This window comes from Hyphomicrobiaceae bacterium (assembly GCA_041397645.1).
In the GTDB taxonomy this organism is placed as follows: domain Bacteria; phylum Pseudomonadota; class Alphaproteobacteria; order Rhizobiales; family Hyphomicrobiaceae; genus Hyphomicrobium_B.
This window is the reverse complement of the sequence record JAWKWE010000007.1, coordinates 1-115,343: the sequence shown is the minus strand read 5'-3', so window position 1 is coordinate 115,343 and position 115,343 is coordinate 1. Positions and strand designations below refer to the sequence as shown.

General features: G+C 57.5%; 103 protein-coding genes and 2 pseudogenes (1 of these 105 running past the window's edge). 57 read left to right on the top strand and 48 right to left on the bottom strand.

Translation table 11 applies throughout. The features are described 5' to 3' along the window. The 8 genes from R3D51_18455 to R3D51_18420 form a co-directional block, all read left to right on the top strand. On the top strand, positions 1-659 hold the 3' portion of the coding sequence (locus R3D51_18455) for a putative urea ABC transporter substrate-binding protein (GenBank protein ID MEZ5901465.1). Its footprint begins 406 nt before the window's first position; only the last 659 of its 1,065 coding nucleotides appear in the window; the start codon falls outside the window, past its left edge; its stop codon occupies positions 657-659. A gap of 51 nt (positions 660-710) precedes the next feature. Continuing rightward, on the top strand, positions 711-1,529 hold the full coding sequence (locus R3D51_18450; GenBank protein ID MEZ5901464.1) for an ABC transporter permease: 819 nt from the start codon (positions 711-713) through the stop codon (positions 1,527-1,529). Then, on the top strand, positions 1,526-2,389 hold the full coding sequence (locus R3D51_18445; GenBank protein ID MEZ5901463.1) for an ABC transporter ATP-binding protein: 864 nt from the start codon (positions 1,526-1,528) through the stop codon (positions 2,387-2,389). The genes R3D51_18450 and R3D51_18445 overlap by 4 nt, the downstream gene beginning before the upstream one ends. 114 nt (positions 2,390-2,503) lie before the next feature. Then, positions 2,504-3,226, top strand: coding sequence for an urea carboxylase-associated family protein (locus tag R3D51_18440; protein ID MEZ5901462.1), 723 nt, complete (start codon positions 2,504-2,506; stop codon positions 3,224-3,226). Between the two features lie 11 nt (positions 3,227-3,237). Next, complete coding sequence (locus R3D51_18435) at positions 3,238-3,885, top strand: urea carboxylase-associated family protein (protein ID MEZ5901461.1); 648 nt, start codon at positions 3,238-3,240, stop codon at positions 3,883-3,885. Between the two features lie 4 nt (positions 3,886-3,889). Then, positions 3,890-7,504 carry an urea carboxylase gene (uca, locus tag R3D51_18430; GenBank protein ID MEZ5901460.1) on the top strand — a complete coding sequence of 1,205 codons (3,615 nt, stop codon included), beginning with the start codon at positions 3,890-3,892 and terminating at the stop codon, positions 7,502-7,504. Beyond that, entirely contained in the window at positions 7,501-9,288 is a 1,788-nt protein-coding gene (atzF, locus tag R3D51_18425) for an allophanate hydrolase (protein ID MEZ5901459.1), read from the top strand. The genes uca and atzF overlap by 4 nt, the downstream gene beginning before the upstream one ends. 73 nt (positions 9,289-9,361) lie before the next feature. Then, positions 9,362-9,811, top strand: coding sequence for a cupin domain-containing protein (locus tag R3D51_18420; GenBank protein ID MEZ5901458.1), 450 nt, complete (start codon positions 9,362-9,364; stop codon positions 9,809-9,811). Positions 9,812-9,862: 51 nt separating this feature from the next. Here the strand turns inward: R3D51_18420 and rpoD are convergent, their stop codons facing one another. The 3 genes from rpoD to R3D51_18405 all read right to left on the bottom strand — a co-directional run bounded on the left by rpoD (position 9,863) and on the right by R3D51_18405 (position 14,644). After that, positions 9,863-11,857 (bottom strand): RNA polymerase sigma factor RpoD, encoded by a 1,995-nt coding sequence (gene rpoD / locus R3D51_18415; GenBank protein MEZ5901457.1) that lies wholly within the window; start codon positions 11,855-11,857, stop codon positions 9,863-9,865. Between the two features lie 149 nt (positions 11,858-12,006). Further along, positions 12,007-14,034, bottom strand: coding sequence for a DNA primase (dnaG, locus tag R3D51_18410; GenBank protein ID MEZ5901456.1), 2,028 nt, complete (start codon positions 14,032-14,034; stop codon positions 12,007-12,009). A 169-nt stretch (positions 14,035-14,203) separates the two neighbouring features. Then, positions 14,204-14,644: a GatB/YqeY domain-containing protein gene (locus R3D51_18405; protein ID MEZ5901455.1), complete on the bottom strand. Its 441-nt coding sequence runs from the start codon at positions 14,642-14,644 to the stop codon at positions 14,204-14,206. Positions 14,645-14,905: 261 nt separating this feature from the next. Here R3D51_18405 and carA point away from each other — a divergent pair, with 261 nt between their 5' ends. From carA to greA, 8 genes are all read left to right on the top strand, one after another. Next, the gene (gene carA / locus R3D51_18400; protein MEZ5901454.1) at positions 14,906-16,105 is read left to right on the top strand and encodes a glutamine-hydrolyzing carbamoyl-phosphate synthase small subunit; all 1,200 of its coding nucleotides are present in this window, start codon (positions 14,906-14,908) and stop codon (positions 16,103-16,105) included. Between the two features lie 215 nt (positions 16,106-16,320). Beyond that, positions 16,321-17,355, top strand: a complete 1,035-nt coding sequence (locus R3D51_18395) for a ChaN family lipoprotein (GenBank protein ID MEZ5901453.1) — start codon at positions 16,321-16,323, stop codon at positions 17,353-17,355. Positions 17,356-17,526: 171 nt separating this feature from the next. Then, on the top strand, positions 17,527-18,168 hold the full coding sequence (locus R3D51_18390; protein ID MEZ5901452.1) for a hypothetical protein: 642 nt from the start codon (positions 17,527-17,529) through the stop codon (positions 18,166-18,168). A gap of 57 nt (positions 18,169-18,225) precedes the next feature. Further along, entirely contained in the window at positions 18,226-18,996 is a 771-nt protein-coding gene (locus tag R3D51_18385) for a hypothetical protein (protein ID MEZ5901451.1), read from the top strand. A 128-nt stretch (positions 18,997-19,124) separates the two neighbouring features. After that, entirely contained in the window at positions 19,125-19,538 is a 414-nt protein-coding gene (locus R3D51_18380) for a GFA family protein (protein MEZ5901450.1), read from the top strand. Between the two features lie 79 nt (positions 19,539-19,617). Then, entirely contained in the window at positions 19,618-20,034 is a 417-nt protein-coding gene (locus R3D51_18375; GenBank protein MEZ5901449.1) for a GFA family protein, read from the top strand. Between the two features lie 128 nt (positions 20,035-20,162). Continuing rightward, positions 20,163-23,492 (top strand): carbamoyl-phosphate synthase large subunit, encoded by a 3,330-nt coding sequence (gene carB / locus R3D51_18370; protein MEZ5901448.1) that lies wholly within the window; start codon positions 20,163-20,165, stop codon positions 23,490-23,492. Between the two features lie 189 nt (positions 23,493-23,681). Next, entirely contained in the window at positions 23,682-24,155 is a 474-nt protein-coding gene (greA, locus tag R3D51_18365; protein MEZ5901447.1) for a transcription elongation factor GreA, read from the top strand. A 60-nt stretch (positions 24,156-24,215) separates the two neighbouring features. Here the strand turns inward: greA and R3D51_18360 are convergent, their stop codons facing one another. Next, positions 24,216-24,704 (bottom strand): Lrp/AsnC family transcriptional regulator, encoded by a 489-nt coding sequence (locus tag R3D51_18360; protein MEZ5901446.1) that lies wholly within the window; start codon positions 24,702-24,704, stop codon positions 24,216-24,218. Positions 24,705-24,879: 175 nt separating this feature from the next. On the opposite strand from R3D51_18360, the gene R3D51_18355 reads away from it, so the two are divergent. Together R3D51_18355 and R3D51_18350 are read left to right on the top strand one after the other, a co-directional pair. Further along, positions 24,880-25,887 (top strand): mitochondrial fission ELM1 family protein, encoded by a 1,008-nt coding sequence (locus R3D51_18355; GenBank protein MEZ5901445.1) that lies wholly within the window; start codon positions 24,880-24,882, stop codon positions 25,885-25,887. After that, positions 25,887-26,540: a CPBP family intramembrane glutamic endopeptidase gene (locus R3D51_18350; GenBank protein MEZ5901444.1), complete on the top strand. Its 654-nt coding sequence runs from the start codon at positions 25,887-25,889 to the stop codon at positions 26,538-26,540. The genes R3D51_18355 and R3D51_18350 overlap by 1 nt, the downstream gene beginning before the upstream one ends. A 4-nt stretch (positions 26,541-26,544) precedes the next feature. On the opposite strand, the gene R3D51_18345 is transcribed toward R3D51_18350, so the two are convergent. Further along, positions 26,545-27,177: a DUF1003 domain-containing protein gene (locus R3D51_18345; protein MEZ5901443.1), complete on the bottom strand. Its 633-nt coding sequence runs from the start codon at positions 27,175-27,177 to the stop codon at positions 26,545-26,547. Between the two features lie 378 nt (positions 27,178-27,555). Between R3D51_18345 and ettA the strand changes: the two genes are divergently transcribed. Both ettA and R3D51_18335 read left to right on the top strand, forming a co-directional pair. Then, positions 27,556-29,217 carry an energy-dependent translational throttle protein EttA gene (gene ettA / locus R3D51_18340; protein MEZ5901442.1) on the top strand — a complete coding sequence of 554 codons (1,662 nt, stop codon included), beginning with the start codon at positions 27,556-27,558 and terminating at the stop codon, positions 29,215-29,217. 78 nt (positions 29,218-29,295) lie between these two features. Then, positions 29,296-29,448: a hypothetical protein gene (locus R3D51_18335; protein MEZ5901441.1), complete on the top strand. Its 153-nt coding sequence runs from the start codon at positions 29,296-29,298 to the stop codon at positions 29,446-29,448. Positions 29,449-29,477: 29 nt separating this feature from the next. Here the strand turns inward: R3D51_18335 and R3D51_18330 are convergent, their stop codons facing one another. The 3 genes from R3D51_18330 to R3D51_18320 all read right to left on the bottom strand — a co-directional run bounded on the left by R3D51_18330 (position 29,478) and on the right by R3D51_18320 (position 31,766). Beyond that, the gene (locus R3D51_18330) at positions 29,478-29,846 is read right to left on the bottom strand and encodes a PRC-barrel domain-containing protein (protein ID MEZ5901440.1); all 369 of its coding nucleotides are present in this window, start codon (positions 29,844-29,846) and stop codon (positions 29,478-29,480) included. A 211-nt stretch (positions 29,847-30,057) separates the two neighbouring features. Next, positions 30,058-30,681 (bottom strand): PRC-barrel domain-containing protein, encoded by a 624-nt coding sequence (locus R3D51_18325; protein MEZ5901439.1) that lies wholly within the window; start codon positions 30,679-30,681, stop codon positions 30,058-30,060. A 479-nt stretch (positions 30,682-31,160) separates the two neighbouring features. Continuing rightward, the gene (locus R3D51_18320) at positions 31,161-31,766 is read right to left on the bottom strand and encodes an ABC transporter substrate-binding protein (GenBank protein MEZ5901438.1); all 606 of its coding nucleotides are present in this window, start codon (positions 31,764-31,766) and stop codon (positions 31,161-31,163) included. 567 nt (positions 31,767-32,333) lie between these two features. Between R3D51_18320 and R3D51_18315 the strand changes: the two genes are divergently transcribed. The 8 genes and pseudogenes from R3D51_18315 (at position 32,334) to R3D51_18280 (ending at position 42,155) form a co-directional block, all read left to right on the top strand. Further along, positions 32,334-33,326: a metalloregulator ArsR/SmtB family transcription factor gene (locus tag R3D51_18315; GenBank protein ID MEZ5901437.1), complete on the top strand. Its 993-nt coding sequence runs from the start codon at positions 32,334-32,336 to the stop codon at positions 33,324-33,326. Then, on the top strand, positions 33,326-34,252 hold the full coding sequence (metF, locus tag R3D51_18310) for a methylenetetrahydrofolate reductase [NAD(P)H] (GenBank protein MEZ5901436.1): 927 nt from the start codon (positions 33,326-33,328) through the stop codon (positions 34,250-34,252). Before R3D51_18315 ends, metF begins: the two co-directional genes overlap by 1 nt. A gap of 195 nt (positions 34,253-34,447) precedes the next feature. Continuing rightward, positions 34,448-35,500, top strand: a pseudogene (locus tag R3D51_18305) (homocysteine S-methyltransferase family protein). Between the two features lie 73 nt (positions 35,501-35,573). Next, positions 35,574-38,312, top strand: a pseudogene (gene metH / locus R3D51_18300) (methionine synthase). A gap of 111 nt (positions 38,313-38,423) precedes the next feature. Continuing rightward, entirely contained in the window at positions 38,424-39,353 is a 930-nt protein-coding gene (locus R3D51_18295) for an ABC transporter ATP-binding protein (protein MEZ5901435.1), read from the top strand. Continuing rightward, positions 39,350-40,111 (top strand): ABC transporter permease, encoded by a 762-nt coding sequence (locus tag R3D51_18290; protein ID MEZ5901434.1) that lies wholly within the window; start codon positions 39,350-39,352, stop codon positions 40,109-40,111. Before R3D51_18295 ends, R3D51_18290 begins: the two co-directional genes overlap by 4 nt. Before the next feature lie 107 nt (positions 40,112-40,218). Further along, positions 40,219-40,560 carry a hypothetical protein gene (locus tag R3D51_18285; protein ID MEZ5901433.1) on the top strand — a complete coding sequence of 114 codons (342 nt, stop codon included), beginning with the start codon at positions 40,219-40,221 and terminating at the stop codon, positions 40,558-40,560. A gap of 611 nt (positions 40,561-41,171) precedes the next feature. Next, positions 41,172-42,155: an MDR family oxidoreductase gene (locus R3D51_18280; GenBank protein ID MEZ5901432.1), complete on the top strand. Its 984-nt coding sequence runs from the start codon at positions 41,172-41,174 to the stop codon at positions 42,153-42,155. 37 nt (positions 42,156-42,192) lie between these two features. Here R3D51_18280 and R3D51_18275 read toward each other — a convergent pair whose 3' ends face one another. The 3 genes from R3D51_18275 to R3D51_18265 all read right to left on the bottom strand — a co-directional run bounded on the left by R3D51_18275 (position 42,193) and on the right by R3D51_18265 (position 44,639). After that, positions 42,193-42,696 (bottom strand): GNAT family N-acetyltransferase, encoded by a 504-nt coding sequence (locus R3D51_18275; GenBank protein ID MEZ5901431.1) that lies wholly within the window; start codon positions 42,694-42,696, stop codon positions 42,193-42,195. Further along, a complete protein-coding gene (locus tag R3D51_18270; protein ID MEZ5901430.1) occupies positions 42,665-43,729 on the bottom strand; it encodes a polysaccharide deacetylase family protein in 1,065 nt (354 codons plus the stop codon). The genes R3D51_18275 and R3D51_18270 overlap by 32 nt, the downstream gene beginning before the upstream one ends. Before the next feature lie 103 nt (positions 43,730-43,832). Beyond that, positions 43,833-44,639: an enoyl-CoA hydratase gene (locus R3D51_18265; GenBank protein ID MEZ5901429.1), complete on the bottom strand. Its 807-nt coding sequence runs from the start codon at positions 44,637-44,639 to the stop codon at positions 43,833-43,835. A 284-nt stretch (positions 44,640-44,923) separates the two neighbouring features. On the opposite strand from R3D51_18265, the gene cysE reads away from it, so the two are divergent. From cysE to R3D51_18250, 3 genes are read left to right on the top strand one after another with little or no spacing between them, the layout of a single operon-like run. Next, positions 44,924-45,775, top strand: a complete 852-nt coding sequence (gene cysE, locus R3D51_18260) for a serine O-acetyltransferase (GenBank protein ID MEZ5901428.1) — start codon at positions 44,924-44,926, stop codon at positions 45,773-45,775. Positions 45,776-45,833: 58 nt separating this feature from the next. Continuing rightward, the gene (locus R3D51_18255) at positions 45,834-46,049 is read left to right on the top strand and encodes a DUF3126 family protein (GenBank protein MEZ5901427.1); all 216 of its coding nucleotides are present in this window, start codon (positions 45,834-45,836) and stop codon (positions 46,047-46,049) included. 35 nt (positions 46,050-46,084) lie between these two features. After that, positions 46,085-46,618: a gamma carbonic anhydrase family protein gene (locus R3D51_18250; GenBank protein MEZ5901426.1), complete on the top strand. Its 534-nt coding sequence runs from the start codon at positions 46,085-46,087 to the stop codon at positions 46,616-46,618. 199 nt (positions 46,619-46,817) lie between these two features. Here R3D51_18250 and R3D51_18245 read toward each other — a convergent pair whose 3' ends face one another. From R3D51_18245 to R3D51_18235, 3 genes are all read right to left on the bottom strand, one after another. Next, a complete protein-coding gene (locus R3D51_18245) occupies positions 46,818-47,378 on the bottom strand; it encodes a transglutaminase-like cysteine peptidase (protein MEZ5901425.1) in 561 nt (186 codons plus the stop codon). A gap of 289 nt (positions 47,379-47,667) precedes the next feature. Next, positions 47,668-48,300 (bottom strand): PilZ domain-containing protein, encoded by a 633-nt coding sequence (locus R3D51_18240; GenBank protein MEZ5901424.1) that lies wholly within the window; start codon positions 48,298-48,300, stop codon positions 47,668-47,670. Positions 48,301-48,479: 179 nt separating this feature from the next. Continuing rightward, entirely contained in the window at positions 48,480-49,118 is a 639-nt protein-coding gene (locus R3D51_18235) for a PAS domain-containing protein (protein ID MEZ5901423.1), read from the bottom strand. Between the two features lie 246 nt (positions 49,119-49,364). Between R3D51_18235 and R3D51_18230 the strand changes: the two genes are divergently transcribed. Beyond that, entirely contained in the window at positions 49,365-50,105 is a 741-nt protein-coding gene (locus R3D51_18230) for a rhomboid family intramembrane serine protease (GenBank protein ID MEZ5901422.1), read from the top strand. A gap of 125 nt (positions 50,106-50,230) precedes the next feature. Next, positions 50,231-50,662: a CBS domain-containing protein gene (locus R3D51_18225; protein ID MEZ5901421.1), complete on the top strand. Its 432-nt coding sequence runs from the start codon at positions 50,231-50,233 to the stop codon at positions 50,660-50,662. On the opposite strand, the gene R3D51_18220 is transcribed toward R3D51_18225, so the two are convergent. The 3 genes from R3D51_18220 to folE all read right to left on the bottom strand — a co-directional run bounded on the left by R3D51_18220 (position 50,644) and on the right by folE (position 52,994). Continuing rightward, positions 50,644-51,636 (bottom strand): patatin-like phospholipase family protein, encoded by a 993-nt coding sequence (locus tag R3D51_18220; GenBank protein ID MEZ5901420.1) that lies wholly within the window; start codon positions 51,634-51,636, stop codon positions 50,644-50,646. The two genes, R3D51_18225 and R3D51_18220, sit on opposite strands and share 19 nt — an antisense overlap. 225 nt (positions 51,637-51,861) lie before the next feature. Next, positions 51,862-52,326, bottom strand: a complete 465-nt coding sequence (gene hisI, locus R3D51_18215) for a phosphoribosyl-AMP cyclohydrolase (protein MEZ5901419.1) — start codon at positions 52,324-52,326, stop codon at positions 51,862-51,864. Between the two features lie 38 nt (positions 52,327-52,364). Continuing rightward, positions 52,365-52,994, bottom strand: a complete 630-nt coding sequence (gene folE / locus R3D51_18210) for a GTP cyclohydrolase I (GenBank protein ID MEZ5901418.1) — start codon at positions 52,992-52,994, stop codon at positions 52,365-52,367. A 212-nt stretch (positions 52,995-53,206) separates the two neighbouring features. Here folE and R3D51_18205 point away from each other — a divergent pair, with 212 nt between their 5' ends. Both R3D51_18205 and yidD read left to right on the top strand, forming a co-directional pair. Beyond that, complete coding sequence (locus tag R3D51_18205) at positions 53,207-53,665, top strand: iron-sulfur cluster assembly scaffold protein (GenBank protein ID MEZ5901417.1); 459 nt, start codon at positions 53,207-53,209, stop codon at positions 53,663-53,665. A gap of 25 nt (positions 53,666-53,690) precedes the next feature. Beyond that, positions 53,691-54,029 (top strand): membrane protein insertion efficiency factor YidD, encoded by a 339-nt coding sequence (gene yidD / locus R3D51_18200; GenBank protein ID MEZ5901416.1) that lies wholly within the window; start codon positions 53,691-53,693, stop codon positions 54,027-54,029. Between the two features lie 60 nt (positions 54,030-54,089). On the opposite strand, the gene R3D51_18195 is transcribed toward yidD, so the two are convergent. After that, positions 54,090-54,494 (bottom strand): hypothetical protein, encoded by a 405-nt coding sequence (locus R3D51_18195; GenBank protein MEZ5901415.1) that lies wholly within the window; start codon positions 54,492-54,494, stop codon positions 54,090-54,092. Positions 54,495-55,125: 631 nt separating this feature from the next. Here R3D51_18195 and R3D51_18190 point away from each other — a divergent pair. Continuing rightward, the gene (locus R3D51_18190; GenBank protein ID MEZ5901414.1) at positions 55,126-56,373 is read left to right on the top strand and encodes a porin; all 1,248 of its coding nucleotides are present in this window, start codon (positions 55,126-55,128) and stop codon (positions 56,371-56,373) included. 102 nt (positions 56,374-56,475) lie between these two features. Here R3D51_18190 and R3D51_18185 read toward each other — a convergent pair whose 3' ends face one another. Next, positions 56,476-58,230: an APC family permease gene (locus tag R3D51_18185; GenBank protein MEZ5901413.1), complete on the bottom strand. Its 1,755-nt coding sequence runs from the start codon at positions 58,228-58,230 to the stop codon at positions 56,476-56,478. 224 nt (positions 58,231-58,454) lie between these two features. On the opposite strand from R3D51_18185, the gene R3D51_18180 reads away from it, so the two are divergent. Further along, positions 58,455-59,093, top strand: coding sequence for an XRE family transcriptional regulator (locus R3D51_18180; GenBank protein ID MEZ5901412.1), 639 nt, complete (start codon positions 58,455-58,457; stop codon positions 59,091-59,093). Positions 59,094-59,148: 55 nt separating this feature from the next. On the opposite strand, the gene R3D51_18175 is transcribed toward R3D51_18180, so the two are convergent. Next, positions 59,149-60,477 (bottom strand): FMN-binding glutamate synthase family protein, encoded by a 1,329-nt coding sequence (locus R3D51_18175; GenBank protein MEZ5901411.1) that lies wholly within the window; start codon positions 60,475-60,477, stop codon positions 59,149-59,151. A 145-nt stretch (positions 60,478-60,622) separates the two neighbouring features. On the opposite strand from R3D51_18175, the gene R3D51_18170 reads away from it, so the two are divergent. The 3 genes from R3D51_18170 to R3D51_18160 all read left to right on the top strand — a co-directional run bounded on the left by R3D51_18170 (position 60,623) and on the right by R3D51_18160 (position 63,448). After that, positions 60,623-61,987 carry an FAD-binding oxidoreductase gene (locus R3D51_18170; GenBank protein MEZ5901410.1) on the top strand — a complete coding sequence of 455 codons (1,365 nt, stop codon included), beginning with the start codon at positions 60,623-60,625 and terminating at the stop codon, positions 61,985-61,987. Between the two features lie 33 nt (positions 61,988-62,020). Further along, the gene (locus R3D51_18165) at positions 62,021-62,407 is read left to right on the top strand and encodes a RidA family protein (protein MEZ5901409.1); all 387 of its coding nucleotides are present in this window, start codon (positions 62,021-62,023) and stop codon (positions 62,405-62,407) included. A 291-nt stretch (positions 62,408-62,698) separates the two neighbouring features. After that, positions 62,699-63,448 carry a Crp/Fnr family transcriptional regulator gene (locus tag R3D51_18160; GenBank protein MEZ5901408.1) on the top strand — a complete coding sequence of 250 codons (750 nt, stop codon included), beginning with the start codon at positions 62,699-62,701 and terminating at the stop codon, positions 63,446-63,448. Between the two features lie 25 nt (positions 63,449-63,473). Here R3D51_18160 and R3D51_18155 read toward each other — a convergent pair whose 3' ends face one another. Both R3D51_18155 and R3D51_18150 read right to left on the bottom strand, forming a co-directional pair. Then, positions 63,474-65,816, bottom strand: a complete 2,343-nt coding sequence (locus R3D51_18155) for a multiheme c-type cytochrome (GenBank protein ID MEZ5901407.1) — start codon at positions 65,814-65,816, stop codon at positions 63,474-63,476. A gap of 371 nt (positions 65,817-66,187) precedes the next feature. Then, positions 66,188-67,147, bottom strand: coding sequence for a transporter (locus tag R3D51_18150; GenBank protein ID MEZ5901406.1), 960 nt, complete (start codon positions 67,145-67,147; stop codon positions 66,188-66,190). Positions 67,148-67,497: 350 nt separating this feature from the next. Between R3D51_18150 and R3D51_18145 the strand changes: the two genes are divergently transcribed. Beyond that, on the top strand, positions 67,498-68,469 hold the full coding sequence (locus R3D51_18145; GenBank protein ID MEZ5901405.1) for a hypothetical protein: 972 nt from the start codon (positions 67,498-67,500) through the stop codon (positions 68,467-68,469). A 181-nt stretch (positions 68,470-68,650) separates the two neighbouring features. On the opposite strand, the gene R3D51_18140 is transcribed toward R3D51_18145, so the two are convergent. After that, entirely contained in the window at positions 68,651-69,733 is a 1,083-nt protein-coding gene (locus R3D51_18140) for an AraC family transcriptional regulator (protein MEZ5901404.1), read from the bottom strand. A gap of 146 nt (positions 69,734-69,879) precedes the next feature. On the opposite strand from R3D51_18140, the gene R3D51_18135 reads away from it, so the two are divergent. The 3 genes from R3D51_18135 to R3D51_18125 all read left to right on the top strand — a co-directional run bounded on the left by R3D51_18135 (position 69,880) and on the right by R3D51_18125 (position 74,153). Further along, positions 69,880-72,393, top strand: a complete 2,514-nt coding sequence (locus R3D51_18135) for an arylsulfatase (GenBank protein MEZ5901403.1) — start codon at positions 69,880-69,882, stop codon at positions 72,391-72,393. A 67-nt stretch (positions 72,394-72,460) separates the two neighbouring features. Next, positions 72,461-73,126 (top strand): hypothetical protein, encoded by a 666-nt coding sequence (locus R3D51_18130; protein MEZ5901402.1) that lies wholly within the window; start codon positions 72,461-72,463, stop codon positions 73,124-73,126. A 118-nt stretch (positions 73,127-73,244) separates the two neighbouring features. Beyond that, positions 73,245-74,153: a hypothetical protein gene (locus R3D51_18125; protein ID MEZ5901401.1), complete on the top strand. Its 909-nt coding sequence runs from the start codon at positions 73,245-73,247 to the stop codon at positions 74,151-74,153. 70 nt (positions 74,154-74,223) lie between these two features. On the opposite strand, the gene R3D51_18120 is transcribed toward R3D51_18125, so the two are convergent. The 4 genes from R3D51_18120 to R3D51_18105 all read right to left on the bottom strand — a co-directional run bounded on the left by R3D51_18120 (position 74,224) and on the right by R3D51_18105 (position 79,276). Then, the gene (locus R3D51_18120; protein ID MEZ5901400.1) at positions 74,224-74,808 is read right to left on the bottom strand and encodes a DJ-1/PfpI family protein; all 585 of its coding nucleotides are present in this window, start codon (positions 74,806-74,808) and stop codon (positions 74,224-74,226) included. A gap of 146 nt (positions 74,809-74,954) precedes the next feature. After that, the gene (locus R3D51_18115; protein MEZ5901399.1) at positions 74,955-76,667 is read right to left on the bottom strand and encodes a metallophosphoesterase; all 1,713 of its coding nucleotides are present in this window, start codon (positions 76,665-76,667) and stop codon (positions 74,955-74,957) included. Positions 76,668-76,765: 98 nt separating this feature from the next. Then, the gene (locus R3D51_18110; GenBank protein ID MEZ5901398.1) at positions 76,766-78,232 is read right to left on the bottom strand and encodes a GntP family permease; all 1,467 of its coding nucleotides are present in this window, start codon (positions 78,230-78,232) and stop codon (positions 76,766-76,768) included. A gap of 3 nt (positions 78,233-78,235) precedes the next feature. Continuing rightward, the gene (locus tag R3D51_18105; GenBank protein ID MEZ5901397.1) at positions 78,236-79,276 is read right to left on the bottom strand and encodes a patatin-like phospholipase family protein; all 1,041 of its coding nucleotides are present in this window, start codon (positions 79,274-79,276) and stop codon (positions 78,236-78,238) included. A gap of 346 nt (positions 79,277-79,622) precedes the next feature. Between R3D51_18105 and R3D51_18100 the strand changes: the two genes are divergently transcribed. The 7 genes from R3D51_18100 to R3D51_18070 all read left to right on the top strand — a co-directional run bounded on the left by R3D51_18100 (position 79,623) and on the right by R3D51_18070 (position 85,185). Further along, complete coding sequence (locus tag R3D51_18100) at positions 79,623-80,144, top strand: Na+/H+ antiporter subunit E (GenBank protein ID MEZ5901396.1); 522 nt, start codon at positions 79,623-79,625, stop codon at positions 80,142-80,144. Further along, entirely contained in the window at positions 80,137-80,397 is a 261-nt protein-coding gene (locus R3D51_18095; GenBank protein ID MEZ5901395.1) for a monovalent cation/H+ antiporter complex subunit F, read from the top strand. The genes R3D51_18100 and R3D51_18095 overlap by 8 nt, the downstream gene beginning before the upstream one ends. A 4-nt stretch (positions 80,398-80,401) precedes the next feature. Continuing rightward, on the top strand, positions 80,402-80,644 hold the full coding sequence (locus R3D51_18090; protein MEZ5901394.1) for a hydrogenase subunit MbhD domain-containing protein: 243 nt from the start codon (positions 80,402-80,404) through the stop codon (positions 80,642-80,644). Positions 80,645-80,646: 2 nt separating this feature from the next. Beyond that, positions 80,647-80,985: a monovalent cation/H(+) antiporter subunit G gene (mnhG, locus tag R3D51_18085; GenBank protein MEZ5901393.1), complete on the top strand. Its 339-nt coding sequence runs from the start codon at positions 80,647-80,649 to the stop codon at positions 80,983-80,985. Continuing rightward, positions 80,985-81,674, top strand: a complete 690-nt coding sequence (gene mbhE / locus R3D51_18080) for a hydrogen gas-evolving membrane-bound hydrogenase subunit E (GenBank protein MEZ5901392.1) — start codon at positions 80,985-80,987, stop codon at positions 81,672-81,674. The genes mnhG and mbhE overlap by 1 nt, the downstream gene beginning before the upstream one ends. A 38-nt stretch (positions 81,675-81,712) precedes the next feature. After that, positions 81,713-82,072, top strand: coding sequence for a cation:proton antiporter subunit C (locus R3D51_18075; GenBank protein ID MEZ5901391.1), 360 nt, complete (start codon positions 81,713-81,715; stop codon positions 82,070-82,072). A gap of 122 nt (positions 82,073-82,194) precedes the next feature. Next, positions 82,195-85,185 (top strand): proton-conducting transporter membrane subunit, encoded by a 2,991-nt coding sequence (locus R3D51_18070; GenBank protein MEZ5901390.1) that lies wholly within the window; start codon positions 82,195-82,197, stop codon positions 85,183-85,185. A 92-nt stretch (positions 85,186-85,277) separates the two neighbouring features. Here R3D51_18070 and R3D51_18065 read toward each other — a convergent pair whose 3' ends face one another. The 3 genes from R3D51_18065 to R3D51_18055 form a co-directional block, all read right to left on the bottom strand. Continuing rightward, positions 85,278-88,352 (bottom strand): efflux RND transporter permease subunit, encoded by a 3,075-nt coding sequence (locus R3D51_18065; protein MEZ5901389.1) that lies wholly within the window; start codon positions 88,350-88,352, stop codon positions 85,278-85,280. Beyond that, positions 88,349-89,344, bottom strand: a complete 996-nt coding sequence (locus R3D51_18060; GenBank protein ID MEZ5901388.1) for an efflux RND transporter periplasmic adaptor subunit — start codon at positions 89,342-89,344, stop codon at positions 88,349-88,351. The genes R3D51_18065 and R3D51_18060 overlap by 4 nt, the downstream gene beginning before the upstream one ends. 263 nt (positions 89,345-89,607) lie before the next feature. Next, positions 89,608-90,171 carry an HdeD family acid-resistance protein gene (locus tag R3D51_18055; GenBank protein ID MEZ5901387.1) on the bottom strand — a complete coding sequence of 188 codons (564 nt, stop codon included), beginning with the start codon at positions 90,169-90,171 and terminating at the stop codon, positions 89,608-89,610. A gap of 447 nt (positions 90,172-90,618) precedes the next feature. Between R3D51_18055 and R3D51_18050 the strand changes: the two genes are divergently transcribed. From R3D51_18050 to R3D51_18040, 3 genes are all read left to right on the top strand, one after another. Beyond that, on the top strand, positions 90,619-90,831 hold the full coding sequence (locus R3D51_18050; GenBank protein MEZ5901386.1) for a hypothetical protein: 213 nt from the start codon (positions 90,619-90,621) through the stop codon (positions 90,829-90,831). Between the two features lie 529 nt (positions 90,832-91,360). Next, positions 91,361-92,026 (top strand): MarC family protein, encoded by a 666-nt coding sequence (locus tag R3D51_18045; protein MEZ5901385.1) that lies wholly within the window; start codon positions 91,361-91,363, stop codon positions 92,024-92,026. A 152-nt stretch (positions 92,027-92,178) separates the two neighbouring features. Beyond that, positions 92,179-93,144, top strand: coding sequence for a DUF4105 domain-containing protein (locus R3D51_18040; GenBank protein MEZ5901384.1), 966 nt, complete (start codon positions 92,179-92,181; stop codon positions 93,142-93,144). 33 nt (positions 93,145-93,177) lie between these two features. Here the strand turns inward: R3D51_18040 and R3D51_18035 are convergent, their stop codons facing one another. Beyond that, on the bottom strand, positions 93,178-94,209 hold the full coding sequence (locus R3D51_18035) for an AI-2E family transporter (protein MEZ5901383.1): 1,032 nt from the start codon (positions 94,207-94,209) through the stop codon (positions 93,178-93,180). A 247-nt stretch (positions 94,210-94,456) separates the two neighbouring features. Further along, positions 94,457-95,413, bottom strand: a complete 957-nt coding sequence (locus tag R3D51_18030; GenBank protein MEZ5901382.1) for a molybdopterin-dependent oxidoreductase — start codon at positions 95,411-95,413, stop codon at positions 94,457-94,459. 561 nt (positions 95,414-95,974) lie between these two features. On the opposite strand from R3D51_18030, the gene R3D51_18025 reads away from it, so the two are divergent. After that, positions 95,975-96,790 (top strand): cytochrome c, encoded by an 816-nt coding sequence (locus tag R3D51_18025; GenBank protein ID MEZ5901381.1) that lies wholly within the window; start codon positions 95,975-95,977, stop codon positions 96,788-96,790. A 37-nt stretch (positions 96,791-96,827) separates the two neighbouring features. Here the strand turns inward: R3D51_18025 and R3D51_18020 are convergent, their stop codons facing one another. The 10 genes from R3D51_18020 to R3D51_17975 form a co-directional block, all read right to left on the bottom strand. Next, positions 96,828-98,465 carry a molecular chaperone GroEL gene (locus R3D51_18020; protein MEZ5901380.1) on the bottom strand — a complete coding sequence of 546 codons (1,638 nt, stop codon included), beginning with the start codon at positions 98,463-98,465 and terminating at the stop codon, positions 96,828-96,830. A gap of 30 nt (positions 98,466-98,495) precedes the next feature. Beyond that, a complete protein-coding gene (locus R3D51_18015) occupies positions 98,496-99,287 on the bottom strand; it encodes an iron-sulfur cluster assembly protein (GenBank protein MEZ5901379.1) in 792 nt (263 codons plus the stop codon). Then, positions 99,287-100,303 (bottom strand): amidohydrolase family protein, encoded by a 1,017-nt coding sequence (locus R3D51_18010; protein ID MEZ5901378.1) that lies wholly within the window; start codon positions 100,301-100,303, stop codon positions 99,287-99,289. Before R3D51_18010 ends, R3D51_18015 begins: the two co-directional genes overlap by 1 nt. 88 nt (positions 100,304-100,391) lie before the next feature. Then, positions 100,392-100,748, bottom strand: a complete 357-nt coding sequence (locus R3D51_18005) for an MmoB/DmpM family protein (protein ID MEZ5901377.1) — start codon at positions 100,746-100,748, stop codon at positions 100,392-100,394. Between the two features lie 52 nt (positions 100,749-100,800). Beyond that, on the bottom strand, positions 100,801-101,877 hold the full coding sequence (locus R3D51_18000; protein MEZ5901376.1) for an aromatic/alkene monooxygenase hydroxylase subunit beta: 1,077 nt from the start codon (positions 101,875-101,877) through the stop codon (positions 100,801-100,803). 53 nt (positions 101,878-101,930) lie between these two features. Then, positions 101,931-102,974, bottom strand: coding sequence for an FAD-binding oxidoreductase (locus R3D51_17995; GenBank protein MEZ5901375.1), 1,044 nt, complete (start codon positions 102,972-102,974; stop codon positions 101,931-101,933). Between the two features lie 81 nt (positions 102,975-103,055). Continuing rightward, positions 103,056-104,726, bottom strand: coding sequence for an aromatic/alkene/methane monooxygenase hydroxylase/oxygenase subunit alpha (locus R3D51_17990; GenBank protein ID MEZ5901374.1), 1,671 nt, complete (start codon positions 104,724-104,726; stop codon positions 103,056-103,058). Positions 104,727-104,810: 84 nt separating this feature from the next. Next, the gene (locus tag R3D51_17985) at positions 104,811-105,086 is read right to left on the bottom strand and encodes a hypothetical protein (protein ID MEZ5901373.1); all 276 of its coding nucleotides are present in this window, start codon (positions 105,084-105,086) and stop codon (positions 104,811-104,813) included. A gap of 9 nt (positions 105,087-105,095) precedes the next feature. Beyond that, positions 105,096-105,530 carry a hypothetical protein gene (locus R3D51_17980; GenBank protein ID MEZ5901372.1) on the bottom strand — a complete coding sequence of 145 codons (435 nt, stop codon included), beginning with the start codon at positions 105,528-105,530 and terminating at the stop codon, positions 105,096-105,098. After that, positions 105,527-106,570, bottom strand: a complete 1,044-nt coding sequence (locus R3D51_17975) for an NAD(P)-dependent alcohol dehydrogenase (GenBank protein ID MEZ5901371.1) — start codon at positions 106,568-106,570, stop codon at positions 105,527-105,529. The genes R3D51_17980 and R3D51_17975 overlap by 4 nt, the downstream gene beginning before the upstream one ends. 541 nt (positions 106,571-107,111) lie before the next feature. Between R3D51_17975 and R3D51_17970 the strand changes: the two genes are divergently transcribed. Both R3D51_17970 and R3D51_17965 read left to right on the top strand, forming a co-directional pair. Beyond that, positions 107,112-109,043, top strand: a complete 1,932-nt coding sequence (locus R3D51_17970) for a sigma-54-dependent Fis family transcriptional regulator (GenBank protein MEZ5901370.1) — start codon at positions 107,112-107,114, stop codon at positions 109,041-109,043. Positions 109,044-109,465: 422 nt separating this feature from the next. Beyond that, positions 109,466-111,058 (top strand): arylsulfatase, encoded by a 1,593-nt coding sequence (locus tag R3D51_17965; GenBank protein ID MEZ5901369.1) that lies wholly within the window; start codon positions 109,466-109,468, stop codon positions 111,056-111,058. 300 nt (positions 111,059-111,358) lie between these two features. On the opposite strand, the gene R3D51_17960 is transcribed toward R3D51_17965, so the two are convergent. The 6 genes from R3D51_17960 to R3D51_17935 form a co-directional block, all read right to left on the bottom strand. Beyond that, a complete protein-coding gene (locus tag R3D51_17960) occupies positions 111,359-111,757 on the bottom strand; it encodes a TIGR02300 family protein (protein ID MEZ5901368.1) in 399 nt (132 codons plus the stop codon). Between the two features lie 98 nt (positions 111,758-111,855). After that, the gene (locus R3D51_17955) at positions 111,856-111,999 is read right to left on the bottom strand and encodes a hypothetical protein (GenBank protein ID MEZ5901367.1); all 144 of its coding nucleotides are present in this window, start codon (positions 111,997-111,999) and stop codon (positions 111,856-111,858) included. A 105-nt stretch (positions 112,000-112,104) separates the two neighbouring features. Next, positions 112,105-112,827: a serine protease gene (locus R3D51_17950; protein MEZ5901366.1), complete on the bottom strand. Its 723-nt coding sequence runs from the start codon at positions 112,825-112,827 to the stop codon at positions 112,105-112,107. Positions 112,828-113,521: 694 nt separating this feature from the next. Continuing rightward, positions 113,522-114,007 carry a hypothetical protein gene (locus R3D51_17945; GenBank protein ID MEZ5901365.1) on the bottom strand — a complete coding sequence of 162 codons (486 nt, stop codon included), beginning with the start codon at positions 114,005-114,007 and terminating at the stop codon, positions 113,522-113,524. Positions 114,008-114,237: 230 nt separating this feature from the next. Then, entirely contained in the window at positions 114,238-114,603 is a 366-nt protein-coding gene (locus R3D51_17940) for a hypothetical protein (protein ID MEZ5901364.1), read from the bottom strand. Between the two features lie 550 nt (positions 114,604-115,153). Continuing rightward, the coding region (locus R3D51_17935; protein ID MEZ5901363.1) for a short-chain dehydrogenase at positions 115,154-115,343 on the bottom strand (190 nt) is incomplete at its 5' end.

Here is a 115,343-nt window from a genome sequence, read left to right as displayed (position 1 = left end):
GCCAGAATGTCAACCTCGTTGAATTCTCGGTCTCCCATTATCTCCTGGCTCGTGGGCTCGAAAGTGTGAAACTGGCCGAGAAGGATCTCAAGGTCGTCAACACATCGGACGCCGACATGGCCGCGGCCTACAAGACACCGGATGTGACCGCAGTCGTGACTTGGAAGCCAATAGTATCGACAATCATGGAGTCGCCCGACGCCAAGATCGTGTTCGACAGCTCCAAAATTCCAGGCGAGATCATCGACCTGATGGTCGCAAACACCGCCGTGTTGAAAGACAATCCGGCTTTCGGAAAGGCGCTTGCCGGTATCTGGTACGACACGATGGACGCTCTCGCCAAAGATCCCGCGGCCAAAGAAGCTATGGCCAAGGCATCGGGGACCGACGTAAAGGGCTTCGACGTGCAGCTTGCAACGACGAAGCTCTTTTCTGCTCCCGCCGACGCGGTTGCGTTCACGACCAGCGACGATCTGAAGGTCACGACGGAGCGCGTCTCGAAGTTCCTGTTTGAAAAATCGCTGCTCGGCAAGGACGCCAAATCGGAAGGTGCAATAGGCGTCGAGTTCCCGGACAAGACCGTGTTCGGCGACAAGGGTAACGTGAAGCTGCGCTACGACGCGACGTTCATGAAGGCTGCCAGCGACGGCAAGCTGTAACCGCCTGCCAAACTTCCGAAAAATACACGCAAAGAGAGGCGGCGGAGACGCATGCGCATTATCAACACCAAGCCAGACCGTGTTTGGACAATCGTGCTGGCGTGTCTGCCGTTCTTAATCCTCTTGGGCGTCTATATCCTGGCGTCCGATGCTCGGCTTGCGGTCAATCCCAACGACAAGCTTCTGCCTAGTTTCAAGTCGATGGGCGAAGCGATCACGCATTACGCTTTCTTGCCGGATGCGCGCACGGGTTTGTATCTGTTCTGGTCGGATACGTCTGCGAGCCTTGTGCGGCTGTTATCCGCATTGGCCATCTCAACTTTGATTGCGCTGGTCGCTGGCGTCCTCATCGGCTTGCTGCCGCTGGCGCGCGCAACTTTCGCACCGATCGTAGCGGTTGCCTCCATGGTGCCACCGTTGGCGTTGCTGCCAATTCTGTTCATCGTCATGGGATTGGGCGAAGCCTCTAAGATCACGCTGATTGTCATCGGTACGACGTTAAAGCTCGTGCGTGACCTGGCGCTGCGCGTGGAGGAAATACCGCGCGAGCAAATAATTAAGGCGCAGACATTGGGTGCATCGACCTGGCAGATCGCCACGCGCATCGTCATTCCGCAAATGCTGCCCCGCCTCATCGATGCTTTGCGGCTGGAGATTGGACCGGCCTGGCTGTTTCTCATCGCAGCCGAAGCCATCGCCGCCGATAGTGGCCTGGGATACCGGATCTTTCTTGTGCGGCGCTATCTGTCTATGGACGTGATCATCCCCTACGTCATCTGGATCACGTTGCTCGCCTTCGTCATGGACGCTGGTCTTCGACTGCTTCAGCGCAAGGCTTTTCCCTGGTTTGCGAAGGCGAGGGCAGCATGAGCGAGATCGTCTTCGACAAGGTCTGGAAGGAGTACGGCGATACGGTCGTGCTCGAACAGCTGGATTTGAAAATCGCACCGCGATCGTTCGTGGCGCTCGTCGGTCCGTCCGGCTGCGGCAAGACGACGTTCCTGAGAATGCTGTTGGGGGATGAAACGCCAACGCGGGGGCGCATCCTGATCGATGGGGAACCGCTCAAGGCAGAGCCCGATTTTGATCGCGGCGTCGTGTTCCAGCGCTACTCGGTGTTTCCGCATCTGACCGTTCTCGGCAACGTTTTGATCGGGCGAGAGTTCGAGCTTGCCCCGTTTGCGGGTCATCTGATGGGCAAGGCACGCAAGGCGGCGCTCGATGAGGCCATGGCGCTGCTCAGGGAAGTGGGCCTAGAAGGCCATGAGGACAAATATCCATCCGCGCTTTCCGGCGGAATGCAGCAGCGTTTGGCGCTCGCGCAAGCCTTGATGCGCAAGCCCAAGATTCTGCTCTTGGATGAGCCCTTCGGCGCGCTCGATCCCGGCATTCGCGCAGATATCCACGTTCTGATCCGGCGAATCTGGAATTCCAGCCATCTCACCGTCGTGATGGTCACGCATGACTTGAGCGAGGCCTTCGGACTGGGCACGCGCGTCATCGCGTTCGAGCGCCAGCGCAACAGACCGGAAGAACTGGAGCGCTACGGCGCGACGCTGAGCGAAGATCTGGCCACGCCTGCCGATGCGCCGGCCGTCGTGCAAACTGCGCCTCTCCCGAAAGGTGCAACCGTCACCCGCGATATTGAGGTGTGGCCGCGCAAGGTCGCCGCCGGGCTTGTCGATCCCAAGGCCAACGCCGCACCAGCGGGTAAGGCTGGGTCGAGTTGAAGTCTTAGGGCTTTGGCCATCCGGGACGGCCTGGATGGTCTTCTTGCGAAAATTCCGGGACGGCCCGGGCAGACGAGGGTGGTGGCTTCGTGTGCGCCCCCGATGGAGAAGAAGATGACAGCCTTGATCTACGCCGACACGCTGCCTGCGGGAAAACACTGGTCGCTAAACATGCGCGCAAACACGCGCCTGAGGCTGACGGACCTCGACGGCGGCGCCAATGTCGGGATGCTGTTTTACAATCCGAGGAACCTCACCGAGCGATACAACGCGCCCGACACGCTGAAGTGTCAGCACACCTTCAGGCTGACGACCGGACACTGTCTCTATTCGGATATGGGCCGGGTTTTCTGCTCGATTGTCGCCGACAGCTTCGGCTGGCACGAGACGGTTTGCGGAAATGCGAACAAGGCAACCGTTGCCCGCAAGTGGGGCGTTTCGAGCTATCAGCAGTCGCGCAACGACTGGCAACAGAACGGATTTGATAGCTTCCTCGTCGAACTCGCTAAGTACGGGATGCAGCGGCGCGACCTTGCCGCCAATGTCAACTGGTTCAGCAAGGTAGGCGTCGATGAAGACGGCAGACTGATCTTCGATCCGCAAGCGGCCAATCCGGGTGCGAGCGTCGAGCTTCGGTTTGAAATGGACACGCTTGTGCTCATGCACACCTGTCCCCATCCGCTCAATCCCGCAGCCATCTATCCCCGCACGCCGGTGCGGTTTGAGATCCTCCAGGGCGAACCAGCAGCGGCTGACGATGTCTGCCGCCTGTCTGCGCCTGAGAATGCGCGCGGGTATGAGAACGTGCGGATCTACCACGCCTGCGGCTGCTGCTGAGGGAGGCGCATATGATCAAGGAAAGTCCCCTTAAGCCTGAATTGGCGTCCTATCGAGAGGTCGTTGGCGCTGGCAGCTATTGGATGCGCGAAGTCAAACAGGGCGAGACGCTGCGCTTGTTCGATCTGGAGGGCAACCAAGCCGCAGATACACTGTTCTTCAGCGCAGCCGATCCCCATGAGCGCTATTCGGCAACTGACACGATCCGCGAACAGGGCAACATCTACCTGAGCGTGGGTACCGTTTTGATGTCGGATCTGTGCCGTCCGATGCTCACGATCACGGCCGACACCGTCGGGCGGCACGATACGCTAGGCGGAGCCTGTGCCACCGAAAGCAATACGGTGCGCTATGCACTGGAAAAGAAATCCATGCATGCGTGTCGCGACAGCTTCTTGCTGGCGGTGGTTGAGAACGAGCACTACGGGCTGACCAAGCGCGATATCGCCCACAACATAAACTTCTTCATGAATGTGCCGGTAACACCGCAAGGCGGGCTAAAGTTCTCAGACGGTCTCTCTGCCGCTGGACGGTATGTTGAATTGCGCGCCGAGATGGACGTCATCGTTCTGATTTCCAATTGCCCGCAGCTCAATAATCCCTGCAATGCCTACAATCCAACCCCCATCGAAGTCTTGATCTGGCAGAAGGGGGCGTGAGGGCATGTTCTCGAAAGTTCTCATTGCCAACCGTGGCGCGATAGCCTGCCGTGTTATTCGCACACTCGACAAGATGGGTATCGCCAGTGTTGCCATTTACTCTGATGCCGATCGCCATTCCCGCCATGTCCGGCTTGCGACCGAAGCTGTACGCATCGGACCGCCGCCGGCTGCGCAATCCTATCTCGACAGTGACGCCATTCTAGCGGCTGCCAAGGCGTGCGGCGCCGACGCGGTTCACCCCGGCTATGGCTTCTTATCGGAGAATACAGCCTTCGCGGAGAGTTGCGCTGCGGCTGGCATTACCTTCATCGGGCCAAGACCGGAGCACGTCCGCGCGTTCGCCTTGAAACACACCGCGCGCGAACTTGCAGAGAAAGCAGGTGTTCCGCTCGCTCCCGGGTCCGATCTGGTTGCTACAGCGGAGGAGGCCCTGCGCGAGGCACAACGCATCGGTTTTCCCGTAATGCTGAAAAGCACGGCCGGTGGTGGCGGTATCGGGCTGCAACTCGTAGAGCACGAACGTGATCTCGGGCCGACATTCGAGCGCGTGCAGCGTCTCGCCGCCAACAATTTCAAGGAAAGCGGAATATTCGTTGAAAAATTCGTGGCACGCGGTCGGCATATCGAGGTGCAGATCTTCGGCGACGGCAAAGGTCGCGTCGTAGCGTTAGGGGAGCGCGATTGTTCGGCCCAACGTAGAAACCAGAAGGTTCTTGAAGAAACGCCCGCGCCTGGTCTGTCGCCCACGGTTCGAGCAAAGCTGTTTGACACGGCAATCGCCCTTGGAAAGGCGGTGAACTATGCCAACGCGGGCACCGTGGAATATCTCTTCGATACCGATACGGGCGAGTTCTATTTCCTTGAAGTCAATACGCGCCTTCAAGTTGAACATGGCGTGACTGAAGAGGTAACAGGCGTCGATCTGGTTGAATGGATGATCCGCCAAGCCGCTGGCGAGCCGTTGCCTGACAAAATCCCGGAACCGAAAGGTGCATCTATTCAGGTGCGCATCTATGCGGAAGATCCCGCACGTGACTTTCGGCCGAGTTCGGGTCTGCTGACAGACGTTGAGTGGTCTCGCGAGGCTCGGATCGAGACGTGGGTGGAGCGGGGGAGCGAAGTTTCCTCATACTACGATCCGATGATTGCGAAGATCATCGTCAAGGGTAAGGATCGGTCAGCCGCCCTCAAGCGTCTGCGACGAGTTCTGGGTAAGACCAAACTGGCGGGGATCGAGACGAACCTCGGCTATCTGTCGGAATTGGCGGCCTCACCCGTCGTCAATTCTGGTGATGTGACGACGGCAACGCTGGCCTCGTTCAGCTATGAGCCGCCCGTGATGGAGATCTTGTCTCCCGGCACTTTGACGAGCGTGCAGGATTATCCCGGCCGGATCGGATATTGGGCCATTGGCGTGCCGCCGTCAGGGCCCATGGATAACATTTCCTTCCGGCTTGCAAACCGGGCACTTGGAAACCCGGAAGGTGCCGCAGGTCTTGAGATGACGCTTGCGGGCCCCACGATAAAATTTCACGCAGCTACCGCCGTGTGTCTTGCTGGGGCGGCTATGGAAGCCAGTCTCGACGGCGAACCGGTCCACAACGGCGTTCCTTTCAGCGTGTTGCCCGGCCAGGCGCTTAAGTGCGGTGCCATCGTCGGCTCCGGCCTTCGTACATATCTCGCTGTGGCAGGCGGCATAGACGTCCCCGATTATCTGGGCAGCAAATCAACATTCTCGCTTGGACCTTTTGGCGGTCACGGTGGCCGCACGCTGCGCAGCGGCGACATCCTCCACATTTCCCACGCGGCAGCGTTGGGTGCCTCGTTGATGCAGGTGCCGGCCGAGCTGATGCCAGCGATGACCCATCAGTGGGAGATTGGCGTGCTATATGGTCCGCACGGCGCGCCGGATTTCTTCACCGACGAAGATATCGAGACGTTCTTCAATGCCGATTGGCAGGTGCACTACAACTCGAACCGCACGGGCGTGAGACTTATCGGGCCCAAACCGAAATGGGCGCGCAGCGATGGCGGCGAGGCGGGGCTTCATCCCAGTAATATCCACGACAATGCCTACGCCATCGGCGCGATCGACTTCACCGGCGATATGCCTGTCATTCTAGGTCCCGACGGTCCTTCGCTCGGAGGCTTTGTATGTCCGGCAACGATTGTTCAAGCCGAAATCTGGAAGCTGGGGCAATTGAAGCCAGGCGACACTGTGCGCTTCAAACGCATAAGCGCGGCCTACGCGACTGAGTTGGAAAAGCGGCAGAATGCAGAGATTGCCTCGCTGCACGTCGACACCGCCGACATCGTTGCCGACCCAGTTCCTGGGGCAGCGGACGATTGCATCGTTGCCGAGCGTCCGGCGAGAGAGGGACTGCCGTGCGTCACCTATCGGCGTCAGGGCGATAAGTATCTGCTGATCGAATACGGGCCTATCGTTCTTGACTTCGAGCTTCGCTTCCGAGCCCATGTTCTCATGCTGCGGCTGCAGGAACGCGGTCTGTCGGGCATTATTGATCTTACCCCCGGCATCCGATCGCTACAAGTGCACTACGACAGCCGCATGTTACCGCTCGCAAAGCTTCTCGATGAGCTAACCGCTATCGAGGACGCGCTGGGCGACATCGGTGACATCGAAGTGCCGTCGCGGATTGTTTACATGCCGTTGTCGTGGAACGATCCAGCGGTTCAGAAGACGATCGACAAATATATTCAGTCGGTGCGCGCGGACGCGCCGTGGTGCCCGTCCAACATCGAGTTCATCCGCCGGATCAATGGGCTGGACAGCGTCGCCGATGTCGAGCGCATCATCTTCGATGCGAGTTATCTCGTGCTCGGATTGGGCGACGTCTATCTGGGTGCGCCGGTGGCTACTCCGATTGATGCGCGCCACCGGCTCGTCACCACGAAATACAACCCGGCGCGAACCTGGACACCCGATAACGTAGTCGGCATTGGTGGCGCATATATGTGCGTCTACGGCATGGAAGGCCCGGGCGGCTATCAGCTGTTCGGACGCACGTCGCAGGTCTGGAATACATACCGGCAGACCGAGGCATTCCGAGATGGAAAGCCGTGGCTTCTCCGCTTCTTCGACCAGATCCGGTTCTATCCTGTGTCGGCCGAGGAGTTGCTTCGTATTCGCGACGGAATGATAGACGGCACGGCCGAGATCAAAATCGAGGAGACGGTCTTCTCGATGAAGGCCTATCGGCAGTTCGTTGCCGACAATGCAGAGGCGATCGGGGCTGCCAAGTCCCGACAACAGGCAGCGTTCGATGAAGAACGCGCCCGCTGGGCGCTGTCAGATCAGATGGCGGCTGCATCCGCGCTCGAGGCTGAACCGGAAGACGATGCAGGTATTCCGGAAGGCGGTATCGCGGTTGAAAGCAGCGTCCCTGGATGCGTGTGGAAGATCAGCGTTGCTCAAGGCGACAAAGTCGCTGCGGGTGATGTGCTTGTTATTGTGGAGTCTATGAAAATGGAAATGTCGATCACTGCCCCTAATTCGGGCGAAGTGGTCCAAGTACGGTGCGCGGAAGGTAATGCGGTTTCGCTGGGGCAAGTCCTAATCGTCATGAGCAGCGCGATGCCGGAGGCTGCCCAATGAGTCACTCTCTGGACATCTCGTATCTCGCTGACGGCTATGCGAAAGGTGCCTTCACGCCAGCCGACATCGTTGCGCAAGTTTACGACGCAATTGCCGCTCGCGGGGAGCGGCCAGTATGGATCTCTCTCGTCCCTCGCGTCGAAGCCCTCGCCAAGGCGAAGGAGGCGCCGCGCGGACCGCTTTACGGCGTTCCCTTCGCCGTGAAGGATAATATCGACGTCCAAGGATTGGCGACGACGTGCGCGTGTCCGCAGTTCGCCTATGTGCCCGAGCGTTCCGCCACCTTGGTGGAACGCTTGGAGGCGGCAGGCGCGATCCTCATCGGCAAGACGAATATGGATCAGTTCGCAACCGGTCTCGTCGGTACGCGGTCGCCCTATGGAATTCCGTCGTGTGTTTTTGACGAGCGCTACGTCTCCGGTGGATCGAGTTCGGGGTCGGCGGTGGCGGTCGCAGCGGGACTGGTGTCATTCTCACTTGGGACCGATACGGCAGGGTCAGGTCGTGTCCCTGCTGCGTTCAACAACATTGTCGGCTTGAAGCCGACAAAGGGAGCGCTCAGCGCGCGCGGCGTGGTGCCGGCGTGTCGAACCCTCGATACGGTGTCCATCTTCGCTCTGACGACGGCCGATGCCGGCAAGGCTTTCGATGTAGCGGCCGGATTTGACGCCGAGGACGCTTACTCGCGGCCTGAGCCAGCTTCGGTGCGTCGTTTCGGTGGCGATTTGCGCGTGGGCGTGCCGCGCGCGCCGCTTGAATTCTGCGGCGATGAGGTGGCGGCCAAGATGTACGCTGACGCCATCGCACGCGCACGTTCACTAGGCGCGCAGATCGTCGAGATCGATTTTGAGCCGTTTCAGCTCACGGCCAAGCTGCTTTACCAAGGTCCATGGGTAGCGGAACGCTTGGCTGCAATTGCGGACTTTGCCAGGAAAGAGCCGGATTCCATTCACGAGGTGGTGCGCGGGATCATTCTTGGCGCGGAAAAGTATTCTGCAACCGATACGTTCCAGGGCCTTTATCGGTTGGCCGATCTGGTTCGCGCGGCGGAAGGCGAATGGGGAAAGATGGATATGCTCCTGCTGCCGACCACGCCGACGATCTACACGATCGAGGATGTTCTTGCCGATCCCGTGAGGCTCAACTCAAATCTCGGCCTCTACACCAACTTCGTGAACCTGATGGACCTTTCGGCACTCGCTGTGCCCGCAGGTTTCGGACCGACGGGGCTGCCATATGGCGTGACGTTGCTGGCCCGCGCGTTCGAAGATCGTAGCCTCCAGAGCTTTGCCGATGCGATGCACCGTGCCTTGGGAGATATTTCACTGGGCAAGACGGCTCAGCCGCTGAAGGCAACACCGGCGGTCGCAGCGGACGGGGCATCGAACAAAGGGCGCATTTCGGTCGCTGTCGTTGGTGCGCACTTGTCCGGACAGCCGCTCAACACGCAGCTGACCGAGCGAGGGGCCAAATTGCTGCGAACGGCGCGGACGGCGCCGGGTTACGCTTTCTATGCGCTCTCAGGGGCAAAGCCGGCCAAGCCCGGCCTCGTCTTCGATGGCAAGAGCCAGGGCAAGATTGAGGTTGAAATCTGGGAGATGGATGAGGCGGCGTTCGGATCTTTCGTTGCTCTCATTCCTGCCCCGTTAGGCATCGGCACCCTGACGCTTGACGACGGCAGCGTCGTGAAGGGCTTTGTGTGCGAAGCTCATGCCGTGAAGGATGCAACCGATATTACCGCGCATGGGGGCTGGCGCGCCTATCTCGCTTCGGCGCACGTGTAGCCTGCTTTATGGGCGGATTGCCTCTTGCCATGGGCTGAGGCACACTTGCCGAAGCGCATGGAGGCTATCGAAGATGTGGTTTGCAGCTGCCTCGAAACTGGTCCGTATGGGTGCTGGAGTACTGCTTGCGCTCGTGATCGGCTGCGCTGCAGATCAAGCAGGAGCAGATGAGCACACCGGCGCATTGTCGCCGGTTCCGGTTCCGCGATTGCAACAGACGATTCTTCAGCGCTTCGAAGTGCCTGGAACGACCTACGAAGCCATCCTTATGCGGGTCGAGTTCCCCGCCGACTACGACGTATCTCGCCATGCCCATCCAGGGCCAGAAGCAAGCTTCGTGATGCAGGGACAGTGCACCTACCTGTTTGACGGACAGGCACCGCAGGTACGCGAAGCTGGAGAAAGTATCGAGCTACCTGCTTACGCCGTTCACGGCGCGAAGGCCGGACCCGAAGGCGCGGTGCTGATCAACACGTTCATCTTAGAGAAGGGTAAGCCGCTTTCAATTCCAGCGGAGGATTGAATGGTAGCGTAAACAAAAAGCCCGGCGGTGAGGCCGGGCTTTTTGCATTTTTCAGTTGTCGAGGAAGCTGCGCAGCTTGCGCGAGCGGCTCGGATGCTTGAGCTTGCGCAGGGCCTTGGCTTCGATCTGGCGGATACGTTCGCGCGTTACCGAGAACTGCTGCCCAACCTCTTCCAGTGTGTGGTCAGTATTCATGCCGATGCCAAAACGCATACGCAGAACGCGCTCTTCGCGGGGCGTCAGTGAGGCCAGCACGCGCGTGGTCGTCTCGCGCAGGTTCGACTGGATGGCCGCCTCGATCGGCAGCACCGCGTTGCGATCCTCGATGAAGTCGCCGAGGTGCGAATCCTCTTCGTCGCCGATGGGCGTTTCGAGCGAGATCGGTTCCTTGGCGATCTTGAGCACCTTGCGCACCTTTTCGAGCGGCATGGCGAGCTTTTCGGCCAGCTCCTCAGGCGTCGGCTCGCGACCGATCTCATGCAGCATCTGCCGGCTCGTGCGCACGATCTTGTTGATCGTCTCTATCATGTGCACGGGGATGCGGATGGTCCTCGCCTGATCGGCAATGGAGCGGGTGATTGCCTGACGGATCCACCACGTTGCGTAGGTGGAGAACTTATAGCCGCGGCGGTACTCGAACTTGTCGACCGCTTTCATCAAGCCGATGTTGCCTTCCTGAATGAGGTCGAGGAACTGCAGACCGCGGTTCGTGTACTTCTTGGCGATAGAAATGACGAGGCGCAGGTTGGCTTCGACCATTTCCTTCTTGGCCTGACGTGCTTCGCGCTCGCCCTTCTGCACCGCTTTCACGATGCGGCGGAATTCGAGAATTTCCAGGCCGGTCTCGGTGGCGAGCGTATGGATCTCGCCGCGGATGTTTTCGATCTGGCCGCGTTCGGCTTTGATGAAGCCGGTCCACTTCTTGCCGTTGGTCGACATCCGGTCGAGCCAGGTCTGGTCGAGTTCGTTGCCGAAATATTCGTCGATGAACTGCTGACGCGGCACGCCATAGCTATCGCCCAGGCGCATCAGACGGCCTTCCAGACCGATGAGGCGCTTGTTAATGGCATAGAGCTGTTCGACGAGGCTCTCGATACGGTTGTTGTTGAGCGAAAGCGATTTGACCGACGCTACAATTTCTTCGCGCAGCTTGTCGTAAGCCTTCTGCTGTTGGCGCGTGCCTTGCTCGCCCGCGACCTGCTGTTCGAGCTTCTTGTCCTGCTGCTTGCGTAGCTTTTTGTAAGTGCTGGCGATTTGGTCGAAGGTTTCCAAAACCTTGGGCTTCAGCTCCGCTTCCATAGCGGCCAGCGACATGGCGTTCTCGAACTCGTCTTCGTCCTCACCCTCGCCGTTCATCTCGCCTTCGCCAGATTGAGCGCCGTCGCCTCCCGCGCCGTCCTCTTCCATGTTGCTGGCGACGGCCGGAGGGGCCTTACCCTCGGGGCCTTCGTAGGTTGCTTCGAGATCGATGATGTCACGAAGAAGAATTTTTCCTTCGTTCAACTCATCGCGCCAGATGATGATGGCCTGGAAGGTCAGCGGGCTTTCGCACAGACCGGCAATCATGGCCTCGCGGCCGGCCTCGATCCGTTTCGCGATGGCGATTTCGCCTTCGCGGGACAGGAGCTCTACCGATCCCATCTCGCGCAGATACATGCGCACGGGGTCGTCAGTGCGTTCGGCGGGTTCGGCTTTGCCTTCAGCCTTTGTCAGTGCGTTCTGGGGGACGAGGGCGCGGTTTTCTTCCTCTTCGCCGCTTTCCTCTGCTTCGGATGGCTCATCGGCGTCATCCGACTCCACAACGTTGATACCCATGTCGGACAGCATTGCCATGATGTCTTCGATTTGGTCGGGTAGGACCTCTTCGGAAGGCAGAACGGCATTCAACTGGTCCAGGGTCACGTAGCCCTTGGCTTTGGCCGCTTTGAGAAACTTTTTGACGGCCTGATCCGACAGGTCGAGCAGCGGGCTGTCGCGCTCTGGCGCCTCAGCCGCGGTCTGATCCTTGTCGTCGTTCTTCTGCTGTGCCTGCTGTGCGCGTGCCATAGATTTCCTTCGCCGTCCCGAAATAACAAGCTCCTACCTATAGGCGGGCAGAAGCGGTTTTTTGCGCAAGGTAAGCTCAAAGCGACCATGAGAGGGTGGGCGAGTATCGTTCGCTTACCGTCTATGGGGAGCTAACCCAATGAATTTCCTTAACTTACGCGCTTTGCTGGTGGCTCCTCCGGCTGCGCGTCTCTATTATCCGTGCCGTCCCAGTGCTCCACAGCAGCCGCCTGCGCCACTTGGCGCTTCAGGTCTAACAACCGAGCTTCTGCTTCTGGCGTGCAATCCCGGTACCAAGCCTCCTCAGCTGCCTTCAGAGAACGCTCAAGGCTGTCCTGGCGCTGATGCAACGCAAGGACATGCCGCCATCCGGTTTCGACATCTGTGGCAGGCGCCTCTGGCTCGGCAAAACGGTCGCTTCTGTGCGTAATCGTCCGCTCGACGAGGTCCACCACCTTAGAAACCCCCATTTTGCTCAATTGGGAGCGCAAAGTCTCGCTGTCAAGTGAATTCTGCAGTGCATGCAGGGTGAGAATTTCGTCGCGCAGCGCCGAGAGGGCCCGGGCTGAGAATGAAATTTCAGCCAATTCCTCCGCGTGATCGTGAATCAGCCAAGGGTGGTTCAAAATCGCCTTTATTATCAGAGCCTCACGCGCAGGCACGGCATGTGACATGGAAGACAGCTCGGCGCTCGGATTGCCGGCGGTCTCGATGGCACTGGAAAAGCGGGCCGGTCTGCCAAACAGCCTGCTGCGTTCGCGCTGGCGCCAGTCAGCCTGCAGCGGGCCTCCGGTTGACCCTCGAAAGGCGCCCGGCACCCGGTTTTGTCCTGCTCCGCGGCTGATGCTCCTAGGTGCGCGTCCCATCCCGAACAGCCGGTCGCGCACCTCCCGCTCGTAATGTGCCCGCACCATCGGATCTGCGATTGTGTTGGAAAGGGCGCGAAGCCGCGCTTCCAATGCCGCCTTTTGCTCGGGTGTCGTAAGAGGACCTGCAGACGTCTCACGTTCCCATAAGACGTCGATGAGGGGCTGTGCACGTTCAAGGGCCTCGCTCATGGCGTTGGCACCTTGTTGACGGATGAGATCATCTGGATCGAGCCCATCGGGAAGGAATGCGAATTGAACGCTATAGCCGGGCTTCAGATGAGGGAGCGCTGTATCGACCGCGCGATAAGCGGCCTTTTTGCCCGCAGCATCGCCGTCGAAGCACAAGGTTGGAACCTCGTTCATGCGCCAAAGCAGCTTGATCTGGTCCTCGGTGAGGGCGGTGCCGAGCGGCGCCACGGCCTCCCCAAATCCGCCTTCATGCAGCGCGACTACATCCATGTAACCCTCGACAGCGATAATGCGTTCCTTGTCGTGGGCCAGCGGCCGGGCGCGAGCGGCGTTGAAGAGTACATGCCCTTTATGAAACAGCGGAGTTTCAGGCGAATTGAGGTATTTCGCGGGTGCGTCCTTATCGAGCGCGCGTCCACCGAAAGCGATGACGCGACCCTTCATGTCCTGAATGGGAAACATGACGCGGTGGCGGAAGCGGTCATAGGGTTCTGCGATGTCGGGGCCCGCAATCAGCATTCCTGAAGCGGCCATGTCGGCGATAGAAAACCCTGCCGCCTTCAGATGATCCTTCAATGCGTGGCGGCTGGCAGGTGCGTACCCGAGCCTAAAGCTCCCGATCGTTTTGGCAGCTAGTCCGCGCTTCTCAAGATAACGGCGGGCCTCCGAGCCAAGCGGTTGGCTCAGGCTCGTCTCGAAAAAGCGGGCGGATGTTTCAAGCAACCTATAGAGGCGCGCGCGCTGGTCTTCCGCTTCGACGTTGCGTTCGCGCGGCTCGTCCTTCGGCAACGGGACGCCAGCCTCTTCCGCCAACCGCTCGACGGCTTCTGGAAATTCCAACCCCTCCGTCTTCATGACAAAGGTGAAGATGTCACCATGCTCGCCGGTCGCGAAGCAGTGGTAGAAGCCCTTAATGTCGTTGACGGTGAAGGACGGTGTCTTTTCCACTTTGAATGGGGACAAGCCCTTGTACTCCCGACCCGCCTTTTTGAGCGCGACCTTGCGACCGACCACCTGGCTGACCGGCAGCCGGGCGCGGATCTCATCAAGGATCTGGGGCGTAAAGCGGGTCAAAGCGTTAGACAGCCTGCATTGAGAGTGTGACGCAAGCGTAGCCATAGTTTGATTCGGTTGTCCCGATTCGGTTCGGAGTCGGGCGCTGTCGATGTACTGCACACAATTCACAGCCCGGCCAGAGACATTCAAGTCGGTATGGCGGTCAACTCTACTGAGAAAACTTGCGGCTTTTTAGAGAGTTAGGGCGCTTTCCCAAGTTCAGCAGGGCGTGTTAGCCGGCCAGGGCCGCCTTCACCGCTGCCGACGCCTTCTGGAAATCCATCTGCCCGGCATATTTGGCTTTCAGCACCCCCATGACCTTGCCCATATCCTTGGGGCTTGCGGCTCCAGTCTCGGCAATTGCGGCCTTTACGGCCTCGCCAACCGCCGCCTCGTCCATTTGCTTGGGAAGGTACTGCTCGATGATTGCGATCTCAGCCTGTTCCTTGTCAGCAAGATCAACGCGGCCACCATCGGTGTATTGCTGGATGGAATCACGCCGTTGCTTCACCATTTTTGTCATCACGGCAAGCACGCCAGCCTCGTCGATTGTGGCCTTGGCCTCGATCTCGGCCGATTGGATGGCAGCGTTAATGAGGCGCAGAACGGCGACCTTTTCCTTGTCGCCCGCCTTCATCGCGGTCTTGAGATCGCTGCTAATCCTGCTGCGCATGGCATCCTCGTCATTGTGGGGTGTGTCGTGCGGTTTAGGCGCTCTTGGTGTGCCGATCAACCCGTGGAGATATGGGAGGCGCGCGCTTGACCTACCTTGCGGCTTGAAAACGCAGGCCGAACAGCAGCGTGTAAGGGCAATTGACCTCATGTGGACCATCGCCTAGGGTCCGCCCGATTTTTGCTGAAGGCGCGGGCGGCTGACGCAGTCGGATGCGTGCCGACGCCCGACGTCTCAACCCACACGAGAGATTGACGCACGATGAGCGAGCCCACCCCCTGGAGCGAACCCATTGCCACGGCCAAGCTCGTTCTCGACGACGGAAGCGTCATTTCCGGTATCGGCCTTGGCGCAACGGGACAGGCCGTGGGCGAGGTCTGCTTCAACACCGCGATCACGGGCTATCAGGAAATCCTGACCGACCCCTCCTACGCGGGGCAGATCATCACGTTTACGTTTCCCCACATCGGCAACGTCGGTGCGAACGCAGAAGACACCGAGACATCCAACCTTGCCGCGCGATCCGGCGTGCGCGGCTGTGTGCTGCGCGCTTCGATCACCGATCCTTCGAACTATCGTGCCGCCGAGCATCTCAATGAATGGCTCAAGGCTCGTGGCATTATCGCTATCACCGGTGTAGACACGCGCGCACTGACCGCGCGTATCCGCGAGAAGGGCATGCCCAACGCAGTCATAGCGCATGAGCCCAGCGGCAAATTCGACCTCGACAAACTCAAGGCCGACGCGAAGGCTTGGTCAGGGCTATTGGGGCTCGACCTGGTGCCGGAGGTGACGAGCGGCCAGAGTTACACTTGGGATGAAATGCGCTGGGTGTGGAACGAAGGCTTCCCGCACAACGAGACTCCCCAATTTCATGTCGTCGCCATCGACTACGGCCTGAAGCGCAACATTCTGCGCTGTCTGGCCTCGGCAGGCTGCAAGGTGACGGTGGTGCCGGCAACGACAAAGGCGGATGAAGTGCTCGCCCGCAATCCCGATGGTGTATTTTTGTCAAATGGTCCGGGAGATCCCGCTGCGACGGGCGAATACGCCGTGCCTGAAATCAAGAAGCTGGTCGCTTCGGGCAAGCCGGTCTTCGGCATTTGCCTTGGCCATCAGATGCTCGGTCTTGCGCTCGGGGCGACGACCAAGAAGATGCATCAGGGCCATCACGGCGCCAACCATCCCGTCAAAGACTTCACCACCAACAAGGTGGAGATCGTGTCGATGAACCACGGGTTTGCCGTCGATCGCAAGAGCTTGCCCAAGGGCGTGCAGGAAACGCACGTTTCGCTGTTTGACGGCTCCAATTGCGGGATCGCACTCGACGGTGCGCCGGTGTTCTCCGTACAGCATCATCCGGAAGCTTCGCCGGGTCCGCAGGACAGCCATTATCTCTTCACCCGCTTCGTGAACCTGATGCGGGAGCAAAAAGGGCAAAAGGCGCTCCGCGAACGCTGAGGCGCTGCGAAGTTAGCTCACCGTGGTGTTCGTTTGTCCTGAAGCGAGCCGGAAACCTTACGTTTCAAATCTGCGTAAACGCGCGTTGGGCATGCTGAGCAAACATTAAAACGACCGACGTCTCATTGTAGCCGCTGCGGTTTTGTGGCTTAAGCAACGTGCTTGGGCTCACCTAGACCCGCGGTTGTTGTGCGTGTTCTTGCAAGGAGTTTGTCGTGCGCGCCTTGAATTGGTTGTCTGGATTTATGGTTTCGGCTGCTATTGCCTTGATTATGTGCGCGCCAGCCTCGGCCTGCGACTTCCAGAAGGGTCCGATCTTCAACCTGATGGAGGAGTGGACAAAGACTTGCAACCATCCTCTGTGCGGGCGCATCCACATCGCAGAAAGCTCCCGATTGAAGGAGCACGCCAAGAATTGCGAATGGAAGGGCTGGATGTCGATGCGGGAGGACGTGCGCGCCACGGTCGTTGCCGGTGGAGTCGTCCTTTTTGGTGAACAGCACGACAATCCGCTCCATCACGAACTGCGCTCGCGCGTGGGGTTCTCGTCTTACGCCTCGGCAGTGTTTGAGCAGATTCCGGCCGACAAGGCGGCGGCGCTCGACGCATTCCTGCAGTCTACTAACTACAACTATAAGAGCGACTCTCTCGAAAAGCTCAAGGCCGCTATCGATTGGGATAAGTCGGGTTGGAACACCTATAACTATGATCCGCTGCTGATAGCCGCGCTGAAAGGGCAGGTACCTTTCTATGCCGGTGACGCCGACCGCGAAACGATCAAGAAGGTCGCCAAGGATGGACCTTCAGCCCTGCCCGATGACGTGAAGACCCGCCTCAAACTGGACGTGGACCTGGGCGAGAAGGCCGACTCCGCGGTGCTCGATGAGCTTTATGAAAGCCACTGCAAGCAGATGCCGCGCGAGACGCTGGGGTCTATGGCGTTTGCACAGCGTTATCGGGATGCCGTTCTTGCCGATGTGGCGCTGATGGCGGTGGAGAAGCGTAGGTCGACCCTGTTGATCGCGGGCAACGAGCACGTGCGCAAGGATCGCGGCGTACCGTGGTACATTCATCAGCGCGCTCCTGAAATGAAGACGCTCTCCATCATGATGATGGAGGTAGAGGATGGGAAAACCGATCCCGAAGCTTATGTGCCGCGCGATGCGGAAGGAAAGCCCGCCGTCGACTACATCATCTTCACACCGCGCGCAGAGCACAAAGATCACTGCGCAGAGATGAAAAAGGACTGATGCGGCCGCAACCGAGCCGAGCTGGCGGCGCTGGGCGTTATGCGCCGCCACCGTACCGCCATAGCGCAGGCCAATTGCGAAGGCATAAGAGTTTAAACCTTTCGCATTTTTTAGGTCGACCCGGTTGATCTTGTGCGTATAACCCACCGGCTAGGTCTTTCGGAGGGTGCCATGCGGCGTCTCGCTTTTACCATTCTGGGGTTTGCGTTTTCGGGGCTACTGAGTGTCCCAGCGTCTGCTTCGGATTGCAGCGCCGATGTATTGACGGCCTTCCAAAAGCAGCGCAGCTCGAAGGTGTTTCGTGTGGCCATGACCCAGCCCTCGGCTGAAGGCGACGTGGAGATGACTGTCGACTACATGCCGCCCGACCGGATGCTGCAGACGGTGAAGTCGCCCGCCATGCCCGGCGAGCAGCAGACCATGCTGGTTGGCAATCACGCCTATGCAGGCACCGATGGAGCCTACGAAGAGCTTCTGCCCCAGTTCACGCAGTCGATCATTGCGGAGTTCAATTCCGCCATGGGCTCCACCGGAAAGGAGATCGGCAGCTTCGAGTGCATGGGAAGGAACAAATTCGAAGGTAAGGACTATCTGGCTTTCCGCGCCCTCGACAAGTCCGCCCCTCCAGAAACGGCCCCAGGCAAGATCCTGGCGCGCACCATCTACGTGGACGAAACGACTGGGCTCCCAGCCTTCAACGTAGTGGCGGCGGCTTCAGGCAAGGATGCGCCGGTCTTGAAGGCCGTCTACAGTTACCCCACTGATGTCGTGATCGAGGCGCCGAAAGGCGCCCCCGTTCAGAAAGTTCGCTGAAGAACGCCTGGGCAGATGACTGCCTGGCCGAATGAGACTTGAATAGGACTTTTGCGCATGCGCCTCCTTTCAGCACTGCTCGCCTCTTTGATCTTCATGACGGGTGCCGCCGTCGCCCAGCAAAATCCGCAGGAGGGCAAGAAGAACGCCAATCCGTGCCGCGACGAGGTCGCAGCCGCACTGCAGAAATTGCGCAATTCGTCGTGGTTCCGGATGGACACGACAATGATCACCGAGAATGGCTTGACCCATATGACGATCGACTACGTGCTGCCCGATCGTATGCATCAGAAAGTCAATGTCGTGGGAAGTACGATCGTGCAAGAGGTGATCCTGATCGGTGACAAGGCCTGGTCCAACGAGGGGCAGGGTTGGCGCATTCTGCCTGCCGATATCACGGGACAGCTCATCAACCAGATGCGCGAGAACGTCCTCACTCCGCAGGAGGATGTCGGCAATTATAGCTGCAAGGGTCGCGTCAATCTCGATGGTAAGGACGTCATGAGCTATAAGCTCGAAGACGAGCCGCCGGAGAATTCGACGAACCCTAGGAATGAAGCTTTCCGCATGTTCTATGTCGACGCGATGACCGGACTGCCGACGCGCAACGCCATCGTCACCAAGGGGCGCGAGGACAAGCCCATCTTCAAGACCAGCTACAGCTTTCCGCTAGATTTGAAGGTGGAAGCTCCCAAGGACGCGAAGCCGTTGGAGCAACCTGCTGCTTCCGGCGCTCCGGCCACGCAGGGGCCAGCAAGCGCGGAGAGTTCACCGCCTGCTGCGCAACCGGCGGCACCTTCGTCGAATGAGGCGCCTAAGGCTCCGTAAGAAGCCAATCGCTTCCTCCGAACACGCGAATGTTATGGCGGCTTCCCCAATCGTACCACTTGGTCGGCGGAGAGCCACCTGCTAGCGTTCCCATCTGAATAAAAAGGATGGCAAGAGGAGACGCACTCATGTCCGATAAGCGTACTGGAAGCTGCATGTGTGGCCAGTTGCACTATGAAGTGCCGCGCGAGATGAAAACGGCAGCGGTCTGCCATTGCCTCATGTGTCAGAAGTCGACGGGCGCAGGTGCGATGACCACCGCAGTTTACGCCGACGAAGACGTCAAGATTACGGGTGACTCAAAGACGTTCACCTATACTTCCGACAATGGACGCCCGGTCACAAACCGCTTCTGTCCGAACTGCGGAACTTCAGTCACGATGGTGACGCCGGCGTTGCCCGGGCTCACTTTGATCCGCGCTGGAACGCTCGACGATTCCACAGGGCTTGAGCCGCAATTCGTGGTTTACAACAAGCGCCGTCCGGCCTGGTCGAGCGACAATCCGAATATTCCTCACTTCCCCGAGATGCCGCCAGCTTAGTTCACTAAATCGAAGCGGCACAATGAGCGTGGCAAGGGCTCTGACGCGCACTTGCGTCTAACAGAATGGATTCACAAACATGAGCACGTCACATACCGGGGGGTGCCTCTGTGGCAAAGTCCGCTACGAGGCTCCCTCTACCATGAAAACCGCTGGCAAGTGCCATTGCACGCAATGCCAGCGCGCAACGGGCACCAGCAACTTCACGGCAGCAGTTTTTGCGCTGGATGATTTTAAGGTGACAGGCGAAACCAAGTCCTACACCTATACCTCGGACGCGGGTAATCCGGTGACGCATCACTTCTGCCCCAACTGCGGCTCGAAGCTTTACATTTCCAATCCTGTCGCCTTCCCGGGTTTGGCGCTTGTCTATGCCGGGACCCTGGATGATTCGACCGACCTGGAGCCGCAGTTCGTGGTTTACGACAAGCGCCGCCCGGCCTGGGACGGAGATCACCCAAATATTCCTCATTTCCCGGAAATGCCGCCAGGTTAGGCTCGGCCGACCCAAGGCTTTGATCGACTTTCAAAAAGGGCAGGGATGGCGACATCCTTGCCCTTTGCGACGGATGGCAGCCCGGGTATAGCCAAACCCATTGCGCTGCAATAGAAGTCTGCCTCGCCATGCCAAAACGCACAGACATCAAGTCGATCCTCATCATCGGCGCCGGCCCGATCGTCATCGGCCAGGCGTGCGAATTCGATTATTCCGGAACGCAAGCCTGCAAGGCCCTCAAGGCCGAGGGCTACCGGATCATTCTGGTCAACTCCAATCCGGCCACGATCATGACGGATCCGGACTTGGCGGATGCGACCTACGTCGAGCCCATCACGCCCGATGTCGTTGCAAAAATCATCGCCAAGGAGCGCCCAGACGCAGTGCTGCCGACGATGGGCGGACAGACTGCACTCAACACTGCGCTCGCCCTGCACAACGCGGGTGTGCTGAAGCAGTACGGTGTGGAGTTGATCGGCGCCAAGGCAGAAGCCATCGACAAGGCGGAAGATCGCAAGCAGTTTCGCGAAGCGATGGAAAAGATCGGTCTGGAAAGCCCGCGCTCGGCCATTGCCTCATCGCCGCCTATTCATAATGCGGAAGGGCAGATCGTCGATTACGACCGCTCGGGCGGCTTCATGGAAGCAATGCGCTTGCTGGAAACGGTTGGTCTGCCGGCGATCATCCGGCCTGCGTTCACGCTCGGAGGGACCGGCGGCGGCGTCGCCTATAACCGCGAGGAATTCGAGCAAATTGCACGCTCGGGCATCGATGCATCTCCGGTCGGCCAGATCCTGATCGACGAGAGCCTGCTGGGCTGGAAGGAATACGAGATGGAAGTCGTCCGCGACAAGGCGGACAACTGCATCATCATCTGTTCGATTGAGAACGTCGATCCGATGGGCGTGCATACGGGCGATTCCATTACGGTCGCACCGGCGTTGACGCTGACTGACAAAGAATATCAGATCATGCGCGACGCCTCGATAGCAGTGCTGCGCGAAATAGGCGTTGAAACGGGCGGATCGAACGTCCAGTTCGCGGTCAATCCCGCCGACGGACGGCTAATCGTCATCGAGATGAACCCGCGCGTGTCACGTTCATCGGCGCTCGCCTCGAAAGCGACGGGCTTCCCTATCGCCAAAGTCGCGGCCAAGCTCGCGGTCGGCTACACGCTCGATGAGTTGGAAAACGACATCACGGGCGGTGCGACGCCGGCTTCCTTCGAGCCCACGATCGATTACGTCGTCACCAAGATCCCGCGCTTTGCATTTGAAAAATTCGCAGGCGCCGACACCACGCTGACGACCGCGATGAAATCGGTCGGCGAAGCTATGGCCATCGGCCGGACCTTCTCCGAAAGCCTGCAGAAGGCCCTCCGCTCCATGGAGACGGGCCTGACGGGGTTTGATGATGTTCACCTGGAAGGTCTTGGACAGGGCGACGACAAGAACGTTGTGCGGGCCGCCGTCTCGCGCCCTTCATCCGATCGCCTGCTGAAGGTCGCCCAGGCGTTCCGACTCGGCTTCAGTGAAGACGAGGTGCATCAATACTCCAAAATCGATCCATGGTTTCTTGCCAGGATCAAGGAGATCGTGGACGAGGAAGCGCGGGTCGTTGCCCACGGTCTTCCGCAGACGGCAACCGGCATGCGCGCTCTCAAAGCGATGGGCTTTTCGGACGCTCGGCTGGCGCGCCTTGCCAAAATGAGTGAAAGCGATGTGCGCAAACTCCGTCGCGATCTGGGTGTGACGCCTGTCTTCAAACGGATCGACACATGCGCGGCAGAATTCGCATCTCCGACCGCCTACATGTACTCGACCTATGAGACGGGTCTGTTCGATGCGCCCGTGTGCGAAGCCGATCCCACGGAGAAGGAAAAGATCGTCATCCTGGGCGGCGGTCCCAACCGCATCGGCCAGGGTATCGAGTTCGACTATTGCTGCTGTCATGCCTGCTTTTCCCTGACGAAGGCCGGCTATGAAACCATCATGGTCAACTGCAATCCCGAAACCGTGTCGACCGATTATGACACTTCGGACCGTCTGTTCTTCGAACCTTTGACGGCCGAGGATGTGCTGGAAGTTATCGGCACCGAAAGTAAACGCGGCAAAGTGAAGGGCGTTATTGTGCAGTTCGGCGGCCAGACGCCGTTGAAGCTGGCAAGCGCACTCGAAGAAGCGGGCGTACCCATCCTCGGTACCTCGCCGGACGCTATCGACCTTGCCGAGGATCGCGACCGGTTCAAGGCTTTGATCGATAAGTTGGGTCTTACACAGCCCGAAAGCGGCATTGCGAAATCACCAGGTGACGCACGCGCCATCGCTGACGCCATCGGTTATCCGGTCGTCATTCGGCCGTCCTACGTGCTTGGTGGCCGAGCGATGGAAATCGTCCACGACGGATCGGAGATTGATCGTTACGTGGCCCGTTTGTCGGTCACACTGGACAGTCCTTCTGAGCTGGTTGTCTCGGCAAAGCGGCCACTTCTGGTCGATCGGTATCTGACTGACGCTGTCGAGGTTGACGTCGACTGTCTTGCCGACGGAAAAGACACGTTCATCGCCGGTATTATGGAGCACATCGAGGAAGCGGGTATCCATTCCGGCGATAGCGCTTGCTCGTTGCCGCCCTATTCGCTGAAACCGGACGTCATCGCCGAACTGGAACGCCAGGCACGCGAGCTGGCAATTGCCCTCAAAGTTGTCGGCCTTATGAATGTCCAGTTCGCGATCAAGGACGCCAAGGTCTATATACTTGAGGTCAACCCTCGCGCATCGCGCACGGTGCCGTTCGTGGCCAAGGTGATCGGCTTGCCGATTGCTTCTATCGCGGCTCAGGTGATGGCGGGCAAACCGCTTGCCTCCTTCAATCTGAAGACACCCAAGTTCGACCATATCGCGGTCAAGGAAGCCGTCTTCCCGTTTGCCCGTTTCCTCGGTGTCGATCCGGTGTTGGGACCTGAGATGCGTTCAACCGGCGAAGTTATGGGTATCGACCGCGACTTCGCCATGGCGTTTGGCAAAAGCCAGCTCGGCGCCGGACAGAAGCTGCCTGCGGGCGGAACGGTTTTCGTGTCGGTAAAGGAGAGCGACAAGAACCGGATTGTCGGTCCGGTGAAGGATCTCGCAGCGATGGGCTTCAAGATCATCGCCACCCGCGGGACCAAGCGCCATCTGGAGGCCAACGGGGTCGTCTGCGAAGTCATCAACAAGGTTCTGGAAGGCCGACCGCATGTCGTGGACGCCATCAAGAACGGCGAGGTTAATCTCGTTTTTAATACAACCGAAGGTGCCAAAGCCTTGGCGGATAGTAAGGACATCCGCCGCTCGGCCTTGCTTCACCACGTGCCGTATTATACAACCCTAGCGGGGGCGGTCGCGGTCACGCGGGCCATTAAGGCGCTGAAATCAGATACGCTTGACGTCGCCCCGTTGCAGGGCTTTGCGTATCGGTAACGGTGCCGGTGGACTCATGTGGCGTTCCGGAAGAATCCGGGTGGGCCGCCGTCTGGCGGGCCCATAGGGGATTCTCCCTGGGCAGCTCTTGTAGTCTAAGCCGGTTGGCTGCATTCCTCAGGTCGATGAGCGTCGAAGTGAGGTGCCGCACAGTGTGTGCGGGCTTTTGAGGAGACGTTGAGAATGTCGATGGATCGGGTTCCAATGACTATCGCGGGCTACAAGAGCCTGGAGGAGGAGCTGCAACGCCTCAAAGCCGTTGAGCGTCCCCGTATCATTGCTGCGATCTCCGAAGCGCGCGCCCATGGCGATCTGTCTGAAAATGCCGAGTACCACGCTGCCAAGGAAGCCCAGGGCCTGAACGAAGCGCGTGTGGCAGAGCTTGAGGACAAGATCTCGCGGGCGGAAGTCATCGATACCTCGAAACTTTCAGGCGAAACGATCAAGTTCGGCGCGACGGTGTCACTTGAGGATGAGGATACCGGCGACAAGGTGAAGTACACGATCGTCGGCGACATGGAAGCTAATCTGCGCGACGGCAAGATCTCGATTTCTTCTCCCATTGCCCGCGCACTTATCGGCAAGTCGAAGGGTGAATCGGTTGAGGTGACGACACCGAAGGGTTCACGCTCGTTCGAGGTGCTCAACGTTGAGTGGAAGTAATCCACGCTCGGCGAGAGCAGGCGTCGACGGATTGGATTGGCGCAAGCCCGACTACAAAAGCTAGACCTCAGAAGGCTCGGTGGCCAAGATCGGCACGCCGCTTTCACGCTTGGCGCGGCGGATCGTGAGGAACGTCTTGACGCTTGCGACGTTGGGAGCGGCGGTCAAGTCGTCGAGGACGAAGGCCTGAAAGGCGGTGAGGTCGCGCGCGACACACTTCAGCATGTAGTCGCTTTCGCCTGATAGCATGTGGGCCTCGCGCACGAGGGGCCACGACAGCAACGCATTCTCAAAAGCACGCAGGTCGGTTTCGGCTTGGTTGTGTAACCGGACCATCGCAAACGCTGTGAGGGTGAACCCGAGCGCATCTTCATCAAGGATTGCGGTATAGCCCGAAATCAGCCCGGCTTCCTCCAGCGCCCGCACGCGGCGCAGACACGGTGGTGCGGACAGTCCAATCCTATTGGCCAAGGCGATGTTGGTGATACGTCCATCGAGCTGGAGCTCTCTAAGTATCCGCCAGTCAATTGCGTCGAGGGTGAGTGCCATCGTCCCTTGTCCATAGTCGATGGTGAGATAATATCACGAAAGCCAATTGCCGTCTTTCTTTTCGATTGTTGCGAGCTTGCGCGGCGGCTTGTCTCTCGACAGCTAGGCCGTCACAACTGAACCAGGGCGGTCCCACGACAAGGAGGGTACACGGGTGGGGAATGGAGCGGCAGGCGTGCTTCGGGGCAAGCGAGCCTGGATCATTTCGGACGGCAAGGCAGGCCACGAGATCCAGATGCTGGGGATCGCCGAGGCCCTTGGCGTTGACGCCCAAATCAAGCCCATCGCTGCACCGGGAAGTCTCTACAAGCTGACCGCACCTTATGGACCACCGCCGGTAGCGGCGCGCTTCGGTGCGCCGGGCGGTCCTTTTTCGCCGCCGTGGCCTGCAATTGCGTTTGCGACAGGGCGCTTGACGACACCCTATATCCGCGCCTTGAAACGCAAAGCCGGGATGCAGACCTTCACCGTGATCTTGCTCGATCCCAAGACGGGGCCGCGCAGTGCAGATCTCTTCTGGGTGCCCGAGCATGATACGCGGCGTGATGCCAATGTCGTGACGACGCTGACGTCGGCACACCGCTACGCACCTGAGCGCATCGCGCAGTTGAGGTCCAAGATGCCGGCGTCCATTGCGGTGTTGCCGACGCCTAGGGTGGCCGTTCTGATCGGCGGGCCGAACGGTGACTATCGGTACGGTCCAGACGAGACGGCGCGTTTGGCTCGCGCACTCGCAGCGCTTGCCCAAAGCGGAGCCGGTTTGATGATCACCGCTTCGCGCAGAACACCTCCGGATCTGCTCAACGCCGTTGATGAGGCGACCAAAACGGGACAACGTTTCTTTTGGCGCGGCGAAGGGCCAAATCCCTATCCATACTTTCTCGCCAGCGCCGACGCATTTGTCGTAACGGCAGACAGCGTGAACATGGTCGGGGAAGCCGCCGCAACGGGACGGCCGATCCATGTCTTCCATCCCGCAGGGGGCAGTTCAAAGTTCGACCGCTTCCACGCAGCATTGAGCGAGAAAGGTATTACTCGGCCGTTCAATGACGGCAGAGGGCTTGAAAGCTGGAATTACGAGCCGCTCGACTCCGCGCGCAACATCGCCTGTGAAATCGAGCGCCGCTATGCCGCGCGGTTGAAAATGATCCCTGGCCTTTGTCAGGGCGGCGGGTGCGAGTGATGCAAGCGCGGACGCGGCTGGCGATTGAATTTGCGCTTCTGTTTATTGCAGCTCCGGTCCTTATGCGCATTGCTATGTTCGATTTCGGAGTTCCACTGTTTTGGGCGCTAGGGCCTGTGCTTGGCGTGTTTGCGGCGCTTGCCGCTTTTGACAAAACGTTCAACGTGCGTGAGAGCCTGCTTGCACCGATGCCGTCAGGAACGGTTCGTTCAATTGCGATCCTGTTTGCCGTGGGCGTGCCGGTGGTGCTTGCTGCGGTGTGGATGTTTTTGCCCGATCAGCTTTTCAACCTGCCGCGCGAGCGAACGAAACTCTGGCTGAAGATGATCGTGCTCTATCCCTTTACGTCCGTGCTGGCGCAGGAGTTCATCTACCGGGTTTTTTTCTTTCATCGCTACGCGCGGTTGTTTTCACGGCCAGAGGTGATGATCGCGACAAGCGCTCTCGTGTTTGCATTGTCCCACGTCATATTCCGCAATCACATCGCCGTGCTTCTCAGTCTTGTTGGCGGAGCACTGTTTGCATGGCGCTATTGGCGGACACGCTCATTTTGCGCCGTGTGGATCGAGCATACGCTATGGGGTTGGTTGCTGTTTACGTGCGGATTGGGCGTTTACTTCTTTGCCAATTCGAAGAACCCCGCATGGGGCTAGTTAGCTAGCGCCGTTTCTCCTGCATGGATTCAAGCTGCAGCTGTTGGATCTCGGCCAACCGTTGCCACTGCTTGGAGATCAAGTGGTCCATCTTTTCGTGCAAATGGCGGATTTCCAGTTCCGCCTTCAAGTTCACCTGGTAGTCGTTGAGTGAGCGCAAGCGATCCTTTGCCTCCTGCCGCTTTTGGCTCATCATAATGATCGGAGCCTGGACCGCCGCGATTGTCGACAGGATCAAGTTGAGCAGGATGAAGGGATAGGAGTCGAACGCCTTTTGGTCACCGGCGAAGGCATTGTAGCTCATCCAGCCGGCCAGAAAGAGCGCGAATACGATGAGGAACATCCAGCTTCCACCGAAGGCTGCCAGCTCATCGGACATCCACTCGCCGAAGGTGCGATCCTCCTCATATTCGGCCTCGATATTTTCAGCGAGCGTATCGTGCGATGCGAGACTGTCGGCAACGCGCCGATCGATCTCGGAGATATCGCCGTTCTCTTCCTTGAGCAGCTCCTCAACATATTTTACACGATAAAGGTCAAGGACGCGCCGCGAGATCATCGCGTCGGTGGGCAGATCGGGATAGTCATTGCGAATACGCTCGGCCAGGCTGGGCCGCACCGTTTCGATGTTTATCATCTCCTTTCTCGGCCGGTTCTTTCCCGTAATAGCGCAACGGATGCGCTCTTTTGCAGGCCGCTCTGCATTGGAGGCGGAGGGGGAGGCGTTTGGATCGACCATGGGCATCTCCGGTAATTTCCAAGGGCCGTTGAGGGGGCGGAAGAAACCGCCGATATGCGCCTCACATAGTCGGTCACGCGGTGTCCGGAAAGGGCGGAATGTGCCTCGGAAGCAGGCGGTTGGCCATTATGAGATTACCGAATTGTGAGGCGGGAAGCCTCAGTGTCGCTTCGCCCCGGAGGTGGTGTGCCGCTGCGGGTTGAGGTGGCTGGGGGAATGGGCTAGAAACCGGCCAAATCACGTCATTGCCGAACTTGAAAAGGAGAGGCGCCCTCCATGGCCGCAGCCCACCAGTACGTTTATCATATGCACAAGCTCTCCAAGACCTATCCGGGGGGCAAGACGGTTCTCAAGGACATCTCGTTGTCGTTTCTGCCCGGCGCCAAGATCGGCGTCGTGGGTTTGAACGGCGCGGGCAAGTCAACCCTGCTGAAGATCATGTCAGGGCGCATCGACGACTTCGTTGGTGAGGCCTGGGCAGCCGACGGCATTAAGGTCGGCTATCTGCCACAGGAGCCGGAACTCGATCCCGATAAGGACGTGCTCGGCAACGCCATGGAAGGCGTTGGCGAGAAGAAAGCGATCCTCGACCGTTACAACGAGATCGCGGCCAATTATTCCGAAGAGACCGCGGATGAGATGACCGCGCTTCAGGATCAGATCGATGCCCAAGACCTGTGGGATCTGGATAGCCAGGTTGAGCAGGCGCTCGACGCATTGCGCTGCCCGCCCGGAGACGCGGACGTCGCAAAACTCTCCGGCGGTGAAAAGCGTCGCGTGGCGCTGACGCGCCTTCTGCTCTCCAAGCCCGACATCCTCTTGCTCGACGAACCGACCAACCACCTCGATGCGGAGTCGGTGGCGTGGTTGGAGCGCTATCTCAAAGAATACCCAGGCTGCGTTATTCTCGTAACGCACGACCGCTACTTCCTCGACAACATCACCGAGTGGACACTCGAACTCGATCGCGGCCAAGGCGTGCCCTACAAGGGCAACTACTCCAGCTGGCTGGAGCAGAAAGCCAAGCGCGAGGCCACCGAGAAATCTCAGGAAGAAAGCAAGCAGAAGGCGCTGTCGCGCGAGTTGGAATGGATCCGCGCCTCACCGAAGGCACGGCAGGCGAAATCCAAGGCGCGCATCACGGCTTATGAAAAGCTCGCCGAGGAAGCCGGCCGGGAAGAAACGGGTCGGGCAACTATCCAGATCGCGACTGGGCCCCGTCTTGGCGGCGTGGTGATCGAGGTTGATAACCTGTCCAAGGGCTTTAACGATCGCCTTTTGATCGACGGCTTGTCGTTCAAGTTGCCGCCGGGCGGCATCGTCGGCGTCATCGGACCCAACGGTGCGGGTAAGACGACGCTCTTCAAAATGCTCACGGGCCAGGAGAAGCCAGACAAGGGATCGATCCGTCTGGGCGAGACGGTCAAGATCTCATACGTCGACCAGTCGCGCGCGCATCTCGACGATAAGAAGACCGTTTGGGAAGAAATCTCAGGCGGTCTCGATCAGCTTTCGCTGGGGGGTAAGAAGGAAGTTCCTTCACGCGCCTACTGCGGCTGGTTCAACTTCAAGGGACCCGATCAGCAAAAGAAGGTTGGCATGTTGTCGGGCGGCGAACGCAATCGCGTCCATCTCGCCAAGCTGCTCAAGGAAGGCGGCAACCTGTTGCTTCTCGACGAACCGACCAACGATCTCGACACTGAAACTCTTTCGGCCCTCGAAGCTGCTCTGGAAGATTTCCCAGGTTGTGCCGTGGTGATTTCACATGACCGCTTTTTCCTCGACCGTCTCGCGACCCACATCCTGGCATTCGAAGGCGACAGCCACGTCGAATGGTTCGAAGGCAATTTCGCCGACTACGAGGAAGACAAGAAGCGCCGCTTGGGTGACGCTGCCGTAGAGCCGCATCGCATCAAGTTCAAGAAATTCGAGAGGTGAATAAGCCCAAAGCTCTAGCTGTCAGCTCAAAGAATCGCACTAGAGACGCCACAACGGCTTCACCGGCTTTGGAGGCGAATGATGTGGCGAATTTGGGCTAAGGCTTTAGGCGAAAAGAGCGGCACGACCGATGGAGAGGCCGATAAGATTGCGGTGATCCGCAGTCTTATCGTGCTGTGCTACCTCGTGACGAACGGCTTTATTATTGCCGGTATCATTCGGCACTGGTGAAAGCCGTCATCGCTCACAAGGTGAGGGCCCTAGCCTTTGTCGCTGTCGTTGAGCACAGGTAACCCCCTGGCCGCGGCGCCCGACATCGAAAGTTCGAGCTTCTTATTCTCGGGGCCTGCGGTTGCAATTTGGGACGGCTTGATCGCGACGACCTCGGCGTTCAGTCCCGCAGGACCACCTGTTGTAACTTGAATCTCCGTGACGCGACCGTCCCCATCGGCCTTGATGCGATTGATCTCTCCGACACGAATGCCGTCGACGCCATAGACAGGCTTGCCGATCTTCAACTCTTTGACAGTGATGGGGGTTTGTTCGGCGTTTTGCGCGAAGACTGGCGGGGAAGCGCCGAACGATGCGCCAAAGGCAGCGACCGGGACGATGATCATAGCTTTCTTCATGGCAGAACTCCTTGAACGCGCGGCGGCAGGCTCTCGCGAGTTGAAGTCTGCGTCAGCGCGCCACGCGCGAGTGCCGGTCTGATAGGTATTCAAACGCTCCTTGGAGCGGATGGTTCGGTGGCAGCGACAATCGACGCGCAAACCAAACAAAAAAGCCGCCGGCCCTAAGGGCGGCGGCTTTTGCTTGAAACGTTGTCTTGCCTGTTGGCTGTCAGCCCTGACCGTCATCCAGGATAGGGAGTTTCTTGGCGTCGGCGGCGCTTATCGATACCTTCACCGGTTTGCCGCCAGCGGTGATCATGCTGGCTGGAATTGCCACGACCTTGGCGCCAAGTCCCGCTGGGCCGCCTGCGGTCACGTGGATCTCGCTGACCTTGCCCGATGCGTCAGACGTGACGCGGTTGATTTCGCCAATCTGTACGCCGTCGGACGCCATAACCGGTGTCCCAATAGCGAGGTCGTCTGCGGAAAGTTCGGTCGATGCCGCCGGCGCAGCCGGTGCTTCTGCCGTGCCAGCCGGGGCTGCTTCTTCTGTTGCAGGTGAGGCCGCTGCGTCGGCGGGAGCTTCCGCTGGAGCGTCGGCTGCGGGGGCCGCGTCGCTCGCCGCGGCGTCTGCCCCACCGTCAGTTGCGGCTGCGTCGGGTGAAGCTGGTGCTTCCTCCGCAGCGGGCGCTGCGGCGGGATCATCTGCCGGGGCTGCCGCGTCGGCGGCGGGCTGTTCCGTCGCGGCCGGATCGGCTGCCGGTGCATCGTCGGCTGCAAACGCGGTGGTGAGCGACAACGCGAGGATCGCGGCAGCCGCTACCGGCGCGACCTTCGATCTGGAATACGTCATGAGGTTCTCCCTACTGGCCTCTTGGTAGAATCAATTGGGCGCCAGTTGTGTCCAAAACTGTGACGACAAACAGGCCGTTTCCAAGGATGCCCCGAGCAACCTCGTGCGGCAAATACCACCTTGGCAAGGGGGTAAGTGAGCGCCTGCGGCGAAGGCCCCTGACGGCTAGATCCGCTTTTGGCGTACTGCGCGGGCACACTATCTCACGGCCGACATGAGAGAATCTGCCCATTTTGAAAGACTGCCGAGAATAGCGCCGAGCGCACCTGTGCCATTGCCGCGGCGCGACTTTGCTGATCTGCACCAAGGAGCGGAGAGACTTTAGGACGTTGCTTAGGCGCCACGCTCGATATTTCTCTTCGCGCAAGCCGGGATTTTGCCGGCCATTGAGGTCGGCAGGCGAGGGGCCGGGCAAAAGCAAAGCGCCCCGGAGAGGCTCCGAGGCGCTTGTCATAAATCCGTTGGGGCCGGCCTGCTGGCTATGACCGGTTCAGTGCCAGAATGAGAGCGCGGGGATTGTTTCCGTTCTCTGAGATATAATTCTGGAACAGCGTGTCGAGGAACGATGTCATCCAAAAGCCGACGACCTGGGCATCGCGAACTTTGTAGGCATTGCCACGGCGGACGATCTTCCAGCGGATGTCGTAGCTTTCACCCGTCCGCAATGTGATGCGGCTATCTACCGTTGCGCCACCAACGGTCTCCTCGCCCTGTCCGATGACCACGGCCGAGGCGACCATGTATTTGGGTGCTTCCTTCGCTGCGTAGTTCGAAATGAAGCGGATCATGCCGTTATAGTAGGCCGGACGATCAGCTTTAGGTAACGTACGTGCATGTTCACCCAATGCCGTCAATCCGATCGAGGGCACGTCCATATGCTTGCGCAGGACGTTGGAGAATGCCGTTGACGAACCGGAGCGCTGCGCTGCCATCAACTCATTCTGGACGCGCTGCATATAAGCAGCTGGCGTTTCTGCGCGCGCTGCGCCGACAGACATGAATGCTGCCGCGAAAGTCGCGAGTGCAAGGAAGGCAAAACGGTGGAAGCGCATCGTGGTAGTCATCCCCAGTGAACCAATTTTCATCACGCCAAAACTCCTCGATGCAAACCAGCCTGTCGGCAGATCGCTCGTATTCTTTTTGCGAAAAACGTCCGAGGACGGTTACAATTCCCTCTCGCCTGGACATTCGCATCTTTGCCCCGGACACAATGCTTGTGCAACCCTCTGTCATAGGTAAGCCCGAGGCGCGTTGACGCCAGTTGGCAGGCCAATATCGGCAAAAGAATGCTCGGCACGCCTCTTGTCAGATCCAAGCCGGCCAGGCAGCGCACTTTTGTGTGCGTGGCGTGCCCGCCATCACGGCGGCCGCGCATATCCAAAGAGGCTCGAGGGCCCGTTCCTGCAAATTCGGCTCGGCAATCCATCTGACTAGGGCAATCCAGGGTCAAAATCGGAAAGAACTTTCGGAAAAAACAGTAGGCTCGACTTGGTTAATGGCGCGTTGCCAACTGTCCCGGCTCATGGCGGAAGCGATTTTCCCACTCCCCCGGCGACCCTGCCCGCAATTGCGCTTGACACATAAACATATCTTTATATCTATGCGTCATGGACACAAACGCCCACCTATCCACCCCAGACTTGGTCAATGCCATGAAGGCGGCGGCGGAGCCGACCCGGTTGCGCATCCTGCTGCTGCTTCAGGCGGGCGAGCTCAATGTCAAAGACCTGACTTTGATCCTCGGCCAAAGCCAGCCCCGCATCTCGCGCCATCTTAAGCTGATGGTTGAAGCCGGGCTTATCGAGCGGTTCCGCGAGGGCAGTTGGGTCTATTTCCACATTTCAGATCGCGCGCCCGGCGGCCGCCTTGCTCTGAGGCTGTTGGCCGACATTGATCCCGCTGACGCGAACGCCCGCCGCGACCGTGAGCGGGCAGAAGCCCTCAAACGGGATCGCGAAGCTGCAGCTCAGAAATTCTTTGAAGCGCACGCCGCCGATTGGGATCGCATCCGCGCGCTCCACGTTTCCGAAAGCGATGTTGAAGCGGCGATGCTGAATGCGTTGGGAGCGGGTCCCTTCTCGTTTTTGGTCGATTTGGGCACCGGTACGGGCCGCGTTCTGGAGCTGTTGGGAGAGCGCTACACGCGCGGCCTTGGCATCGACGTAAACCAGGCAATGTTGACCTACGCTCGCGCGCGCCTTTCGAAGTCGGGCAATGCTTCGGCACAAGTACGCCACGGCGACATCTATGCGCTATCGCTGGCGGATCAGTCCGCTGATGCCATTGTGATGCATCAGGTCTTGCACTTTCTCTCCGATCCCGCGCTCGCAATTCGCGAGTCTGCTCGTGTTCTCAAGCCGGGCGGGAAGATGCTGATTGTAGATTTCGCACCGCATACGCTGGAATTCCTGCGCGATCAGGAAGCACATGAGCGCCTCGGGTTTGCGCGTGCGCAGGTCACGCAATGGATGGAGGCTGCCGGGCTGATCGCGCGGAGCTATCAGCAACTGGCACCCAGCGAGGATGAGAAGACGAAAAAGCTGACGGTGTCGATCTGGCTGGGAGAACGTTCCGGCGATGCCGATAGGCACACACATAAGGCCGGCGGCCAGAGAACCGACACGCGTTTGGAGGAAGCCCGATAATGGCAGAGTCAAAAGAAAGAAGAAGCCGCTTGCTCGGTACGGGCGACATTGATGTTTCGTTCGAATTCTTCCCGCCCAAATCTGATAAGATGGAAGAGCAGCTTTGGGCTGCCATTTCGCGATTGGCGCCACTTGCGCCGGAATTCGTGTCGGTGACATACGGCGCGGGCGGCTCCACGCGCGAGCGCACCCATGCCACGGTTTCGCGCATTATTCGAGAGACCGGATTGCGACCGGCCGCGCATCTCACCTGCGTCGATGCGACGAAGGAGGAGGTGAATGAGGTAGCGCGTGCCTATTGGGCAGCCGGTGTGCGCCACATCGTTGCTTTGCGCGGCGATCCCGTTGGAGGCGTCGGCACGCACTATGAGCCGCATGGGGGAGGCTATGCAAACGCTGCCGATCTTGTAGCGGGCCTGAAGAAGATCGCGGGCTTTGAGATTTCCGTTGCCGGGTATCCTGAGAAGCATCCTGAAAGCGTTACGCTCGCCGCCGACATGGATAATCTGAAGGCCAAGGTCGATGCCGGAGCGGATCGGATCATCACGCAGTTTGGCTTCGACAATACCCACTTTCTGCGGTTCCTTGAGCGCGCGCGCGCTGCGGGAATTTGGATCCCGATTATTCCGGGGCTTGTGCCCATTCACAACTTTCGACAGGTCGCGGGCTTTGCCGTACGCGCGGGCGCCACGGTGCCTGCGTGGCTGGCGCGGCGCTTCGAAGGCATCGAGGACGACGAGCGCACCACGCATCTGGTGGCAGCGGCAGTCGCAACCGAGCAGGCGATGCAGCTTGTCGATGAAGGTATCAAGTCATTCCACTTTTACACGCTGAACCGAGCTGACCTCGTTTACGCGATCTGTCACCTGCTGGGTCTTCGGCCTTTAAAGGTGGCGCCGTTGGAGAAGAAGCAGGCTGCGGGCTGACACATCTGGCTCCGCGCAAGCGGAGTCGGAAGGCGCAATTAAAGAAAGCAGGAGGGCCGCGCCACCGAGCCGCACGGCACGGGGGAAAAACGGCGGCTCAAGGCACGTGCGCGGACCCTCCATGCAAGTTTGGTCGCGGGCGCGATCTGAAAGGTTCACCGGCTCCTTTGGGAGCCTGAAGTTTGAGGTATTAGAATGAGACGCAAGCCAAGCTGGGCTACCCTTGAAAAAGCTGCGCGGGAGCGCATCCTGATCATCGACGGCGCGATGGGGACCATGATCCAGCGGCACAAGCCGACGGAGGAAACCTACCGCGGCGCGCGCTTCAAGGATTGGAACCAGGACGTGAAGGGCAACAACGAGTTGTTGTCGCTAACCCAGCCCGACATGATCTATGGCATCCACGACGAGTATTTCGCTGCCGGTGCGGATATCGCCGAGACCAACACGTTTGGCGCGCAGGTTGTTTCGCAGGCCGACTACGGAATGCAGGCGCTCGCCTACGAGATGAACGTCGCGAGCGCCAAGCTGGCACGCAAAGCTGCGGATGCCTGGACGAAGAAGACACCCGAGAAACCACGCTTCGTGGCCGGCGCTGTCGGCCCGACCAACCGTACCGCCTCGATCTCCCCCGACGTCAACGATCCCGGTTTTCGAAACGTCAATTTTGATGAACTTCGCACAGCCTACAAAGAGCAGGTGAAAGGCCTCATCGAAGGCGGAGCCGATATCATTCTGATCGAAACGATCTTCGACACGCTCAATGCCAAGGCCGCTGGCTATGCAACGCTGGAAGCATTCGAGGAAGCCGATCTGGAGCTCCCGATCATGATTTCCGGCACAATTACCGATCGTTCGGGCCGCACGCTTTCGGGTCAAACGGCAGAGGCGTTCTGGTACTCGATGCGCCACTTGAAGCCGTTCTCGATCGGATTGAACTGTGCGTTGGGCGCGGAGCTTATGCGCCCCTATATCGCTGATCTTTCGCATGTCGCCGATGTGCGCATTTCGGCGTATCCGAATGCAGGTCTACCGAACGCCATGGGCGGCTATGACGAGACCGGCGATGAGATGGCATGCAAGGTCGAACCTTGGTTCGCAGACGGACTGATCAACATTGTCGGCGGCTGCTGCGGCACGACGCCAGACCATATTTCGCACATCGCAGAGCACGCCAAGAAGTTTAAGCCTCGCTCCATTCCTGAGATTGAGCCAAGGATGCGCCTCTCGGGTCTTGAGCCGTTTGTCCACGGCTAAGGTCTGAACCGCGGGCCTAGAACGGAAATCTCCATGGCGTGTTTCGAAGCGCGCAACGACCGCACCGCAAGAGCTATCACACTTCGATCGATTGACTGGAAAGCACATGACGACAGGAAATGCAGCGCAAATCTTCATCAACGTCGGTGAGCGCACGAACGTTACGGGCTCGGCAAAGTTCCGCAAATTGATCGAACAGAACGATTACGCGGCTGCCCTTGCGGTGGCCAGGCAGCAGGTCGAGGCGGGTGCGCAAATCATCGACATCAACATGGATGAAGGGCTGCTCGATAGCGAACGGGCTATGACCACGTTCGTGAACCTGATTGCGGCGGAGCCGGACATCGCCAAGGTGCCGATCATGATCGACTCTTCCAAATGGTCGGTTATCGAAGCGGGACTGAAGTGCGCCCAGGGCAAGGCCATCGTCAATTCCATTTCCATGAAGGAGGGTGAGGGCCCGTTTCTTGAGCAGGCGCGCAAAGTATTGCGCTACGGCGCAGCCGTCGTCGTCATGGCGTTCGACGAGCAAGGACAGGCTGATACGGCGGATCGTAAAGTCGAGATTTGCGAACGGGCTTACAAGCTGCTCACCGAGAAGGTCGGCTTTCCGCCGGAAGACATCATTTTCGACCCCAACATCTTTGCGGTGGCGACGGGGATCGAGGAGCATAACGAATACGGTATCGCCTTCATCGAGGCCGCGCGGCGGATCAAGGAGAAGATGCCGCTGGTGCACATCTCCGGCGGCGTCTCGAACCTGTCGTTCTCATTTCGCGGCAACGAGCCCGTGCGCGAAGCGATGCATTCGGTGTTCCTCTATCACGCCATCAAGGCGGGTATGGACATGGGTATCGTCAATGCAGGTCAGCTGGCGCTCTATGACGACATTCCCAAAGAGCTGCGCGAGCTTTGCGAGGATGTGATCTTGAACCGCCGTCCTGACGCGACGGATCGCTTGCTGGAAGCCGCGCCCCGCTTCAAGGGCGAAGGGGGCGCGAAAGCCAAAGAGAAGGATCTCTCGTGGCGCGAGAAATCGGTCGAAGAACGCCTGTCGCACGCTCTGGTCCACGGCATCACCGATTTCATTGAAGCCGACACGGAGGAAGCGCGGGCCAAGGCCGAAAAGCCGCTGCACGTCATCGAAGGCCCGCTGATGGCAGGTATGAACGTTGTGGGTGATCTATTTGGCGCCGGCAAAATGTTCCTGCCACAGGTTGTCAAGTCGGCGCGTGTGATGAAACAAGCGGTCGCGTATCTGCAACCCTACCTCGAAGCCGAAAAGAAAGCCTCCGGTCTCGATGCGATGCCGGCCGCGGGCAGGATCCTGATGGCGACGGTCAAGGGTGATGTGCACGATATCGGCAAAAATATCGTTGGCGTCGTTCTCCAATGTAATAATTACGAGGTGATCGACCTCGGTGTGATGGTTCCCGCCGCCAAGATTCTGGAGACGGCAAAGAAGGAGAAGGTCGATGTCATTGGGTTGTCGGGACTTATCACGCCGTCGCTCGATGAGATGTGCTTCGTTGCTGCCGAAATGGAACGCGAAGGGTTTGATTGTCCGCTGCTGATCGGCGGGGCGACCACGAGCAAAGTCCACACTGCGGTGAAGATTGCGCCCAACTACGAACGTGGGCAGGCCGTTTATGTCCTCGATGCATCGCGTGCCGTTGGCGTCGTCTCAAATCTCCTGTCGGAAGGTGAAAGCAAGGGGTTCGTTGCGAGCCTGAAGACGGACTACGCGAAGGTGCGCGATGCCCATATCGCAGGCGAGGCGCGTAAGCAGCGCATCACGCTCGCGCAGGCACGTGCCAACGCATTCAAGATTGACTGGAACAACTTTAGGCCCGTCAAGCCGACCTTCATGGGGCCGAGAGCGTTCAATAGCTACGATCTCGCAAAGCTGGTGCCCTACATTGATTGGACGCCATTTTTCCAGACCTGGGAGCTGTCGGGACGCTATCCGCAAATCCTCGCCGACAACAAGGTCGGAGCGGAAGCCAAAAAGCTGTTTGACGATGCGCAAGCGCTTCTGCGGCGCATGATTGCGGAGAAGTGGGTGACGGCATCGGGCGTGGTTGGGTTTTGGCCCGCCAATTCGGTAGGGGACGATATCGAGGTGTATTCGGGCGAGCCTCGCAAATACAAGGTCGCGACGCTGCATACTTTGCGCCAGCAAATCGCGCGCGATCCCACCCGTAACCGGGCGCACACCGCGCTTGCTGATTTCATCGCCCCCAAGGAGACCGGCCTTGCCGATTACATCGGCGGCTTTGCCGTCACCGCGGGGCTTGGCGAAGAAGAAGCAATTGAAAAGCATATAGCCAAAACTGACGACTACACGCGCATCATGGCTAAAGCGTTGTGTGATCGTCTGGCAGAAGCATTCGCAGAAGCAATGCATGAGAAAGTGCGCAAGGAGTTGTGGGGCTACGCAAAGGATGAAAACCTCACCGACGAGGATCTGATTTTGGAGAAATACTCCGGTATTCGTCCTGCCCCTGGCTATCCTGCGCAACCGGACCACACAGAAAAGAAGACACTGTGGACGTTGATGGATGTCGCCAATACAACCGGCATCGCGATGACCGAGAGCTTTGCCATGTGGCCGGGCGCTTCTGTTTCCGGCCTCTACTTCGCGCATCCTGACAGCCACTATTTTGGGGTGGGGAAGATCGAACGCGATCAGATAGAGGATTACGCGCAGCGCAAGAAATGGACACCTGAGGAAGCCGAGCGATGGCTCGCCCCTATCCTCAATTATGATCCCAGGCGGCGGGCCGATACCAAAGTCGCGTGATGTTTGGCGGGGGAGCCGAAATTGCCGGTGCCGACGTCCATGCGCTTGATTTTGTCAGCAGCCTACATAAGCGGTCTGTTTAAGGACCAAAGGCTCTGCTAAACGTTGCCCATGCCAGCGATCATATCTGTCAAAGACATCTCCAAGACCTATGCCTCGGGGTTCAGCGCGCTGCGCGGAATCAATCTCGAGATCAATGAAGGCGAAATTTTTGCCCTGCTGGGACCTAACGGTGCCGGCAAGACAACGCTCATCAATATCATTTGCGGGATAGTGAATGCGACCTCGGGCTCGGTTGCCGTTGCGGGTTACGACAACGTCAAAGAGTATCGCGCAACCCGTGGCGCCATCGGACTGGTGCCGCAAGAGCTGACGCTCGACATGTTTGAATCCGTGTGGACGACGGTGAACTTCAGCCGGGGTCTTTTCGGCAAGCCAAAAGACTACGCTCTTGTCGAGAAGATCCTTCGCCAGCTTTCGCTCTGGGACAAGAAGGACAGCCGCATCATGAGCCTGTCGGGCGGCATGAAGCGACGCCTCTTGATTGCAAAGGCGCTATCGCACGAACCGCGGATTCTATTTCTGGACGAGCCGACAGCTGGCGTCGATGTCGAACTGCGTCGTGGTATGTGGGACGTTATCAACGAGATGCGCGCGGCAGGTGTGACCGTCATTCTCACGACGCATTACATTGAGGAAGCCGAATTGATGGCCGACCGCGTAGGCGTCATCCTCAAGGGAGACATCATTCTTGTGGAACGTAAGGACGAGCTGATGCGCAAGCTCGGCCGTAAGATGCTCGTGCTAGAGCTACAGACACCGCTTGATGCCTTGCCTGGCGGCTTGGAAGCGCACCATCTCACGCTTTCTGATGACGGGGCGCGTTTGACCTACACCTTCGACGCGAAGGGAGAGCGCACTGGCATCACCAGTCTACTTAACGATTTGCGCGCTGCCGGGATTACCTTCTCCGACTTGCGGACTGAGCAGAGCTCGCTTGAGGATATCTTTGTGGATCTGGTCAAGAGGGCGGAGCAGTGAATATAGAAGCGGTAAAAGCGCTCTACGTTTTCGAGATGTCGCGCTGGAAGCGCACGCTCATGCAGAGCATTATCTCGCCGGTCCTTTCCACTGCTTTGTATTTCGTCGTGTTCGGTGCTGCTATTGGTTCGAGGATCTCGCAGGTGGACGGCATAAGCTATGGTGCGTTCATCGTGCCAGGCCTCATGATGATGCTCATCTTAACGCAGAGCACAGCCAACGCCTCTTTTGGAATCTACTTTCCCCGCTTCACAGGAACGATTTACGAGATCCTGTCCGCGCCAATCTCGCCCGTTGAGATCGTGCTTGGCTATGTGGGGGCCGCGACTACCAAATCGGTAATTCTTGCCCTCATCGTTCTCGTAACCGCGAGTTTATTCGTCGACGTTCGCATCGCACATCCGTTCTGGATGCTCGCGTTTCTTTTGCTGACGTCAGTTTCTTTCAGCCTGCTTGGATTCATCATCGGATTGTGGGCGGAAGGATTCGAAAAGCTGCAACTTATTCCGTTGCTCGTTATTACGCCCCTGTCCTTCCTGGGCGGTACGTTCTACTCGCTGAACATGCTGCCACCTTTCTGGAAGGCGGTGACACTTCTTAACCCCATGGTCTATTTGATCAGCGGCTTTCGCTGGAGTTTCTACGAGATCTCAGATGTCGGCGTGGAGCTGAGCCTGATGATGACGTTCCTTTTTCTCATCATCTGCCTTGCCGTGATTTGGTATATATTTAAGACCGGATACCGTTTGAAGACATGACGGTGTGCGTGTTTTGGGGTTGTCAGAGAGTCGTGCTATTGGTCCGCGCTGGAGGCGCCTTGACTGCTGGTGGGTGAGTGGGGGATGGGCGCGAGTCAGGGGGACCAATGCTCAGCAATATCTTTCTCATCGTGCTGCAATTCGCCGGAGCGTATCTTCTCGCGCCGTCTGTTTTGCAATTCATTCCAGTAACCGGCGACCTTCGCTTCTTCGTGCACGCCGGCGCCTATGCGCTGATCGTCTGGATCATCGGACTGGCCGCATCGTTTGTTTTGAAGGATGTGCCTCAGCGCTCTGGAAGCTCCTTTGCGGCGTCCTTGCTTTTCGCGATGATTGGTGCGGCTTTGGTTATATTTACACCAAATCTCATCGACGCCATCCCGCTTAAGTTTCCGAATCTCTACGTGCCTTTGATCCTGGCGATCGTGGGCTATTTCATGCGTCGCTAGCTTAACGGGCAGTCAAAACGCGAAAGGCGCGATGGGAACGGCCATCGCGCCTTTCTTAATTCTTTACTGGATCAAGAACCCGCCTTGGCTCTTCGGTCTCGTCGCCTACAGCTGCGACAACCGACAAACCTTCATGATCGATGGGAAACGCGCCCTCCGCGTCTTCAAAACATCCCGAAAACGACAGCGGCCACGAATCCAAACGACAAGAAGGCTGCCAGCACATTCAGTCTCATTCTGAGTTCCATCGACGTCTCCTAAGAGAGGTTTCAGGTCGCGCGCCGCTTGCGACAGCGGAGCGATCGAGACGCTAGATGCGACTTAGGGTGGATGCCAAGCAAAAAATGTATTGCGCTGCCGCGCCGCTGCCACACGTCCGCGTCTATAGGGCGCATTGCAGATCTGCCACGCGATCAGCGGAGGTTGTCCAGCCGGACAGGGCATGGGAAGTTTTGCTATTCACGCGGTTTCGCAAGTCCCGGCTTTTGCTTGGATAGGTAGTTTGGGATTCGGGTGTGCGTCTATGCAACGTAGGCGTTGCTCAGATGACGGTAGCAACCTCGTGCGCCGCACAATAAAAAAATGTCGATCATCTGAGGGAACAAATTCGAATGACCCAGTTCAAGGCTCTCATCGTTGAGAAGGCAGCTAAAGGTCTGGCTGCGAATTTCAAGACTCTGGACGACAACGACCTGATGGAGGGCGATGTCGACGTGCGCGTCACCCACTCGACGGTGAACTACAAAGATGGGTTGGTCCTGTCGGGCCGCATTCCGCCCAAACGTCTGCCGATGATCGCGGGCATCGATTTTGCCGGAGTTGTGACGGCCTCGACCAATCCGCGATTTAAGCCCGGCGATGAGGTTATCTTGAACGGCTATGGCACCTCCGAACGCCATCATGGTGGATACGCGGAACGTGCGCGGGTGCCGGGCGACTGGCTGGTCAAGCGTCCCGAAGCGTTCAGCCCGGCTCAGGCCATGGCGATTGGCACGGCAGGCTACACAGCAATGCTGTGCGTTCTCGCGCTTCAAGACCACGGCGTGACGCCAGACAAAGGTCCGGTGGCTGTTTCAGGCGCAGCTGGTGGCGTCGGCTCCATTGCCGTCTCGGTGCTTTCAAAACTGGGCTACCACGTCATCGCATCGACCGGCCGGCGAGAGGAGGATGCCTACCTGAAATCGCTCGGTGCCTCCGAGATAATTGACCGTGCAGAACTGTCGGGTGCTGCTCAAGCCTTCAGCAAGGAACGCTGGGCGGGAGCGATCGACGTCGCGGGATCGACAACTCTGGTCAACCTCATCGCCGCCACGAAGTATTCTGGTTGTGTTGCTGCGACGGGCCTGGCGCAAGGCACAGATCTGCCCGGCAGTGTCCTGCCTTTCATCATTCGCGGAGTTACGCTTGCTGGTATCGACAGCGTTATGGCGCCGATGGCGAAGCGGGAACGAGCATGGAGCCGGTTGGCGCAAGATCTCGACCCGGCCAAACTCGCCGAGGTAACAACCACACATGCCTTCGAGGAAGTCCCCCAGCTGGCTGAGGACATTCTCCAGGGCAAGATCCGCGGCCGCATCGTGATCGAGATCGGCTAAGGGAGGGTCTGGATCGGGCACGGGACAAGCGAGAGAGCTAAAGGCGCTTTCGTAGAAGAACCTCGGCGATACCATCCCGAACGAGATCGTCGAGGACGCCCACGTGCGCAAAGCCGTGTCGGGAATAGAAGCGTTGTGCGCCTTCGTTGAAGTCGGACGCGGCGACCCACAGGTTCCGGCTCCCGGCCTCCCGTGCATCCTGCTCCAGCTTCTTTAGTATCTCGCCTCCAATCCCGATGGTCTGAAACTCAGGCAGCACTCCGAGGAACTGTATGTAAGGTCCCCGAAGCCAGTTGAGGCGTAATCCCACTGCGCCCGCAAGTCGATTTTGAGCGTAGATCGCGTAGCGCGGTGCTCCCAGCTCTTGGCCTGCGAGGTAGGCTTCAAGCGTGGGGGCAGGAAACGGATAGCGCGACCACGGCTCCATGTGCGCGAAGGCGATGCTGAGGGCCTTCGCCTCCTGCAGTGTGCAGGCCGAGACGCTGAGAGCCGGGCCTATGACGACAGGCTCAGTTGGGCTGTTGAGGAACCGGCTTGACATAGTTGCGAGTTCCTTTTCGCGCGGGCTTCACAACCGTCGATCCCCACGTCGCGCCAGTAGACTGAGCCGAGGTCTTGGCGTTTCCACCCAGCAAACTGGTGAAGTGATCGTAGCGGTCGCTATCGCCAGGACGGTTGTCGTAACAGGTGGGGGCAATGACCGGTTTGCCTGAAGCCAGCAGCTCCGAGACGGTGACGAAGGTGTAGCCTTCCTTTTTCAGCGCGGCGATGGCGAGCGGTAAAGCGTCGGGTGTGTGCCAGCCGCGACCGTTTGCATGGCCGATCAGGATTGAACCGGGTTTGACGCGCTTGACGGCAGTGCGCACAATCGCGGCTGCGCTCGTGCCGGGTGAAGGATCGCCAGTCGATACATCCCATTGGATGGCAAGGAGACCTGAGTCGTTCACAGCGTTGAGGCTTTGTGGATTGCACGCGCCATAGGGGAACCGAAACAGTGACAGGCGCTGTGGTATGCTTTGAATTGCATCGGGCATACTCGCCAGGCACTGCTTCTCACTCAAATTCTTGCGAATGTTCTCCCACGCTCGCTCCGGCCCGAGGATTTCTTCGGTCAAAGCTTCGCCGTTGAGTAGGCGCAGGTTGCGGTGGGCTTCGGAGTGATTTGCAACTTCAAACAACGGATCGGACATGAGCTGCTGCGTCCGCTCTATGTGCGAACGCATCCATTTGCCGCCAGCAAACAAGGTCGCCTTGACGTTTTCTTTGCGCAGGGTGTCAATGATGCGCCCTTCGTAACCAGCGATCTCGTGGCTGAGTTCGCAAAGGTCGAAGGTTAGCGCGACGAGCTTCTTTCCGAGAGGAAGGTCGACGCGGCGGATCGATCCGCGCAGTTCTTGCGGTACCGGAGCAGCCGGGAAGACTGCGGTACGCGGTGGCGGATTTGAGAAGCGATGATCGCCTTTCTGGATGCGCTCTTCGCCGGGCACAGCGCTGAGTGCCGATGGCGCAAAGCATGCATTCTGGATTTCGAGCCGTTGGTTCGGTTGCGCAGGATCGGCCCGAACCGGTAACACGAGGCCACCGCTCGCCAGGGCACACCCCGCAAACAGTAACCGGAAGTGGAGCGTGCGCCTTTGCCGGATGAAGCGACTTAAGTTTTGGCAAGCCACGGGCGGCCTACTTTCCTTTGAACTGAGGTTTGCGCTTCTCCAGGAAGGCGCGGCGGCCTTCGGCATAGTCCTCGCTTGCGAAGCACTTGGCGATGGCCGCGTCGAGCGCTGCCATGTCCGGTGTTTCGGGATGACGGTCGATCTCATCAATGACGCGTTTTGCGGCCATCACCGACAGCGGTGCGTTGGCAGCAATCTCGCTCGCGAGTTGCCGGGTAGCGACATCGAGGTCGTTGGCCGCGACGAGGCGGGAGATGAGACCAATAGCAAGCGCTTCGCTGGCGCTGTAACGCCGGCCCGTAAACAGCAGTTCCTTGGCACGGAAGGCCGGGATGGCCGCAAGGATAGGGCGCACCCAGCGTGCATTATAGCCAATGCCGAGCTTGGCAGCGGGAATTGCGAACTGGCTCACGTCGTCGGCAACGCGCATGTCGCAGCACAAAGCTAGCCCAAGTCCACCGCCGAGACAAAAGCCATGGATCATCGCGATGGTTGGCTTCGGGCAGCCGATGATCGCATTGAAAGCGGCGTCGTTGAGGGCGTCGTAGGTTTTAGCCGCATCGCCCGTTCGGGCACTATCAAACTCGGAAATATCCGCCCCCGCCGAGAACGCCTTTTCGCCCGCACCGCGCATCACGACAACCCGAACCTCGGGGTCGGCAACGGCGGTCGCGATGTGCTGGGGGATCGCAGCCCACATCGCCGCCGTATAGGCATTCATACGGGCCGGGTTGTCGGCGATGATGAAGGCGAGCGGCCCTTCCTTGACGTAGCGTAGGGCAGGGGTGGCGGCGGTCGTGCTTGCGGTCGTCAAGTTGGCATCCTCAAGGCGTGGAAACTGGGGTCGCCGGCCATTTACCGGCCTTGAAGCCGTTGGCGCAACGCGCCATTTCGACTGACAGAACTGCTTTGGCATGAATTATATGCGGTGCAACAGGTGTCCTCGTACGGGCGAACTTGCTATACTGGTATTAGGAACCTGTGTGTTAAGCGATTGGCGGATGCCAAGGCCTTTCAGGGTTCAGTGCGTTTAACCCATGAACTGTGCCGGCCCAAAGCAGGCACGCAGGCTGTGGCCGTTCGAAGGATTTGACGTCTGTGAGTAAGCGATCGCCGGCCCATGGTCCGCTCCATGGCAAAGTTAATGGCAACGTTCAAAGCCTGGATCCGATCTGGGCGGAGATACGTCAGGAGGCGAGCAACGCCATGGCGGCGGAGCCCGCGCTCGTCAGCTTCATCTTCGCGACCGTGCTCAGTCACAACAAACTGGAAGATTCCATCTGCCACCGTCTGGCGCAGCGCCTCAATCACACCGATGTTGATGCGGGCCTGATTGCCCAGACGTTCCAGACGGTGCTTGAGACCGAGCCGGAAATTGGGGCGACCATGCGGGCCGATTTGGCGGCCGTCTACGACCGCGATCCTGCCTGCACGCGCTATCTGGACCCAATCCTCTATTTTAAGGGGTTCCACGCTCTCGTGACGCATCGCTTCGCCCACGAGTTGTGGAAGAGCGGCCGGTACGACTTCTCCTATTACCTGCAAAGCCAATCGTCGCGCATCTTTGGCGTCGACATTCACCCGGCTGCGCGCTTTGGCAAGGGTATCATGCTTGACCATGCGACTGGGCTTGTCGTTGGTGAGACGGCGGTGGTCGGTGACAATTGCTCGTTCTTGCACGCGGTAACGCTGGGCGGCAGCGGCAAAGAGACAGGTGACCGCCATCCCAAGATCGGCAACAACGTGATGATCGGCGCAGGCGCCAAGGTTCTCGGCAACATCAAAGTGGGTAACTGCTCGCGCATTGCGGCTGGCTCCGTGGTGCTTGCCGATGTGCCTGCGAACACGACCGTGGCCGGCGTGCCCGCTCGCATCGTCGGTACGGCGGGATGTCCAGAGCCTGCGCGTAACATGGCTCAAACCTGGGTCGATGACTTCGGCGGGCTGTAGCCCCCGTTTCCTGTCGGCATTCCAGACAATTCAAACGCCTGAAAACGGAGAGATAACCGTGAAGAAAGACGAACTTGCTCGGCTGCAAACCTACTTGCGGAAGACCTTTGGAGCCACGACCCTCGAGGTGAAGGCCCAGCCCAAGAAGGATGACATGGCGGAAGTCTTCATCAATGGGGAGTTCGTGGCCGCCCTGTACCGCGAGGTCGAGGATGGCGAGACCTCTTATCAGCTCCAGATGGCGATCCTCGACATGGATCTGGAAGGCGTCTGAGACAGCGCCCGAGATCCAATGCGAGGAAGTGCGTAATGACACTATATGACTTGGGAGGCGTAAGCCCGACATTGCCGGAGGAGGGCCGCTACTGGGTGGCTCCCAACGCTGTCGTGCTCGGTAACGTCACGTTGGAGGACGAGGCCAGCGTCTGGTTTGGCGCGGTCTTGCGTGGAGACAACGAGCCGATCCGGATTGGGGAGCGTTCCAACATCCAGGATGGCTGCGTACTCCACACGGATCCGGGATTTCCCCTCCAGATTGGATCCGACTGCACCGTCGGCCACATGGTCATGCTGCACGGTTGCACGATTGGACGGGCAAGCCTCATCGGGATCGGCTCCGTTATTCTCAACGGAGCCCAGATCGGTGAGGAGTGCGTCATCGGCGCAAACACCCTCATTCCGGAAGGCAAGGTCATTCCTCCCCGATCGATGGTCATCGGATCACCTGGTAAGATCGTGCGAACATTGACCGATGATGAAGCTCAGCGCTTTTCCTCTGGCGCCGCCCGTTATGTCTCCAACTGGAAACGCTACGCTGCTAGCTTCAAACCTTCGGCATCCTGACAACGCCACCCCTCGCCGACATCCTGATCTCGCTCGAATTCCGGCCACGCATGAGTTTAGCCATGCATGGGCAGACTGGCGATGCGCTTGAAGCGACCCCAAAAAACAGTCCGGGCCGGACGCGGGGGGGAGGGCGTCCGGCCCGGAAACAGGCCCGGGAGGGGTTGGGGGGATTGCAGGGTGAGACCCAGGGCCTGGTTCAGTTGTGATCCATCTCGAACGGTTCAGGATTTGCCTGGACACCAGCAACCGCAGCCGATTGCGAAGCATCAGACGGATCCAGAGACACCCACACGCGCGGATTGATGTAGGACTGGCGCATGACGTAGTGATACGGCGTCTGCGTCCACAACTTCACTTCCTCGTTCTTGTTATCGAGGACGAAGTCGCCTTGCGTCGTGCGGGCGGTGAGGATGGCGTGACCTTCATTCTTCTCATCGCGCACGACCGTCATAAGAAGTGCGCCCGCAGGCCAGCCGCGATCCATGAGCATCCGCCGCTTCAAAAGCGCGAAGTCCTCACAGTCACCTCTAGTGGTGGGAATGGTCCACAGCTCGTTGACGCCGTAGATTTCCATGTCGGTCGCCGGCTCGATCGTCTTATTGACGAGGCGGTTGACCTGATCCAGTTCGCTCAGCCGCTCCGGCGTCGCCTCATAGCGAACGTCATTTGGAGAACCCGCCTGAATACATTCGTCTGGATGCCCATCACAGAAACGAACGAAGCCATATGGCGGCGATGCATTCCCGTAGATACGCATGAAGGCCGGAGACCGCTTTGACGAAAGGGTTTTGTAACCATCCGCCACCGCGGGGGAACCCCCAGCGAACGCCATTGCACTCAACGCTATTACAACGCTTACGCGACCGTACATCATGTTACGCCCTCGGATACGGTATGCGACTTTACACCACGCAGTTCGATTTAGCCTCAACAACTGAACCCGCATTTGAACTAACCTTAGTTCAAATTTTAATTGCCCTAATTGGGCGAGATGGCGGGGAATTCTTGGCATCGCTTCTTAGACAACAGGATTGTCCAACCACGGCTCATAGAAGACTTCGCCGCAGAACCTCGATGTCGTGCATCTCCTCGAATTGAAGCCCCAAGCCCTGGTCATGGTGCCGACGCACCACAGCCCTGAAATCTCCAAGCATCACTGTTGAGCCGATCGGCGGGCGGGCGCCCGTGCCGACAGACGCGCCAGATACGGATATGTCGAGCACATCCACATCAACGGTGATGTTCTCATTGGTGCGCAAACGCGCCTTGCGTCCGCCGGTTCCAAAGCGCTCGTGAGCGCGGCCAGCAACGTCGGGATAGGCGTCCCGGTTTATGAGCCAAGTAATCTGTGCAGCGAGCTTTTCGCGCTTGTGGGGGGAGACCTTGAACTGAACGGCAAAGCCATCGCGATAGACGCGAGTGACCACGGCTTCCAATCCGCCCAAGTGGTCGAAATAGGCGATGATGCGCTCGTTCATCTCAACGGGGACGTTGCAGGCGAGGCCAGCGCCGCCGACGGAGATGTCTTTTACCTGGCAGTTATATTCCTGACGATCCTCGCGCATGAAGCGGCCGTTCAGGACAACGGGCACGCGTCTGTGGCGGCGTAAATCAGGAACGATGCGCGGGTTGCCCGGCTGGCGACCGGCTGCGCGGGGTTCTTGTGTTATTAAAGACATAAACAATTCCGCCACTGGGTTCCTGAAGGCTCTCGGATCAGAAATTCGGGAGTCGAGCCTTCAAAAACGAGTATGGCGGGCAGGATCTTAACGAACGGCTAAACGCCGCCTCGTTTTTGAAAAGAGTGCCGAATGCTGCTTACAACTCCGCAAACGGAAGCGGGTACTTCAACCGCCGTCTAGAGGTCGTCCTCGCGCTGATCGGAGAGGCCGCCGTCGTAGACTCGGAACTGGCGGCGGTCGACGCGCACAAGACGGGCGTTGCGCACATGAGGCATGAACGGTGACTGACGTGCCATGGCGTCGATAACGGCGTGAGGGCGGCCGTCCGGCCAGATCAGTTTGTTGGCAATGAGTTTGCGGGTGGTGATGGGTTCGCTGCCCAGCCAATCCGGCGGATCGATCGGCGCAATGGACCCCAGATATCTGTCGATGACGTCGCGTGTATGCATCAAGGGCGTGACGACGATCTCAAAGCCGGTGGTTCTTCCGCTGTCCGTGCTGCCGGCAATTTCCATCACCCCTACGGCACCCTGGCGGGCGATAACGGAGAACTCCCGCTGCATGGTGATCTTGTCTTCCAAATTGAACAAGTCGAAGACGTTAATTCCGCGGAACTCGGTCGCAAAGGCCTCGCAAATCCTGGTTCCCGCCAGCCGGAACCGGACCGTCTCGGGATTGATACGTTCCATAATGAAGGTGTCGGGGAGGATCTTGGCGAGTTGGGACGGCTCTATCTCGAAGCGCTTGGGCGCGAGGCGATCGCCCCGCATAGCGTTCCAATAACCATAGAGCTGATGAGAGACCGCTTCTTTCATTTTACACGCACGCCGGATTGTTATTTGTTCGTCGGCGAAACTCCCTTTCGTGTGTCAATGAGGGACACTTGGGGACACCGCCTGCTCTTGTTCCAGATCAAAGAGCATCGATCGTGCCAATCCGCCTGGACGGGAAACCAAGCTCTCGGCGGAGCCAATGGTCCTGCTGGCAGGGTCGGGACACTGGCGTGATCCTCGCGTGGCTCAGGGGGGCAGATTTGAAACCAAGAGCGAGGAACGAAATCCGTGTCGCAACGCCAGCCCATCTTTAACGTGCCTTTCGCTGTTGTCGTTCTGCTCGGCATCATGATTGCGGTGCATCTGGCGCGGCTCAGCCTTAACGAAGATGATGCGCTGTGGTGGCTGGTGGCGCTCGCATTCATTCCAGCGCGCTATTCAGGCCTCGCGAACGAAATTCCCGGAGGCGACGTCGCGTCGGTCACGTCCTTCGTTAGCCATATGTTTGTTCATGCAGACAAGGTGCACTTAGGAATTAACGGTGCGTGGCTTCTGGCTTTCGGATCGGTGATCTGTCGCCGGATCGGAGGGTGGCGGTTCGTCATCTTCACGCTTTGCTGCGGATTTGCCGGGGCGCTTTTATTTCTCGCGCTGCACGTCGGCCTCATGGCGCCTGTGATTGGGGCTTCCGGGGCGATTGCAGGGCTCATGGGCGCGGTGATGCGCTTTTTGTTTCCCGCTCTCGACAGCAGGGAGGGTTGGCTTTTGAGCAAAAATCCTGCTGCCATCCCGCTGATGCCGCTCGGCGCGACCTTGCGCGACCGCCGTGCAATCGCAGCGACGACAGCCTTCGTTGCCCTCAACCTGCTAGCCATGATCGGCTTTGGTTCGTTCTCAAGTGTCGGAACGATTGCGTGGGAAGCGCATTTGGGCGGCTATTTTTTTGGTCTATTGACCTTTGGTTGGTTTGATATTGCGCCGCAGCGAGGTTCACCAACGCATGCGGAGTATCCGACAAACGTCGCATAAATTGGCTTGCTCCCATGTAATTTTTACAGCACCATTATTACGCAACCGGATCACAAAGAGTCCGGAGCACGGGGTACCGATGACTTAAGTCGCGCGTCGATAGAATCGACGACATGGAGGCGCTGTTGATCATTGCAAACATTTTAAAGGTAAAGGGGCGCAACGTGGCGACGGCGCGCCCGGAGGAGACGGTTCAGGAAATCGCCAATCGTCTTGCTCAAAAGAAGATCGGTGCGATCGTCATCGTGGGTGGTGGCGGCGCGGTCGCGGGAATTATTTCCGAACGCGATCTCATCCGCGTCATCGCTCAGAAAGGCGTAGACGCGTTGACGGTGCCGGTTTCCGAAGTGATGACGCGCAATGTTATTGTATGCGGCGAGACAACGCCGGTCGATGAGATCATGGAAATGATGACTAATGGTCGTTTCCGCCATCTTCCCGTCGTGGAGGACGGTCGGCTCATCGGCATTGTTTCAATCGGCGATATCGTGAAGCATCACATCGCTGAAGTGGAACTTGAAGTGTCGGCAATGCGCGGTTACTTCGCTACAGGCTGACCGCTCGCGGTAAGAACAGGGCGCTGGGCTGTGTTGACAGCCCCGCGCCGGTTGCTGCGCGCTTCAACTTCGCGCACGATGTCCTCGATCTGACGCGCCGCCGCGACTTGGCCGCACTCGATCAGATCGTTTGCCCGGTGAAAATCAAACAGTCCGAAATCCTGAAGGCGCGGTGAGATCATGGCGTCGGGCGGATCGCCAGCAAGGCGCGATCGCGCGATGCGATCCTGCACGATGTTGAATGCATCGACCATGACGGTGGAAATGCCCGGAGCGCCGTCGCCTCTGCCAAGAATCTGGCGCTGTAGAAGCGCTTTCATGCCCCGCGCAGGCGTGGTTGTTGTTTCGATTGCATCAAGCCCGGCTTCTTCGTCTGAACCGTAGTCGACTTCTCCCGAATGCAGAACGCTGCCTCTGCCGAGAATATCGAAGTTCAAATTTACCGCGATGACGTAGCGCGCACCCAATGCCCGGCAGACTGAAACCGGAATCGGATTGACGAGCGCGCCGTCAAACAACCAGCGGCCGTTGATGCGCACGGGCTTGAAAATGCCAGGAAGCGCGTAGGAGGCGCGCACAGCCTCGACCAGCTTGCCACGCGAGAGCCAGTGCTCGTGCCCAGTGCCGATTTCGGTCGCAACGGCTGTGAAGCGCGTCTCCAACTCTTCGATGCGACGATCGCCGAGGTGGCGATCAAGCCGATCGCACAGACGTTGCCCGCCAATCAGGCCGTTACCTGCGAGGTTGAAATCGAGATAGCCGAAGATGCGGCGCGGCGTGAGTTCGCGCGCGAAACCTTCCAGATCTTCCAAGTGCCCGGCAGCAAAACAACCTCCGACCACCGCGCCGATTGATGTGCCTGCGATGATGTCTGGCTTGATCCCGGCTTGCGACAAGGCCTTGAGTACACCGATATGCGCCCAACCTCGTGCAGCGCCGCCACCAAGTGCCAAGCCAATCTTCAAACCGGCCATTGCTTCTTCCACTCCTTGGCTCTTGAGCATGTCTTGCCTGCAACTCAGGATGCGCAGGGACCATGCCATGCCTCGGTGCCGCCAACGGCAAGGGGCTCACAACAGAATTAAGACCATAATACGAATCGCGTTAAGGCCAGACTACCGTAAAGAAGCTACCGATAGTTAAGACATGGGTGAAGACGGCGTGTTTCAGTAGGGTTTACGCCATTCACGTCTCGGAGATCACGGACTGCACTTACGCGGCAGCGCAGCATGTTCCAGGGTGAGGGCGCCTCCCGCGCTTGATACGGCGTCAGCCGGCGAGAGCATCAGTCGCCGGTAGAAACAGCTTTGAGCGCCGGTGTGGCACGCAACGCCTTCGCCTTCCACTTTCGCGATTACCCACAAGACGTCCTGGTCGCAATCGGTGCGGATTTCCACGACGCGCAGCAGGTTTCCGCTGTCCTCGCCCTTCTTCCAAAGTTTCCCCCGTGAGCGGCTCCAAAAATGCGCGTAACCTGTAGACAACGTCTCGCGCAGGCTTTGCTCATTCATGTACGCGAACATGAGCACGTTGCCGCTATCTTGGTCGGTGACGATAGCGCTGATCAGACCGGCATCGTCGAATTTGGGGCTGAATGACTTGCCCTGTTCAATCTCGTTCACATCGCCGCGCGGTGCGAACCGCTGTACTGAATTTGATGTCATCGTGGATTTTTCAACCGTCGGGAAAAGCCAGTGTTGCTTCAAGTCTCGTTGCCCGAGGTCTGCAGCATCGCAAAGAAGCGATTGCGCCAGGCCTCGTCCGCTTCCAGGCAGCCCATGAAGCGTGATGTAATCGTCTTGGTTCCGCGCTGGCGCACGCCCCGCATGGACATGCAATCATGCTCTGCAAGCATCATCACTCCCACGCCGCGAGCCCCAAGCCCGTCCATCAGCGCTTGAGCGATTTCGCTGGTCAACGCTTCCTGGGTCTGAAGGCGACGGGCATAGATCTCCACAACTCGGGCGAGCTTTGATAAGCCGACGATGCGCCGATTGGGGAGGTAGGCTACGTGAGCAATACCTCGGAACGGCGCGACGTGGTGCTCACAGTGGCTTTCGAACGGAATGTCTTTCAGCATGACGATGTCGTCGTAGCCGGTCACGTCTTCAAAAGTGGCCGACAGCTCCGCCAGGGCATCCGAGCCATAGCCTGAGAAATACTCGCCATAGGCATCAACCACCCGCTGCGGCGTCTGAAGCAAACCGGCTCGCGCGGGGTCGTCTCCGGCCCAGGCCAGAAGCGTGCTCACGGCCTCTTCGGCCTGAGCGCGGGTAGGGCGGCGCGGCGGCAGCTTTTCAATGATTGGGGCGGCGGTCGACGACTTCTTCATGGGGCTTTGTGGGTGTCCAAAGGCTTTGTCGGAACGGATCCTGGGGCAATATGCGAATAATCGCGGCCTCGCGCTCGCCCGATACAACCCTTATATAGGAACCTGGGTCGATTTGAACGACACCAAAAAAGTGCTGATCACCCTCGGTCGCCGGATTTTCACCTTCGGTTAACGGGGGGCGGAGCGGCTGCCAGAAACTGCTGAAAGAGCCCATGGCCGAGCTGGACGAGATCTACAACACGAAGCTGATAGAACTGGCGGGCGCCTCGACGCGGGGCACGCGCCTGGAAGCGCCGGATGCAACAGCCACCGCCCATTCCAAACTGTGCGGCTCGACCGTAACCGTCGATCTTAAGATGGCGAACGGAAAGGTTTCTGACTACGGACAAACCGTGAAAGCGTGCCTGCTCGGGCAGGCCGCCGCAGCGGTGGTAGCGCGAGAGATCGTGGGCTCTACGCCTGAAGAACTCCATGTCATCGCAGCTCAGATGCGCGCTATGCTGAAGGAGAATGGCCCGCCCCCCACAGGACGCTGGGCGGATTTGGGGTCGCTGGAGCCAGTGCGAAATTATCGCGCCCGACACGCTTCCACGCTGCTCGTCTTCGATGCAGTCGAGCGCGCGCTCGATGAGGCCGGGGCAAAATCAACAGCCACAGCCAAAGCGCTCTGAGTTTCGTATCGGTCGAAGGACAGGCATGGTCGAAGGATTGACCGGGCGGATCTCCAAAACGGTGCTGAAGGCACCGATCCATCTGTATCGTTGGACACTGAAGCCGCTGGCGGGTCACCACTGCCGGCATTGGCCGAGCTGTTCGCAGTATGCGCTCGATGCGATCGAAACCAACGGTGCGTGGCGCGGTTTTTGGTTGATGCTCTCGCGCTTGGCTCGGTGCGGCCCCGGCGGCACTCATGGCGTTGACTCCGCGCCCGACATCCGTTCCATCCACCACCCCTTCGCGCCTTGGCGCTATGGGCGTTGGCGGCAGGTATATGATCCGGAAGATACAGGTGCCCAGAAGAAGTGCTGCGAATAGAAAATGGACCGCCGACGCAGTGTACTTCGACGGTCCCGTGCTTGTTCTGAGACGATCACTTCAAGAAGAAGCATCTTCTAGAAGGTCTGCCCTTTTGTGAAGCGCGCCTGAAACTTCCTCATGGGGCACTTCGAACTCCCAGCCCTGCGTGCGCGACGCGAGTTCGCTTGCCGCTTTCTGGCCTTCGCCTGTGCCCGCCGGCGTTATCGTCACAAAAGCCGTTGTGCCGTCGGAGAAGTACTCGATCGCAACCTTGAGGTTCTTGTCGTTCTCTAACGTTACCTTGCCAACCCGCGGGTAGCTCTTGCCGGTGCCTGCTTTGCGCACCGTCTTGAATTCGATCAAGCTCGCGGCTTCGATAATATCGTCGACGCTGTTGACGTATTTGAGTTTCGTGCCGGAGGGAATTTCGCTCAACATGAGCGTTTTCTTGTCGGGTAGGGATGATGTCGTAGGCGGGATCACCTGCGACCTCGATCTGCGCCGACTTGATAGTTGGTGGCATCCAATCGACAATCTTGGTCTTTGCCCAATCTCTCATCGCGACAGGTGCTTTGATAGTGCGGTTCGCAAGCCACGTCTGATCCTCGCCGGGCCGGCGCACGTAGGGTCGTGTCGTGGCTGCCGTCACGGCGTCATTGCTTTGTTTGCCGGTGACCATCTCAGCGATAACCGAACCCTTGTCATCGAGGAAACGCACCAGATGGCCCGATCCTCTTGCCCCTTTAGATGTCAGGCGCCGGGCTTCTTTGGCGGCCATCTCGGAAGAGCTCCACGAACTAGCTGTTCCCGCTGGCTCGAAGTCCGCCGAGGAAGCGGATCGTGCGCGCTTAGGCCTTAATCGCCTCAATTCCCGATTTCAACTTTCAGTCTCGTGCGGAGGACATCTGACAAATCGCTGAGCCGCTGGGCGCTCTTTGCGCAGCACAAGAACAAAGAATAGAAGAATCTCTTCGTTGCAGAACGCCATATTTCCATTAGGCTATATCGAATAGCGAGTGATCGTTTCGATGCTGATCGAAATTGAGTTTCAGAGGTCGAAATGCTATCATAGGTAGAATCGGCAGGGGCTGCAACTTTCGGGGGATTTTAGTCGATGTCCGGGGGCTTTGTTGGACGTATGTTCGCGGTAGCGGTTGGGGCGATGTCGCTAATGATTTCGCCTGCGCCGATATTGGCTGCCGATCTGGGCGGCGATTGTTGCGCCGATCTTGAAGAGCGCATCGCCGAACTTGAGGCGACCACGGCACGCAAGGGTAATCGTAAGGTGAGCCTCACGGTTTCGGGCTGGGTGAATGAAGCGGTCTTCTTCTGGGACGATGGCACCGAACGCAATGCTTATGTCGGCACCAATGAGCTTGAGCAAAGCCGCTTTCGCGTATCGGGTGACGCCAAAATTACGGCTGACTGGTCTGCGGGCTACGTTCTTGAGATCGGTGCTAATGGGGCTGGCTCAAAGTCATTCGATCAGGACAATGCCGGCGACAGCAAGATGGCGGTTCGCAAGTCGGCTTGGTACGTCAAGAGCAAGCAGCTCGGTAGGCTCGCGATGGGGCGGTTCGATACAGCCACTTACCACCTCATCGACAACCTTGATAACCTTCTTACGCGAAACGTTTCCGACTATGAGGCGGCCGGCGTCGCGCTTGGCAACTTCCGCACGCGTTCAAATGGCGTGCTTGGGGCGAAATGGACAGATTTCATGGGAGGCTTCAACAACGGGACGCCCGGTCAGGACGGACTGCGCAACACCGTCCGCTACGACACTCCCACGTTTGCCGGTTTTACGGCCTCGGCCGCTTGGGGGGAGGACGACCAGTGGGACACGGCTCTGCGCTATAGCGGGGAGTTTGGCGATTTCAGACTTGATGCATCCGTTGGATATGGTGAGAGCACGGACCCAGGTGTCAATGGTGGTCCGTGCACGATGGGGAACGGGGACTGCCAGTGGTGGGGCACTGGCGCGTTGCTCCGCCATAAGCCGAGCGGCGTCTTTCTCTTCGGCGGCTACGGCGTGAACCGTATCGATCTCAAACCTGGCCAAGTGGCCAACGACAAGTCCGACACTTGGTACCTCCAGGGAGGCATCGAGCGAAAGTGGTTTGAGCTTGGCAAGACCAACGTCTTCGTCGAGTACCGCCATGACGATGTCGGATTGAGCAAGGCTGCCGACTCTTCAAACCTCGACTTCTGGGCAGCCGGCGTCGCACAGGAGATCGAAAACGCCAGCATGGTAATGTACGCGCTCTATCGCCACTCCGATGGTGACGCGACGACCGGGGCTATTACGACTAATTTTGACGCCTTCGACATGGTCATTACAGGCGCCAAGATCAATTTCTGAGGGAGGTCTCACCGGAGTACGGCGAGTTTTGTCCGCCTTGGCCGAGAGATGCGAAAAGCCGAAGCCCATGGGCTCCGGCTTTTTTGTTCTTTGTGGGCAGCTTTAGGCCGGGGGGAGCTGGAAGTAGTAGTGACCAAACAGTGTAATCGCGACGCCAACCAGCAGAGCCGCATAAGGCAGGAAGCCTGCGCGGCGCGCTCCAAGATCTTGGCTCTTGAGATCCAGATCGATCAGCATGTGATCCGGAAAGCGTCCCTTGTCCTGCACATAATGCCGAAAGAGGAAGACTGGGATAATCAGTGCGCCAAAGGCCAAGCCGTACCACAACGCATTCGGGTTACCCCAAACCTTGGCGCCAACTCCCATCAAGAAGAGATTGAAGAAGCCGAGGAGGGCGTTGAAGGCAATGAGCCAAGTTGGAGCGCGATAAGGACGCGGAATGTCAGGGCTGTCGATCCGATGGATCCATGTCGATTGAAGATTGAGGAAGATGAAGATCATGTATCCGACGTTCGAGATCGACAAGATGAGATAGTAGGCCGTTGCATCCGAAGCCGCGAACGTGAGCAATCCTAAGTTGAACACGAGGTCGGTCCACATTGCGCGGGTAGGAGCGCCATGTTCGTTGGTATGGGCCAAATACTTTGGCAGCCATCCGTCGACGCCGCCTTGGTAGAGTGTGCGTGACGAGCCGGCCATCGCCATCATGATCGCGAGGATAAGCGCCAGGATCATCATCATCTCAAGAAGGTGCGTGACGATCTGCGAGCCGCCGCCCACCATGTTACCCATAGCAGCCGCAACACCGGTTCCGTCGACGATGCCTGGAGCCGTCATGCCATCGAGACCAAGAAAGCCCTGAAAGGTCGTTGCAACCAAAGAATATATGACGACACAAAGCAGGCCGGCAGAAATGATGGCCTTCTTGGTATCGGAAGCAGGATTTTTGAATTCGCGCGTGTAGCAAACAGCGGTCTCAAAGGCATAGGTGGACCAACCCGCGATGAACAGGCCGCCGAAGAAGAAGGTCCAGCCTGCGTTGTTCCACTCACCGGTTGGCGGTACGAAAGGCGTGTAGTTCGCGTAGTTGACGCCACCGTTGAAGAACGGGACGACGCCGACGATCAGCATCGGCACGATGACGAACAGCCCGATCCACATTTGCACCCGCGCGGTGCCGAGAATACCGCGGTGCTGAATAGAAAATGCAATGAGCATCAAGGCCGCGCCGATGAAAAAGGTCGGTCCGATCTCGATGTTTGCAAGGCCGAAGAACGAGAAACTCGCCAACGTCATCGTGCGCAGCGCAGGGGTGGCCGCAGTCGTCACTGCACCGACTGCGATCTTAGCTGCTTCTTCAGCCGTCTTTCCATCGATAGCCGCAGCGTTGGCGGCGCTGTGCAACCACGCGACCACTTCAGGCGAGTCGGTATGGAAGGCCGGAATTGGGGCAATGGCATTTAAGATGTAGCCAGCCGCAATAGCGCAGCCGAGCGAAAGAACCGGCGTCCAAGCATACCAGTTGCACCACACCGACAGAGGCGCGATGAGCTTGCTGTATCGCAGCCAGGCCGCCGCACCGTAGACTGCAGCGCCACCCGATTTGTTTTTAAAGAGGCCAGCAATTTCTGCGTAGCTATAAGCTTGGAACAAACCCATGACGACGGAAATCGTCCAAACGGCAAAGGCAAGCTTGCCGACGGTGGCGCCCAGTCCGCCAATCGAAATCAAAACAAGCGCCGGTACTCCGCTGGCGATCCAGAACGCGCCTTTCCAATCAATTGTTCTGTGCAGCCCGCCGATTTCTTCACTTGTCGACTGCACCCCCCCTTGCGGGATGTTCGCAATATCAACCATTGGTCACTCCTGTGCTCCCTTCCGGAGATCGAACCGCCTCCGTTTCAATGCGAGGCATCCTGACGCATGATTGCGTGTGATGCAAATAGTTTGCACAGGAGTGGTGTTTCAGTAAGCGTAAAATCGTTGCTGCACTGCACGAATACTTCGCGCGCTTGTAGCAATTCCTGTAAGCATTCCTGTGAGCCCGGCAACTAGAACCAATCCTCATGAGCACAGAGCCGATGAAACATTCGAAGGCGGGCCCGCGTGCGGGTACTTCAAAAGCGCCGGTTACTCACGACAAGGCTGAAGTTCCGCTTGAGAAACGCATCGGCGAGGTCATCAAACATCTGCGTTCGGCGGCGAACCTTACGCTGGCAGAACTCAGCGCGGGTGCCGGGATGTCGAGCGCCATGCTCAGCCGGGTAGAAAACGGCATGGCTACGGCGTCGCTCGATTCTCTTGAGCGTCTTTGCCACGCGCTGGGTGTCAATCTTTCGGACATTTTCCGGGAGACGGAGCAGAAAGAGGGATCTGCTCAGCTCTTAAAGAAAGCCGACCAGATGGAGGTTGTGCGGGTCGGCACGAAGCATGGCCATACATACCGGTTGCTTTCCTATGATCGCGGACCGCGCAAGATCTTCGAGCCGTTTTTGATCGAGATGGATCGCAAGAGCCAATCATGGCCGCGTTTTGCGCATCCGGGGGTCGAATTCATCTACGTGCTCCAGGGGCGCGTGGAATATCGGTTTGGCGACAAGACCTATATTCTGGAACCGGGTGATGCCTTCACCTTCTCGGGCGACGTTGTGCATGGACCGGAACGTATGCTCGACGAGCGCGCGAAGTTCCTTGCCATTATCATGTACCCAGAAAAATAGCCGGTAGCGCGAGCCACCGGCTAAGTAGGGGAAGAGACGTGGAAAAGTGCGCGGACTACATACCCCCCGCGCCGGGGATCCAGTTCGTGCCGGCTAATGGCACGCGAGCCATCGCCGCGGCTTCGATCGTGAGCGCGGCCAGATCTTCCGGCTCCAAGTTGTGGAGATGGTTCTTGCCGCAGGCCCGTGCAAGGGTCTGAGCTTCGAGCGTCATCACTTTTAGGTAATTGGCGAGTCGCCGTCCGGCGCTAACCGGATCGAGCCGCTTTATAAGTTCCGGCGTTTGCGTGGTGATGCCGGCAGGATCCTTGCCTTCGTGCCAGTCGTCATAAGCCCCCGGCTTGGTGCCGAGTTCGTGATATTCCTTCTCCCACTTCGGATCGTTGTCGCCGAGCGCTACAAGCGCGGCCGTGCCGACCGCCACCGCATCGGCTCCCATCGCCAAAGCCTTGGCGACGTCGGCGCCAGTGCGAATGCCGCCTGAGACAATAAGCTGAACCTTGCGGTGCATTCCCATATCCTGCAACGCTTGAACGGCAGGGCGGATCGCACACAGCAGTGGAATGCCAACGTGCTCGATGAAGACTTCTTGCGTCGCAGCCGTCCCCCCTTGCATGCCATCGAGAACGATAACGTCGGCACCGGATTTTACCGCCAGCATAGTATCGTAGTAGGGACGGCTTGCGCCGACCTTCAGATAGATGGGCTTCTCCCAGTCGGTGATTTCGCGCAGCTCGCTGATCTTGATTTCCAGATCGTCTGCGCCGGTCCAGTCCGGATGCCGGCAGGCGGAACGCTGATCGATGCCTTTGGGAAGCTGGCGCATCTCCGCGACGCGGTCTGAGATCTTCTGTCCAAGCAGCATGCCGCCGCCGCCGGGTTTGGCTCCCTGTCCGATGACGATCTCGATGGCGTCCGCCTTTCGCAGATCGTCGGGGTTCATCCCGTAGCGGGAGGGCAGATACTGATACACGAGCGTTTTCGATTGCCCGCGTTCCTCCGGCGTCATGCCGCCATCGCCGGTGGTGGTCGAGGTTCCGGAAAGAGTGGCGCCACGCCCTAGGGCTTCTTTCGCATTGGCGGACAATGACCCAAAGCTCATGCCCGCGATCGTAATGGGGATAGCCAACTTGATGGGCTTCTTTGCAAAGCGCGTTCCCAGCGTCACGTCGGTCCCGCACTTCTCACGATAACCTTCAAGGGGATATCGCGACATGGAGGCACCCAACATAACCAGATCGTCGAAGTTTGGAACACGCCGCTTCGTGCCGCCGCCACGAATGTCGTAAATGCCTGTGCTTGCTGCGCGACGAATTTCAGAAAGCGTATAATCGTCGAACGTGTGGGAGTGGCGAGGTGTGGTCGGTGGGTTTTGGTAGGTCATCAGTCGTCGTCCACATTATCGGTGCTGCATGAAGTCATACAAACAACTTGCACCATATGCAAGTTGTTTGTATCTAGTGAAAGCCCAAGATGCACCGCCTAGTCATGCGCGAGGGAGCCGCTTCGGCTCATGGAGACGTCAACAAATGCAAGACAAAAGTGCCACTCAGGCGGCGCTGCCCACTGCGGGTGAAATTGCTGTGGGAAGGGTCCGCGTGCATGGCGGCGTCAAGTTTCATCCCTACTGGTGGGAGGCTGCGCCGCGAGAGCCGTCATCCGGCTTGTCCGCGTTGCCGACCAAGAGCGATGTCGTCATCGTGGGCTCCGGCTTTACAGGTCTGTCTGCCGCGCTGACGCTGCGCAACAAGGGCGTGGACGCGATCGTCATCGACAGTGAGACACCGGGCTTCGGCGCGTCGACGCGCAACGGCGGCCAGATCGGTAGCGGCAATCAGAAATTCCGCGTCAAGCGACTTATCGAGCTTCGCGGTCATGACAAGGCCGCCGCCATGCTGCGCGAAGGCACCCGGATGCTCGACTACATCGAAGAGCTGATCGCCGGAGAAAAGCTCGACTGCCACTTCCGCCGGTGTGGAAGGTTTCGCGCCGCCATCCGCCCCGAACACTACGATGCGATGGCGCGCGACATGGAAGACCTGAAAGCCATTGCCGGCGTAGAAAGCTTCATGGTGCCACGCCAAGAGCAGGCCGGTGAGCTTGGTTCTGATATGTTTTTCGGAGGCTCGGTTCTGCCAAACGACGCGAGCTTACAGCCAGCGATGTACCATGCCGGATTGATGGCGCGCATCCGCGAGAAGGGCGGCGCCATTGCGGGACAGGCGGGCGCTCTTGCAATTGACAAGGACGGTGACGGCTTTCGCGTGCGAACCACACGTGGTGACATCATCGCACGTCACGTCATTATCGCGACGAACGGGTATACCGATGGTTTGGTTCCGGCCTTGAAGCGACGGATCGTATCCATCAAGTCAGGTTTGATCGCGACCGAGCCGATCCCGGAGTCGCTATACAACAAGTTGCTTCCGAAAGATCGCGTGTACGGAAACACCAACCGCGTCTTCTATTACTTCCGCGGCGCACCGAACGAGCGCCGCATAGTGTGGGGCGGGCGGGCAGGGCGTATTGCACCCAACACGTCGCTGAGAGCATTCCGGCACCTGGTCGCGGATATGATCGCAGTCTTTCCAGATCTTGCGAGCGCCGCGATCACCCATGCCTGGGACGGACGCATCGGCTACACCTTCGATGAAGTTCCCCATTTGGGTCGCGCCGCATCTGGCGTCCATTACGCCCTGGGCTACTGCGGCACCGGCGTCTCGCGCGCTACCTACTTTGGGCACAAGATTGCGCTGCAAGTTCTCGGCGATCGCGATGGCCGAACAGCTTTCGACGATCTGATCTTTCCGGCGTTTCCTGTTCATCCCGTCGCAGAACAGGCCGTTCCAATCGTTGAGACCTGGTACCGCATCCGGGATGCGGCAAAGTTTTAAAATCAATTGAGGACAGTTAGGGAGCGACCAAGAATGGCGACAATGACGACGAGCCGAACAAATATCTCTTCAGGTGGTGCGTATGAATCGATCTTCGGATATTCGCGCGCCGTTCGAGCTGGTGATGATGTCCACGTGTCGGGGACTTGTGCGCCGGCCGGACATGAGAAGAGCGACGCCTACACTCAAGCCCGCGCGGCGCTTACCATCATCGAAAAGGCGCTTGGAGAAGCGGGTGCCAAACCGGCCGACGTTGTGCGCACGGTCGTGTATTTGCGCGACATCAACGATGCGGAAGAGGTAGCCCGCGCCCACCTTGAGATGTTCGATAAAGTCCGGCCGGCAAGCACCCTTGTTCAGGTGACGTCGATGCTTCGGCCATGGCAGAAAGTCGAAATCGAGGCCTACGCCAAGATCTAGATTTCGCATTTATCACAGTGCGGAGACAACAGCGGGTGGCGGGGCACGACGCCCTGATATCCGCACCGGCCGCCAGACCTAACAAAACTTATCGATTTTCGGGGCTCGGCTTTGCAGGCAACAGCTTCTTTGCGCGAAAAGCAAAGCTCTGGAACAGGAATCCCCAACCATACAGGCCGTCCACCGGGTTGAACACAACGAGCAGCCTGATTTCCGTTCGCTGCGACACGGTCTGGCTTCAAAAGATCTCTGAAAGGCGCTAGTGCTGCGTGAGGTCATCGGGGATTGTGGATGTCGTTAACTATCGACCAAGACAGCATACTTAATCAGAACAATCTTCTGCGCGCCCTGCGAGAGGATGATTATCGGCTGATCCAGTCCAGTCTTGTGGAGGAGAACAGGAAGGCCGGAGACCTCTTGTACCGCGCAGGAGACAATATTGGGCAGGTGTATTTTCCGTGCGGTCCGACCCTGATCTCGTACCTCGTCACCAGCGTTGACGGTCGGGAGGTCGAGACGGTGTTGGTGGGGAGGGAAGGTGCCGTTGGCGGCATCGTAAGCTCAGGACATCTGCCGGCTTATTGCATGATCACAGTGAAATTTGGCGGACCGGTTCTGCGCGCACCTATTAGCGCCGTCCAGGCTGCAAAGGAAAAGTCTGTCTCCTTCAAGCGGCTATTTTCACGCTATGCAGATTGCTTGTTGGCGCAGATGTTTCAAGCGACCGCCTGCAACGCAATCCACTCCATTGAGCAGCGCACGGCGAAGTGGATCCTTGCGGCAATGGACCGGGCCGGCAACCACATCGTGCCACTGACGCATGACGAACTCGCCTCGTTGATGGGCGTGGGACGGAGCTACGTCAGCCGGGTCATTCAAACACTCAAAGCCGACAACATCCTGGAGACGTCTCGCGGGTGTCTGACCGTACGCAACGAGGCGGAACTGCGTGCGCGTGCGTGCCAATGCAATGAGAGTGTCAAAGCCCACTTCGAGACTGTGCTGGCTGGGGTCTACCCCGATCCGTCCGACGCGACATAAGGCTCTTAGAGCGGCTGCTGGTACGCTAGTTGGGCCCCGGAATTTGCTTGCGTAACCAAGTGACCATATTGCCGACTTCCTGACTGTCGGGCTCCAGCTCTGCAAGGGTGTTGGCGTAGGTGAGAGCAGACGAATAGTCTTTCCGCTCGATCTCGTATGAGGCTAGGCCTATGAGAATTTCGCGGTCATAGGGATGTCGTGAAAGCGCGTTTTTCAAGACAGTGATCGCTTCCGCCTGCTTGCCCGTGTCGTGCAAAGCTACGCCGAGAACGTAAGCGATGTGCGGGTCCTGAGGTGTGCTTTCGGCAGCCTTGCGCAGCCAATTGACGCCTTCCTCGGTCCGCTTCTGTCTGACGAGACTTAAGCCCAAAGCGTATTGCACGGCGCCTGCGTCTGGATTGAGGACCAACGCGTCGCGCAAAATCTTTTCTGATTTTTCTTCATCGCCGCCGGCGCGCACAAGGTCAGCCAGCGCGAGCGATCCCGCCACGAAGGTCGGATCGATGCTGTTGGCCTTTTCCAATTGGGCCTTGGCGTCCTCCATCTTGCCCTGATCGCGGTAGAGCGTTCCTAGATTGACGTGGGACTCTGGCCGTTCCGCATTGAAGTTCTGGGCTGCAACGTAGTCTTCAATAGCCGCCGTAAATGCCTGACGAGCGTCCGCGGGCAAGGAGGCTTCGGGTTGGCCGACTAATGCACGGGCCGCATCCATGCGAACGAGCCGGGCTTTGTCATTCAAAAGCGGAACGAGCAGCGCAACGCGGGTTTCCGCATCGGCGGTCGCGATGATCGAAATCGCAGCGGCTTTCACAAGAACATCGTCACTCTTTAGGGACTGAGCCGCGATGGCCATGGTCTCGCGCGAAGGAAAGCGGCCCAATCTTGCAAGCGCGCTGGCCCGAGCGATCGCAGATTCAGACGCGTTCGTTGCAATGCGCGAAAGCGCGATTTGTGCACCGGGCGCAGCCAAATCAGCGCGACTGAAGGCTTCGGCAAAATCCTGCGCGCCTGGAATGGGTTTGGGATACCAAGTCTTGATCGCCTCGCTGGCCCAGGACGCGGATTTGTCCTTATGACATTGGTTGCAAGCGTTCGGCGTACCCAGAAGCGTCGTTCGGTCGGGACGCGGAATGCGAATGGAGTGATCGCGGCGCGGATCGACACCCATGTAGGTTGTCGTCGGCATATGACATGAGGCGCACTGAGCCCCGTCCGACTTGGGCGTATGATGGTGATGTTCTGGCGTGTCGTAACGCTCGGGCGTATGGCATTGGGCACAGACTGCGTTGCCTTCAGCGCGTATCTTTCCGGTGTGGGGATTATGGCAATCGGAGCAGGTTACGCCTGCTGCATACATCTTGCTCTGAAGGAAGGACGCGAAGTTATAGACTTCGTCACGCTGCTGGCCATCAACATAATAGAGGCCGGTGTCCAACAAAGAGGGGCGGAAGGCGTCGTATAGCCCTGCAACGGCGTGCGGATCATCGTCGTATTGTCCGCGCCGCGCATGGCAGCTGGCGCAAGCCTTGATTTCGATGCTTGTTGTTCGCGGAGTCGAACGCACCGGCTTGCTGTCCGCATTCACGGACCAAGTCACTCCATGGCGCTCGTTGAACTCAGGATAGAGCCCCATGTCAGGATCTTTGGATTGATCAGATGTCTTGGCCCAAGCCAAATGCTTCGAACCCGGGCCGTGGCAGGCCTCACAGCCGACATGAATCTCCGACCAGGACGTTTTGAATTCGTTGGTCGCAGGGTTGAAGTTCTTCTTCAGGTTCGTCGAATGACACCAGGCGCATTGGTAGTTCCAGTTTTGATCGATGCCGGTCCAGTGCAACGGATGGCCCGCCTTGAGCTTACTGCCCGGATAAAGATGGTACCAGCGCTGTCCGCCCTCGCTCTGCGGGCGCGAGTCCCATGCCACCCCGAAGGCCTGAAGGCGTCCGCCCGGAATTTCGATAAGATACTGCTGAAGCGGGGCAACGCCGAACGTATAGCGGACTTTGAAATCGGCGAGTTTGCCGTCTGGTCCGTCGGTGTTGATCCAATAGGCGCCATCCTTCTTGAAGAAGGTCGAGACCACGCCATCCTCTGTGAATGTCGTTCCGTCGAATTTTCCAAGAACGGTCCGTTCGTTCGCCTCCTGCATCGCATGTGCATGCTGGGAGCCGGTCCATTGCTCATGCTCGCTCGTGTGGCACTGCGCACAAGCCGCCGATCCCACAAACTCTGCCTGATCCGGCACTGTGGTCTGCGGTCGTTCTTCCGAGTTGCTTGGCCCGGCCCAAAGCCCGGCTGCGACGGAGATCACAACACAGAATGCGATTTGCAGCACAACGGGCAGTGACAACGAGCGTTTGAAATTCATGAATGCCATCTGTCTAGAAGGTCTCGGACCGGCGCTTCCGGTATGGGGCAATGCCTGGTCTGCCCTCAAGTGACAATTTCAGGATGAGGCCTTACTGCTTGCTCAGTTTCATGACCAAACCCATCTTAAATCCATTAGCTCGGAAGCCCAATCCGGTTGCCTGTCAAGCTAACCCTCACGACAGCATTCGAACAACGGCTGCCATAATCTACTTCTTTTCGGAGTAAATGACCGTCCAGTCTGGCTTCATATAGACGACGTGGAGGGCCCTATGGAGGCTCGTGACAATTTACAATAGCCGACGAAAAGAAAAGGCCGCAGCAATCTGCGGCCTTTAGCTTTTGAAACTCGTTCTCGCGGATCAAGTCCGACTACTGACCAGCCACCGATAGTGGCATGGTCAGGTTGATATAACCGGCATCACCCTCGAGGCGGTTCTTCGCGTCGAACTCGTGGAAGTATCGCCAGCTCGTTGAGACGGGAATTTTCCCGAGCTGGAAAGTCCAATTGACGACAGGGCCAAGGGCGGCCACGCGGCCTTCGAACGGACCGAGGCGAGCGCCAGCTCCGCTGTCGCCTGAAACCTGATCGTAAAAGTAGCCGTTGATACCAATCCCGAACGTCTTGGAAAGGTTCTGGACGACGGCACCTTCAAGGTGAAACTCTGTGCCGGTCTTGTAGTCGGTCGTGTGGTTCTCACCATTGAAGGTGAAGCCCAAAGCACCCGACACTTCCAATCCAGTTGTTGGATTGAGATAGGTTGCGGCACCCGTTACGTCGACGGCCCAGCGATTGAAACCAATGTTGGCCAAATTCCCCTTTTCCCAGAATCCGATGGGGACGTTGAGCAACGTGCCGATATTCCAATGCCAGTTACCTTCATGCCAGCCTAAAGTCGCTCCAAGAACGGGGTCGCCAAAGGCGGCGTCCTCATCTCCAACATTCGTGCTGATCGCATTTCCCCCGGGACCCGAGAGGATAGCGCCCGCGGAGACATCCTTCCAACCAATCGGCGCCATTGCCGTGAAGGCCGCGTTGCCTCCGAAGACCTTTTCCGGCGCAACCCAAGTGACCATCGGGACATTATAGTAGACGTCGGCATCGATTCCGCCCGACAGCGTCAGACCGGCGTATTCGAGTTCGGCGTTGGCGCTGCCCGTGTAGAAATAGTTGTAATCTGAGACGTATGTGCCCGGCGGCGGCAAGTAGCCCGCCATGCTGGTTTTTGAACCTAGGAGATAGAAACCAGCCGCGCCTTCCGCTGCTTGGGCATCATGGCAGGGAAATTGAGCCAGAATTCCCAAACTCAAAAATGCCAGTGCTCTCTTCATGGAGGGTTCCAATGCAGCTGCCCCAAGGAATAGACTCATAATTTTCCGTTAAGATTACACTGGCAGCGGATGGATAGCTGTGTCTCCACCGCCACGATCGCCGCCCCCGATGCCCCCAGTTGAGCGCAGGCCGCTTAGCCGAACTGGTCAACGAACGGACGAAGCCGCTCAACCAATCAGTCTCGCGCACCTTTAAGTTGGGTGGATCACCAGTTTTCGGAATGCAAAAACGGGCCTCTCTTCAGGGACATGCTGGACATCCTTCCTTGTCCCAACAGTCTCTATAGCGTTAAGCTCGGCCACGTCGTTCGACAGACGGCTCGTGGCTGGTTTTCTTTCAAGGAGTTGTTATGCGAATTTTTTGTGCAGCGGGCGTTGCTTTTGCAAGTGTTGCGACGAGCCCACTAGCGTTCTTTGCGTTAGGTGTGGACCCAGCTCAGGCATTGGAGGGGGAACAACAACTTCGAATTGCCGAAGCTGATGACGCCGAGAAGCAAGCTTTCGAGGCTGCTAAGGAACTCGGTACAATCGACGCTTGGGAAGCATTTATTTCCAACCACTCAACGGGCTTTTACGCCGACTTGGCGCGGGCGTATGTCAAGAAGCTCAAGGATGGGGGCGCGAGCTCAAGCGAAAGCCGCACTTCAGCCGAGCAGGCTCCTACACAAGAGGTGCCTAAGATGATGCGCCCATCGGTTGGGCGCATTGCTTTGGCACCCAAGCCGTCGTCCATCAAGGATCTTCCGGTGGCTGCCAAGCTGCCGTGCCGGTCGCGGTCGGCTGCGCGGTCTGAGAACTCTACAGAACCAGCTCGTATTCGCTTCATCAACTACGGCGACGATCCAATCCAGGTTTTCTGGATCGACGGAGATGGAAAAGATCAGCTTCTCGCAGAGATAAAGCAGGACCGCGAGGCCGCTGTCGAAACGTTCGTTACGCAACCTTGGATTGTGAGTGACGCTGACGGCCATTGCATTGCAATCGCACAACCAAACCCAGGCCCACAGATTTTCGCGGTCGGCTCTGAAGAGGCGTATGAGGATGCGTCGTCGCAAAAGTCTTCCAGTAAAAAGAAATCTTCCAACGAAAAGAAATCATCTAAGAAAACCAAATCGGGGTCTTGCCGGTCCGGACAAATCCGCGTCGAAGGCAAATGCATGACGAAGAAGGAATCCGTCGGTTATTGCGGTCCTGGCTACGAAGCGCGCCACGGAAAATGCGTCCTGAGAGAGTCATCCAGTCCACCAGCCAAGCCCTCCAAGCCGAAGTGTCCAAAGGGCCAGGTGTGGAGCGCGGAAGAACTCTGTCACTACGACGATTGAGAGGGCGTGGGGTGGACGGCCGAAGTATCGATGTGGGCCTCTCGCTGATCGGCCTCAGTCGCCGATCAGGCAAAACATTAGGTGGGGATCTGGCAGAAGGTCTATCTTTCAAGGATACCTTTTGACCGATCCTCACACCCCAAGCGTTGCGAAAATGGGCTGCGCAGGTCATCGCGTTTGATCATAGGCGTCCCATTTTTGTTCTCGCTAATTGTGGCTTCCTGCCATAGCTGGAACGCCATGCCTTTGGGCTGACGCCTGCCCAGGTGTGAAATGCCCGCGAGAAAGCATTCGCATCATTGTAGCCCAGAGAAGCTGCTATCGAGGCAACGGAGCGTTCAGTGTTTTCGAGCATCTGCTGGGCAAGCTCACAGCGCGCTTGTTTGATCAATACGTGCAGCCGGCTGCCTTCGTCCTCAAGGCGACGTCGAAGTGTGCGTTCATGGAGACCAAACAGGTGCGCGACGGCATCCGCCGAGCACGTTCCGCTCAGGACCAGCTGATAGAGCACCTCCCGCACCTCATCGCTGAAGCTCCTGAACTGGGGCATTTCATCGGCCAGAGCTTTGGCGACCAATCTGTAAAGGATTGGGTCCGCTCCGGCGACCGGCCGTTGAAGGTCCGAGGCTTCGAAAACGATCCCGGAAATCTCGGCGTCGAAACGCACGGGCGATCGGAAGTATTGGCGATGGGGCCCAGCTTGAGCAGGCTTGCGATAGGCGAGTTGCACGTGTGCCGGTTTCCAGTCGGGGCCACATAGCTCACGCATGATGCAAAAGCCGATCATGATGGCGGTATCATAGATTTGCGGAATGGCCTTCGTTTCGTGATTATAAACGGAATAGCCCAGTGTCACCTTTGACGGGCTAGGGGCGAAGAAGACGGGCACCGCACCTCGATCATGCCAATGCAAGTTTTTGACGAGCATACGGACTGCGTCGCCGACCGTCGCCGAGTTTTGCAGTAGGTATCCGAGCGGACCGAAACCTCGCATGTCGAAGCGAACCCCTAGCAGCAATCCAAAGTGGTCGCAGCGGGTCTCCTCAACGCAAAGGTCCAGTAGACGTCCCATATCGGTCAGCGGCATTCGGTTTGCAGGATGATCGAACACCTGTGGCTTGATGCCGGCAGCTGCCAGAGTGCGCCGCGGATCGACCCCAAATTCGGCAAGCACGGCCGGTAGGGCCATGACCGGACCAACACTGATTTCTCCAGCGCCGCTCAGGCTGAGGAAGTGCGCATTCTCCTTGTTCGCTTTAACCAACGGTCTTCGACCGTTGCTTGGGCGTAGTCGCATATAGTGTGACATGGCCTGCGTAATCTGTCCGGATCTGCAAGAGTACTCGACACAGATACATGGTAGTTTGCAAGCAATTTTTTGGGTTGGAATTCTTGTGTGAGGTTGTTGTCATGGAAATTAAGACCGCAGTTGCGTTTGTCCTGGGATTTTCGCTTCTTGCTGTTACGTTGCCCGACACCGCACGTGCGCAGGAAGTTACCGGCACGCTAGGTTCGCCGAGCGCCACAACTAGCATCGATGGAAAACAGCTGCCCGCCCCCGACCCGGAATTCGGCGGTGTAATCAAGAACGACGCCCTGCAATCAACGCCATGGTGGGCGCCGCGTATCGTACCACCAAAAGGTGCGCCGAATGTGCTTCTCATTATCACCGACGACGCCGGCTTCGGAGTTCCCAGCACGTTCGGCGGTGTGATCCCGACACCCACGATGGACCAACTGGCTCAGGAAGGCTTGCGCTTCAATCGAGTATTTTCGACGGCCCTGTGCTCACCGACCCGCGCAGCGCTCATCACCGGGCGTAATCATCACTCGGTTGGTTTTGGCGTAATTTCGGAGCAGTCGACCGGCTTCCCCGGCTACAACAGCATTATTAGCGAAGATAAAGCCACGATTGGTCGAATCCTGCTCGACAATGGCTACGCGACCGCCTGGTTCGGCAAGGATCACAATACGCCGGCCTTCGCGGCTAGCCAGGTCGGACCGTTCGACCAGTGGCCCACCGGTATGGGCTTCGAATACTTTTACGGATTCGTCGGCGGCGATGCCAATCAGTGGCAGCCAAACCTCTTCCGCAATACGACGCAGATCTATCCCTTCGAGGGCAAGCCAGGCTGGAACCTCATTACGGGGATGGCTGACGACGCTATCGAATATGTGACACGTATCCACCAGACCCAGCCCGACAAGCCGATCTTCATCAAATATGCGCCTGGGGCCACGCACGCACCACATCATCCTACCAAGGAATGGGTGGACAAGATTCACGAAATGCACCTTTTCGACGACGGCTACAACAAGCTGCGCGAGCGCATTTTTGAGAACCAGAAGCGGCTTGGCGTCGTCGCCAAAGATGCGAAGCTAACGCCTTGGCCAAATGACGTCCTCCAGCCGTGGGATAAACTCAGCGACGTCGAAAAGAAGCTCTTCATCCGCCAAGTGGAGGTCTTCGCCGCATATGCCGCCTACAACGATCATGAGATCGGGCGCGTGATCAAGGCATTCGAGGATCTCGGCAAGCTCGATAACACGCTCATCATCTACATCAATGGTGACAACGGCACGAGTGCCGAAGGTGGCCCACTGGGCACACCGAACGAAGTTGCCTTCTTCAATGGGATCAACAAGCTTCCTGCTGACATACAGATGAAATTCTACGATGTCTGGGGTACCGAGCAGACTTATAATCACATGTCGGCCGGCTGGTCATGGGCCTTCGACACGCCGTTCGATTGGTTCAAACAGAATGCATCCAGACTAGGCGGCATTAATCAGAACATGGTCGTGTCTTGGCCTGCGCGCATCAAGAACAAGGGAGAGCTGCGTGAGCAATTCATCCATGTCATCGATGTCGTACCCACCATCCTCGAGGCTGCTGGTATTCGCGCACCCGAGGTCGTGGATGGAATCAAGCAAGCGCCGATCGAAGGAACGAGCTTCCTCTACACCTTCGATGAGAAGAACGCGAAAGTAGCCTCGCGCCACAAGACTCAGTATTTCGAGATGATGGGCCAATGGGCGCTTTACGATGACGGCTGGCTCTTGAGCACCAAAGTCAATCGTGCACCTTGGGAGGCCTTCGGCCCTGCCAATACCGATCCGCTGAACAACCAAGTGTTCCAGCTCTACGACCTGACTAAGGACTTCAGCCAGTCCGACGACATTGCTGCAGCACATCCTGACAAAGTTGCGGAGATGCGTAAGAAGTTCGTCGCAGAGGCTAAGAAGTACCAGGTCTTCCCATTGGACGCCTCGGTGGCGGCACGCATCGTTGCGCCCCGGCCGAACATCACCTCTGGGCGAACGGAATTCGTCTACACGCGGCCGATGGTCGGTCTACCCCAGGGCGACTCGCCAATGCTGCTCAACGCCTCCTATACGATCACAGCCGATATCGACGTCCCAGAGGGCGGTGGTGACGGCATGATCCTGACTTCGGGTGGCCGCTTCGGCGGCTACGGATTCTATGTGTTGAACGGTAAGCCGGTGTTTCTGTGGAACTTGGTCGACCTCAAGCGCATCAAGTGGGAAGGATCTGAGGCGCTCAAGCCTGGCCCTCACAGCGTCGAGTTCGATTTTAAGTACGACGGTAAAGGTGCGGGAACGCTTGCCTACAACAATTTCTCCGGCGTTGGTCGCGGTGGAGTTGGTACCCTCAAGGTTGACGGAAACGTTGTTGCCACCGAGACGATGGAAAAAACTCTCCCAATGATCCTTCAGTGGGACGAGAGCTTCGACATCGGCTCCGATACCCTGACCGGTGTCAATGATGCTGATTACAAGCCGCCATTCGCGCTGACGTCTAAACTCAATAAGCTCACGATCAAGGTGGACCGGCCGCAACTGTCGCCCGAAGACATCAAGAACATGAGCGACGCGCAGATAGAAAACAAAATGCGTGAGTAGGAACGAGCAGGCTGATGGTCTTTGCCCATCAGCCAATTTCTTTTCTAAGTAATTATGGAGTTTGAGTATGACACGCCTTTTTCCTCTGGCAGCGGCAATCATTTCTCTCGGATTAAATTTCCTCCCCTCGGGCGCATCCGCTCAAAGTGCGTCGACCACGCCCGAGCACGTGCCGCTCCAGAAAAAAATCGGCGAGGCAAAACCTGAAATCGTTCCTTCACTGATAGTCATGAATGCGGCCGGCGCGAGTCTGGATGGCAACACGCTGACGCTGACCGGCGTCGCGAAGAACTCAATCGTATTCGCCGATCGCCCGGTCCGCGCAGCCGGTCATGCGATGACGACCGAGCTGCTTCAGGAATGGTCTCCGACGGAAGGAAAAGATAGCTTCGCGCAGGATCCGCCCAACGCCACCATTTCGGTTTTCAGCAAGGATGGCACCAAGATCCGCGACGCAGTGATCGTCATGAAGTCACCGAAGCTGGACGGCGATAAGCTGACCTTCGAGGTCTCGGTGCTGGAAGGTGATTTGATGGGTGCCGACGGTCCTGCATCGATCTTCATCGACATTATTGGCCGTCCGTTGACGCCGTTCTCATTTGCCGGTGCGGCGCGCCGGACCGCCTATAGGGCGGCTTGGTATCGAGGCGCGGCCGTTGGGGCGGCAGCTGCCGCTGCTCCCTATTATTACGATCGCCGATGCGGCTATTACCCGTTTCCTCCCTGTTATTAATTGGAGGTTTGGAGACCTAATTTCCGTTGCTGTGCCCGCGCAGCAACGGACCCTTTCCCAAGTTTCGCGTATTATGAGTTGCGAAATTTCATGCACGCGGACTGGGGGATGCCGGGCAATGGTGAAGTGCAGCAAATGGTTTGGTTGGGCTGCGGCAGCTTTCCTGCTTGGCTCATTCGGGATCTACGGTCCAGCAGCGAGTGCGGATCTTGGAGGCGGGCCTGAGCCAGCGCCCGTTGAGCCGATGGCTCAGGCAAGTCCGTGGGCTTTCAGCTTCACGACCTACGGATGGCTGACTTGGATGTCGGGCGACCTGACGGTCAAGGGCCGTACGGTAAGTGTCGACGTAGCACCCAATCAGGTTCTCGACGCATTGGATTGGTCGGGCATTCCGGCTTGGTTCAGCTATGCAGAGGCGCGCAACGGTCGCCTCACCCTGTTCAACGACATCGTCTATGCGCAGCTGTCAGGGGCGGCGGGTTTTTCTCGTCAGGTCGGCGGAGCAGCGTTGGGATTAAACGTCAAGGCTGACTATGAGCAGGCCATCATAGAACTTGGCGGCGCCTACGAGATCTGGTCTGGCAATAGCCCCGGGCTGGGCGCCAGCGCCGTCGACGTGTTGGCGGGTGGACGCTATTGGCACCAGGACACGAGCATCTCTGCCGATCTCGCGACGACCATCGATATTGCTGGGCTTACCGTCAGTGGCAGTCGCGCCTATGCAAAGTCTGGTTCTGTCGATTGGGTTGACCCCTTCATCGGCGCACGACTACGTCAAGACCTCGCGCCCGGTCAACGACTGACGCTGCGCGGAGATATCGGCGGGTTCGACGCGGGTAGCAAGTTCACCTGGCAGGTTATCGGTACGTATGATTTCCAGCTGTGCGCGACCGACCGCTATACGCTTGACGGCTATGTCGGCTATCGCGCGCTATCGGTCGATTACTCGCAAGGTTCGGGTACAAACCGGTATGATTTCGACGTGCTGATGCAGGGCCCGGTCATGGGCGCGACACTTCGCTTCTGAACCGCCGCGCCTCTACGCCGAGATTTTGTTCGCCCACCTGAGAAACAGTCGAGACCGCGCGGTCGACCGGTTAAGCGTGCTCGATGCGTGTGCCGAGAACCTTCAGAAATTGTGCCATCCAGGCTGGATGCGCAGGCCAAGCTGGCGCCGTCACGAGGTTGTTGTCGGTAACCGCGGCATCGATTGCTATATCGGCGTACTCGCCGCCCGCCAATTCGACCTCTGGGCGGCACGCAGGATAGGCTGAGCAGCGGCGGCCCTTGAGCACGGAAGCCGCCGCGAGGATCTGTGCGCCATGGCAAATGGCAGCCACCGGTTTGCCGCTCTCCATGAAGTGTTGAACAAGGGCGATCACAGCAGGATTGAGGCGTAGGTACTCTGGCGCCCGGCCGCCTGGGATCACGAGCGCGTCATAGTCGGCGCCGCGCACATCCGCGAACGTGGCATTGAGCGTGAAGTTGTGACCGCGCTTCTCCGTGTAAGTCTGGTTGCCCTCGAAATCGTGGATGGCGGTGGCGACAGTCTCGCCCGTCTTCTTGTCGGGACATACCGTGTGCACCGTGTGACCCACAGTCAGCAGGGTCTGGAACGGCACCATGGTTTCATAGTCCTCGACAAAATCGCCGCACAGCATCAGGATCTTCTTGCCTGCCATCGTCGCCTCCTTGAGTGAGCCGGTAGCCGGTCGTTGCCGGCAGCGAGATTATATGATCTTTGATTGGGTCGTGCAGACCAACGATAGTATGCCCGGCCCTCGAAGTGCGCCGAGCCTAACCTCGGTTGGCGCAGATCCAACGGCTTCTAGGCCGCTTCGGTCGCAGATGCCCCCTTGATTATGACTTTTTGAGCAGGCGCGAGATGGAGCTCTGCGTTCATCGGCGTTTTTATCGAATGAATATAGAAGTAGGTCGGATCGGCATCTAGCACGCCCATTACCGGCGACGGCGCTGAGATAATTTTGAGCTTTCCTACGCGTCCCATCCAGTCCTTATGTCGATGACCATGCATGACTACGATCCTATCCGCCAAAGGCTTCAATTGGCGCACAAACCAAGTGCCGTTGATCAGCGCTGTGCCAACGCGTTCAGAGATCTCGCTGACCGGCATTGGGTATTCAATCAAGTGGTGATGCATCGCGACGATCCAGCCAGCACGAGGAAATTTGGATACGATGCAGCGAAGTGCTGACACGTCTTCGGCGGGCACAAGCCCGAGCGCGTTTGTGAAGGAGAAGTTAGATACCGCATTGGAATTCAGAATAACGATGCCTATTCCATCGGGCTCGCTTGGCGCGATCACCTGAGGAAAGGCTCCAATCCATAGATCCGCTAATCCGGTACTGTAATGGCGGGCGCTGTCGGAGAACTGCGCGATCGTTTGCCGATGTGGTTCGATCCATTCTGCCAGCGTCGGGCCGATGTCCGTTGTGTTGCGATCAAAAACATGCGCGCGGTCGCCTTGAACACTGACCATGGCAGACAGCGTTCGCATTTGGCGCAGCTGCTTTCCTGGACTGGTTGGTAATTCTAGCCGGGCCGGGTTGGAGCGATCTACAACATTGACGTCATGATTGCCGGGAAGGATTAGCGTCCGTTCGGCAAGCATTGGATTGGCGGAAAGTCGCTCCAGAAATTCCGCCCATTCCGAAAGACGACCGGCATCGGTCATGTCTCCGGTGAGAAGAACCACGTCAATCGGCTCTTTGCTATGAACGCTAGCCAGAACTTCCAAGAGCCTATCCAGCCGCTCGTTGCCGCGTGGCCCGGCGCGTCCACTTTCAATCCGAAATCCATACCGCTCGCCAACGACATGCACGTCCGACAAATGAGCGACACGGAAACCAGCTGTCCGTTTTGAAATGGCGCCCGATGATTGACCGGTATCTGCCAAGTCGGCAAAGGGCATCGGCTGGTCCATAGCCGCATCGCTTATGCCCCAGAGGAGAGATGCCGCAGCGAGATAAGAACTAACAATTGCGACGGCATTCGCCAGCGCAGGGGCCACCAGTTGCAGTGGGGTTCGCAAGTCTGCCCAACTTGCCGACCAGCGGGTAAACGGCCAGACGAAAGCAACGAAAAAAGCGGCAATTACACACGTAATGATGCCTGCCGCGGCCGCCGTCATCGCACGCTGCCGGCCCCGTTGTTCTTCGCTCGCGCCAGCCTCCACTTCCGTGACTTGCGCCAAGACTTCCCGGATCAACACGTAGACAGGCTGAACGGCAAGCGAGTGAAGTGCCCAGAACGTACTTTCAACCAAGCGCGTTAAATGTCGCAAGCCGAAGAGGCCAATGGCAGCTACTACAATAAGCATCACGAGGGAGCTGATGCCTGACAACGACGCCACTTTGTTGGATACGGTTGCGAGCCACGCAGAAGCCACCATCGGCGCCAAGCCCAGCGACAGGCTAGGCAGCCCGATAAGTAAGATCCACGCTGTCAGGAATTTGGTGAGACTGATTTCAGCGAGCAGGCTTCCCGCAAGAGCACTGAGCTTCCGTTTCTTTGTGCTCAAGGCATCATCTTCCGAGTCGCCGCAACTCGGATCGATTAGCGGGCGTCCAAGGCCAAAGCGATCGGGACTACGCTCTGACACTAACAACCACCTCTCTATCAGAATGATCCGAACATACCGCCCAGCACGATAACCGCGATTAGCGCCAGCGTCGCGCCCAAAACTGCAACCATCACTATGTCGAGATAGCTCTCCCGATGTGTGCAGCCGCATACCGATAGCATGGTCACAACTGCGCCGTTGTGCGGAAGACTATCGAGCGTCCCCGATGAAATCACCGCGACCCTGTGCATCAAGGACGGGTCCAAGCCCGTGCTGTGGGCGATTTGCATGAAGGTCGGGCCTAACGCATCAAGAGCGATGGTCATGCCGCCCGATGCCGATCCTGTCAGTGCAGCAAGAATATTGGTTGCGATGGCGAGCGAAACGAGAGGGCCGCCACCGATCCCGAGAACCCAATCACGAACCATTGCGAATGCAGGAAGCGCGGCGACTACCGCGCCGAAACCTACAAGGCTGGCAACGCTTAATACAGGCAAGACCGATGCATTGGCGCCTGCATCCACCGTATCGCGCAGTGCGGGAAGACGCTTGTAATTGAGAAACACAAGAACCACGATAGCAAGAAAAAGCGCGACCGAAACGGACCAGATTCCACCTACCGATGCGAGGCTTGTTCCGCCCCACTGTCCCTTCTCCAGAAACGACGCATCAATCCGTGGAAGGACAAACTGGGTCATAATGAAATTTGCGCTAATGACTACCGCCAGTGGCAGCATGGCTAAGACGATCGGTGGACCGTTTGCAGCACGTGCGCCGGCGTCAATCTCCGCCGGATCGAATTCCCGAGCGGTCGATGCCAGTTCTCGAACCGTGAGGTCATCGGCAGCATGAAGGGTCGACGTCACAGGCTCCATCACGACAGAGTTGTCGAAGCCTTCGCTAGCTCTCTGCGCGCGGGCTTGCGCAACGTTTAGCCACCAGATACCAAACCCAAACATCACTATAGCGGCGATGATGCCGAGCCCGGGCGCCGCAAAAGGCGTCGTTCCGAAGAATGGCATGGGTATCGCATTTTGAATGGCCGGACTGCCGGGCAAGGCAGACATCGTGAAGGTCGAAGTGCCAAGAGCAATCGCCGCAGGCAATAGGCGCCGCGGGATGTTACCGGCTTGGAATAAGGCTAACCCCATCGGAGCGAGCACGAAGAAAGCAACGAAAAGGCTCACGCCTCCGTACGTAACCAGAGCACCCGCGAGTACCACCGCTAGAACGGCGCGACTAGGGCCGAGCTTGTCCGTCATGAAGTTAGCGATCGTTGTGACGGATCCGCTGTCATCCATCAGCTTTCCGAACAACGCTCCGAGTAGGAAAATCGGAAAGAACTGCGCCAGAAAACCCGACGCCGCGATCATGAATGTTTGCGTCCAGTGAGCCAGCAAAGGCTCGCCAGCGAAGGCTGCCGCGATCAAAGCGGCGGCGGGTGCGAGCAATAAAATGGTCCAACCGCGAAAGGCAAAGAACATCAGGAATGTAAGAGCTACAAAAATGCCAAGAAGACCCACTGCTTAGGCTCCTTCCAAAAGACTGTCGATATCGTATGTGGAGCGCACACCAACGTCATCGCGGTGCTCGTCGATAAAGGCGCTTGCTGCGCGGCGCCCTTCATCTCTCAGCATCGTCAGGAATTCCCACTCGGCATTGAGTTTCGATGATGCACCAAGCCTAGCAAGCATGTCGCTCTTAATGAGGTGCATTCTCATTTGCGCCCACTGCCACCCCTCGCCATCACCCTGGTCTGCAACTTTGCGCAGCAGGGCGATCATCTTGAGCTCCTTCATGAGCGGAGCGTTGAACGAAACCTCATTAAGGCGATTGTTGATTTCATGGGCCTCAGTCGGCGCTTCCTCGCGCAAAATTGGATTGATCTGAACCAGAATGGTGTCATGTGACTCGCACTCACGAACCAGAGGAGCGATGGTTGGATTGCCGGAATAGCCTCCATCCCAATACGGATCGCCGTCGATGTACACAGCCTGAAACATCGTCGGAAGGCAGGCGGAAGCGATCAGTACGTCAGCGGTAATCTCGGGGTTCCTGAATACTCGGCCGCGCCCAGTGCGAACATTGGTGCAGGTGATAAAAAGCTTAATCCGGCCCGCGGCCAATCGATCGAAATCAACGAGCTCGGTCAATATGTCCTTTAACGGATTGGCTCCGCTTGCTCCGAAGAAATAGGGCGAGACAAGACGCGCCATGAGGTCGGTTGCAATGTACATGGGGGAATAGTCGAGCGACCATCTGCCCAGCATGCGGTCGAGCGGACTTCGTTGAAACGGGCTGAACGTGGCAGCATCAGCCACCCGCCGCCAGAAGTCGTGAAGCGCAGTGCGGGCGCCCTCCTTACCCCCGGCCAACAATCCGTGGGCAAGGACGGCAGCATTCATCGCTCCGGCCGAGGTGCCGGAAATGGCCTCCAATTTTACGCCGTCTTCTTCTAGCAGGCGATCGAGTACGCCCCATGTAAAGGCGCCGTGTGACCCACCGCCCTGAAGAGCTAAATCAACAAGAAGAGGTTCACTAGAGGATTCAACGCGAGCAATAGGCATTAACAATCCCTCTTATATCCACACATGCTGAGCTATAAACAATAAGTCGACTATCTCGTTGACAATGACACGCCGAAGCCCATCGGAGCAGCCTATCATTGCGATGGCGGCAGCAGATGTATGCAGAGTTTGGTATCGCGTTTCCATCCGAATCGGCAGAGTCGGGTGGTCACAGATCAAATTGAGTAGTTACGCTCTCTGTGATAGCCCATAAAAAAGGAGTATCGTTGAAGTTAACGTCTTAGATGGCTTGGGAGCGCCGCAAGGGCGCACGCAAGTACGGTTTTGCATTAGTCATCAACTGTCGTCGGTGCGAGCGCCATGGCTTTGGAATAGGTGCATTGGGATGGCAGGCGACCAACAGGGACAACCGTCACGCAGCAGCGGGTTTATTGTACTAGCCGCGCTTCTGACTGCAATTTGGATTTTTCTGAACTCCAGCGCTGCGATTGAGCCTGTGATCACGGGTGTTGTAATTTCGGGTGGGCTGGCATTCGCTTTCACGCGTAAAGCGGGGGTATGGCAGGATGTAGTCGCGCATCCGGTCCGTCTTTATCATTTCATCTCATACACTGGGATTTTCTTGGCTGAGCTCACACGGGCGAACGTCAACATGCTGCGTTACGTCTATTCGCCTCGCATAGAAATCAACCCCGGCATCGTCAAGATCAAGACCAAACTAAAAACCCCCGTTGGCCGTTTGGCGCTTGCAAATTCGATTACGCTTACACCCGGTTCACTCGTCGTTGATATTGAGGGCGATAGTCTGTTTGTCCATTGCCTCGATCTGGAAACGAGTGATCTGGAGGAAGCCACACGCCTGATTGCAGGTCCTTTCGAGGAGCAATTGGAGAAGACCTTTGGCTGATTATTTGCTAGCTCTTGCTGGGGCTTTTATCCTGTTGGGCGTTCTATTGGGCGTTGTGCGTCTAGTTAGGGGCCCAACGTCTGTCGATCGTGTTGCCGCGATAGACATGCTTACCGTTATTTCCATATCGCTCATCGCTATCTACGCCCATGTCGCGGACCGCTTTATTTATCTCGATGTGGCGCTGGTGTATGGCGTCTTGAGCTTCCTCGGTGTCCTTGCCATCGCTAGGTATCTTGAACGCGGACTTTAGCGCCATGCTTGAACCGTTCGTCTATCTTCTTTGCGCCAGCATTGTCATCAGTGCGTTTCTGGCGGTCGGCCTAAAAAATACACTTCTAGCGATGATCAGCGGAGGGCTTGCGGGCCTATTCGCAGCGGTTTGCTATGTCATTTTGGGTGCGCCCGACGTCGCAATGACCGAGGCATCCATCGGCTCGGGCCTATCCGTTCTGATCTTTCTTTACGCCATCCGCAAAACGTCTGGATCAAAGGAGTGAACATGACGGAGTTAATCGGAAGCATTCTGATTTTGATTGGTGCTTTCTTTCATTTCTCCGCCGGCCTCGGGATGCTGCGGATGCCGGATGCCTATACGCGTATGCAGGCCGGCACAAAGGCTTCAACCCTCGGTAACACCCTCGTGCTTCTGGGAGTGGCCTTCTATCATCCAGACTGGACCTTGAAATTGGTTCTCATCATTTACTTTGTATGGATGACCAATCCCGCCTCTTCACATGCCCTGGCAAGGGCCGCGCACTTCATCCGCATTCCAATGGCGGGGAATTCCAGTATTGACGCACTTCGTGATGCCGAAGCGATGAGCAGGAATGAGCTGTAATGCAACGAACTTCTATCGCCTTTGCGGTGATTTTCTTTGGGCTGGTATTTGCGAGCGTTGCCCTCAACCACTCGCCCAGTGAAACTCTTCGTCCTCTCGCCCGCAATTACACGGATTTGGTCCCGCGAGAACTCGGTGCAACTAACGTCATCACCGGAATTTTGCTCCACTACCGAGCCTTCGATACACTAGGTGAGGTGGCCGTGCTGTTTATAGTGGCGGCCGCTGTTGGTCTGGTTCTTGGGTATCAGAACAAATCGGGCATTGAGGATTCGCGGCAGCCTGGAAGGCCGGCCTCTGAAATAGTGCAGACGGCCAGCCGAATCCTCACTCCCCTAATCGCGATTTTCGCCGCTTACATCATCATGAACGGACATTTGTCCGCAGGTGGAGGTTTTCAGGGCGGAGCGGTTCTCGCCTCATGCGTTATTTTGTGGGTTTTGGCCGACGCGCAATTTGAGGTCGATGTCGAACTACTAAGCGTGTTGGAGTCGGTGGCAGGAGTCTTGTTCGTCGTTGTAGGAATTGCGGGGCTGATATTTGCTGGCGGGTTCTTGGACACCAGAACGTTGCCGCTAGGACAGCTCGGCGCATTCTTCAGCGCGGGCGCAATTCCAATCTTGTCGCTCCTGCTTGGTATCAAGGTGGGCAGCGAGTTGAGCGTGATAGTCGCCAAGTTTCGCACTTAGGCCGCCAGAGACGGTGAGGGAAGCGGGAGGATACCTCTATGATTTCAAGTGTGGTTCTGACGACAGGCTTTCTTCTCATCCTGATCGGCCTTTGGGGCGTGCTTACCCACCGCAACATTCTGCGGATCATCATTTCATTTTCATTGATGGGCACCGGAAGCCATATCGTTATCGTCGCGATCGGTTACGTGACCGGTGGAACAGCGCCGATTATCGACAGTGCTTTGAGCCTAGCTGATGCGCCGCATCGTGCGGTTGATCCTATACCTTCCGCGCTTGTCGTAACTGCCATCGTGATCGGCTTGGCGGTCACTGCGATCATGTTGGCCTACGCCATCCGGCTGTACGACGCGAAAAAGACTCTGTCGATTGACGCCCTCACGGAATCGAAATGGTAGATGGTCTTCTTCATCCTCAGAACATATTTATTATTGGGCTAGGCGGTGCGTTTCTCATCCCGCTATTGAACCGCCTTGGGGGCCGTTGGGTCGCGAGCACATTTATCTGTGTTCTCGCCGCGATGACTGCGATCACAGGCATTTCGTTGCTCCAACAGCTGCACGGAGCGGCACCCATCGAGATTTTGACCGGAGGGGCAAAGCCACCTTACGCGATCAATCTCCGTGTCAGTCTCAATGAGGCCTTCTTCGCCTTCAGCGTCAATCTGGTGGGATTGATCGGCGCGTACTACTTCTTGCGCGAAAAATATGGGACGATTCTAATCTACTTGCTTCTGGTCATGGGCATCCAGGGCATGGTGATGACCCGCGACCTTTTCAATCTGTTTGTGTTTCTGGAAATCGTTTCGGTTGCCACTTATGGACTTCTGAGCCTGAAGGGCTCGTCCGCGGCGCTGTCGGCCACTTTTAAATACATCATGGCCACAGTGCTTGCTTCCAACTTCTTCCTGATTGGTACTGTTTTTCTATATGTCACAGTCGGGTTGCTGAATATCGACGAACTGATCGCCAGCAAGGAGGCGATCGTGGGCCCTATAGGGTTCGCGGCACTCATTTTCCTGCTCGCCAGCCTACTACTGGAGCTGAAGCCTTTTCCTGCGAATGGATGGGGACTCGATGTTTATGAAACCGCGCGAGGTGACGTCGCGGCGCTGATCTCCGGAGGTGTTTCTACCGGAGTCTTCTTTGCTCTGTTCAAGCTGCTGCCGTTGTTCGATGACCAATTGGAGCTCATCGCCGCTTCTGGCGTTCTAACATTTGTCGTTTCCAATCTGATCGGTCTGCAGCAGACGACTGCGAAGCGCCTGCTTGGCTATTCCTCCATCGGCCAAATAGGCCTGCTGACGAGCGCCGCTTGCCTTCTGCGTCTGGCCAATGCTGATAGCGAGACTTCGCTTCTGGTCGTCGGCGGACTTTTTGCCAACCACCTCTTTGCGAAAGTGGGGCTTTTCTGGCTGGCGGATTACGTCGGCAAGAAGCGATTGCAAGATTGGTCGATAATTAAGAAACAACCGCTCACATTGGCGACGCTCGGTATCCTATTGGCCGCAATTTCGGGCTTCCCGCCGTTTCCAGGTTTTTGGGCCAAGTGGCAACTTGTGATGATCCTGGCGCAGGATGAACGCTACGCCTGGATTACACTCATCCTTCTAGGTTCCCTTCTCGAAGCTGCCTATTTGTTTAAGTGGTTTGGACAGACGCTGCATGGTTCTGACGAATTAGAAAGTGCGCCAGCCAACCTCGGTGCGCTGCTTCCCATTTACGCGATGGCGGCACTGCTTGTCATAGGCGGCATCATTGCTGCCGCTGTCGTTGGGCAAACAGCAATCTGGGTGGCGATACCGCTTGTCGCGGGCGTTCTCGTTCTCGCGCTTGCTTGGAGCCCAACCCAGATTCAAGGTTTGGCCGTTTTGGCGCTCGCGCTCCTGGGTGGCGGTTGGCTTATTCGGGACGTAACCGGACTGAATGGAATATTTGCGTTCCTGCTTCTGGTGGGCGGCGTTGTCGTATCCATAGGATCGCTCTACCGGTCCGAAGAAAGACCAGGCTTCTATCCACTTTTGGCAGTCCTCTTGCTTTCACTTCCCGCTCTGCCACGTGCTGCGACCACGCTTGAGTTTTTCTTCATTTGGGAACTGATCACTCTTTCATCCTATTTCCTGATTCTTCGAAGCCGAGACGTCCAACAACACGCTTTGCCGTTTTTGCTGTTCTCGCTTTTCGCGGCCTTCTTCCTGCTTGCGGGGTTTGCAATATTAAAAGCCGATAGCGCAAGCTATTCTCTAAGCGCACTACGCACCGTTGGTCCAAGTGGCGCTGTAGTCTTCATGCTGTTAGCCATTGGGTTTTTGATCAAGGCCGGTACGCTCGGCGTCCATGTTTGGTTGCCCGGCGCCTATGCTTCATCCGATGACGACGTATCGGCACTGCTCTCGGCGGTTATCAGCAAGGTTGCGATATTCGGACTACTGGTCGGAACTTATGTTGCCATCCGCTCCGAAGTTGGTTTGCAGCTGGCCCATGTACTCGGTTGGATTGGGATGCTTACCACGCTCGCGGCTGCGATGATGGCGGTTTGCCAGGACGATATAAAGCGAATGTTGGCATATTCTAGTATGAGCCAGCTTGGCTATATCGTAGCGGCAATTGCGTTGATGAGCCATCTGGGCTGGGTCACCGCGTTGTACCTCGTGGCCAACCACCTCATGGTGAAGGGGATATTGTTTCTCGTCGCGGCGGCACTTATTGCCCGAACGGGGCGGCGGCGGCTTTCAGAATTTGGTGGGCTTGCTCGCCAAATGCCGCTGACTTTTGCCGCCGCCTCCATAGCTATTCTAGCGATGTCCGGCCTGCCGCCATTCGTCGGCTTCGGGGGTAAGTGGCTATTGTTGAGCGCCATGATGGAGAAGGGTTGGTACGGACCGGCCCTGATGACGTTGTTGGCGACCTTTATCGGCTTACTCTACATGGTGAGATTCATTGGGGCGATTTTCTTTGGGCAAGGCCCGCCAGAGGAGGCGGCTGTCAAGGAGGCGCCCGCCGCACTACTCACATCGCAGGCTCTACTGGTGGCTGGCATCATAGTTATGTCGTTCTTTCCGAAGTTGCTGATCGAGCCGGTCTCTCGCGCGATCGACGCTGAATTCGCATCGACGCTGGTTTGGGAAGGCATGTCGTTAGAAATGATCTATGGCACTTGGAACCCGATTCCATTCATGCTGTTCGCCTTGGCGGTTTCAGCATTGTTGTTCGGGTTGTTCTGGTTTCTCCAGAACTCCGACATGCTCAAAAATATAATCAGCCGGATCGCTCGGGATATATCGCCGATGAAGCGGTTCTATGATTTTTGCAAATCCATATTTGGCATCCTTACTCCTGCATGGGCAAAAGCGTTCTGGTGCGAAGTCGCTATGGCCACCGACGGCCTCGCCATGCGCGCACGCACGATCTATACAGGGAATGGCCGGACCTATAGTTTGTACATTCTGTACTATTTCATAACACTGTACGTTGCGGCTGGCGGTCTACGCTATCTCTGGCTAGGCAAATAATGCTTCCGACGATGCAATATGTAAAACCGCAATGATAGACGACAGCCGCTACACCTTCATGGCTGCCAGCCGAGAAAGTCTGTCGATTGTCGTCACGCTCTCGCCGTTGGGACAGGCTTGTTATCGGCACCCCTCCAGTCGAACCACGCTACGTAGATCACTGGAAGGAAGATGAGCGTGAGTACCGTCGCAACCAACAGCCCCCCCATAACGGCGAACGCCATTGGTCCCCAAAAAACGGTCGGCGCGATTGGCGCCAGCCCAAGGACTGTTGACAGTGTCGTGAGCATGAGCGGACGAAAGCGCGACATCGCAGCATTTACCGCCGCGTCTTTTACGGATGCACCACTGCGCCGTTCCTCTTCAATCTGCGAGATCAAGATAACGCCGTTCTTTGCGATCATTCCGAGTAACGCCAGAACACCCAGAACCGCCACGAACCCGAGAGGTTTTTGAACGACTACCAGCGCGGCGACCACGCCGATCAACCCAAGCGGCATGACCAACGCGACCATTGCGAGGCTCTGGAAGCTCTGAAGTTGAAGCATCAGCAGTATCAGCATCAAGATGATCATGAAAGGGACGACCGCGAGAACCGACGCACGGCTGTCGGCGCTTTCTTCGGCAACGCCTCCAAGTTCAATGCGATAGCCTGCCGGAAGGCGAGAATTCAGTTCAGCAATCGGCGCTTCAAGGTCTGAAACGATGCCCTCGGCCAATGCGCCAGGAGCTACATCCGCTTGAACTGTCAGCGTCGGTATGCGCCCCCTTCTCCAGACGACGGGCTGCTCTTGGTCCGCTACGAACGTGGCAAACTGCGCGAGCGGAACTGTTCGCCCGTTCGGCAGCGGAACTTGCAGGGTCTGTAGGTTGTCCAGCGCAACGCGATCTTCTTGACTTGCCCGCGCCACCACATCGACGAGGTAGATGCCGTCGCGCAGTTGCGTCACTCTTGTGCCACTGATGATAGTGTTTAGAACACCCGCCAGCGCCTCACTGGAATATCCGATCCTACGGGCCTGATCCTGGTCGATCCGGATCACCATTCTTCGTGCAGGCTGGTTCCAGTCGAAGCTTACCCGGCGAGTCTCGGGATTCGATGCCACGACATTGGCCAAATCGGCCGACAGGTCACGCAGTTTATCGACGTCTGGTCCAACAAGCCGGTACTGAACCGGCCAGCCTACTGGAGGACCAAGCTCAAGTGGATAGACACGGGTTACAAGATCAGGAAAATCTTCCGCTAGAAGTTTCTCCAGCTTGTTTTGCAACCGGTCGCGAGCGGCGACGTCTTTCGCGACAATAACTTGCTGTGCAAAGAAATCGTTGGGAAGTTGAACGTTGAGGGGGAGATAAAATCGGATTGCGCCACGGCCGACGTACGAACTCCACCGGCTGACATCCGGGTCTTTGGCCAATTCGGCATCAAGCCGCCTTGTCACGTCCTCGCTGGCTCGCAAGGATGCGCTCTGCGGGAGCGTCAGGTCGACGAGCAGTTCGGTCCGGTCAGATGCAGGGAAGAATTGTTGGGGAACGAACCTTAGACCGCCAATAGCCAGAATGAATAGTCCCAGAACAGCAGCAACCGTAAGCAGTGGATTGGCGAGCGACCAATCGAGAAGCCTGCGGTATGTGCGAAGAACAGCGCCAGACTCCTCATCGACTTTCTGATCTGCCTTGCTCGACGGCTTCAGGATAGCAGCGCCCACTACGGGCGCGAAGACAACAGCAACCAGCCATGAAACCAGAAGTGCGATAGCGACGACTGCAAAAATAGAGAACGTATATTCACCGGCAGAACTCTGCGCGAAGCCGATCGGCACGAAACCGGAGATCGTCACCAGCGTTCCGGTCAACATGGGAGCGGCAAGATGAGCGTAGGCAAAGCTTGCGGCAGCCTCTGGGGTTTCTCCGACGTCAAGCCTGCGCAACATCGCGTCGACTGTTGTCATGGCATCGTCGACGAGCAACCCAAGTGCGATGATCAGGGCCCCGAGCGAGATGCGATGCAAGTCGATGTGCACCGCATCCATCACGATCATCACGATGGCTAGAGTGAGTGGAATCGATACGGCGATGACCGCGCCGGGTCGCAGCCCAAGCATCAACATCCCGATGGAGAGAATAATGGCGATTGCCTGCCAAAGAGACGTCGTGAATTCGTTAATAGCATCATCGACGGTCACGGCCTGATCCGCGACGAGCACGGGCTCGATCCCGAGCGGCAGGTCTTGGGTGATCTTCGCCATCATAGTCTTGATGTTGCGGCCCAGGGCAAGAATGTCGCCGGAATCCTGCATCGCAATTGCAAGACCGATCGAAGGGTGGCCGTTCACGCGAAACAGCGGGGAGGGTGGATCTGAATAGCCGCGTACAACATCAGCGATGTCCCCCAACTTTACGACGCGATTGCCCAAATTGATGCTGACTTGGAGGATGTCGGCTTCGCTATCGAATTGTCCCGATACCTGTAAGGCCACATTTTCCTGCCCCGTTCGGATGACGCCGGATGGTCTTACAACATTTTGAGCTGCAACTGCCGACAAAAGAGCGGGGTAGTCAATGCCAAGCGCAGCCACCCGGTCATGACGAAATTCAATCGTGATTTCTTCGTCCTGAGCGCCAAGGATCTCGATCTTCGAAACATCGGGTAACGTGAGAAGCTTTGAACGCACATCCTCCACGTAATCACGCAACTCGCGGTGAGAGAAGCCGTCGGCCGTGAACCCGTAGATAAAACCGAATGTGTCGCCGAAATCATCATTGAAGAACGGTCCAAGCACGCCTGGCGGTAGCGTATGCCGAATGTCGCCGACTTTGTTGCGAACCTCCTGCCAGATTGCGGGAATATCGCGCGATGTCACGCCACCCTTGAGATCGATAAAAATCGTCGTATCGCCGCTGCGGGTAGAACTGCGAACGACATCGACGTGACTGACTTCTTGAAGCTTGCGCTCTATACGCTCCGTAACCTGGTTGAGCGTGTCGGGAAGGGTAGCACCTGGCCAGATTGCGCGGACGAGCATTGTCCGGATCGTGAATACGGGATCCTCGGCGCGCCCCAGTTTGATAAAACTGCTGATGCCGGCAACAACGGCGACCAACATAAAAAACACGATGAGAGACCGGCGCGAGACAGACCATGCTGACAGATTAGGACCAATCATGACGACTGCCCGAGAAGACGCACCTTTTGGCCGGGTCGCAGACTATGGACGCCAGCAGTTACCACGATATCGCCTGCCGACAGTCCGCCCGATACGATGACTTCGCTTGCTCGATAGACCGACACCTCAACAGGCCTGGGCGATACCGTGCCGGCAGCCGCATCGTAAACCCAGACGGATGGAGTGCTGTCCGACCGCGTTAGAGCGCTGGCAGGGATAGCTACGCCCGCCACGCCCTCCATTTTCAACCTGCCAACGACACTCGACCCCAATCGCATATCCGTGGGGGTATCTTTCAAGCCGACGCGAACGCGAAAGGTCCCTGTTTGTGCGTCGGCCTGCGGCGCTACTTCTCGCACCCGTCCTGTGGTCGTCACGCTTGGATCGATCGAGAGGGCGACGTCGATGACCGCATTTTGGGATCCGCGCGAAATAAAACTAGATGGAGCGTCAAATACAGCGTCGCGCCCATCCTTTCTGGCCACCCGCACAATCATTTGACCAGGGGTAACCACTTCCCCGGCTGTTGCGCCGCGCGCCGTAACTTCTCCGGGAGCATCAGCATAGAGGTTCGTATCATTGAGGCGTGTCTTTGCGGTTGCAAGCTGTGCGGTGACGGCATCAACTTGTGAACGTAAGGTATTCAACGTCTGGACGGCCTGATCATAGCGTTGACGTGTGGTGTGACCCCGACTGAGCAACTGCTGCTGGCGCCCGTAATTCGCTTCAGCTTCGATGAACTGCCCCTCGGCGGCCGAGAGGTTCGCCTCAGCGGCGCGTACGGCATTCTCCTCGTCTTCACGATCTAGTTGAGCCACGAGCTGTCCAGCTTCCACCCGATCGCCAACCCCGACCAAGCGATTGATCAAGCGTCCGCCGATGCGGAACGCAAGGTCGACCTCAGTTTTCGCTTCGATCACACCTGATAGGGAAACGACTTCGCCCGAAGGTCGATCCGCGACGGTGATAACGCGCACGGGCCGGGCCACCACCTCCGCATCTTCATCACTTGGGTTGCAACCCCCGCAGAGTGCGGCGGAAATGGCCAATGCAATGAGCGCCGCACCACGCGATCGCGACAACAGAAACCGCGGACCTAGCCGCGGCGATCGATGTTGTTCGAGATCGTGCGATTTAAGAAGCGTTGTTGTGAGCGGGGCGGTGGAGTGGTTCGGCAGGTCACGATCATCGCTTTGCAAAGCAGCACCTATTCGAACGGCGACAACGACTCTATATTGTTCGCAATCCTACTCATTTAACCTGATGCTGGCTTCTTTTGTGCACCAAGAGCCATCGCGATGAACGACCATCCGTGAATGACAAGGCTCACTCCAACTAGCATTCCGATTGCCCATAATGCGGAACTTGGAAGTTCCATCTTCAGCATGATGGCAAGGATGATGGAGGCGATCCCACTGATCAGCACCCATCCCCACCCTTGAGTGGGCCGTATCTGGAAGGCCTCGATCACTGAGATTATCCCTTGCACCAGCAGCATCGCGATGAGGACGAAAGTCAACGTGGCAACACCTGCGAGAGGATTCGAAAGAAGCCAAACACCTGCGGCGGTGTAGGCGATCGCAATCAGAACCTGCAACAGAGCAAGCCCCCAGCCGCCGGCGCGATGCACGTGAACGGCCGTCGCGATACCGCTGAACAACATGATCCAACCGAGTATCCGTACCCCGGCTAAACTGCCATAGAATGGAAATAAGACAGCTGCAGTTCCGAGGACGACCAATGCTACGCCAAGGGCGAGAAACCATCCCCGATGGGCGGCAATTTTCTCAGGATCGACCGGCAGCACCTGCGAAGCCATCCTTACCCTCCAACGCTCAACAAGCTGCGGACTATATCGGCCTCAATATAACAAGCGTCTGTATATCTTGAACAGCAACAATGCTCTTCAGTCAATCCGACATATCTAAAAAAACAGCTGGAGGCGGGAAGATGCACGTATGTTGTTCGAAGATAGTCGTTGCACGCCACATTCTGTGGTCGCTATTTACTAAAACTCGCTCGCGTTGGTTCAGGCACAATAATCTCAGCGGGTATTCCAGGATCCGGTGTAACGTTTCAAGTCTGAAACCGTCCGAAAAAGGCAGACTGGAAACGCCATCGTTGGTCACTCTTGCTGTTGATATCGCTAATAGCTAAAAGTCTATTTGTCTGAGCCTAAGGAGGCTGGTTGCCCATTGTATTTTATTGAGCCGTCAGAACAGACTTATTTCAAATGAAACAATGGCATTTATACTGGAGGAAGTCCATGCGTACATTCTTCGTCATCGCGTCATCAATCGCCATTGCAAGCTTGAGCTTCAATTTGGCCAGCGCCGCCGAACTGCGCACGTGCTCGGCAAACAGCGCGGACAAAACTCAATCGTGCTCAGTGACCTGCCCGGAAGGGAAGACCGCCACGTGCACAGGCGGCAACACCGAGGACAAAGGTCCGTCTGACGTCAATTGCACCTGTAAGTGATCTGCTAGCGCTAGCAATGCTCATCGGGCTTCACTGCGGTGAGCATTGCTGTCGGTGACTGGAAATTGAGCCATTGGGCTCAAAGGCTTCCAGCAACATTTTTTACAGCCAATGGCACGTTAGCGAACTTGTCGAAACTTTGCAGCGTACCTTGAGAGGACAGCATGGACCTTCGTCACATCTCTTTCGCACTCGCCGCAGTTTTCCTCGTAATGTGCGGACAGCCGCCAGCTCACGCGAACGTCTCTTCTGCTTTGAGCATGCCAAAATTCATGACGACAGATGCGAGTGGCCTAGAGAAGGTACACTGCAGGAGATACCTCCATACGCACCGCCGATGCCTCCGTTGGCGCAACGGCATTTGCCGTGATTGGCGGGTCTTTAGGCATCGTTGCGGCTAAGCATCCGTTTTCGATGCGCCAAGTCCAATTCGGGCTCTGAGCCATCTGCCGAGCTGCAGGTTTGTGACTGCAAGAAGGGCATGTCCTAAGATGTTCGGAACGTCCAATTTTGGGCACGAGGAGATTACGTGGAAGGTCTGTTTATTCCCATCGTGAAATCACTGCTGCTTGTTCCGGTGACCTTGCTGCCAATTATCAACCCACTGAGTACCGCACCCATCTTTGTGACCACGGTGGGCAAAGACAGCAATCTTGCCGCTCGCCTTGCGAGGCAAGTTGCCATCAACAGTTGGTTCGTCATCGTGGCCTCGATGCTGATTGGCACCTACGTCCTTGCCATTTTCGGCATTTCGCTTCCCGTTGTTCGTATCGGCGGAGGATTGCTCGTGGCTTCGACCGCCTGGCGCCTGCTTCACAACTCTGAAGAAGACGAGGTCCACGCTCGAGCGGCCGAAAAAACCTACGAAATGTCGGATGCCGAAGTGGTGAGGCGAAGTTTTTTTCCGATTACGTTTCCGTTGACGACCGGACCCGGAACGATTGCAGCAGCGATTGCGCTTGGGGCACAGATCCCATCTTCTCCTGCGCTCTACGTCGCCGGCGTATTCGTGGCCGTCGCCGGAGCAGCCCTGGTCTCGCTCGCATTGTACCTTATCTTCAAAAACTCGACCTCAGTTGTGGTCTGGCTCGGCGATGTTGGCATGCTTGTCTTGACGAGACTGATGGCCTTCATACTGCTCTGCATCGGCATCCAGATTATGTGGTATGGATGGGCGGAATTGAACGGCATTTGAACTCAGGCATCATGACAGACGTTGCGCGCGGACCGACTGTAATTGGGCTTGCCATTGTACGGCGCCCTCAGCCCCAAATCGGGGCATAGAGCATGTTGTTAAACCTCATAAGGTTTCTAGGCCGTGGGCTGTGGAACTTAATACTGTTTTTGGTGGCACTCTGGGCCAGCCTTGCGATCTACTATTCCAATTTGCCGTCGCACACGTTGCGAATGGTGTTGGCAATCGCATTTGCCGGCATTTCGATTTGGACGCTCTGGCTATCACACAGCAAGGTTGCCAAAGTAACTTTTCTGGCGCTTTTCTCGGCTGTTGTCGCGTGGTGGATCTTCATCCCGCCGTCACATGACCGTCCCTGGCGCCCCGAAGTTGCAGTAATGCCCCGTGCATCCATCGATGGCGATAACATACATCTCACAAGCGTTCGCGACTTTGACTATCGCAGCCGGAATGACTTCACAGTGCGCTACATAGATCGGGATGTGAAGCTTTCGCATTTAAAGGGGCTCGACTTCTATGTTTCGTACTGGCGAGAGGGCTGGGTCGCCCACACGTTCGTCAGCTTCATATTCGACGACGCCGAGCCAGTCAGTATCTCCATAGAAACCCGACCAGAGGTTGGTGAGTCTTTCGACCCGCTCGCGTCGCTCTTCAAACAGTTCGAATTGATTTATGTCGTTGGCGAAGAGCGAGATTTGGTGGGACTTCGAGCAAGCCATCGCGGCGAACAGGTCTACCTCTACCACCTAAATGCGTCGCCTGAGGATGCGCAGCGTCTCTTCATGGTCTACTTAAAGCGCATCAACGAGTTGGCCGATCATCCCGAGTTCTATCATCTGCTGACCAACAGCTGCACCATCAACATCATCCGCTACGCGAACGCCGCTGGGCGACGTGGGCGGTTCGATATTCGTCATTTGCTGAATGGACTGATCGATAGCTATCTGTATCATTCCGGCCGCGTAGACACGTCACTGTCGTTTGACGAGTTGCGTCGCAGTTCGTTGATAAACTCCGCAGCGCAGGCTGCAGCTGGTGCGCCGGATTTCTCAGAACGTATTCGTGCGGCTCTGCCGAGAGGATCCGAGCCGACGTTCGACGCCAGTCCGTCCAAGTAGAATGGCGCGCGGATCGCCTGCTGCGGAGAAGCCCTAGGGTCTGGCCTGGCGATCGCCGCCGAAAAGATCAGCGACCCATCGCGTCGAATCGGTCTGGTCGCAGTAAGTGAGGATTGCAATGCTAATTGGCACACCTATGAAGGCGCCGAATATTCCCCACATGTAGGCCCAGAAGAACACCGAAAAGAGAACGAGCAGAGGAGAGATTGACAGCAGTGAGCCAGATGCGCGCGGCTCCAAAAAGCTGCCAATTGCAATCTGGACTACGTTGAGAGAGACAAAAATAAACAGCGGAACTTGCCAGGACTGGAATTCTGCGATTGCGTAGATCGTCGGAAACATGGTTGCGATAAGCGGACCAAGAAAAGGAATGTAGTTCAATAGGAAGGCCAGGATGGCCCATTCCTTCGCTAGTGGAAGCCCAACCGCGTAGGCGACGGCAAATACCAAGCAGCCCGTTATCACGCTCATCTTCGTTCGGACCACGTAGTACGAACGCAGCTTTCGTGCGCTCTCTTTAGTGCCGTTGATTAGAGCATGGGCAACGTTCTTATCCTTGATTTTACCGGCGTTGACCTCGAAATCGCCCACCTCCAAGAGACCGAGCGTGACGTAGACCAGGACGACAAGCCAAAAGCTCATCGTGGTGTTGACGCGAGCTACCACCGATTGAAACAGACGAATAAGCCAGCCGACGTTTATGTGCTCCGTCCAAAGCGTCGATGCGGCAATGCCGTGTCCGTCAAGCCAGGCTATCAACTGGTCGTACATCGATTGAAAGCGCGCGGTGTCGTCGGCGATGGCGTGCCCGACCCTTCCCAATGTCCAGGCGATCAAAGCGCTGGCCACCAAAAACCCTACAAGAAGCACCACGGTTGTGATCGCGAGGGCAATGGTCTTCGGCATGGCCGATTGCAGCCAACTTTGAACTGGTTGCAAAATGGCTATGATGAGAAGGGCAAATGTCAAAGGAGCGAAGACCGCGCTCGCAGAATAAAGTCCAGCGCAGATGGCCACAATTGCAACTAATATGAGCGCAGCTTGGGATGTCGCATTTATCGTCATGAGCCTCAAAACCATTCCAAGAAAGTAGGTGGATATCTGACTTTTAGCCTGAACCGCGTGCATTGTCTGCGAAGCGTTATGAGCAGTCTTAGTAATAGAGCAGCCAATCAACGGCCCCGGTCGTGGAACAGGGCAGCGATACCCATCGAAGCGGCCAAATTCGGATCGCGGTTTTTCAATCCGGCTGCATGTCGACGCGCGGTGCGCCTTAGCAGCGATGCCAAGGCGATCACCGACCACCTGGCGGCTATCGAATAGAAGCAGGGCCATGAACAGCAACGACGTGGACGTGGTGGATGGCGTTTCGCGCGCCATCCAGCGGCTGTACTGAGCCACCTGCACCAGTCGCGCGAGCCATAATGCAGTGCTCCCCCGCGCTGTCCGGCGTCCAGGCTAGCGAATAGCGTTGCCAAGCACGGCTTGCGCCCGGCACAATTGCGGCATGTCGCCAGCTCATGCCGGCGTCGAAAGAAAGCTCAATTGTTTTTATGCCGCCATCGCCCCAAGCCCAGCCCCAGACATTGATCTCAGTCCCGACATCGAGCACTTCATTGGGCACGGGGCGGACGATCACGGATTGCGGCGCGATCGACCATACGGGAGTGGTCTTGCCCGTGAAGCTGCCACTCTGATCGCGCACCGGATCGTTATACCATCGAGTGACAAATGGCCCAGGAGCGCGATGATCGGCTAGCTCAATGTTGGTGATCCACTTGACACTGTTCGTGCCGTAAAAGCCAGGCACGACTAGGCGTGCCGGAAATCCATTTTCGGCTCGCAACGGTGCCCCGTTCATCTCAAGAGCAATCAGGACGTCGTCTGCTAAGCGCACGAGCGGAATATCCTTGAGATAAGTGTCGCAATGGACACCTTCGAAGATTCCGTAGTCGGCCCCCCGCGACCACACAAACTTTGCCTCGGGCTGTGGCTCACAGTCTCTTATGAGCTCCGCAAGCCGTACGCCGCTCCAAACGACATTACATACACGGCGGGACGGAGCGTCCGGCTGTAGGGGGTTTCCGGCGCATTGGTGGACCGCTTCGATGCGCGTGTGCGGCCTTGCGAGTAAGTCTTGAAAGCGTAGAACAGACGGTTTGCGAACTAAACCTGAGATGCTCAGTGCCCAATCCTCTGCCGCAATGCGGGGGACGCCGAGATGGCAGAGGACGATGGAATCCTCCACGCGCGTAACGGCATCCGTCATATGATGCGGCTCTAACGGAAGGTGGCGGTATAAGCCGCTAGGGTTCAGCTTCAGGGCAGTAAGCATTGATGGTTTCCCCAGGCAACGATTTCGCCAGATGACATCGGGATCACGTCGAAGATGAAAGCTTACGCTACACTGCCATCAATCGGCTTCCTCGACACAGCGGGGCTGGCGACAAGCCTAGTGCGTGGGGATCAGCGCAATAATCGGCATCGCCCCGTCGAACGACCTATTAGTAGCTTACATCAATTACCCCATCAGGCCCTATCGAAAGATTGAGCCGATTGCGTAAGGAAGCGCGTGCCGCTGGACCCATCCCCGAAAAAAATGAGTATCGGGTTCCGCAGCCCCCCGCTTCGCTGGTGATCCGCGCCATATGCGGCGCGAAAAATGAACCGTCGATTTTTCCAGAGCTATGACCGCTTACGTTCAAGAATTCACACGTCGGAAACAAGATGCGGGATAATGCGAATGCGCTTACCTTCCAAAGCTCGGAAGCGGGCTGCAATATAACCGAAGCTGTTTCGCTTAAACCGGCGATCTACACTGGGCATCCTTATGTGCATCAGACTTTTGATACTTCTTGTGGTGTGGGGCTTTGACGTTTCATCCGCGTCGGCCGCCGAGCGCGTTTTGACTCTATCCTTTGGTGGCGAAGCGCGGCGCATCACCGCGCCCGAACTGCTGGCAAGAGCCGATGCGACAACGCTTTCGTTGCCCGACGACGTGTCGTACCACCGCGCCATGACCTACCGCGCGGTGCCGCTGCTCGGATTGATAGAAGCCTCCAGCTCCGGTTTCGATACCATCGAAGCTCGGGCGAGCGATGGGTTTGTGTCGCAGATACCGATGCCGCTTGTGGCTAAGGGGGCGTCGGGCGGGGCGGTAGCCTGGGTAGCAGTCGAGGATCCGGACGCGCCTTGGCCGAACCTACCCGGCAGGGACATGAGCGCCGGACCGTTCTACCTCATCTGGGAGCACCCGGAGCGCTCCAACATCGGCACTGAACAGTGGCCGTTCGCGCTCGTCGGGCTGACGGGAGTCGAAGATCCGGTACGCCGTTGGCCTCAGTTGGCTGTCGATCCTGCACTCGCGGACGCTGCAGTCGAGCGGCGTGGGCAAAAGGTATTCATAAAAAATTGCATGCCCTGCCATCGCATGAAAGGTGCGGGAGAGGGCGATATGGGCCCCGATCTGGGCCAGCCGATGAATGTTACCAGCTATATGACGCGGTCGGGAATTAGGGCTGTTATCCGCGACCCGAAAGCTGTCCGCACTTGGCCTAACCAGCAAATGGTTGGGTTCGACGCGGCAAGCCTCCCGGACGCAGAAGTCGATGCGCTGATCGCTTTTCTCTCTCATATGGCTAAATAGCGAAAGTCTCGTGCTTTGACTTCCTCAGAGACGCCGGTCAGTCCAAACCTAATCGCTCAGCGCCGCCCCCAAGAGCCGGGCCGGCGGTTGGATCGAAGTTGTCGGGCTTCTTTGCAACGAGCGTCTGCGTGGTCAGAATGAGGGCCGCGACAGAGCCTGCATTACGCAGCGCCGTGTAGCAGACTTTCACCGGATCGATAACGCCTGCGCGCACCAGGTCGACCTCCTTCCCCGATCGCGCATCAAGTCCGACGCCATTCTTGGCCCTTGAGATTTTGGCAACGACCTCGTCGCCGTCCAATCCGCTGTTCGATGCAATTTTCGCAAGCGGCTTCTTCAACGCTCGTTGAACGAGCTCGGCGCCCTCTCTGGTGCTGCCATCCAAGTCGTTGATCAAAGAATCTAGAGTAGGTGCCGCTCGAACCAATGCGACCCCACCGCCGGGCACGACGCCTTCTTCTATCGCAGCTCGCGTTGCATTGATTGCGTCCTCGATAATCTGGACTTTGCGCTTCTGCTCGACGGGCGTGGCACCGCCCGCATAGATGATCGCCGTACCGCCGGACAGTTTGGCGAGCCTGTCCACGAACTTGTCTCGCTCGACGTTTTCGGGTGCGGCGTCGTACTGCCGCTTGATCTGTTCCCGGCGCGCTTCGATTTTGTCGGCAGAGCCGCCGCCGGCCGTGATGATCGTGAAATTGGCTGAAACGCGCACTTCCCGCGCGGTGCCCAAGTCCGCCAATTCGCAGTTATCAAGCTTGCCCCCGAGGTCGTGCGCGATAACACGGCCGCCCGTGGCAATTGCAATATCCTCAAGCATGGACTTGCGCCAGTGACCGAACTCGGGCGGGTAGACGGCACAAACAAGTTGGCGCGATTTCTGGCGGCGGGCGAGCAAGTCGACGATAGCAGCGGGAGCCAATTCCTCTGCGATGATGAGCAGCGGGCGGTCGGTCTTCTCGGTGAGATTATAGACAGTGGCAAGCTGGTCAGGTGACTGGATCTTTTGATCCGTCATGAGAATGTAAGGGTTGTCCAGCACCGATTGCATTTTTTCGACGTCGGTCACCATGTGGTGCGAGAGATATCCACGGTCGAACGACATGCCTTCCGTCACGTCCAGCAGTGTTTGCACCCCCACACCATATTGCACGTCGACGATGCCTTGCGGGCCGGCCCGATCGAAGGCCTCCGCCACCATTTCTCCGAGCGCGAGATCGTTGGCCGCGATCGTCGCGATCGCCTGCCGTCCAGCGCTTCCCTGGAGGGGCCGCGCCGATTTTTTCAGGGCCTCTACGACTTGAGCGACCGCCAACTCGAGGCCGTTGACGAACTCCACAGCGTTCGCCCCCTTGGAGAGGCACTTGAGGCCGTCCTGCACAAGCGCGTTGGCGAGGACTGTTGCCGTGGTCGTGCCATCGCCGGCCACCTCGTTGGTTTGCCCGGCCACTTCGCGGACGATCTGGGCCCCCATATTCTCGAAGGGACACTCAAGCTCGATTTCATTGGCGATGCTAACGCCGTCTCGCGACACGATCGGCGTGCCGACCGGACGGTCCATGACGGCGTTCATGCCTTTTGGACCAAGCGTTCCGCTGACTGCGCGTGCAAGCTTGGCGACGCCACGACCCAAAGCCTCTCGTGCCGCCTCGTCATGCAACATAATTTTTGCCATGGCTATTCCTTCCCAAGTATCTCTTTCTTGTTATGGTTCGGCCGAAGCCGACTTGGATGCGTCGCAATGTGGTTTGCGCGCCGAGAGAGGGGTTTCCATGTCGAAGCGCACCGCGAGAAGTCCACGGCACAGGGCACCATTGAACTCAGCGTTGGCTTTGACGCGACGAAGCGCGCCCAGATAGGCGATCATACTATCGGGATCAATCTCTTGTCCGTCCGCGGTCAGAAACGCCTTCGAACAATCGTCGAATGACCCGACGACGTCGCGTCTCTCGATATAGCGATTAACGAGAGTGCGTCCCTCAGATTTGAGACGAATGTCGGTCAGCTCACGCATGGACATGGAAGCCACGCACGAGACCGGCAACCCGATTTTCAAAAGATGCTGCATTAGCGCTTCCTGGCGGCGCTGGTACGCCTTCACCAGGAAGGTATGCCGCACCTCTTCCAGATTACCGTTCGCTTCGCTGCCGAAAGTTTCCGCAAACGAGTGGCCTTGCGAAATGCCGGTGTTGATCTTATCGGCATACATGTGATCGGCGAGAACGATGCGTGCTTCCTTGACCCACGGGAGCGCCATGATGGCCGAACGCATATCCTCGGCCATCATGAACGCGAAGTTCGCCGCGCACCAATAGGTGGGCAGACGGAAGCCGACATGGACGACATGTTCGTCGTCCACATCGACGCTGCTAATGAACTTCATGTCGGTCACAGGCTCGTCCAGCTCCGGATCCACGACGCTGCTAAGCTTTTCCCAGACGTCGTCTAGCCGATTGGATACTTGCGCCGTAGCCGACCCGGACTCAACATCCTCCATTATGCCGCCACCTTATTCGCGATACCAAGTTTGCGCTTTTGGGCCTCGATGTCGATGTTGTAAAGGCGGGCGGCATTGAGCCCGAGGATCTTCTTTTTCGCTTCCATTGACAGCGAAACCCCGGTTTCCTTAGCGACGTCGTCAGGCAGCTCGAAGGCCATGAACTTGTCGATTATCCACTTCGGCGTCCAGATTCCGTAATCGCTGCCGAACAGAAGTTTGTCTTCGCCGAGCCAGAATAGAAGCTCGGAAATGACATGAGCGAAATAACCTGGGCGGCTATGGATGAATGGAATGGCAACCGCAAGCCCGCCATAGACGTTCGTTTCCTGGGTTGCGATCCAGCAGAAGTCATCGAGACGTGGAAGACCGCAATGTTCGACGATGAAATTCAAGCCCTGAAAGGATGTTGCCACATCGTCGATGTCGGCAACATCGAACGCATCGCGATTGAGCGGGATGATCGTCGGGCCTTTGTGGACATGGATGTTCTTCACGCCGAGCTTCTGAGCTTCCTCGAGGAACCGGTAGCTGTCCTTGTCCGTCAGCTTGTAGCCTTTTGAATCGCCTTTCCACTCCGCGGTGTAGAGCTTGACACCCTGGATCTTGTGCTTTTCGACGAGCGCGTGGAGATGTTCCAGCCCCTTGGTCCCGTCGCGCGGATCGAATGCACCGTTGAGAATGAAGCGATCGGGATAGCGATCCTTCAAGATCGCGTTGCGCTCGGTCGTGTTGAAGCCCTCCTTGTAAAAGTCGCCGAGGTACGTCGGCTGCAGGATGGCCATGTCGTCGTAGCCGTGCACAAAGAGATCATCGTGCATGGTTTGTGCGTCGTATTTCTCGAACTTCTCCTTTGGCCAAACTTCTTCTTTTGGGCTGAGTCCTGAGTGATAAGCGTAGAAGCAGTCTATGAACTGCTTACCATGGACGTTCTTGTGATTTGCGGGGCTGCCGTCCCAAAAATGGGTGTGGCCATCGATCACGAAGATCTCTTCGCCGCACTTTGTTTTGTACATATCGCGTTCCTCGTCCCAGGGCTCGATTGCGCTTTGTCGGGGCCGCCGCGCAAACGGACTATCAGTTGCGGTTTCATTTTGCGTCTAATCAAGTGATGTATTGCATCGCCTCGTTCATATCGCCGAACAGCGTGACGTTGTTCTCGTCGATCATCACCATCCGGCCGTAGTGCGTGGAGGTGGAGATTTCGAACAGATGCGGTGTCATGGGGCGTCCCAGGGCCTCGCTGATCTCGTCCATCATGAACGTTATCTTCCCTTCCCCGTCGACACGGATCATGGCGGGAAGATAGGTGACGACGATGCCGGGTTTCTGCTCCATCACTTCAGCGATGGCGCGCGCCTCGACGCTGTCATTCATGGTCACGCCGCACTGGTGCGAGACCGTGTCTTCGAAACGGATGTCTTTCATCGACTTGAAGATATTGGCGTGTTCGTTAGTCATGACGTCCTGTCCTTTTGCATTGGGTGTGATTGGCCTGGCTGGGACCGCGCGGTCAGGCGACCGCCGCCGGCACGGTGAGTTCCGTCTGTGAGCAGATTGTTTTGATCCGACTCTTGGCCAACTCGTAGGCATCGGAGAACGAAGCCACCTTGACCCTTGGCTGCGACCAGATCGGCTGAAGCAGCTGGGCCGCTTCGGCGGCGAGAGTGACGTGCTTGTCCAGCCATTGGCTCAGAAGCTGCCGGTTGTGGGCAGCAAATTCCGCATCCGTGACCAGCGTGTGGATCAGTTCAACGGTGTTGGCGAGATTGCGTTCATAGTCGGCCTCCGCGGCAGACACGACACTCGGCGTAATGAAATCTCCTTGCGAAGCCGCTACCTGCATCACAAATCCTGAACGGAAGAGCTCTCCAATCATTGGCTCGAAGGCAAGATTGGTTGCGAGATACTGTTCCAGATAATCTTGCGACCCCATGATGGTTTCGACGGCACGGCGGGTACCCTGCCAGATCGGATCCTCAAGCCAATGTTTCTTTCCGGCATTCACATCAAAGCCTGGCACGTCGAGAGCGATTTCGCTCAGATAGAGGGTCAGATCCTGCGCGAAACGCAGCTTGTAGGACGAGTTGGTCAACACAGCACTGTTGATCATCTGTGTGTAGCCATAGCGCTGCGCCTGCATCAGCGATGTGCCAAGACCGAATTCGGCATGCTTATAAGCACCGAGTTGAACTTGAAGAATTTTGAGCCATGCGGGATCGAAGCGAGATACGGCGCCCGACTTGCGCCCGTTCTCTATGACGCTCTGAACCGCACCGCAGATGGTCGACTGGCGCTGGTAATGCGTGCGCTCCCACTCCTGGTCGACCGCACGGAACTTGTGCCAGTTGGAGCTTTTCGCCTGCGTCCAACTTTTGGTGTAGGTCGTCTCGCCGTTTGGGAAATGGATAATCCAGTCTTGCAGCAGGTAACGTTCCGGGTCGGGCTGCACGTCGAGCGTCACGTCCTCGTAGTGGGTCGCCTTGCGGCCCTTGGGCTCGAAATAGTTGAACTTGCGGCTGTCGGATCCAGGGAACGTTGCAGCGCCGGCCGCGCCGGACTTTTGTGTTTGTGTGGTTTGAGCGGTCATTGACTCCTCCCAGGCTATTTTTGAGTTGATTGGTGCGCTTATGCGCCGTCAGGTCATGTGCTTGGTTGTGTGAATTTGTCGAAGTGAATGTGCGAAGGCTCGACACCGGCGTCTTGCAGAACGGGAATCACGGCGTCGATCATGGGTGGGGGGCCGCAGGAGTAGGCGTCGATGGTGCTGCCATCGAACGCTTCCGTCTTGAGGGTTCGCATCACGGTTTCGTGGATAAAACCGCGCTCTCCCATCCAGGCACCGTTCGCACCGGCATCGGACAGGGCGGGTATGAACTTGAAATCGCTGAGCTTGGAACCGATGCCGGCGATTTCATCGACCAGAATGAGATCCTCTGGCGTTCGCGCGCCATAGAAGAAGCGTATGGGGCGCTCTTCGCCACTTTCGACGTGATCGTTGAGTATGGACCAAAGGGGCGACATGCCCGAGCCGCCTCCGACCAGGATCATCGGCCCGCGACGGTTCTCGCGCCTGAAGCAGCTTCCATAAGGTCCCTTCGCGACGATGTTGGTTCCCGCCGGCAATCCATCGTCAAGGAGCGAAGAAAAGGCGCCGTTCGCATACTTCTTGATGATGAACTGAAGGCGATTAGGCTCGCTCGGTGCGTTTGCCATCGAATAGGCGCGCGTCACGCCATGACCCGGTATCGTGAGATCGACGTATTGCCCCGCCCAGAACTTCATCGGGCTTTGTAATTCGATCGTCAGCCGCCGAATGTCGTGTGTCAGTGTTTCGATGTCGACAATCTCGCCGGCGAAGGATTTTGCGGGAATTGCTTTGCTTAGAATTTCTTCGTCGTAATTGAGCAACTCGATTGTCAGATCGCTAAAGGCTTGTGTACGGCACAAAAGGATATGACCGGTTTCGCTTTCGTATTCCGGCAGCGCGAACGTCGAGTACTTGAGTAATTCGACATCGCCCTCGAGAAGTTTGGATTTACAACTCGAGCACTGGCCTTCCTTGCACCCATGAGGGAGCGCGACGCCCTGGCGGAAGGCAGCATCAAGCACCGTTTCCCCTTCCTCAACGTCCAATTCTATGCCGACAGGCTCCAGCCGGACGGTGTGTACCGCGTTATCCGTCATTCATGTTCCCCGAGTGGGCGGATTGATGGGTTGAGGTTGGGCAGGAGACCAGTCGACGGCCTCCTGCCCGGCGTGGCAAGATCAGGCAAACGCCCTAATCTTGAAGCCCTCACGATACGAAGCGACGTGTTTGTCCCGGTCAGCCGGGCTCATCTGGCGGATGAGTGTCAGCGGGCTTTGGATTGTGTGACCCTTTACGTGATCCAGGGTCCACTGGTCCTTGGGCTCGAAGCGTAGGTGAGGCTGCGCCACGATCGTCTTGCCGTCGGATCGCACGAAGCCCAAATCCTTTATGCAGTCCGCTAGGTCCCAGCCGTGGTAGCACTCTTCCCAGATGCGCCGGCCCTTGAAACGACCCATCGCGGGCGTTGCGCGGCCTTCGTATTCGGCCTGGAAGGCAACCTGATGTGTCCATTTGCATTGCTCTGAGCAGTACGTGTAGAGCTGCCCGTCAACTTCACCGACGCAGAAGTCCTCCCGGATTACGCACGGGCACATGCAGCTCCAGCAACGATGCGGATAGGCGTAGCCGTTCTCGGCGTCGAACAGCATGTTCGTCTGGCCCGGCACACTCTTCTTCCCATACCACTTCCAGTAGTCGCCAAACTCCGCATACCAGCCCGGATATTTCTTCTCGAACCACTCGAAGTCCTTCTCAGTCTGCGCTTCGATGCGCCAGAAATTCACCGGCCAACCGACCGAGAAGAACTGGGCGATCTTGTGCACGTAGTTCTTCTTCACGAGACGATCCCAAGCGGCGGAAACGTCGTCATGGTGGATCTTGATGCCATACTTTTCGAGGGGCAGCATATAGGTGCGGTAGTAGTCCTCGTAGATCCAGCGATGCCAGAGTTCGACGTACGATTCTTTGTTCTTGTCGCGATTTGTCGTGCCGTACTCGATAAACGTGCCGATCGCGGCGTCGACGATCGCATGGTTCTGCCAGAATGCGTACTTGAGGTCGCGTTCCAGCAGCTGATGATTGGAGGGATCGTTGATGAGCGACATCAGAAGCGAGTGCCCGTTGCCGATGTGACGTGATTCATCCGACTGCACCGAGAGAAAGACGGTCGGCAAAGCGTAGTCGCCGTTGCGCGCCGCTTCGGAGGGCATGGCTACAAACAGCGTGTTTGTGAAGGCCGTTTCGGCGACCACAGTGAGATAAATATTGGCAGCGGTAATCGCATCGCCGGTGAGGAATCCCTCGCCGAACTGCCGGCCGATGGTGGTGGCGTAGCATTTGCCAAACGCCGCTTCGGTGATGTCGAAGCCTGCTGGATCGATGTAGTTCTCCATGTACCACTTTTTCAGGTTCATCTGAATCGTGGAGTGGCGGAACTCGTCAACCATCTGCATGGTAAACCCGGTGCGCAGTTCTTCGCCGGGCGCCAGTCTGGCAACCATCGCCATTGATCGCGCCGCTGAGATTTCCGGGAACGGAATGATGGCGAGGAACAACTTCATCCACTCGACCCAGCGAGGCTCGACGTTGCGGAACATGTCGCCACGCAGGGCGGCGTCCAAGGCGCCGTACACGCGATTGTCTTTTTCCTCCTGCATTGGGAAATAGGAGCGCAGGACTTGCTTCATCGGATCCTTCGGCACCTTCGAAATCTTGTAATCCGTCGGGAACGTCTTTGCTTCCTGAACGTAGGTTGGCGTCCAGCCGAGATCGGCAATCCGTGCTGTGGCGTCGGCAATGCCGATGCCCTTCTGCCCGGTTATCTTGTTCAATGTCAGCGGTGCGGTCATGTTTGTCTCCTCGATAGCAACCTGTAAAAGCGGCTTTGTTTTTTGCGTGGCTTCTCCAACCCAAACGGCGTCGCGCCTCTCGGGTCAGGACTTATGGTCGTGATGGTGATGTGAATGGTCGTGGCATCCGTTGCCGCAGCATTGCGAGCCTTCGGACGCTTTCGAGAACGACTTGTTTTCGGCAATGAACCGGGCGCCCAAGATCAGCACGCCCATGGCGAAATCGGGCCCGTGTGCCGCGATCATGGCCTCAGAAATCGTCGCGATTTCTCGGAAGAAACGGTCCTTCGACTCGTCTTCGGCACTAAGTACCGGAGGTCGTGCCGCGCCAGATTTCGCTTCCTCAGTCCGCAGTCCCATAACTACCTCCTATTGACGCTTGGTCGGCTCGATTGATGCGGGGGTCGTCTGATCGAAGTCCGCAAGCGACTTCTGCAGCCACTCGCGTTCGAGGTTCAATTTGCGTTTCTTCTCTTCGTTGTCTTGTGTGCGTCGCCCGATGTCATCGAGCGCTTCGCGGGCCGCTGGATTGCTGCCGTCATGTTCGAGATCCCGCACCGCACACAACCGCTCGATGTCGAGCCCCGCCGCAATGCTGTCGCAGCGCAACTGCTGTGAATTGACCTCGATGATTGCCACCACGATTTCGTGGCGCGAAAGCATGTGCTCGCGACTGCGGCCATCAGGCATGACATCGCTCCTCGCTAAGTCGATCCAAAGCCGCCAAGCAGGAGCTAAGAGTTTCTCGCGAAGCTCGGTCGGCTCGGTCAGGTGAGGTCGGGCAAGGTGCGCGGAGCGGATCATGGGACGAGCACCGCGCGACCATGGATCTTGCCGGTGTGGAGATCATGTAGCGCGTCATTGGCGGCGCTGAGTTTGTATTCTTTGGTTTTGAGGCTCACCCGGCCCTTGTCCGCCAATGCCATCAACTCGGTGAGCTCGGCATACGTGCCGACAAGATTGCCGACGATCGTCTTTTCCGAGGTAATCATGTCGATGGTCGGAAGGTCGATGCGGCCGCCGTATCCGACGATGTAGTAGTAGCCGTCGTTGGCGGTCATGGCGATGCCGTTGGCGACGGCCTCGCCTTCCCCGACAAAGTCGATCACTGCTTCGGCACCTTTTCCGCGCGTGAGCTGCAGGACCGTGTCGACTTCAAAGCCGTTGGCCTTGACGAGGTGATCGGCCCCGCATTCCTTGGCGAGTGCGAGCGAGGCTTCCGATCGGTCGACGGCGATGACTTCTGCCGCGCAGAGCGCCTTGAGGACTTGAATGCCGATGTGCCCGAGGCCCCCGACACCCAAGACGACAACGAATTCGCCCGGCAAGAGATGCCGAGAGGCTTTCTTTGCAGCCCTGTAGGCTGTGAGGCCGGCGTCGGTGTAGGGCGCAACCTCCTTGGGAGCTAGGCTCTTTGGAAGCTTGATCAAAGATCGTTCCGAGGTGAGCAAATACTCCGCATAACCTCCATTGGCATTGATACCAGGGAAGGCGCTGTCTGCCGCGTGCATGTCGTTGCCGCGTCGGCACGCAAGGCAGTGGCCGTTGGTGACCAGGGGGTGACAAATCACCGGGTCGCCGACCTTAACGCCGCTGACGGCCTTGCCGACTTCTTCGACCCAGCCGGCGTTCTCATGCCCCATGATGTAGGGAAGGTTCACCGCAGCCTTGTCGCGCCAAATGCCTTCGACGATGTGGAGATCGGTGCGACACACGCCGGCCCCGCCGATGCGCACGATCACGTCCGTTTGATTTTTGATCTTGGGATCTGGAACGTCCTCGAACTCGACGAAGCGAGGCGACGTCAGCTTTTCATCGTATCTGTGCAGAACGGCCGCCTTCATATTTCCTCCGATGTTCGCATGTCTGTGCCGTTGGTCGGCGCATGTTTAATCAACAGAGGAGAGCAAGCCGCGTGCCAGGCTTATATGGGCCTGTATCTGCTGGCGTTTTGACAAGGCTGTGGGCTTCAATGTGTTGCGCTGTTCAACAGCGCTTGCTGCGTGCGGTGTTACGGCACGAAGCATGGTGCGATGCGATGAGTTTCGTTGCGCAGTGCACATTGAGAAATGGCTAATGAGACAAGCCGATGCAATGTCGAAGTCTTCATGGCGATCGGTGCGCGCTCTTGGCGAACTGCTACCTGGCGTCGATAAGTAAACCTGCAGAAATTGCCTTTGCAAAAAGAGCCGCGGATCGCATGTGTTTAAGCAAGCGGTGTGGGCGTTGAGCGGCGTTTTGCCTTTACAAGAAGGCTTACTAATTGCAGCATGCTTGTAGTCGGGCCTGGGTCTGCTCTCCGGAGCCACGAGCACTTTGCGTGCTAATTGTCATTTCATCCGAAGTCGGAAGTCTCACCAGCTTGCAACCCGGAATTTCGGCGCCATGGGACGAGACATTGATCAGCGACAGGTGCGGCGGGCGTGGGAAACGTTTCTCGAACGCGGCGACGTCCCAGATCTAGTGCGCACGGACGTCGCGGCGTCGTGGAAGCGCTGCAACGATTTCCATATTTCTGTTGAAAGCGACGGCGCACCGCTACTGGCGGAAGATGAACTATTGCGTCGCCGTGAGGCGCATCGGTTGCTGGCGAAATGCGCCAAGCCGGTCTTTGATCGCGCCAGCAAATTCATGAACGAATCGATATCGATGATGATCTTGACGGATGCATCGGGCCTGATCATCGACACCAAGGGTGACGACCGCGCCATCGACGCGGGCCGCGAGATTCACCTTGAGCACGGCGGACGATGGGGTGAGGCCGATATCGGCACGAACGCCATCGGCACGGCGGTCGCGATGCAGCGGCCGGTTCAGATCAACGGTGCGGAGCATTTTTGCTCCAAGGTCCAGCGCTGGACCTGTGCGGCGGCGCCCATTCGCCATCCAGACGACGGCAATATTCTGGGCGTCGTCGATATCTCCGGCCCTGCGCAACACTTCAGCTCGCAAAGTCTGGCACTCGCCATGGTTATGAGCGAGTATATTCAATCTTTGATGGGCGAATCCTGCAAGTTCGATCGCGATTGCCTGCTCGAATACTATCGGAACAAGCAATCCAAATGGCTGAACGAAGACGTGCTCGTTGTCGACCGACGGGGCATCATCGTTCATGCGACCGACAATGCTGTGCGGCTCGCCAATGACACGCAGTCGGGCATACGCCAAGGCATGTCATTGCCCAACCTGAAAGAGCTGCCGTTCAACAAGTGGCAGTCGCATCTTAGCGGCATGTTCCCGACTGCTCGAACCGATATCGTCTCCGTCAACGATTGCGAACTTGGCGCCCTGATCCTGCTGCGCAATCAAAAGCGTGGCAGTGCAAAACAGATCCCAAGCCCGCCGAGCGCGATGGGCCGGACAAGCGAGATCTTCTGCCCTAAGCATGGCAATTCGAACAACTGCGACGCGACTTGCCGACATAAAGAGGCGAGCTTCGTCGCCTCCGATCCAGCCGTCGCTCTGATTGTCCGGCAAGTCAAGTTGGCGGCTCCGCGACGCATGCCCATCCTCATTCGCGGCGAAACCGGAACCGGCAAGGAAGAGTTGGCGCGTTTTGCGCATGCCGCAAGCGGCCGCAAGGGTGCGTTCGTTCCCTTGAATTGCGCGGCGATGCCGGAGAACCTGATCGAAGCCGAATTGTTCGGCTACGTCGAAGGATCATTCACCGGGGCGCGCCGCGGCGGATCTCCCGGACTGATCAAAGAGGCGGACGGCGGGACTTTGTTTCTCGATGAAATCGGCGACATGCCGATTTCACTACAGCCAGTCCTATTGCGGTTTCTGGACGATTGGACAGCGCGCCCCATCGGCGGCTCGAATTTCGCGGTCGACGTGTTGATCGTCGCCGCGACGAACGCCAAGCTCGATCGCGCCATTGCGGACGGCCGCTTCAGATCCGACCTGCTCTATCGATTGAATACGCTCGACGTTGCGCTTCCGAGTCTCGCCGACCGGTCTGACTTCGAAGGGATCGTTCGACATCTGCTGCATTCGATCGATCCGTCGCTAAGCATTTCCGAAGAGGCGGTTGCAAACCTCGCATCGAGACGTTGGCCCGGCAACATTCGCGAACTCAGAAACGTTCTGGCGCGCCTCAGCCTCTCAGCGGTTGAAGGCGTCCTCCAAATAGACACCCCCGCAAGTTCAGAGCGCGAGGAAACGACTGTTAGTGACTCCCGACTCTGGGACCTTCAACGCGCCCGCGTTCTCAACGCATTTGAAGAAACGCAGGGCAATGTTAGCGAAACTGCACGTCGGCTCGGCATTTCACGCAACACAGTTTACAGGGCCCTGGGGAAGACCAGTGGACGCTGATTTGAGCTGCTGTTAGAGCATGTAAAGCGAGTGAACCGCGCCGAATGAGGTGGAATCGCCCAAGGCTTTGCGCAATCGCTCGTGCGAAAGCGCGTTTACATTATTTTCGTTGCTACGCCATCAGCCCACAGATTGCCAGTACAGTCGATTCTTATTCGAACTGTGTATATATTTGACTTCGGTTGTCGCATGATTGGAGTATAGGCCGATCATCGCCAACAAGGGGGGCTCGCCATAAGAGAGCCCGTTGTGAAACAGAGCGACACGCAATATCGGCTTGCCAATTATTCGTATCCGCTAAGATTTGCGGAGGCGTTGTTTGGCGCAATTCAAATCGAAACAATCTGCTAGGCAGACGTCCAGCATAACTGAGGCGTCATTCGACAATCAATTGGAGAAATTACACAGGAGGAGTGATCGAGATGAGAAGATATTTTTATTCATTCGCAGCTGTTGCAATCGCTTTTCTCGGAACGTCTACCGCATTCGCTCAAGACAATAAACCCAACATTGTTATCTTCTGGGGAGATGATATTGGCCAGTCCGATATCAGCGCCTACTCGCATGGTCTCATGGGCTTCAGGACGCCGAATATCGACCGTCTCGCCAAGGAAGGCGTGATGTTTACTGACTACTATGCCGAGCAGAGTTGCACGGCAGGCCGTTCCTCCTTCATCACCGGTCAGTCGGGCTTGCGCACCGGGATGACAAAGGTCGGCTTGCCCGGCGCCAAGCTCGGCCTGCAGAAAGAAGACCCGACAATTGCCGAACTGCTGAAGCCGCTTGGTTACGTGACCGGCCAATTCGGAAAGAACCATCTCGGCGACCGCAACGAGTTTCTCCCGACCGTGCACGGTTTCGATGAGTTCTACGGCAACCTCTACCATCTGAATGCTGAGGAAGAGCCGGAACATGTCGACTATCCGAAGAACCCCAGTTTCAGGGAGAAGTATGGGCCGCGCGGCGTACTCGACTGCAAGGCTTCCGACACCGATGACGAGACAGTTGACCCACGCTTCGGAAAAGTTGGCAAGCAGGTGTGCAAAGACACCGGTCCGTTGACCCGAAAGCGTATGGAAACGATCGACGACGATGTTACCGATCGGGCAGTGGATTTCATCAAACGGCAAGTCAACGACAAAAAGCCGTTTTTTGTCTGGGTGAACACGACGCATATGCATGCGCGTACACACACCAAGCCAGAGAGCCTTGGGCAGGCGGGCCGCTGGCAGAGCAACTATCACGACACGATGATCGATCACGATAAGAATGTCGGCACAGTTCTCAAGGCGCTCGACGATCTCGGGATCGCAGACAGTACGTTCGTCATGTACTCGACCGACAACGGTCCGCACATGAACACCTGGCCGGACGGGGCGATGACGCCGTTCCGCAACGAAAAGAACTCGAATTGGGAGGGTGCCTACCGCGTCCCGGCCATGTTCCGCTGGCCCGGCAAAATCAAATCGGACACCGTCTCGAATGCAATCGTCAGCCACCTCGACATGCTGCCGACGATCCTCGCGGTCGCCGGCGATCCGGACGTCACAGACAAACTGCTCAAGGGCTATAAGGTCGGCGACATGACCTACAAGATCCATCTCGATGGCTATAACCTAGTGCCATACTTGACTGGTCAGACCGATAAAGATCCGCGAGAATCCTTCATCTACGTCAACGACGATCAGCAGGTGACGGGACTGCGCTATGACAACTGGAAACTGGCGTTCATGGAGCAGCGAGCACCAGGCACACTACGCGTCTGGGCGGAGCCTTTCACCAAACTGCGGTTGCCGAAAATCTTCAACCTGCGGACTGATCCCTATGAGCGGGCCGACATTACATCGAACACCTATTATGATTGGATGTTTGACCGCGCCTATCTTCTGGTTCCAGCGCAGGATTACGTTGGGAACTTCCTGGCCACGTTGAAGGACTATCCACCGCGACAGAAGGCGGCCAGCTTCAATCTGGATGACGTGATGGAACAGCTGAAGGAAGGCGGAAACAAATAGCTTAGATAGCCCTACCAGCTCGTAGAAGAAACCCGGGATCTCAAGACGGGCCGCGATGAATGCGCGGCCCGTCTTTCGAGGTGCTTGATCGGACGGCGAACGAAGGTCGCCGGCAATAGGGATTCGAGGGGGGTTTGAAGCAGTCATCGATCACGTCCGATGAATACAGTATCCACATAGCAATCTAAATTAAGAGTTCCTCTCTACCGAAGTCGTCCATCTAGAGGCTTGTGTCGCCGCGGCGAGGGACGGGCCCCGCCGCACCAATTTGGACTCGGGCGCCAGAGAGTCCAATCGACATCAATCGTCGGCGTTCAATTTAGCACGGTCGACCACTGCGGTGTCTTCATCCGCATCCTCGGTTCCGAGAAGGGGCGTTTCTCCTCCGATGTCTTCAACCCCATCTTCAAGGCTATCAGCGTTGGATGGTTCGGTATCCTCCCCCTCTTCGTTATCCGTCTCTTGGGCCTCAATCAATTTCGGCTGCGGGTTCTCGATCCGGTAGCTGCGCGTCTTCGGACTGGCTTTGAGTTTGACGACTACTTCGGGAACTGGAACGAAAGCCGCGCCGCAGTGAGGGCAAGCTATCGATGTTCTGTTCAGATCATAAAAGCGCTCACCACAATCCGCTTCCATGCACGTTCTTTTCGTTCCACGCCATGCCAAACGTTCAATTGTAGGAATTTGAATTCGATCCATTGTGTTCCCTAATTTTGGTTAGAGGCTTTGCAAATTTGCGTGTGAATAGCCGCCCGGCGACGACCGTTAACCGCCAACATGGGTCGTCGCTCGGCGCTTCAGGGTTTGCGCTTACCAAATACCTTGTTTGCCTTTAGGAGCGTCGCCGATACGCTGTTGTCGACTTTCTCTACGCCACGCTCTGAAACCGTCTTCTTTGGCTTGCGAAATTCACGGTTCAATCTCTTCTGTTCCTTAGTCATCTCAGGCTCCATCAGGTAAAATGTTAGTCGATGGCTCCCTCAATGCTCATCAGGCATTGGACCTTCCAGGGGCGATCGCGGAATTGCAGGCCTGCCGTTCGCAGTTTAGGTTTTTGTCAAAGTCATAAGTATGTCTGCGTACCAAGCGCAGTTCAGACCAAGCGCTTCGTCGATGATTAGGTCACGCGTTCCTACATCAAGCCGAGCGGAATGAATGCCAAGAAGCAGCCACGGCAAGTCAAACCCTGAAGCTGGATTATGCATCACCACGGGCGCACCGCTTGTACCCCGATGAGTACGGGCGTCCGTTAGAAAGTAGCCTTCTCCTCCGAAGCGGAGACCATACGATGAAGCAATCACAGCTTGGCGAACCACTGGCATATGATGCAGCGTGTCGTGAAAGCCGAGTGGAAAGCCAACCACCAACAAAGAACTTCCAGCTTCGACGTTATCGACCGATCCGGGTAAGTGCGCGGGCGTGAATGCACGGTAGACACACCCTTCAGGAAGAGCCTTAAAATCAATTTCGATCGCGGCAACGTCAATGCTGCCAGCGTTGTCACTGCCTTGCCGCCACACCGCTTTCCCGTCACGATACAGCAGCATCGAGAAGCCGGTCGATCTGGCCAAATTACTTGGATCGGTGTGCAATTCGATCTCAATGCGATCCGGATAGTGATTGCTCGTCTCATCGATCAAAACGTGCCGGCTGGTTGCCAAGAACAACCGGCCGTCTCGCTCGAAGAAAAAGCCGCTGGCGTTCGTCAGAGGTGTGTGCGCGTTGAAGGTCAAAACGCGCGCAGACGTGAGCAGGATGGGCTCAATCATCCAAGCGCCACTGACTTAAGGCAAAGGATGGGGTCAAATATCGCAATCGCTCCAAGCCCATCCCTTGTAAATCTCAAAATCTGGCCTGAGAGGAGAACTCAGGTCTTCCTGTGTTGGTGTTGCGTCGAACCGAGAAGCCCAAAATATTTAAGGCTTTCACTGTCTCGCTCTCCATGCGCCGAGGCTTCAATGATCTTACGAGCCACTTTCAAGCAGACATCGTCAGATGGCGCTTGGGTCGTAATGCCTCTGCTAAATTGGATTTCTGTTAGAGCTGCTGCGTAAGCTCGGTAGCAAATCGTGAACTGATCAGGATTGAATGGCGGATACGGATACATAGCTCCTACTTTCTCGGGGGGAGCATGAAACTCTCAATCGCCGCTTCCCGTACGAAATAGCATGACGACCAAATCATCATGCGCCTTTATCGCCATAAAAGATAGAACTTTAGATTTTGAGGCTTTGTACCCGTGGCGCCTAAAGCTTTTGTGCTGGCTGACGAGGGAGGGTTCAAAACTACCACCTAGACTCTTCATGTCGCGACCGCCGCCGGCAACAGCTAAACAACGGCCTGGATCCAGCGACTTCATCAGTTTCAGCAATCATCTCAAAGGTGAGACAGCCAACTAGGGTCATGACATTAAAAATGTCCCGCAACCATTGCAATCTTAGCTCTTCCGCGACGTTCTTTGATTCACTCTCCTTGGCCCTCGCGTTCAAGGGCGGAGCGCACCCTCTTCTCGTCCAGGGCGGGAGAGCACAGCTCCATGTCCGACATCAACACCTGTGAGACTAAACTAGCGGCTTGAGGAACGGAGGATTTCGGGCTCATCGTGGAGAATTTAAACGTGAGCATCAAGCGAAGCTGGCGAATATTATAGTGGTGCCATCCGACAGCAGCGTTCTCGCCAGAGTCGAAGAGCGAGTCGAACATCTTGCAAGCGAGAAGATATCTCTTTTCCACGCGAGAGACGTAGAAAGCCGCCTCGGCGCTTCGAATAAGGGAAAGAAATTCTGGTGCGATCGATTCCAATCTGCCTATGCCCAAGTCTTTTCCGTGTAGTGATGTCGCTCCGAAGGATGATGCCAGGGCACGAGTGCGCGATGCGTAGACCGCATCGAAATCGCCCTTGGTAATTAGGGCCGCAGTAAAGAAATCCGGCTGGGCTTGGTCAAACAAGTTGTGCCCCGTATTTCCGGTCTCATCGATATAAGCGTATAGAGAGACTTTGGACGCCCCACCCATCCTCAACTCCCAGTAGTTGATAAGCGCACGCGTCCCCGATAGATGTCTGCTGCTCTAGGCTTACAGACCCAGTCCAGCCGCAATCGCACGGAGTTCATTCAACACTTCGATCGGAGTCGGTCTTCGATTGGTCTGATACGGACGCCACATTGCAAAGGCGTTGGCTAGCAGCGCGGTCCGTCGCCTTGAAGAGCAGCTACACGCAACCGATAGTCCCTTCGTCCGATTGTCTGGTACTTTCTACGATTGCGCCCATCCTTAAGGCCAGCGACCTTGTCGTCCACTAGCTTCTTGAGGCGGTCGATGATTGCTGCCGCCGTTTTGAAATGGTCTTCCCCAGCGGGCTGCCGGACATCAGCAATTTCCAGGTCTGCGGCTTCCTCATTGCGTTCCAGTTGCTCTTGAAGCAACCGTGCGACCTCTTCTTCGTCTTCCGCCTTCTCTTTGAATGTTTGGGCTAGATGGGCAAAATAGACCGTGACTACACCGACCACAGCGGTCGTAAAGAACTGAGAGTTCAGATGGCCCAAAAATTCAAGGGACCATCGAAATGGAAGAACGTGCAGATTGTCTGTGTGTCCATGTTTCAACCTAGCCCCGACCGAAGCCGGAGGGCCCAGACTCGTAGGTGTGCGTTGGAATATAGTGGATTGAGGCTCGGCTCGCGAGAAAGGGTCGTCAGAGCGGCGCGCCGCATGTGGATTTCGCAGGTGGTCCAACATGGCAGCAGGACCGACCCCACCTGCGTTTGCTTGCTTGTCTGGCAGCGGTGCGTCGTTTGGCAACCGTAACGCTGCGTTCCGTTGTTGCAAACACGCCGGCGAAGCGCCTGCCGAGTACACGACCCTAGCAGCCCTGTTGGCAAGTGGCCGATCGATGGCTGGATCTGAAGTGGCGCAATGTAATCGAGCTAGTTGGGGCCAAAGTTGGGACCCCAAAAACTTTTCAACGAAAAACGTTCACAAACAATGCCTTACGTTTGTTTGTGGCGGAGGGGATGGGCCTGACGTCCAACCTTCTCCAAAATCTTCCAGTGTCAGCGACCAGGATTTCAAGCCTTTTGCGCGCTCTTCCAAACGTTCAGATCTGCTTTGCCGCCGGTAGGTTCAACAGGCACCTGCCATATGCCAGTGCGAAACCGCCAAAAGCCGCAATCCATGCGACGCCCGCCCCGGGATGCAGCCAGGCGGACAGGCCAGGCCAGAGGCCAGCGGCAAGTCGGGCCGACACGGCGGCGACGAGGGCCAGATAGATCGCCACGGTGGCCGCA

What these genes read in the sequence shown, in the direction of transcription:
- R3D51_18450 (MEZ5901464.1), top strand. Translation starts at nt 711, where the DNA reads ATGCGCATTATCAACACCAAGCCAGACCGTGTTTGGACAATCGTGCTG.
- R3D51_18445 (MEZ5901463.1), top strand. Translation starts at nt 1,526, where the DNA reads ATGAGCGAGATCGTCTTCGACAAGGTCTGGAAGGAGTACGGCGATACG.
- R3D51_18440 (MEZ5901462.1), top strand. Translation starts at nt 2,504, where the DNA reads ATGACAGCCTTGATCTACGCCGACACGCTGCCTGCGGGAAAACACTGG.
- R3D51_18435 (MEZ5901461.1), top strand. Translation starts at nt 3,238, where the DNA reads ATGATCAAGGAAAGTCCCCTTAAGCCTGAATTGGCGTCCTATCGAGAG.
- uca (MEZ5901460.1), top strand. Translation starts at nt 3,890, where the DNA reads ATGTTCTCGAAAGTTCTCATTGCCAACCGTGGCGCGATAGCCTGCCGT.
- atzF (MEZ5901459.1), top strand. Translation starts at nt 7,501, where the DNA reads ATGAGTCACTCTCTGGACATCTCGTATCTCGCTGACGGCTATGCGAAA.
- R3D51_18420 (MEZ5901458.1), top strand. Translation starts at nt 9,362, where the DNA reads ATGTGGTTTGCAGCTGCCTCGAAACTGGTCCGTATGGGTGCTGGAGTA.
- rpoD (MEZ5901457.1), bottom strand. Translation starts at nt 11,857, where the DNA reads ATGGCACGCGCACAGCAGGCACAGCAGAAGAACGACGACAAGGATCAG.
- dnaG (MEZ5901456.1), bottom strand. Translation starts at nt 14,034, where the DNA reads ATGGCTACGCTTGCGTCACACTCTCAATGCAGGCTGTCTAACGCTTTG.
- R3D51_18405 (MEZ5901455.1), bottom strand. Translation starts at nt 14,644, where the DNA reads ATGCGCAGCAGGATTAGCAGCGATCTCAAGACCGCGATGAAGGCGGGC.
- carA (MEZ5901454.1), top strand. Translation starts at nt 14,906, where the DNA reads ATGAGCGAGCCCACCCCCTGGAGCGAACCCATTGCCACGGCCAAGCTC.
- R3D51_18390 (MEZ5901452.1), top strand. Translation starts at nt 17,527, where the DNA reads ATGCGGCGTCTCGCTTTTACCATTCTGGGGTTTGCGTTTTCGGGGCTA.
- R3D51_18385 (MEZ5901451.1), top strand. Translation starts at nt 18,226, where the DNA reads ATGCGCCTCCTTTCAGCACTGCTCGCCTCTTTGATCTTCATGACGGGT.
- R3D51_18380 (MEZ5901450.1), top strand. Translation starts at nt 19,125, where the DNA reads ATGTCCGATAAGCGTACTGGAAGCTGCATGTGTGGCCAGTTGCACTAT.
- R3D51_18375 (MEZ5901449.1), top strand. Translation starts at nt 19,618, where the DNA reads ATGAGCACGTCACATACCGGGGGGTGCCTCTGTGGCAAAGTCCGCTAC.
- carB (MEZ5901448.1), top strand. Translation starts at nt 20,163, where the DNA reads ATGCCAAAACGCACAGACATCAAGTCGATCCTCATCATCGGCGCCGGC.
- greA (MEZ5901447.1), top strand. Translation starts at nt 23,682, where the DNA reads ATGGATCGGGTTCCAATGACTATCGCGGGCTACAAGAGCCTGGAGGAG.
- R3D51_18360 (MEZ5901446.1), bottom strand. Translation starts at nt 24,704, where the DNA reads ATGGCACTCACCCTCGACGCAATTGACTGGCGGATACTTAGAGAGCTC.
- R3D51_18350 (MEZ5901444.1), top strand. Translation starts at nt 25,887, where the DNA reads ATGCAAGCGCGGACGCGGCTGGCGATTGAATTTGCGCTTCTGTTTATT.
- R3D51_18345 (MEZ5901443.1), bottom strand. Translation starts at nt 27,177, where the DNA reads ATGATAAACATCGAAACGGTGCGGCCCAGCCTGGCCGAGCGTATTCGC.
- ettA (MEZ5901442.1), top strand. Translation starts at nt 27,556, where the DNA reads ATGGCCGCAGCCCACCAGTACGTTTATCATATGCACAAGCTCTCCAAG.
- R3D51_18335 (MEZ5901441.1), top strand. Translation starts at nt 29,296, where the DNA reads ATGATGTGGCGAATTTGGGCTAAGGCTTTAGGCGAAAAGAGCGGCACG.
- R3D51_18330 (MEZ5901440.1), bottom strand. Translation starts at nt 29,846, where the DNA reads ATGAAGAAAGCTATGATCATCGTCCCGGTCGCTGCCTTTGGCGCATCG.
- R3D51_18325 (MEZ5901439.1), bottom strand. Translation starts at nt 30,681, where the DNA reads ATGACGTATTCCAGATCGAAGGTCGCGCCGGTAGCGGCTGCCGCGATC.
- R3D51_18320 (MEZ5901438.1), bottom strand. Translation starts at nt 31,766, where the DNA reads ATGAAAATTGGTTCACTGGGGATGACTACCACGATGCGCTTCCACCGT.
- R3D51_18315 (MEZ5901437.1), top strand. Translation starts at nt 32,334, where the DNA reads ATGAAGGCGGCGGCGGAGCCGACCCGGTTGCGCATCCTGCTGCTGCTT.
- metF (MEZ5901436.1), top strand. Translation starts at nt 33,326, where the DNA reads ATGGCAGAGTCAAAAGAAAGAAGAAGCCGCTTGCTCGGTACGGGCGAC.
- R3D51_18295 (MEZ5901435.1), top strand. Translation starts at nt 38,424, where the DNA reads ATGCCAGCGATCATATCTGTCAAAGACATCTCCAAGACCTATGCCTCG.
- R3D51_18285 (MEZ5901433.1), top strand. Translation starts at nt 40,219, where the DNA reads ATGCTCAGCAATATCTTTCTCATCGTGCTGCAATTCGCCGGAGCGTAT.
- R3D51_18280 (MEZ5901432.1), top strand. Translation starts at nt 41,172, where the DNA reads ATGACCCAGTTCAAGGCTCTCATCGTTGAGAAGGCAGCTAAAGGTCTG.
- R3D51_18275 (MEZ5901431.1), bottom strand. Translation starts at nt 42,696, where the DNA reads ATGTCAAGCCGGTTCCTCAACAGCCCAACTGAGCCTGTCGTCATAGGC.
- R3D51_18250 (MEZ5901426.1), top strand. Translation starts at nt 46,085, where the DNA reads ATGACACTATATGACTTGGGAGGCGTAAGCCCGACATTGCCGGAGGAG.
- R3D51_18245 (MEZ5901425.1), bottom strand. Translation starts at nt 47,378, where the DNA reads ATGCGTATCTACGGGAATGCATCGCCGCCATATGGCTTCGTTCGTTTC.
- R3D51_18240 (MEZ5901424.1), bottom strand. Translation starts at nt 48,300, where the DNA reads ATGTCTTTAATAACACAAGAACCCCGCGCAGCCGGTCGCCAGCCGGGC.
- R3D51_18235 (MEZ5901423.1), bottom strand. Translation starts at nt 49,118, where the DNA reads ATGAAAGAAGCGGTCTCTCATCAGCTCTATGGTTATTGGAACGCTATG.
- R3D51_18220 (MEZ5901420.1), bottom strand. Translation starts at nt 51,636, where the DNA reads ATGGCCGGTTTGAAGATTGGCTTGGCACTTGGTGGCGGCGCTGCACGA.
- hisI (MEZ5901419.1), bottom strand. Translation starts at nt 52,326, where the DNA reads ATGACATCAAATTCAGTACAGCGGTTCGCACCGCGCGGCGATGTGAAC.
- folE (MEZ5901418.1), bottom strand. Translation starts at nt 52,994, where the DNA reads ATGAAGAAGTCGTCGACCGCCGCCCCAATCATTGAAAAGCTGCCGCCG.
- R3D51_18205 (MEZ5901417.1), top strand. Translation starts at nt 53,207, where the DNA reads ATGGCCGAGCTGGACGAGATCTACAACACGAAGCTGATAGAACTGGCG.
- yidD (MEZ5901416.1), top strand. Translation starts at nt 53,691, where the DNA reads ATGGTCGAAGGATTGACCGGGCGGATCTCCAAAACGGTGCTGAAGGCA.
- R3D51_18190 (MEZ5901414.1), top strand. Translation starts at nt 55,126, where the DNA reads ATGTCCGGGGGCTTTGTTGGACGTATGTTCGCGGTAGCGGTTGGGGCG.
- R3D51_18185 (MEZ5901413.1), bottom strand. Translation starts at nt 58,230, where the DNA reads ATGGTTGATATTGCGAACATCCCGCAAGGGGGGGTGCAGTCGACAAGT.
- R3D51_18180 (MEZ5901412.1), top strand. Translation starts at nt 58,455, where the DNA reads ATGAAACATTCGAAGGCGGGCCCGCGTGCGGGTACTTCAAAAGCGCCG.
- R3D51_18175 (MEZ5901411.1), bottom strand. Translation starts at nt 60,477, where the DNA reads ATGACCTACCAAAACCCACCGACCACACCTCGCCACTCCCACACGTTC.
- R3D51_18170 (MEZ5901410.1), top strand. Translation starts at nt 60,623, where the DNA reads ATGCAAGACAAAAGTGCCACTCAGGCGGCGCTGCCCACTGCGGGTGAA.
- R3D51_18165 (MEZ5901409.1), top strand. Translation starts at nt 62,021, where the DNA reads ATGGCGACAATGACGACGAGCCGAACAAATATCTCTTCAGGTGGTGCG.
- R3D51_18160 (MEZ5901408.1), top strand. Translation starts at nt 62,699, where the DNA reads ATGTCGTTAACTATCGACCAAGACAGCATACTTAATCAGAACAATCTT.
- R3D51_18155 (MEZ5901407.1), bottom strand. Translation starts at nt 65,816, where the DNA reads ATGAATTTCAAACGCTCGTTGTCACTGCCCGTTGTGCTGCAAATCGCA.
- R3D51_18150 (MEZ5901406.1), bottom strand. Translation starts at nt 67,147, where the DNA reads ATGAAGAGAGCACTGGCATTTTTGAGTTTGGGAATTCTGGCTCAATTT.
- R3D51_18145 (MEZ5901405.1), top strand. Translation starts at nt 67,498, where the DNA reads ATGCGAATTTTTTGTGCAGCGGGCGTTGCTTTTGCAAGTGTTGCGACG.
- R3D51_18135 (MEZ5901403.1), top strand. Translation starts at nt 69,880, where the DNA reads ATGGAAATTAAGACCGCAGTTGCGTTTGTCCTGGGATTTTCGCTTCTT.
- R3D51_18130 (MEZ5901402.1), top strand. Translation starts at nt 72,461, where the DNA reads ATGACACGCCTTTTTCCTCTGGCAGCGGCAATCATTTCTCTCGGATTA.
- R3D51_18125 (MEZ5901401.1), top strand. Translation starts at nt 73,245, where the DNA reads ATGGTGAAGTGCAGCAAATGGTTTGGTTGGGCTGCGGCAGCTTTCCTG.
- R3D51_18120 (MEZ5901400.1), bottom strand. Translation starts at nt 74,808, where the DNA reads ATGGCAGGCAAGAAGATCCTGATGCTGTGCGGCGATTTTGTCGAGGAC.
- R3D51_18105 (MEZ5901397.1), bottom strand. Translation starts at nt 79,276, where the DNA reads ATGCCTATTGCTCGCGTTGAATCCTCTAGTGAACCTCTTCTTGTTGAT.
- R3D51_18100 (MEZ5901396.1), top strand. Translation starts at nt 79,623, where the DNA reads ATGGCAGGCGACCAACAGGGACAACCGTCACGCAGCAGCGGGTTTATT.
- R3D51_18090 (MEZ5901394.1), top strand. Translation starts at nt 80,402, where the DNA reads ATGCTTGAACCGTTCGTCTATCTTCTTTGCGCCAGCATTGTCATCAGT.
- mnhG (MEZ5901393.1), top strand. Translation starts at nt 80,647, where the DNA reads ATGACGGAGTTAATCGGAAGCATTCTGATTTTGATTGGTGCTTTCTTT.
- mbhE (MEZ5901392.1), top strand. Translation starts at nt 80,985, where the DNA reads ATGCAACGAACTTCTATCGCCTTTGCGGTGATTTTCTTTGGGCTGGTA.
- R3D51_18075 (MEZ5901391.1), top strand. Translation starts at nt 81,713, where the DNA reads ATGATTTCAAGTGTGGTTCTGACGACAGGCTTTCTTCTCATCCTGATC.
- R3D51_18070 (MEZ5901390.1), top strand. Translation starts at nt 82,195, where the DNA reads ATGACTGCGATCACAGGCATTTCGTTGCTCCAACAGCTGCACGGAGCG.
- R3D51_18065 (MEZ5901389.1), bottom strand. Translation starts at nt 88,352, where the DNA reads ATGATTGGTCCTAATCTGTCAGCATGGTCTGTCTCGCGCCGGTCTCTC.
- R3D51_18055 (MEZ5901387.1), bottom strand. Translation starts at nt 90,171, where the DNA reads ATGGCTTCGCAGGTGCTGCCGGTCGATCCTGAGAAAATTGCCGCCCAT.
- R3D51_18050 (MEZ5901386.1), top strand. Translation starts at nt 90,619, where the DNA reads ATGCGTACATTCTTCGTCATCGCGTCATCAATCGCCATTGCAAGCTTG.
- R3D51_18035 (MEZ5901383.1), bottom strand. Translation starts at nt 94,209, where the DNA reads ATGACGATAAATGCGACATCCCAAGCTGCGCTCATATTAGTTGCAATT.
- R3D51_18030 (MEZ5901382.1), bottom strand. Translation starts at nt 95,413, where the DNA reads ATGACGGATGCCGTTACGCGCGTGGAGGATTCCATCGTCCTCTGCCAT.
- R3D51_18025 (MEZ5901381.1), top strand. Translation starts at nt 95,975, where the DNA reads ATGTGCATCAGACTTTTGATACTTCTTGTGGTGTGGGGCTTTGACGTT.
- R3D51_18020 (MEZ5901380.1), bottom strand. Translation starts at nt 98,465, where the DNA reads ATGGCAAAAATTATGTTGCATGACGAGGCGGCACGAGAGGCTTTGGGT.
- R3D51_18015 (MEZ5901379.1), bottom strand. Translation starts at nt 99,287, where the DNA reads ATGGAGGATGTTGAGTCCGGGTCGGCTACGGCGCAAGTATCCAATCGG.
- R3D51_18010 (MEZ5901378.1), bottom strand. Translation starts at nt 100,303, where the DNA reads ATGTACAAAACAAAGTGCGGCGAAGAGATCTTCGTGATCGATGGCCAC.
- R3D51_18005 (MEZ5901377.1), bottom strand. Translation starts at nt 100,748, where the DNA reads ATGACTAACGAACACGCCAATATCTTCAAGTCGATGAAAGACATCCGT.
- R3D51_18000 (MEZ5901376.1), bottom strand. Translation starts at nt 101,877, where the DNA reads ATGACCGCTCAAACCACACAAACACAAAAGTCCGGCGCGGCCGGCGCT.
- R3D51_17995 (MEZ5901375.1), bottom strand. Translation starts at nt 102,974, where the DNA reads ATGACGGATAACGCGGTACACACCGTCCGGCTGGAGCCTGTCGGCATA.
- R3D51_17990 (MEZ5901374.1), bottom strand. Translation starts at nt 104,726, where the DNA reads ATGACCGCACCGCTGACATTGAACAAGATAACCGGGCAGAAGGGCATC.
- R3D51_17985 (MEZ5901373.1), bottom strand. Translation starts at nt 105,086, where the DNA reads ATGGGACTGCGGACTGAGGAAGCGAAATCTGGCGCGGCACGACCTCCG.
- R3D51_17980 (MEZ5901372.1), bottom strand. Translation starts at nt 105,530, where the DNA reads ATGATCCGCTCCGCGCACCTTGCCCGACCTCACCTGACCGAGCCGACC.
- R3D51_17975 (MEZ5901371.1), bottom strand. Translation starts at nt 106,570, where the DNA reads ATGAAGGCGGCCGTTCTGCACAGATACGATGAAAAGCTGACGTCGCCT.
- R3D51_17970 (MEZ5901370.1), top strand. Translation starts at nt 107,112, where the DNA reads ATGGGACGAGACATTGATCAGCGACAGGTGCGGCGGGCGTGGGAAACG.
- R3D51_17965 (MEZ5901369.1), top strand. Translation starts at nt 109,466, where the DNA reads ATGAGAAGATATTTTTATTCATTCGCAGCTGTTGCAATCGCTTTTCTC.
- R3D51_17960 (MEZ5901368.1), bottom strand. Translation starts at nt 111,757, where the DNA reads ATGGATCGAATTCAAATTCCTACAATTGAACGTTTGGCATGGCGTGGA.
- R3D51_17955 (MEZ5901367.1), bottom strand. Translation starts at nt 111,999, where the DNA reads ATGACTAAGGAACAGAAGAGATTGAACCGTGAATTTCGCAAGCCAAAG.
- R3D51_17950 (MEZ5901366.1), bottom strand. Translation starts at nt 112,827, where the DNA reads ATGATTGAGCCCATCCTGCTCACGTCTGCGCGCGTTTTGACCTTCAAC.